111 protein-coding genes, 2 tRNA genes and 1 riboswitch (1 of these 114 running past the window's edge) are annotated in these 115,343 nt (G+C 41.1%); of the genes, 65 read left to right on the top strand and 48 right to left on the bottom strand.

Annotated elements, in window-relative coordinates; translation table 11 throughout:
• Nucleotides 1-790, top strand: the end of a protein-coding gene (locus tag POV26_RS05655; protein WP_272855498.1) for a M1 family metallopeptidase. The gene continues 845 nt to the left of window position 1, outside the view; 790 of the gene's 1,635 nt are visible here — the last part of the coding sequence; the start codon falls outside the window, past its left edge; its stop codon occupies nt 788-790.
• Nucleotides 791-888: 98 nt separating this feature from the next.
• On the opposite strand, the gene POV26_RS05650 is transcribed toward POV26_RS05655, so the two are convergent.
• A complete protein-coding gene (locus POV26_RS05650; RefSeq protein WP_272855497.1) occupies nt 889-1,527 on the bottom strand; it encodes a fasciclin domain-containing protein in 639 nt (212 codons plus the stop codon).
• 208 nt (nt 1,528-1,735) lie between these two features.
• Between POV26_RS05650 and POV26_RS05645 the strand changes: the two genes are divergently transcribed.
• Entirely contained in the window at nt 1,736-2,113 is a 378-nt protein-coding gene (locus tag POV26_RS05645; protein ID WP_272855496.1) for a LysM peptidoglycan-binding domain-containing protein, read from the top strand.
• Nucleotides 2,114-2,187: 74 nt separating this feature from the next.
• Here POV26_RS05645 and POV26_RS05640 read toward each other — a convergent pair whose 3' ends face one another.
• Together POV26_RS05640 and POV26_RS05635 are read right to left on the bottom strand one after the other, a co-directional pair.
• A complete protein-coding gene (locus tag POV26_RS05640) occupies nt 2,188-3,651 on the bottom strand; it encodes a MoxR family ATPase (protein WP_272855495.1) in 1,464 nt (487 codons plus the stop codon).
• 107 nt (nt 3,652-3,758) lie between these two features.
• Nucleotides 3,759-4,880 carry a vWA domain-containing protein gene (locus tag POV26_RS05635; RefSeq protein WP_272855494.1) on the bottom strand — a complete coding sequence of 374 codons (1,122 nt, stop codon included), beginning with the start codon at nt 4,878-4,880 and terminating at the stop codon, nt 3,759-3,761.
• 158 nt (nt 4,881-5,038) lie between these two features.
• Between POV26_RS05635 and POV26_RS05630 the strand changes: the two genes are divergently transcribed.
• Entirely contained in the window at nt 5,039-6,979 is a 1,941-nt protein-coding gene (locus POV26_RS05630; RefSeq protein ID WP_272855493.1) for a S9 family peptidase, read from the top strand.
• 6 nt (nt 6,980-6,985) lie between these two features.
• Here POV26_RS05630 and POV26_RS05625 read toward each other — a convergent pair whose 3' ends face one another.
• Nucleotides 6,986-7,951 carry an App1 family protein gene (locus tag POV26_RS05625; protein WP_272855492.1) on the bottom strand — a complete coding sequence of 322 codons (966 nt, stop codon included), beginning with the start codon at nt 7,949-7,951 and terminating at the stop codon, nt 6,986-6,988.
• Between the two features lie 65 nt (nt 7,952-8,016).
• Here POV26_RS05625 and POV26_RS05620 point away from each other — a divergent pair, with 65 nt between their 5' ends.
• The 3 genes from POV26_RS05620 to POV26_RS05610 all read left to right on the top strand — a co-directional run bounded on the left by POV26_RS05620 (nt 8,017) and on the right by POV26_RS05610 (nt 10,940).
• Nucleotides 8,017-8,919 carry a diacylglycerol/lipid kinase family protein gene (locus POV26_RS05620; protein ID WP_272855491.1) on the top strand — a complete coding sequence of 301 codons (903 nt, stop codon included), beginning with the start codon at nt 8,017-8,019 and terminating at the stop codon, nt 8,917-8,919.
• Nucleotides 8,920-8,928: 9 nt separating this feature from the next.
• Nucleotides 8,929-10,143, top strand: coding sequence for a bifunctional alpha/beta hydrolase/OsmC family protein (locus POV26_RS05615; protein WP_272855490.1), 1,215 nt, complete (start codon nt 8,929-8,931; stop codon nt 10,141-10,143).
• A gap of 197 nt (nt 10,144-10,340) precedes the next feature.
• The gene (locus tag POV26_RS05610; protein ID WP_272855489.1) at nt 10,341-10,940 is read left to right on the top strand and encodes a superoxide dismutase family protein; all 600 of its coding nucleotides are present in this window, start codon (nt 10,341-10,343) and stop codon (nt 10,938-10,940) included.
• Nucleotides 10,941-11,013: 73 nt separating this feature from the next.
• Here POV26_RS05610 and lpdA read toward each other — a convergent pair whose 3' ends face one another.
• The gene (lpdA, locus tag POV26_RS05605; protein ID WP_272855488.1) at nt 11,014-12,417 is read right to left on the bottom strand and encodes a dihydrolipoyl dehydrogenase; all 1,404 of its coding nucleotides are present in this window, start codon (nt 12,415-12,417) and stop codon (nt 11,014-11,016) included.
• Nucleotides 12,418-12,654: 237 nt separating this feature from the next.
• Between lpdA and POV26_RS05600 the strand changes: the two genes are divergently transcribed.
• From POV26_RS05600 to POV26_RS05565, 8 genes are all read left to right on the top strand, one after another.
• Nucleotides 12,655-13,857: an aminotransferase class I/II-fold pyridoxal phosphate-dependent enzyme gene (locus POV26_RS05600; protein WP_272855487.1), complete on the top strand. Its 1,203-nt coding sequence runs from the start codon at nt 12,655-12,657 to the stop codon at nt 13,855-13,857.
• Between the two features lie 82 nt (nt 13,858-13,939).
• On the top strand, nt 13,940-15,433 hold the full coding sequence (gene nhaC, locus POV26_RS05595) for a Na+/H+ antiporter NhaC (protein WP_272855486.1): 1,494 nt from the start codon (nt 13,940-13,942) through the stop codon (nt 15,431-15,433).
• A gap of 154 nt (nt 15,434-15,587) precedes the next feature.
• On the top strand, nt 15,588-16,223 hold the full coding sequence (locus POV26_RS05590) for a peroxiredoxin (RefSeq protein ID WP_272855485.1): 636 nt from the start codon (nt 15,588-15,590) through the stop codon (nt 16,221-16,223).
• Between the two features lie 3 nt (nt 16,224-16,226).
• Nucleotides 16,227-16,541 carry a thioredoxin family protein gene (locus POV26_RS05585; RefSeq protein ID WP_062621027.1) on the top strand — a complete coding sequence of 105 codons (315 nt, stop codon included), beginning with the start codon at nt 16,227-16,229 and terminating at the stop codon, nt 16,539-16,541.
• The gene (locus POV26_RS05580; protein ID WP_272855484.1) at nt 16,522-16,770 is read left to right on the top strand and encodes a DUF6952 family protein; all 249 of its coding nucleotides are present in this window, start codon (nt 16,522-16,524) and stop codon (nt 16,768-16,770) included. Before POV26_RS05585 ends, POV26_RS05580 begins: the two co-directional genes overlap by 20 nt.
• 183 nt (nt 16,771-16,953) lie before the next feature.
• On the top strand, nt 16,954-20,106 hold the full coding sequence (locus POV26_RS05575; protein ID WP_272855483.1) for a sensor histidine kinase: 3,153 nt from the start codon (nt 16,954-16,956) through the stop codon (nt 20,104-20,106).
• Nucleotides 20,107-20,138: 32 nt separating this feature from the next.
• Nucleotides 20,139-20,771, top strand: coding sequence for a response regulator (locus POV26_RS05570; RefSeq protein WP_272855482.1), 633 nt, complete (start codon nt 20,139-20,141; stop codon nt 20,769-20,771).
• Between the two features lie 48 nt (nt 20,772-20,819).
• The gene (locus POV26_RS05565; RefSeq protein ID WP_272855481.1) at nt 20,820-21,509 is read left to right on the top strand and encodes a hypothetical protein; all 690 of its coding nucleotides are present in this window, start codon (nt 20,820-20,822) and stop codon (nt 21,507-21,509) included.
• Between the two features lie 42 nt (nt 21,510-21,551).
• Here the strand turns inward: POV26_RS05565 and POV26_RS05560 are convergent, their stop codons facing one another.
• Nucleotides 21,552-23,117 (bottom strand): DUF1565 domain-containing protein, encoded by a 1,566-nt coding sequence (locus tag POV26_RS05560; protein WP_272855480.1) that lies wholly within the window; start codon nt 23,115-23,117, stop codon nt 21,552-21,554.
• A gap of 178 nt (nt 23,118-23,295) precedes the next feature.
• Here POV26_RS05560 and tpx point away from each other — a divergent pair, with 178 nt between their 5' ends.
• The 9 genes from tpx (at nt 23,296) to ribB (ending at nt 33,272) form a co-directional block, all read left to right on the top strand.
• Complete coding sequence (gene tpx / locus POV26_RS05555) at nt 23,296-23,796, top strand: thiol peroxidase (protein WP_272855479.1); 501 nt, start codon at nt 23,296-23,298, stop codon at nt 23,794-23,796.
• Complete coding sequence (locus POV26_RS05550; RefSeq protein WP_272855478.1) at nt 23,796-24,155, top strand: diacylglycerol kinase; 360 nt, start codon at nt 23,796-23,798, stop codon at nt 24,153-24,155. Before tpx ends, POV26_RS05550 begins: the two co-directional genes overlap by 1 nt.
• A gap of 171 nt (nt 24,156-24,326) precedes the next feature.
• Nucleotides 24,327-25,733 carry a vWA domain-containing protein gene (locus POV26_RS05545; protein ID WP_272855477.1) on the top strand — a complete coding sequence of 469 codons (1,407 nt, stop codon included), beginning with the start codon at nt 24,327-24,329 and terminating at the stop codon, nt 25,731-25,733.
• Nucleotides 25,734-25,816: 83 nt separating this feature from the next.
• A complete protein-coding gene (locus POV26_RS05540) occupies nt 25,817-26,374 on the top strand; it encodes a hypothetical protein (RefSeq protein ID WP_272855476.1) in 558 nt (185 codons plus the stop codon).
• A 10-nt stretch (nt 26,375-26,384) separates the two neighbouring features.
• Nucleotides 26,385-27,383, top strand: a complete 999-nt coding sequence (locus POV26_RS05535) for a hypothetical protein (RefSeq protein ID WP_272855475.1) — start codon at nt 26,385-26,387, stop codon at nt 27,381-27,383.
• Between the two features lie 208 nt (nt 27,384-27,591).
• Entirely contained in the window at nt 27,592-29,949 is a 2,358-nt protein-coding gene (locus POV26_RS05530) for an FtsK/SpoIIIE family DNA translocase (RefSeq protein ID WP_272855474.1), read from the top strand.
• A 1-nt stretch (nt 29,950) separates the two neighbouring features.
• Entirely contained in the window at nt 29,951-30,589 is a 639-nt protein-coding gene (gene lolA1 / locus POV26_RS05525) for an outer membrane lipoprotein periplasmic chaperone LolA1 (RefSeq protein ID WP_272855577.1), read from the top strand.
• A gap of 10 nt (nt 30,590-30,599) precedes the next feature.
• A complete protein-coding gene (locus POV26_RS05520; RefSeq protein WP_272855473.1) occupies nt 30,600-32,045 on the top strand; it encodes an LptF/LptG family permease in 1,446 nt (481 codons plus the stop codon).
• 78 nt (nt 32,046-32,123) lie between these two features.
• A complete protein-coding gene (gene ribB / locus POV26_RS05515) occupies nt 32,124-33,272 on the top strand; it encodes a 3,4-dihydroxy-2-butanone-4-phosphate synthase (protein WP_272855472.1) in 1,149 nt (382 codons plus the stop codon).
• A gap of 1 nt (nt 33,273) precedes the next feature.
• On the opposite strand, the gene POV26_RS05510 is transcribed toward ribB, so the two are convergent.
• The 7 genes from POV26_RS05510 to POV26_RS05480 all read right to left on the bottom strand — a co-directional run bounded on the left by POV26_RS05510 (nt 33,274) and on the right by POV26_RS05480 (nt 42,325).
• A complete protein-coding gene (locus POV26_RS05510) occupies nt 33,274-34,728 on the bottom strand; it encodes a tail fiber domain-containing protein (protein ID WP_272855471.1) in 1,455 nt (484 codons plus the stop codon).
• Between the two features lie 146 nt (nt 34,729-34,874).
• On the bottom strand, nt 34,875-36,065 hold the full coding sequence (locus POV26_RS05505; protein ID WP_272855470.1) for a DegT/DnrJ/EryC1/StrS family aminotransferase: 1,191 nt from the start codon (nt 36,063-36,065) through the stop codon (nt 34,875-34,877).
• 295 nt (nt 36,066-36,360) lie between these two features.
• Nucleotides 36,361-36,867, bottom strand: coding sequence for a hypothetical protein (locus tag POV26_RS05500; protein ID WP_272855469.1), 507 nt, complete (start codon nt 36,865-36,867; stop codon nt 36,361-36,363).
• Nucleotides 36,868-37,042: 175 nt separating this feature from the next.
• Nucleotides 37,043-37,681 carry an NAD(P)H-dependent oxidoreductase gene (locus POV26_RS05495; RefSeq protein ID WP_272855468.1) on the bottom strand — a complete coding sequence of 213 codons (639 nt, stop codon included), beginning with the start codon at nt 37,679-37,681 and terminating at the stop codon, nt 37,043-37,045.
• A 94-nt stretch (nt 37,682-37,775) separates the two neighbouring features.
• Entirely contained in the window at nt 37,776-38,186 is a 411-nt protein-coding gene (locus POV26_RS05490) for a hypothetical protein (protein ID WP_272855467.1), read from the bottom strand.
• Entirely contained in the window at nt 38,183-38,320 is a 138-nt protein-coding gene (locus tag POV26_RS05485; RefSeq protein ID WP_272855466.1) for a hypothetical protein, read from the bottom strand. The genes POV26_RS05490 and POV26_RS05485 overlap by 4 nt, the downstream gene beginning before the upstream one ends.
• Nucleotides 38,321-38,437: 117 nt before the next feature.
• Nucleotides 38,438-42,325: a hybrid sensor histidine kinase/response regulator transcription factor gene (locus POV26_RS05480; protein WP_272855465.1), complete on the bottom strand. Its 3,888-nt coding sequence runs from the start codon at nt 42,323-42,325 to the stop codon at nt 38,438-38,440.
• A gap of 278 nt (nt 42,326-42,603) precedes the next feature.
• Here POV26_RS05480 and POV26_RS05475 point away from each other — a divergent pair.
• The 6 genes from POV26_RS05475 (at nt 42,604) to purB (ending at nt 50,614) form a co-directional block, all read left to right on the top strand.
• Nucleotides 42,604-42,688, top strand: a tRNA-Ser gene (locus tag POV26_RS05475).
• Nucleotides 42,689-42,903: 215 nt separating this feature from the next.
• Nucleotides 42,904-44,811, top strand: coding sequence for an acetate--CoA ligase (acs, locus tag POV26_RS05470; RefSeq protein WP_272855464.1), 1,908 nt, complete (start codon nt 42,904-42,906; stop codon nt 44,809-44,811).
• A 445-nt stretch (nt 44,812-45,256) separates the two neighbouring features.
• Nucleotides 45,257-46,720 carry a catalase gene (locus tag POV26_RS05465; RefSeq protein WP_272855463.1) on the top strand — a complete coding sequence of 488 codons (1,464 nt, stop codon included), beginning with the start codon at nt 45,257-45,259 and terminating at the stop codon, nt 46,718-46,720.
• A 369-nt stretch (nt 46,721-47,089) separates the two neighbouring features.
• Nucleotides 47,090-47,266, top strand: a complete 177-nt coding sequence (locus POV26_RS05460) for a DUF1328 domain-containing protein (protein ID WP_272855462.1) — start codon at nt 47,090-47,092, stop codon at nt 47,264-47,266.
• Nucleotides 47,267-47,459: 193 nt separating this feature from the next.
• Complete coding sequence (locus POV26_RS05455) at nt 47,460-48,479, top strand: helix-turn-helix domain-containing protein (protein WP_272855461.1); 1,020 nt, start codon at nt 47,460-47,462, stop codon at nt 48,477-48,479.
• Between the two features lie 791 nt (nt 48,480-49,270).
• Nucleotides 49,271-50,614, top strand: coding sequence for an adenylosuccinate lyase (gene purB / locus POV26_RS05450; protein ID WP_272855460.1), 1,344 nt, complete (start codon nt 49,271-49,273; stop codon nt 50,612-50,614).
• A 70-nt stretch (nt 50,615-50,684) separates the two neighbouring features.
• On the opposite strand, the gene POV26_RS05445 is transcribed toward purB, so the two are convergent.
• The 4 genes from POV26_RS05445 to POV26_RS05430 form a co-directional block, all read right to left on the bottom strand.
• Nucleotides 50,685-51,227: a DUF4252 domain-containing protein gene (locus tag POV26_RS05445; RefSeq protein ID WP_272855459.1), complete on the bottom strand. Its 543-nt coding sequence runs from the start codon at nt 51,225-51,227 to the stop codon at nt 50,685-50,687.
• On the bottom strand, nt 51,227-51,766 hold the full coding sequence (locus POV26_RS05440; protein WP_272855458.1) for a DUF4252 domain-containing protein: 540 nt from the start codon (nt 51,764-51,766) through the stop codon (nt 51,227-51,229). The genes POV26_RS05445 and POV26_RS05440 overlap by 1 nt, the downstream gene beginning before the upstream one ends.
• A gap of 200 nt (nt 51,767-51,966) precedes the next feature.
• Nucleotides 51,967-52,404, bottom strand: coding sequence for a hypothetical protein (locus POV26_RS05435; protein ID WP_272855457.1), 438 nt, complete (start codon nt 52,402-52,404; stop codon nt 51,967-51,969).
• Nucleotides 52,391-52,897, bottom strand: coding sequence for an RNA polymerase sigma factor (locus POV26_RS05430; RefSeq protein ID WP_272855456.1), 507 nt, complete (start codon nt 52,895-52,897; stop codon nt 52,391-52,393). Before POV26_RS05430 ends, POV26_RS05435 begins: the two co-directional genes overlap by 14 nt.
• A 272-nt stretch (nt 52,898-53,169) precedes the next feature.
• On the opposite strand from POV26_RS05430, the gene POV26_RS05425 reads away from it, so the two are divergent.
• Nucleotides 53,170-54,567 (top strand): S41 family peptidase, encoded by a 1,398-nt coding sequence (locus tag POV26_RS05425; RefSeq protein WP_272855455.1) that lies wholly within the window; start codon nt 53,170-53,172, stop codon nt 54,565-54,567.
• Between the two features lie 76 nt (nt 54,568-54,643).
• Here the strand turns inward: POV26_RS05425 and POV26_RS05420 are convergent, their stop codons facing one another.
• Both POV26_RS05420 and POV26_RS05415 read right to left on the bottom strand, forming a co-directional pair.
• Complete coding sequence (locus POV26_RS05420) at nt 54,644-55,690, bottom strand: YncE family protein (protein ID WP_272855454.1); 1,047 nt, start codon at nt 55,688-55,690, stop codon at nt 54,644-54,646.
• Between the two features lie 14 nt (nt 55,691-55,704).
• The gene (locus tag POV26_RS05415; protein WP_272855453.1) at nt 55,705-57,537 is read right to left on the bottom strand and encodes a TonB-dependent receptor; all 1,833 of its coding nucleotides are present in this window, start codon (nt 57,535-57,537) and stop codon (nt 55,705-55,707) included.
• Nucleotides 57,538-57,566: 29 nt separating this feature from the next.
• A riboswitch (cobalamin riboswitch) is annotated at nt 57,567-57,844 on the bottom strand.
• Between the two features lie 99 nt (nt 57,845-57,943).
• On the opposite strand from POV26_RS05415, the gene POV26_RS05410 reads away from it, so the two are divergent.
• The 6 genes from POV26_RS05410 (at nt 57,944) to POV26_RS05385 (ending at nt 63,215) form a co-directional block, all read left to right on the top strand.
• Entirely contained in the window at nt 57,944-58,315 is a 372-nt protein-coding gene (locus POV26_RS05410; protein WP_272855452.1) for a GxxExxY protein, read from the top strand.
• 56 nt (nt 58,316-58,371) lie between these two features.
• The gene (locus tag POV26_RS05405; RefSeq protein WP_272855451.1) at nt 58,372-59,520 is read left to right on the top strand and encodes an ABC transporter substrate-binding protein; all 1,149 of its coding nucleotides are present in this window, start codon (nt 58,372-58,374) and stop codon (nt 59,518-59,520) included.
• Complete coding sequence (locus POV26_RS05400) at nt 59,520-60,551, top strand: FecCD family ABC transporter permease (protein ID WP_272855450.1); 1,032 nt, start codon at nt 59,520-59,522, stop codon at nt 60,549-60,551. The genes POV26_RS05405 and POV26_RS05400 overlap by 1 nt, the downstream gene beginning before the upstream one ends.
• Nucleotides 60,551-61,342, top strand: a complete 792-nt coding sequence (locus tag POV26_RS05395) for an ABC transporter ATP-binding protein (protein WP_272855449.1) — start codon at nt 60,551-60,553, stop codon at nt 61,340-61,342. Before POV26_RS05400 ends, POV26_RS05395 begins: the two co-directional genes overlap by 1 nt.
• 157 nt (nt 61,343-61,499) lie before the next feature.
• Nucleotides 61,500-62,840, top strand: coding sequence for a DNA recombination protein RmuC (locus POV26_RS05390; protein WP_272855448.1), 1,341 nt, complete (start codon nt 61,500-61,502; stop codon nt 62,838-62,840).
• A gap of 6 nt (nt 62,841-62,846) precedes the next feature.
• The gene (locus POV26_RS05385) at nt 62,847-63,215 is read left to right on the top strand and encodes a 6-phosphogluconate dehydrogenase (RefSeq protein ID WP_272855447.1); all 369 of its coding nucleotides are present in this window, start codon (nt 62,847-62,849) and stop codon (nt 63,213-63,215) included.
• A 35-nt stretch (nt 63,216-63,250) separates the two neighbouring features.
• Here POV26_RS05385 and POV26_RS05380 read toward each other — a convergent pair whose 3' ends face one another.
• From POV26_RS05380 to rpmH, 3 genes are all read right to left on the bottom strand, one after another.
• Complete coding sequence (locus POV26_RS05380) at nt 63,251-63,826, bottom strand: T9SS type A sorting domain-containing protein (protein WP_272855446.1); 576 nt, start codon at nt 63,824-63,826, stop codon at nt 63,251-63,253.
• A gap of 58 nt (nt 63,827-63,884) precedes the next feature.
• Nucleotides 63,885-66,737 (bottom strand): carbamoyl-phosphate synthase large subunit, encoded by a 2,853-nt coding sequence (carB, locus tag POV26_RS05375; protein ID WP_272855445.1) that lies wholly within the window; start codon nt 66,735-66,737, stop codon nt 63,885-63,887.
• A gap of 101 nt (nt 66,738-66,838) precedes the next feature.
• Nucleotides 66,839-67,000, bottom strand: coding sequence for a 50S ribosomal protein L34 (gene rpmH, locus POV26_RS05370; protein ID WP_068760675.1), 162 nt, complete (start codon nt 66,998-67,000; stop codon nt 66,839-66,841).
• Nucleotides 67,001-67,275: 275 nt separating this feature from the next.
• Between rpmH and POV26_RS05365 the strand changes: the two genes are divergently transcribed.
• Together POV26_RS05365 and POV26_RS05360 are read left to right on the top strand one after the other, a co-directional pair.
• Nucleotides 67,276-67,842, top strand: a complete 567-nt coding sequence (locus POV26_RS05365) for a DUF2892 domain-containing protein (RefSeq protein WP_272855444.1) — start codon at nt 67,276-67,278, stop codon at nt 67,840-67,842.
• A 121-nt stretch (nt 67,843-67,963) separates the two neighbouring features.
• Nucleotides 67,964-68,665: a TlpA family protein disulfide reductase gene (locus POV26_RS05360; RefSeq protein WP_272855443.1), complete on the top strand. Its 702-nt coding sequence runs from the start codon at nt 67,964-67,966 to the stop codon at nt 68,663-68,665.
• A gap of 42 nt (nt 68,666-68,707) precedes the next feature.
• Here POV26_RS05360 and POV26_RS05355 read toward each other — a convergent pair whose 3' ends face one another.
• Nucleotides 68,708-69,628 carry a lytic transglycosylase domain-containing protein gene (locus POV26_RS05355; RefSeq protein ID WP_272855442.1) on the bottom strand — a complete coding sequence of 307 codons (921 nt, stop codon included), beginning with the start codon at nt 69,626-69,628 and terminating at the stop codon, nt 68,708-68,710.
• A 59-nt stretch (nt 69,629-69,687) separates the two neighbouring features.
• Nucleotides 69,688-70,347 (bottom strand): alpha/beta fold hydrolase, encoded by a 660-nt coding sequence (locus POV26_RS05350; protein WP_272855441.1) that lies wholly within the window; start codon nt 70,345-70,347, stop codon nt 69,688-69,690.
• Nucleotides 70,348-70,599: 252 nt separating this feature from the next.
• On the opposite strand from POV26_RS05350, the gene POV26_RS05345 reads away from it, so the two are divergent.
• On the top strand, nt 70,600-70,899 hold the full coding sequence (locus POV26_RS05345; RefSeq protein WP_272855440.1) for a GNAT family N-acetyltransferase: 300 nt from the start codon (nt 70,600-70,602) through the stop codon (nt 70,897-70,899).
• Here the strand turns inward: POV26_RS05345 and mtaB are convergent.
• Nucleotides 70,896-72,227: a tRNA (N(6)-L-threonylcarbamoyladenosine(37)-C(2))-methylthiotransferase MtaB gene (gene mtaB / locus POV26_RS05340; RefSeq protein WP_272855439.1), complete on the bottom strand. Its 1,332-nt coding sequence runs from the start codon at nt 72,225-72,227 to the stop codon at nt 70,896-70,898. The genes POV26_RS05345 and mtaB overlap by 4 nt on opposite strands.
• Before the next feature lie 143 nt (nt 72,228-72,370).
• On the opposite strand from mtaB, the gene POV26_RS05335 reads away from it, so the two are divergent.
• Nucleotides 72,371-73,990 (top strand): ABC transporter substrate-binding protein, encoded by a 1,620-nt coding sequence (locus POV26_RS05335; RefSeq protein WP_272855438.1) that lies wholly within the window; start codon nt 72,371-72,373, stop codon nt 73,988-73,990.
• A 37-nt stretch (nt 73,991-74,027) separates the two neighbouring features.
• On the top strand, nt 74,028-74,309 hold the full coding sequence (locus POV26_RS05330; protein ID WP_272855437.1) for a hypothetical protein: 282 nt from the start codon (nt 74,028-74,030) through the stop codon (nt 74,307-74,309).
• Here the strand turns inward: POV26_RS05330 and POV26_RS05325 are convergent.
• Nucleotides 74,306-75,481, bottom strand: a complete 1,176-nt coding sequence (locus tag POV26_RS05325) for a GlmU family protein (protein WP_272855436.1) — start codon at nt 75,479-75,481, stop codon at nt 74,306-74,308. The two genes, POV26_RS05330 and POV26_RS05325, sit on opposite strands and share 4 nt — an antisense overlap.
• 165 nt (nt 75,482-75,646) lie before the next feature.
• Nucleotides 75,647-75,928: a type B 50S ribosomal protein L31 gene (locus POV26_RS05320; protein WP_272855576.1), complete on the bottom strand. Its 282-nt coding sequence runs from the start codon at nt 75,926-75,928 to the stop codon at nt 75,647-75,649.
• 210 nt (nt 75,929-76,138) lie between these two features.
• On the opposite strand from POV26_RS05320, the gene POV26_RS05315 reads away from it, so the two are divergent.
• From POV26_RS05315 to POV26_RS05285, 7 genes are all read left to right on the top strand, one after another.
• On the top strand, nt 76,139-76,669 hold the full coding sequence (locus POV26_RS05315) for a DUF4199 domain-containing protein (protein WP_272855435.1): 531 nt from the start codon (nt 76,139-76,141) through the stop codon (nt 76,667-76,669).
• Between the two features lie 8 nt (nt 76,670-76,677).
• A complete protein-coding gene (locus POV26_RS05310) occupies nt 76,678-77,625 on the top strand; it encodes a glycosyltransferase family 2 protein (RefSeq protein ID WP_272855434.1) in 948 nt (315 codons plus the stop codon).
• A 203-nt stretch (nt 77,626-77,828) separates the two neighbouring features.
• The gene (locus tag POV26_RS05305) at nt 77,829-79,544 is read left to right on the top strand and encodes a phospho-sugar mutase (RefSeq protein WP_272855433.1); all 1,716 of its coding nucleotides are present in this window, start codon (nt 77,829-77,831) and stop codon (nt 79,542-79,544) included.
• Nucleotides 79,544-81,370 (top strand): ABC transporter ATP-binding protein, encoded by a 1,827-nt coding sequence (locus POV26_RS05300; RefSeq protein ID WP_272855432.1) that lies wholly within the window; start codon nt 79,544-79,546, stop codon nt 81,368-81,370. Before POV26_RS05305 ends, POV26_RS05300 begins: the two co-directional genes overlap by 1 nt.
• A 117-nt stretch (nt 81,371-81,487) precedes the next feature.
• On the top strand, nt 81,488-82,042 hold the full coding sequence (locus tag POV26_RS05295) for an RNA polymerase sigma factor (protein ID WP_272855431.1): 555 nt from the start codon (nt 81,488-81,490) through the stop codon (nt 82,040-82,042).
• A 24-nt stretch (nt 82,043-82,066) separates the two neighbouring features.
• Nucleotides 82,067-82,567 carry a hypothetical protein gene (locus POV26_RS05290; RefSeq protein ID WP_272855430.1) on the top strand — a complete coding sequence of 167 codons (501 nt, stop codon included), beginning with the start codon at nt 82,067-82,069 and terminating at the stop codon, nt 82,565-82,567.
• Nucleotides 82,564-83,016 carry a hypothetical protein gene (locus POV26_RS05285; RefSeq protein WP_272855429.1) on the top strand — a complete coding sequence of 151 codons (453 nt, stop codon included), beginning with the start codon at nt 82,564-82,566 and terminating at the stop codon, nt 83,014-83,016. The genes POV26_RS05290 and POV26_RS05285 overlap by 4 nt, the downstream gene beginning before the upstream one ends.
• A gap of 53 nt (nt 83,017-83,069) precedes the next feature.
• Here POV26_RS05285 and POV26_RS05280 read toward each other — a convergent pair whose 3' ends face one another.
• Nucleotides 83,070-83,915: a DUF2911 domain-containing protein gene (locus POV26_RS05280; RefSeq protein WP_272855428.1), complete on the bottom strand. Its 846-nt coding sequence runs from the start codon at nt 83,913-83,915 to the stop codon at nt 83,070-83,072.
• Between the two features lie 333 nt (nt 83,916-84,248).
• On the opposite strand from POV26_RS05280, the gene POV26_RS05275 reads away from it, so the two are divergent.
• The 4 genes from POV26_RS05275 (at nt 84,249) to POV26_RS05260 (ending at nt 87,056) form a co-directional block, all read left to right on the top strand.
• Complete coding sequence (locus POV26_RS05275) at nt 84,249-84,719, top strand: SRPBCC family protein (protein ID WP_272855427.1); 471 nt, start codon at nt 84,249-84,251, stop codon at nt 84,717-84,719.
• 4 nt (nt 84,720-84,723) lie between these two features.
• Entirely contained in the window at nt 84,724-86,028 is a 1,305-nt protein-coding gene (locus tag POV26_RS05270) for a cryptochrome/photolyase family protein (protein WP_272855426.1), read from the top strand.
• Nucleotides 86,029-86,142: 114 nt separating this feature from the next.
• Nucleotides 86,143-86,364: a (4Fe-4S)-binding protein gene (locus POV26_RS05265; protein WP_272855425.1), complete on the top strand. Its 222-nt coding sequence runs from the start codon at nt 86,143-86,145 to the stop codon at nt 86,362-86,364.
• Between the two features lie 104 nt (nt 86,365-86,468).
• The gene (locus tag POV26_RS05260; RefSeq protein WP_272855424.1) at nt 86,469-87,056 is read left to right on the top strand and encodes a hypothetical protein; all 588 of its coding nucleotides are present in this window, start codon (nt 86,469-86,471) and stop codon (nt 87,054-87,056) included.
• 6 nt (nt 87,057-87,062) lie between these two features.
• Here POV26_RS05260 and murA read toward each other — a convergent pair whose 3' ends face one another.
• From murA to POV26_RS05245, 3 genes are all read right to left on the bottom strand, one after another.
• A complete protein-coding gene (gene murA, locus POV26_RS05255; protein ID WP_272855423.1) occupies nt 87,063-88,376 on the bottom strand; it encodes a UDP-N-acetylglucosamine 1-carboxyvinyltransferase in 1,314 nt (437 codons plus the stop codon).
• Nucleotides 88,377-88,393: 17 nt separating this feature from the next.
• Complete coding sequence (locus tag POV26_RS05250) at nt 88,394-89,050, bottom strand: DUF4290 domain-containing protein (RefSeq protein WP_272855422.1); 657 nt, start codon at nt 89,048-89,050, stop codon at nt 88,394-88,396.
• Nucleotides 89,051-89,128: 78 nt separating this feature from the next.
• The gene (locus tag POV26_RS05245) at nt 89,129-89,419 is read right to left on the bottom strand and encodes a DUF493 family protein (RefSeq protein WP_272855421.1); all 291 of its coding nucleotides are present in this window, start codon (nt 89,417-89,419) and stop codon (nt 89,129-89,131) included.
• A gap of 83 nt (nt 89,420-89,502) precedes the next feature.
• On the opposite strand from POV26_RS05245, the gene POV26_RS05240 reads away from it, so the two are divergent.
• From POV26_RS05240 to POV26_RS05220, 5 genes are all read left to right on the top strand, one after another.
• Nucleotides 89,503-90,042 (top strand): AAA family ATPase, encoded by a 540-nt coding sequence (locus POV26_RS05240; protein ID WP_272855420.1) that lies wholly within the window; start codon nt 89,503-89,505, stop codon nt 90,040-90,042.
• 94 nt (nt 90,043-90,136) lie between these two features.
• Nucleotides 90,137-92,035, top strand: a complete 1,899-nt coding sequence (locus POV26_RS05235; RefSeq protein ID WP_272855419.1) for a RecQ family ATP-dependent DNA helicase — start codon at nt 90,137-90,139, stop codon at nt 92,033-92,035.
• A 10-nt stretch (nt 92,036-92,045) separates the two neighbouring features.
• On the top strand, nt 92,046-92,996 hold the full coding sequence (gene fmt, locus POV26_RS05230; RefSeq protein WP_272855418.1) for a methionyl-tRNA formyltransferase: 951 nt from the start codon (nt 92,046-92,048) through the stop codon (nt 92,994-92,996).
• A gap of 180 nt (nt 92,997-93,176) precedes the next feature.
• Complete coding sequence (locus POV26_RS05225; RefSeq protein ID WP_272855417.1) at nt 93,177-93,449, top strand: HU family DNA-binding protein; 273 nt, start codon at nt 93,177-93,179, stop codon at nt 93,447-93,449.
• A gap of 206 nt (nt 93,450-93,655) precedes the next feature.
• Entirely contained in the window at nt 93,656-94,216 is a 561-nt protein-coding gene (locus POV26_RS05220; RefSeq protein WP_272855416.1) for a YqgE/AlgH family protein, read from the top strand.
• On the opposite strand, the gene POV26_RS05215 is transcribed toward POV26_RS05220, so the two are convergent.
• Nucleotides 94,213-95,058, bottom strand: coding sequence for an aminotransferase class IV (locus POV26_RS05215; RefSeq protein WP_272855415.1), 846 nt, complete (start codon nt 95,056-95,058; stop codon nt 94,213-94,215). The genes POV26_RS05220 and POV26_RS05215 overlap by 4 nt on opposite strands.
• Nucleotides 95,059-95,114: 56 nt before the next feature.
• Entirely contained in the window at nt 95,115-95,501 is a 387-nt protein-coding gene (locus POV26_RS05210; protein WP_272855414.1) for an START-like domain-containing protein, read from the bottom strand.
• A 202-nt stretch (nt 95,502-95,703) separates the two neighbouring features.
• Between POV26_RS05210 and POV26_RS05205 the strand changes: the two genes are divergently transcribed.
• The 3 genes from POV26_RS05205 to POV26_RS05195 all read left to right on the top strand — a co-directional run bounded on the left by POV26_RS05205 (nt 95,704) and on the right by POV26_RS05195 (nt 96,775).
• Nucleotides 95,704-95,777, top strand: a tRNA-Met gene (locus tag POV26_RS05205).
• Nucleotides 95,778-96,032: 255 nt separating this feature from the next.
• Nucleotides 96,033-96,635 (top strand): hypothetical protein, encoded by a 603-nt coding sequence (locus POV26_RS05200; RefSeq protein ID WP_272855413.1) that lies wholly within the window; start codon nt 96,033-96,035, stop codon nt 96,633-96,635.
• The gene (locus tag POV26_RS05195) at nt 96,632-96,775 is read left to right on the top strand and encodes a hypothetical protein (protein ID WP_272855412.1); all 144 of its coding nucleotides are present in this window, start codon (nt 96,632-96,634) and stop codon (nt 96,773-96,775) included. Before POV26_RS05200 ends, POV26_RS05195 begins: the two co-directional genes overlap by 4 nt.
• Before the next feature lie 14 nt (nt 96,776-96,789).
• On the opposite strand, the gene hisS is transcribed toward POV26_RS05195, so the two are convergent.
• On the bottom strand, nt 96,790-98,160 hold the full coding sequence (hisS, locus tag POV26_RS05190) for a histidine--tRNA ligase (RefSeq protein ID WP_272855575.1): 1,371 nt from the start codon (nt 98,158-98,160) through the stop codon (nt 96,790-96,792).
• 291 nt (nt 98,161-98,451) lie between these two features.
• On the opposite strand from hisS, the gene POV26_RS05185 reads away from it, so the two are divergent.
• Nucleotides 98,452-99,693: an ABC transporter permease gene (locus POV26_RS05185; RefSeq protein WP_272855411.1), complete on the top strand. Its 1,242-nt coding sequence runs from the start codon at nt 98,452-98,454 to the stop codon at nt 99,691-99,693.
• A gap of 92 nt (nt 99,694-99,785) precedes the next feature.
• Here POV26_RS05185 and POV26_RS05180 read toward each other — a convergent pair whose 3' ends face one another.
• From POV26_RS05180 to rpsF, 4 genes are all read right to left on the bottom strand, one after another.
• Nucleotides 99,786-100,259, bottom strand: coding sequence for a DUF6495 family protein (locus tag POV26_RS05180; protein ID WP_272855410.1), 474 nt, complete (start codon nt 100,257-100,259; stop codon nt 99,786-99,788).
• A gap of 104 nt (nt 100,260-100,363) precedes the next feature.
• Entirely contained in the window at nt 100,364-100,909 is a 546-nt protein-coding gene (gene rplI, locus POV26_RS05175; protein ID WP_272855409.1) for a 50S ribosomal protein L9, read from the bottom strand.
• Between the two features lie 16 nt (nt 100,910-100,925).
• Nucleotides 100,926-101,222 carry a 30S ribosomal protein S18 gene (gene rpsR / locus POV26_RS05170; RefSeq protein ID WP_272855408.1) on the bottom strand — a complete coding sequence of 99 codons (297 nt, stop codon included), beginning with the start codon at nt 101,220-101,222 and terminating at the stop codon, nt 100,926-100,928.
• Nucleotides 101,223-101,225: 3 nt separating this feature from the next.
• On the bottom strand, nt 101,226-101,564 hold the full coding sequence (rpsF, locus tag POV26_RS05165) for a 30S ribosomal protein S6 (RefSeq protein WP_111845983.1): 339 nt from the start codon (nt 101,562-101,564) through the stop codon (nt 101,226-101,228).
• Nucleotides 101,565-101,776: 212 nt separating this feature from the next.
• On the opposite strand from rpsF, the gene POV26_RS05160 reads away from it, so the two are divergent.
• On the top strand, nt 101,777-102,490 hold the full coding sequence (locus tag POV26_RS05160; RefSeq protein WP_272855407.1) for a LytR/AlgR family response regulator transcription factor: 714 nt from the start codon (nt 101,777-101,779) through the stop codon (nt 102,488-102,490).
• Here the strand turns inward: POV26_RS05160 and priA are convergent.
• The 4 genes from priA to nadC all read right to left on the bottom strand — a co-directional run bounded on the left by priA (nt 102,487) and on the right by nadC (nt 107,356).
• Nucleotides 102,487-104,937, bottom strand: a complete 2,451-nt coding sequence (gene priA, locus POV26_RS05155; protein ID WP_272855406.1) for a replication restart helicase PriA — start codon at nt 104,935-104,937, stop codon at nt 102,487-102,489. The two genes, POV26_RS05160 and priA, sit on opposite strands and share 4 nt — an antisense overlap.
• A gap of 101 nt (nt 104,938-105,038) precedes the next feature.
• Nucleotides 105,039-105,467: a DUF2147 domain-containing protein gene (locus tag POV26_RS05150; protein WP_272855405.1), complete on the bottom strand. Its 429-nt coding sequence runs from the start codon at nt 105,465-105,467 to the stop codon at nt 105,039-105,041.
• A gap of 120 nt (nt 105,468-105,587) precedes the next feature.
• Entirely contained in the window at nt 105,588-106,499 is a 912-nt protein-coding gene (locus POV26_RS05145) for a YihY/virulence factor BrkB family protein (protein WP_272855404.1), read from the bottom strand.
• Nucleotides 106,496-107,356 (bottom strand): carboxylating nicotinate-nucleotide diphosphorylase, encoded by an 861-nt coding sequence (gene nadC / locus POV26_RS05140; protein WP_272855403.1) that lies wholly within the window; start codon nt 107,354-107,356, stop codon nt 106,496-106,498. Before nadC ends, POV26_RS05145 begins: the two co-directional genes overlap by 4 nt.
• Before the next feature lie 98 nt (nt 107,357-107,454).
• Here nadC and rlmH point away from each other — a divergent pair, with 98 nt between their 5' ends.
• Entirely contained in the window at nt 107,455-107,928 is a 474-nt protein-coding gene (gene rlmH, locus POV26_RS05135; RefSeq protein WP_272855402.1) for a 23S rRNA (pseudouridine(1915)-N(3))-methyltransferase RlmH, read from the top strand.
• Between the two features lie 125 nt (nt 107,929-108,053).
• Here the strand turns inward: rlmH and POV26_RS05130 are convergent, their stop codons facing one another.
• The 3 genes from POV26_RS05130 to POV26_RS05120 are packed head-to-tail and all read right to left on the bottom strand — an operon-like array spanning nt 108,054 to nt 109,313.
• Entirely contained in the window at nt 108,054-108,362 is a 309-nt protein-coding gene (locus tag POV26_RS05130) for a DUF6122 family protein (RefSeq protein ID WP_272855401.1), read from the bottom strand.
• A gap of 7 nt (nt 108,363-108,369) precedes the next feature.
• Nucleotides 108,370-108,834 carry a DinB family protein gene (locus tag POV26_RS05125; RefSeq protein ID WP_272855400.1) on the bottom strand — a complete coding sequence of 155 codons (465 nt, stop codon included), beginning with the start codon at nt 108,832-108,834 and terminating at the stop codon, nt 108,370-108,372.
• Complete coding sequence (locus POV26_RS05120; RefSeq protein WP_272855399.1) at nt 108,834-109,313, bottom strand: DUF6036 family nucleotidyltransferase; 480 nt, start codon at nt 109,311-109,313, stop codon at nt 108,834-108,836. Before POV26_RS05120 ends, POV26_RS05125 begins: the two co-directional genes overlap by 1 nt.
• Nucleotides 109,314-109,727: 414 nt before the next feature.
• Between POV26_RS05120 and POV26_RS05115 the strand changes: the two genes are divergently transcribed.
• A complete protein-coding gene (locus POV26_RS05115) occupies nt 109,728-110,285 on the top strand; it encodes a transposase (RefSeq protein WP_272855398.1) in 558 nt (185 codons plus the stop codon).
• A 672-nt stretch (nt 110,286-110,957) separates the two neighbouring features.
• Nucleotides 110,958-111,272 (top strand): hypothetical protein, encoded by a 315-nt coding sequence (locus tag POV26_RS05110; RefSeq protein ID WP_272855397.1) that lies wholly within the window; start codon nt 110,958-110,960, stop codon nt 111,270-111,272.
• A 206-nt stretch (nt 111,273-111,478) separates the two neighbouring features.
• Here POV26_RS05110 and POV26_RS15430 read toward each other — a convergent pair whose 3' ends face one another.
• The 3 genes from POV26_RS15430 to POV26_RS05095 form a co-directional block, all read right to left on the bottom strand.
• Nucleotides 111,479-112,096, bottom strand: coding sequence for a putative phage abortive infection protein (locus tag POV26_RS15430; protein WP_473087625.1), 618 nt, complete (start codon nt 112,094-112,096; stop codon nt 111,479-111,481).
• A 505-nt stretch (nt 112,097-112,601) separates the two neighbouring features.
• On the bottom strand, nt 112,602-114,797 hold the full coding sequence (gene scpA / locus POV26_RS05100) for a methylmalonyl-CoA mutase (protein ID WP_272855395.1): 2,196 nt from the start codon (nt 114,795-114,797) through the stop codon (nt 112,602-112,604).
• Complete coding sequence (locus tag POV26_RS05095) at nt 114,790-114,975, bottom strand: hypothetical protein (protein ID WP_272855394.1); 186 nt, start codon at nt 114,973-114,975, stop codon at nt 114,790-114,792. Before POV26_RS05095 ends, scpA begins: the two co-directional genes overlap by 8 nt.
• Nucleotides 114,976-115,343: the final 368 nt, after the last annotated feature.

Here is a 115,343-nt window from a genome sequence, read left to right as displayed (position 1 = left end):
CGAAGACGGCTACAAGCTGGTGGAAGCCCCATATTTGGGAATGGAGCACCAAAGCAGCGTAACATACGGCAACAAATTTGAAAATGGCTATTTGGGCCGCGACCTCTCCGGCACGGGTTGGGGCCTGAAGTTCGATTTTATAATCATCCACGAAAGCGGGCACGAATGGTTTGCGAACAGCATTACCAACAAAGATGTGGCCGATATGTGGATCCACGAAGGATTTACCAATTATTCCGAAAATCTTTACTTGGACTATTACTACGGAAAAAAGGCTTCTTCGGAATACGTTATTGGTACCCGAAAAAAGATTATGAACCAAAGTCCAATTATTGGGCAGTATAATGTTGACAATTCGGGAAGCGGCGATATGTATTACAAAGGCGGAAATATGCTCCACAACATTCGGCAACTCATTGACGATGACGAAAAATGGCGAAATATCCTTCGCGGTTTAAATAAGGAATTTTATCATCAAACCGTAACTACGAAACAGATTGAAGATTTTATCAGTAAAAAAAGCGGAATAGACCTTACTGAATTTTTTAACCAATATCTACGGACCACCATGGTTCCAAAAATTGAATATTCAATTGATGGAAAAAGTTTAAAATTTCGTTATTCAGATATCGTAAAAAACTTTGATATGCCGGTAATAGCAGTCGTTAACGGAAAAGAAGAATGGATCTACCCTACTGCAGAATGGAAAACCAAGAAATTTTCATCGGCCATTAAAACAATGGAAATAAAAAGGGATTTCTATGTGAATTCTGAGCAAATCAACAAATAACATTTATTGAAGATTTGAAAAAACTTAAATATCTCGGGACAAAATTCTACATAAAAAAAACCCCAATTAAGGGGTTTTTGCTTTTCACTTACTTGTGATTAAATTTTTGTTGTAGGCATCAAAACCTTGTCAACAGTATATACAACACCGTTTGAGGCGTCCATTTGGTCGGAGGTCACCGAAGCATTATTGCCCTTAGCATCTTTTACCATCACTTTGCCATTTTTTTCGGAAAGGGTAATATTTTCACCGTCCATAGTGGTTACTTCAAACTTGTTATTGGCTTCCTTGATTTTGGCCATCAGGTCCGCAGAAGTCCATTTTCCGGAAACAACGTGGTATTTAAGCAATTCCTGAAGTTTGGCTTTGTTTTCCGGTTTCATCAATTCGTCCAATTTACCTTTTGGCAAGTTGGCGAAAGCATCATTTGTAGGTGCAAAAACGGTATATTCCCCTTCGCCTTTCAGTGTCTGCGCCATATCGGCAGCCTGAAGGGCACTTACCAAGGTTGACAAATCTGCATTGCCCATTGCTTTAGCAGCAATTGAATTGGCCTCCATTTCGGCCATTTTTGCTTGGTTGTCCGCCTCAACTTTCATCAAGGAATCCTTTTCGCGCTCCATGCGCATCTGTTCAGCTTGGGCCTGAGCCTCAGCTTCTTTCTTTTTTGAGTCTTCACAGCTTGCAAAAAGCATTGTTACTACTGCAAGAGACATTACGATTGTTCTTAGTTTCATAATAGTTTTTGTTGATTTAAAGTTTCCACCAAAGATATTTCAAGCGCAGTGAACTTTTTCACAATTGAAATTAATCTTTAGTTAAACTTTTTGTAAATTTTTAAGAAGAATAACAATTAAATGGACATATTATTAAAATTTTGCCAATGGGGAAAATGAACGCTATAAAATTGTATCTTTAAGAATTAATTTTAAAATTTTTTACAAAATGATCAAATCAAAATACCAAAGCGTCTTGGATTTAGGTGAAAAGCTAAACATCCAAAACGGGGATGTAAAAGAAGAAAACGGCCAACTCAAAGTCTGGGGCACAGCCAAAAACCAGTATGAAAAAAATCTTCTTTGGGACGAAATAAAACGCGTGGGCGGCGAAAACCCAACCGATATTATGGCCGACATTAAAGTTGCCGACACTTCGGCCTATGCCCACCACACCGTAAAGAGTGGAGAATCGTTGAGCAAAATTGCAAAGCACTACTACGGCGATGCCAATAAGTACAATGCCATTTACGAAGCGAACAAAGGCAAGTTGAAATCTGCAGACCTGATCCATCCGGGCGATGAATTGGTGATTCCAAATATTTAATACTCGCTTAAAAACGTAAAAACCGCCACTCCTTTAAAGAATGGCGGTTTTTTTTACGATGAAACTTTCCAAATTTAAAGTCCGCTGATATAACTTCCGTACAAATCCTTGAAGTGCAAACCATTGCCTAAACTGAATCTGCTCAGTTTTTTATTTTCGGCCAATGCCCACAGAATTACTTCCTTTAAAAAGTAGCTGTCCTGTTTTGGGGTTTCGGGCTGGTATTTTTCTATCAATTGTTGCAACGGAATGATTCGGTCCAGCTCATTCTTATATTCCTCATCGGAATAGGAATCGAGCAATTCAAAATCATTCTCCTCAAAAAACCAGGCAACTATTTCGGCGTACGGATCTGGGTCACTTTCTTTCGTTAACTTTTCTATCTTCGGAAATTTCTCCTTAAAAATAGTATTCACGGCATCCGCAATCAATTGCTGCGCAACCTGTGAAACGCCTTCCTGCTCCCCCTCGTACACCAGTTCAATCTTGCCGGTTATGGAAGGAATGATGCCGACAAAATCGCCCAAGCGCACACTTGTTTTTTCCTCGCCATTTCGCAAGGCCCTTCTTTCCGCCGTGCTCAATAGATTTTCAAAAGCGGTAATACTCAAACGGGCGCTCACGCCACTTTTGGCATCGATAAAATGATTTTCTCGCGCCTCAAAACTTATCTGTTCCAAAATGTCCTTTGCCAAATCGGGCACATAAACGTTTTCTTTTGCTTTGACGGCCTCTGCCGTTTCCTGTTCCGTTATCGTTCGAGCCGTTTCGATATCCTCGGGATAGTGGGTCAAAATTTGGGAGCCAATTCTATCCTTCAATGGGGTAACAATGCTCCCACGGTTTGTATAATCCTCGGGGTTTGCTGTGAAAACAAACTGAATATCCAACGGCAATCGCACGGCAAAGCCACGAATCTGAACATCGCCTTCCTGCAAAATATTGAAAAGTGCCACCTGAATTCGCGGCTGCAAGTCGGGCAATTCGTTGATTACAAAAATACAACGGTTGCTTCGAGGAATCATCCCAAAATGAATCACGCGGTCGTCAGCATAGGTCAATTTTAGGTTTGCGGCTTTTATAGGGTCCACATCGCCTATGATATCTGCCACGGTAACATCGGGCGTCGCAAGTTTTTCTGAAAAGCGGTCGTTCCGGTGCAACCAACCGATTGGGGTATCATCACCTTTTTCGTGCATCAGGTTCTTCGCATAACGCGAAATAGGGTTGAAAGGGTCGTCATTTATTTCGCTGCCTTCCACAATTGGGATGTATTCGTCCAAAAGCCCGACCATTTGCCGTGCCAATCGGGTTTTTGCCTGCCCGCGAAGCCCCAACAGGTTTATGTTGTGTTTGGAAAGAATGGCGCGTTCCAGTTCTGGGATTACGGTAAGCTCATATCCGTGGATTCCGACGAACGGCGTTTCTTTCTTCATGATTTTTTGAAGCAAATTCCTTCGCAATTCTTCTTTGATTGATTTTGGTTCGTAACCCGCTTTTTTGAGTTCGCCAAATGTTTTGATTTTTTCTATTTCCATAATTTTTTAACTGTATTTTTTAACCACAGAGGGCACAATGTTTTTCACAAAGGTCACAAAAGATATTTCCATTGAAACTCGATTGCTCACGATAAATCGCGAGCCTACTATTTTATCCGCTTTCTGCGATTCGTTTCATAATCGCTAAAAATCATTTCCCCCAAACCTTTTAATCCCGTGTAAAATGCCTTGCCCTTATTGGCTGCCGTAAATTCCTCCACAAACTGCATTAAATACGGGTCTTCAGCAATCATAAAAGTGGTAATCGGGATATGGAGTTTTCTTGCCTGTGAGGCCATTGCGTAGCATTTGTTTACAATATAACTGTCCAGACCGTTGCTGTTTTTATAATACCTGCCGTCGGGAAGCCGCACGCAGCTTGGTTTTCCGTCGGTTATCATAAAAATCTGTTTATTGGTGTTCCGTTTTCTTCGCAATAAATCCATCGCCAACTCCAGCCCAGCCACGGTGTTGGTATGATAGGGACCAACATTTAAATACGGCAAATCCTTGATTTTAATGGGCCAAGCGTCATTTCCGAAGACCAAAATATCCAAGGTATCTTTTGGGTAGCGCGTGGTTATAAATTCGGAAAGCGCCATTGCCACTTTTTTTGCGGGCGTAATTCTATCTTCGCCATAAAGAATCATACTGTGGCTGATATCAATCATCAAAACCGTGCTCATTTGGGTTTTGTACATGGTTTCCTCAACCACCAAATCGTTTTCGGAAAGGGTGAAATCGCCCAAACCGTGATTTATCTGCGCATTTTTGAAACTTTCCGTCATCGAGATTTGTTCCAAGGAATCGCCAAAACGATAATCCCGAAACTCGCCAGCCTGCTCATCTCCCCTGCCCGTTTGCTTGGTTCGATGGTTTCCTGCGCCGCTTTTTCGGAGCTTTCCGAAGATTTGTTCCAACGCTCGTTTCCGAAGTGCCCTCTCGGTTTTTTCGGTGATTGCCAAACCGTTTGAACCGTCAACCTTTATTTCTTCCCGTAGATATCCCTTCTTCTTCAGGTCTTCCACGAAATCATCCAAGGTATAATCTTCGGTGGTGAGGTTATATTCCTCATCCAATTGTTTTAACCAGTCCATCGCCTCGTCGAAATCGCCCGAAGTGTGGGTTATCAATTCCTGAAAAACGTCGAAAAGTTTCTCAAATGGCGATTGGTCTTTGGGAGTGTGTTTCGTGAAGATAAATCCGCTCTTGGCTTCTCTTTTGTTCATATTCTAAAATTATAACAATCCTTGTTTATAAAAAAAGCCGAAACGTTAAACTACTACCAAAAAATTAGGCCTTTCAAAGCATACAAATAGTGCTTACAAAGCAAAAATGATTAGTTTTGTTTTGAAAATCAACAGTATAACCTGCAAATCACATCTTTATGAAAAATTTCAGTTTAATTTTTTCGGCGCTCCTGCTCCTTGTTGCGTGCAAAAACAACCAAAACGAGGAGCCAAAAGACGTTGCCGAGGTAAAAACTTATTCCATAGAGCAATTTATGGGTAATGAAAACGCTTTTGCAAATGGTTTTTCACCGGATAAATCCAAAGTCTTGATAACCAGCAATCGTTCCGGGGTATTCAATATGTATTCTGTACCTACGGAAGGCGGCGATTTTATGCCGATTACCCAATCGGATAGCGCTTCGGTGTACGGTATTTCCTATTTTCCGAATGATGACAGGATTCTCTTCCGAATGGACGGCAACGGTGATGAAATTTTTAAAATCTTCGTGAAGGATAGCAGTGGCATTCAAAGACTCACGCCCGAGCAAAACGTTAGGGCGCTCTTTCAGGGTTGGGCCAAGGATGGCAAAAGCTTTTACTACAATAGCAACGAGCGCAACCCACAAATGATGGACGTTTATGAAATGGACATTGCCACCTTTAAACCCAAACTTCTTCTTAAAAATGACGATGCCATGGATTTCGGCGGAATTTCAGCGGATAAAAATTACATGTTGCTCTCCAAAGCTGTAAATACCAACGATAGTGATTTATTTCTGCTGAATCTTAAAACAAATCAAAAGACCAAGATTAACGAAACATTGAGCAAAAATTCACCCCAGGATTTTTCACCCGATGGAAAGTCGTTTTACTACACCACCGACGCCGACGGGGAATTCAGTTATCTGATGAAATACAACATTGAAGACGGCAGCAAGGAAAAGGTTTTGGAAAAGGATTGGGATATTATCGCCTTCTACTTTACCCACAACGGAAAGTATCAGGTTATGTTTACCAACGAAGACGCCAAAACAGAGATGTATGTTACCGAAGTGGCGACGGGCAAAGAATTAAATTTCCCCGAAATTGATGGGCAGGCGATAAGTGCCGCAAGTTTTTCAAGGGATGAAACTATGGCATTGTTAACGGTTGGCAGCTCGCAACTTCCCACAAATACGTATTCATATAACATTGAAACTGGAAAATACCACAAGCTTACCAATGTTTTGAACAAGGAGATAAATCCGGATGATTTGGTAAAGGCTGAAGTAGTTCGTTTCAAATCTTTTGACGGTTTGGAAATCCCGGCAGTTTATTATCAACCCAAACAAGCGAGTGCCAACAATAAAGTGCCGGCATTGGTTTGGGTGCACGGCGGACCGGGAGGACAATCCAGGCAAAGTTTCAGCTCCCTGATCCAATATTTGGTAAACCACGGGTATGCAATCTTGGCAGTAAACAACCGCGGAAGCAGTGGCTATGGGAAAACTTTTTTCCAAATGGACGATCAAAACCACGGCGATAAGGATTTAAAAGATTGCATTGCCGGGAAAGATTGGTTGGCAAGCCAAGATGTTATCGACAAAGACAAAATTGGAATTATTGGAGGTTCCTATGGTGGTTATATGACGATGGCAGCCCTCACCTATGCGCCGGATGAATTTCAGGTGGGCGTTAATATTTTTGGCGTAACAAACTGGATACGAACCCTAAAGAGCATTCCGCCCTGGTGGGCATCGTTCAAGGATGCGCTCTATACCGAAATGGGCGACCCGAATACGGCAGATTCCGTGCGGTTGAAGCAAATTTCGCCCTTGTTCCATACCGAAAACGTCACCAAACCTTTAATGGTACTTCAAGGTGCACAGGATCCGCGGGTGCTGAAAATTGAATCGGATGAAATCGTGGAAGGTGTTAAAAAGAACGGTGTGCCCGTGGAATACGTGGTTTTTGAAGATGAAGGCCACGGCTTTGTAAAAAAGGAAAACGAAATAGAAGCCTACGGAAGGATTCTTAAATTTTTGGACCATTATTTAAAAGGTGAAACGCAAACTCCCATGGATACCGGCAAAACGGAAGCAACCGAAGTTAAATAATAAAACTTAAATAATTCCGATGTTTTCGGAATGCGCAATGGCCTTTTCGCTGTTGGCAAAATAGCAAGTGGAGACGCCCATGGATTCAATATTTTTTAGAATTTCTTGGGTGTTCTCCTTTTTTCGTTTTGAAGTCTGCCGAATGTAAATCGCCTTTATATTTTGGGGAAATATCTTTACAATCCGTTCATATAGATAAGGGTCCTTCTGCGAATCATCGCCCAGAAGCACATATTCCAGTTTGGGATAAAACATGATTATATCCTTTATTTTTTCAAACTTGTGGTCGTGACTGCCCCTTCCAGTGAAAAGAAAATCAGAGATTCCCGTTTTTATCTTTTTAAGTTTTATCACGGCTTTCGGCAATTTATGGAGCCGTGCAAAGGAGTCGATAAATTCATAAAGGTTCCACTCGCTGCTGGAGACATAGAAGAAGGAATTGGAAGCCGTTTCGTTCTCCTGTCCCGCCTTGCTCAAGGCTTGGTAGTGCGGTACGACATCCTCAAAAACCTTTCGTTTGTTGATATTTTTAAAAAGAAGGATATACAGTTTTTTGAAAAAATTTCCGCTGTGCGAAACCAAAAAAGTATCGTCAATGTCTGAAATTACGCCCACCTTGCTTTCAAAAGGCTTCAATAATTCAGAATTTTCTACGATGCCGTAGTCATAAAGTTCACAACTAACCTGAAACGGATGCCAGCCACTCTCCAACTTTTCGGAATACGGAATGGTAAATCGAAAGTATCCATCAGCCAATGTTTTGGTAGAGACCTCCATATTCTTAAATTTCAATTTCACCGGAACGTTTTCCAAAGGTTTTATGCGGAACATATGGATTACGGACACCGCATGCCGGATTCCCTTTCGGTCCAATCTGTATTTATCGGGCGCCCAGGATTTAAAGACGTGGCCGAAGACAACCAATTCTTCATCGTTTACATAGCCGCGGTACAGTTTTAAATCAAGTTTCACTAATTGAGATTTCGTTAACGGTTTAGCATTTCCAAAATAGGTATTTTTAAATTCAATTTTTACTAATGAAATCAGAAAATTATATTTTATTGGTCGTAAACCCCATAGCCGGAAGTTCCGAAAAGAAAACCATTATAGACGCCGTAAAGATTGAAGCCATTAAACAAGGCTACCAATTCAAACTCTACCAAACCACAGGGAAAGAGGACGAAAAGGCAATAAAATCAATTATCGAAGATTTAAAACCCGCGCGGGTTATAGTCGCTGGTGGCGATGGCACGATTTCATTGGTTGCGCAGTGTGTTTTTGAAACGGAAATTATTCTCGGAATAATTCCCGCGGGCTCGGCAAATGGAATGGCCGTAAACTTTGGCCTTCCCGAGACTCTCGAAGAGCAGATAATCATCGCCTTTTCCGATTGCTACATGAAAATTGACGTGCTTTTTATAAACAGCCAAATATGCCTTCACATCGCCGATTTGGGCATCAATGCCGAACTGGTTAAAAATTACGAAACCTCTGGCGTGCGGGGCAAACTCGGCTATTTCCTGCAATCTATCCCTACGCTTATAAATTCAGATTCCCCATTTCACTTTACCATTAAAACTGGAGACGAAATAGTCGAAGTTTCGGGTATTTTGCTGGCTATTGCCAATGCCAATAAATTTGGAACTGGCGCCACCATCAACCCGCGCGGCAAGGTAAACGACGGCAAGTTTGAGGTCTTGGTTTTTAAGAATTTGGATTTTATTGAAATTTTTAAAACGATGCACGACCAACCCGATATGTCTTCAGACTTCGTGCAAATAATTTCTACCGAAAAGGCAAGCATCAAGTCCCGCAAAAAAATTCCCTTCCAGATTGACGGCGAATATATGGGCGAAGTAAACGAAGTAAACGTTTCTGTGGCACAAGAAAAGTTATTGATGGCTTTGCCTGAAAAATTCTGTAAATTACACTCCACCTAAAACCAAACCATGAACATCCACAAAGTTTCCTTTACAAACAAAGACGAAGAACAACTGGCAGGCCGATTGGAGCTTCCCATAAACCAACAACCGCACAATTTTGTGATTTTTGCGCATTGCTTTACGTGTACCAAAAATTTGACCGCCGTTAAAAACGTGGGGCGAGCCCTTACCGATTCGGGTTTTGGGGTGTTAAGGTTTGATTTTACAGGTTTGGGCGAAAGCGAGGGCGATTTTGAAAATACCAATTTCTCCGGAAATGTGGAAGATTTAATTGAGGCAGCAAATTTCCTAAAGAAAAAATACAAAGCCCCCACCCTTATTATCGGCCATTCCCTTGGGGGCGCAGCAGCAATCTTTGCCGCAGCCAGAATTCCGTCGATAAAGGCGGTGGCCGTTATCAATTCGCCCAGCCATCCCTCGCACGTGATGCACCTATTAAAGGATAGTGCGCACGAAATTACCAAAAGCGGAAAGGCAAAAGTAAATTTGGGCGGCATTGATTTTACCATTAAAAAACAGTTTTTGGACGACCTCGAAAATAAGCCCTTGCGTGAAGTTGTGGGCAATTTCAAAAAAGCACTGTTGATTTTGCATTCTCCGCAAGACCGGGTGGTTGGAATAAAAAATGCCGAAGAAATCTATATCGCCGCGCATCATCCCAAGAGTTTTGTATCGTTGGACGGCGCCGACCATTTATTGAGCAAAAAAGAGGACTCACATTATGTGGGGGAAGTGATTGCAGGTTGGGCTTCGCGATATGTAGAAATTCCACCAGTTGAAAAAATTCAAAGTAAAAGCAAGGTTGCCGCAAGTTTAGATGGAGATAAAATGTTTACCACGCACTTAAAATTGGGCGACCATTATTTTATTGCGGACGAGCCAACCTCTTTTGGCGGAAACAACTTTGGACCTTCCCCTTATGAATTTCTTTCCGCGGGCCTCGCCGCCTGTACCGTGATGACCATACAAATGTATGCGCGAAGAAAGAAATGGGAAGTTGAAAATGTTACTTGCCACATCAACTATTCGAAAGACCACGCGGTGGATTGTGAGCATTGCGAGGAAGATTCGGCCAAAATAGACACCTTTACCCGTGAAATAAAGTTGGAAGGAAATCTTTCCGAAGAACAAAAAGCAAAGCTGCTCGAAATTGCCGATAAATGCCCCGTGCATAGAACATTGCATTCCAAAACACAGATAATCACGAAGCTTATTGAATAGCTGTTGGCAATTAATGGTTAATAAAATATTCGGCTGATTGATGTGTAATTATTTCTGAATACCGACTACCAACTAAAGAAAACCGACTAAAACAAATGCTAAGATTTTTTTAAAATGTTGTCTGCTGCAAATTGAAATCTTACCTTTAATAATCTTAAAATTTAACCAACAAACATTAACTATTAAAAATTTTCAAAATGAAAAAATTAGGAATATTGATTGCAGCCCTTGCCATTACAGCATTTGTAGGCTGTAAAAATGAAAAAAAGGACATGGACAATATGGACGGAATGAATGATTCCATCCAAATGGATTCCATAGATCAAAATGCTATGAAAGAAGCCCCCAAAACGGTTTCTGTTATGATGGAGCCAAAAAGCGGAAGCACCGCCGAAGGTGAAGTTTACTTCACGGAAGAAGACGGAATTGTGAAAATGGAGGCCAAATTCTCTGGTTTAAAACCTGGCACGCACGCCATACATATCCACGAAAAAGCAGATTGTAGTGCCGAAGATGGAACCTCTTCCGGCGGCCACTGGAATCCAACCCACACCAAACACGGAAAATGGGGCGATGCCGAAGGATACCACAAAGGCGACATAGGCAATTTTGAAGTAGCCGACGACGGTACTGGTAAAATTTCTATGCAAACCGACGAATGGTGCATCGGCTGCGGTGATGAAAACAAAGATATTGTTGGCAAAGCAGTAATCGTACACGAAGGGGTGGACGATTTCGTTACCCAACCCACTGGCAATGCTGGTGGCAGAATAAGTTGCGGTGGAATTATTAAATAATTCCCTGATCGTATTTTATACAAAAAATGTCGGCAGATTTTGCCGACATTTTTTATTGAAATAAACTGAACTATTAGATATGCAACGCTCTATCATCCGTGGCGGCAAGGGCGGCTTCTTTTACTGCCTCGGCATAGGTTGGGTGGGCGTGGCTCATTCTGGCAATATCCTCGGCGCTTGCACGGAATTCCATGGCGGTAACGGCTTCTGCGATTAAATCGGCGACACGCGCGCCCACCATATGCACTCCAAGCACCTCATCGGTTTTTTTATCGGAAAGAATTTTTACAAAACCATCGGTATCGCCACTTGCACGGCTTCTTCCTAAAGCGCGCATCGGGAACTGGCCGCTTTTATACTCAATCTTCGCATCTTTAAGCTGCTCTTCGGTTTTCCCAACGGAAGCAACTTCCGGCCAGGTGTAAACCACGCCGGGAATTAAATTGTAATCAATATGTGGCTTCTGCCCCGCAATAATTTCAGCGACCAAAACTCCTTCTTCCGAAGCCTTGTGTGCCAACATTGCCCCGCGAACCACATCGCCAATGGCGTAAATGTTCTTAATATTTGTTTGCAGGTGGTCGTTAACATCAATCATTCCGCGTTCGGTAATTTTTACCCCAGCGTTTTCAGCCTTCAAACCTTCCGTATAAGGCTTTCTTCCAACGGAAACCAAGCAATAATCGCCTTTGAAAGTTACTTCCTTATCGTTTTTATCGGTAGCCGTAACGGTTACCTCTTTTCCTTTCTTTGAAACTGCGGAAACTTTATGCGAAACGTAAAATTTCACACCTTGTTTCTTCATCACCTTCATCAATTCCTTGCTTTGGGCGGAATCCATAGTTGGGATAATACGGTCCATATATTCAACCACGGAAACCTCAGAACCCAGACGATTATACACTTGGCCCAATTCCAATCCAATTACCCCGCCGCCAATAACTACGAGATGTTTGGGAACTTCCTTCAAGCTTAAAGCTTCTGTGGAAGTTAAAATTCGGTCTTTATCCAACTTTATAAAAGGAAGGGATGCAGGCTTACTTCCCGTAGCGATAATAGTATTTGTAGCTTCAATGGTTTCAGTTTTCTCACCGTTCGTGATTTCAATATGGGTTGCATCCTTAAACGCGCCCATTCCGGTGAAAACATCAATTTTGTTTTTATCCATCAAAAACGCAATTCCCTTTGTGGTTTGGTCCACCACCGCAGCCTTGCGCTCAATCATTTTTTTGAAATTCAACTTTATGTCGCCCGGAATTTCAATTCCGTGATCCTCAAAATGCTTCAGGGCATCCTCGTAATGATGTGAAGAATCCAACAAAGCCTTGCTGGGAATACAACCCACGTTTAGACAAGTTCCGCCCAAAACATCGTATTTTTCAATGATTGCGGTTTTCATTCCCAACTGGGCGCAACGGATAGCCGCCACATAACCGCCGGGCCCCGAACCTATTACTGCTACATCATATTTGCTCATAAAGTGTGTTTTTTAATGAAGTGGCAAAGGTACGATAACTGGAGAATAGTTTAAAAGTTTAGGAGTTTAAAAGTTTAAGGTTTTAAGGTTTTGGAGCATGGCTCTTAGTCTGCGTCTTTTCTGACAAAGAGCGACTCGGAATGATAGAAACTGTTTCAGCATTTGGAATTTGGGATTTAATATTTGACCACTCCTTTAAATTTTCGCAAATTTGCCGTACAACCTAAAACAATTATCATGGCTTTTAAACCAGCAGACAAAATTCAGGATTTACAATACTTTGGTGAATTTGGGGGCGTTAATCCTTCCATTTCAGATTCTTCCACCTATACCTTCCTTTCCGCAAAAACGATGTTCGATACTTTTGAAGGCAACGCCGAAGGATGTTATTTGTATTCACGCCACTCCACGCCTTCCAATCTCTATTTGGGGCAGGCTTTGGCCGCAATGGAAGGCACCGAGACCGCAAACGTTGCCGCGAGCGGAATGGGCGCAATTACTCCAGCAATTCTTCAGCTTTGCAAAGCGGGAGACCACATAGTTTCCAGCCGAACCATTTACGGGGGAACCTATGCTTTCTTAAAAAACTTTGCCCCACAGTTAAATATTGAAACCTCTTTTGTTGATATTACAAAATTGGATGAAGTTGAAAATTCAATTACTGAAAACACAAAAATTATTTATTGTGAAACCGTGAGCAATCCACTTTTGGAAATAGCCGATATTGGGGCCCTTTCCAAAATTGCGAAAAAGCACGGCCTGCAATTGATGGTTGACAATACTTTTTCGCCATTGAGCATTTCTCCTGCAAAGTTGGGCGCCGATGTGGTTTTGCACAGCTTGACAAAATTCATCAACGGAAGCAGCGACACCATGGGCGGCGTAACCTGCGGCACTCAGGAATTTATTGATAGTCTCCGAAACGTGAACGATGGCGCAAATATGCTGCTTGGCCCCGCAATGGACAGTCTGCGGGCGGCTTCTATTCTGAAAAATTTACGAACGCTTCACATTCGAATAAAACAGCACAGTGAGAATGCCTTGTATTTAGCTGAAAAATTTGAGGCCGATGGTTTAAAAACAGTTTATCCAGGATTGAAATCGCATACGGGCCACGAGCTTTTCAAAAAAATGATGAACGAGGAATACGGCTTTGGCGGAATGTTGACCATTGACGTAGGCGGAATTGATAAAGCCAACGAATTGATGGAATTGATGCAGGAACGCAATTTAGGGTACTTGGCCGTGAGTCTTGGTTTTTACAAAACCCTTTTCAGTGCGCCGGGTTCTTCAACTTCCTCTGAAATTCCCGAAGAGGAACAAAAGGAAATGGGACTTAGCGATGGGCTGATACGTTTCAGTATAGGTCTGGACAACGATATTGCCCGCACTTATAAGATGATGCGGGAATGTATGGTGCAAGTTGGAATCAACATGTAGGCGCGCGATTAATCGCGCGCCTACGATATTTGTTTAATAATATACAAAATCGTAACATTACAATCCATTTTAAAATTTCTTCATGCAGAGCCAAGACATCAAACCCACCGACCCAAAGGAAGAACAGATAGTTGAAAACGTAGAACTGAATATTTGGGAGGCACTGATTCCTGTTTTTGTACTTATTGGGATGCTTTTTTACAATGTTTTCTATGCCTATGGCGATGATGCACTGAGTGGAAGCAACCAATTCATTCTCTTAATGGGCGGGGCCGTGGCGGCAATAGTGGGCTTCTTCAACAAGGTGAAATTTGACCAAATGCTGGAGGAAGTGGCGATCAACATAAAATCGACCGCAGGAGCTATTTTAATTTTATTGATGGTTGGGGCTTTGGCGGGAACTTGGCTTATTAGCGGCATTATACCAACGATGATCTATTACGGTCTTCAGATTTTAAACCCGACCATATTTTTGGCCTCCTGTGTAATTATCTGTGCCATTATTTCGGTAGCAACGGGCAGCAGTTGGACTACCTCGGCTACCGTAGGTATAGCTTTAATTGGGATTGCAGACGCATTAAACATTCCATTGGGAATGACCGCTGGGGCAATACTTTCGGGAGCGTACTTTGGTGATAAAATTTCACCTTTGAGCGACACCACCAACCTGGCTCCTGCCATGGCAGGTACAGATTTGTTCACCCACATTAGATATATGCTCTATACCACCATTCCTACTTTAATTGTAACGCTCCTGGTATTTATAATTATTGGGCTAAACATAGACACCTCGGGAACAGCGGATACACATTTAATCTTGGCAGCGGTAAATGAATCTATTAACGTAAGTCCTTGGCTGTTTATAGTTCCGCTTATTGTAATATTTCTTATTATAAAAAAAACCGCTCCTCTTATAGCCTTATTGATTGGAACACTACTGGGGGCCCTTGCGGCTTTAATTTTTCAACCGGATATTGTAGCCAATATTGGTGGCGGAACCTACTTGACCTTTGAAAACGGATATAAGGGAATCATGAACGCAATTACCGTTGACACCGCGATCCCAACAGAAAACGAGGCCTTAAAGGATCTTTTCTCTGCCGGTGGAATGTCCGGGATGCTGAATACCATTTGGTTAATACTTTGTGCAATGACTTTTGGCGGAATCATGGATGCCATTGGGGCATTGGCCGCCATCAGCAAGGCTTTGCTAAAATTGTTCCACACCACCTTCGGTCTGTTTGCCAGCACCGTGGTAAGCTGTCTGGCATTGAACGTTACGGCCAGCGATCAATATCTCGCCATTGTAATTCCGGGAAAAATGTACGCCAAAGCCTTTAGAGACAAAGGGTTGGCGCCCGAAAACCTATCACGGACTTTGGAGGATTCGGGAACAGTAACTTCTGTTCTGGTACCCTGGAACACCTGCGGTGCCTATCACAGCGGAGTGCTGGGCGTAGATACCCTCCATTATGCCGGCTATGCCGTTTTCAACTGGCTCAGCCCATTTATGACGCTTCTTTTTGCTGCTTTTCGAATCAAGATTAGAGAGTTGGCTTCGCCCGTAAAAGCATAATTCTTCTTCGATAATTTTTATTTATTGTTAAAAATTTAACCTATTGCAAAAATCTATCGGTTTATAGATTAATCCATTCGGGAACTTTCCTTTATCCATAAGGAGTTTCTATCTTTGCCACAGAAAATAATCAATAACAATAAATAATAAAATTATGTCATTAGTAGGAAAAAAATTCCCAAACATTTCAGTAGATGCAATGAACGAAATGGGGGATACTTTTAAACTTAATGTGCTTGAAGAAGCAAAGAAAAACAACAAAAAAGTATTGCTTTTCTGGTATCCAAAAGATTTCACTTTTGTATGCCCAACCGAAATCCACTCTTTTCAGGAAGCACTTTCAAAATTTGCAGACCGTAACACTATGGTTATCGGTGCCTCTTGCGATACTCCCGAAGTACACTTCGCGTGGTTGAACACGCCAAAGGACAACGGTGGAATTGAAGGTGTAACCTACCCGCTGCTTGCAGATACAAACCGCAACCTTTCGAACGCCCTTGGAATCCTTGATATTACCAATGAGCGTTATGACGAGGAAACCGGCTTATTGATGGTTGACGGTGACAACGTAACCTATCGCGCAACTTATTTGATTGACGAAGAAGGAAAAATTTTCCACGAAAGTGTGAACGATATGCCTTTGGGAAGAAATGTAAACGAGTTCATTAGATTGGTAGATGCTTACACCCACGTACAGCAAAAAGGGGAGGTTTGCCCAGCAAACTGGGAAGAAGGAAAAGAAGCAATGATCGCCAACCGTGAAGGTGTTGCCACTTATTTAAGAAACTAAATTATGGTACTCGAACTAAAAGACGATAGCCTACAACAACTTGTAGCGGAAGAGAAGGACGTAATCGTCCAGTTTTCGGCGGGCTGGTGCGGCAATTGCAGATTGATGAAGCCGAAATTTAAAAAATTGGCTTCGGAAACTGAAGATTACAAATTCGTTTTGGTTGACGCCGAAAAATTCCCGGAAAGTAGAAAAATGGCGAATGTGGACAATCTGCCAACCTTCGCAAGTTTTAAAAACGGCGAATTGGTAAACCAGGTACAGACCAACAAGTTTGAACTCTTAAAAGATCTTGTAGATGAAGTTGCCCGTAATTAGACATATTCAGCGAAACAATTCCACGGCACAGATAGAAAATTGTATCGAAGTTTTGGAATCGTATAGCGAATACAGCCGGATAACCGATGAAGAGATGGACATCATTGGCGAACTTATCACCAATCTTTGCGGAGCGGTGGAAGTCCACAAAATGATTGAGGACGGCATCCCGGAGCGCGATGCGGCAAATGCATTTGCACAGAAAGTATTGGGCTCCATAGACCGATAAATTTTTAGATTAATGTTGGGAAAATCCCTTTGCAACTTATTGCAGAGGGATTTTTTTTTGCCCCATCCTGGTCTCACGTGTTGTAACAACAGATTTAGAGTTTAAAACAATCGTATCTTGTTTACGCTTAAATACTTCATTCACGGATAATTTCGTAACTTTCAGAGGCTAACCATTTTATGAATGAAAATTTTTCTGTTTCAATTATTATTGTTTTTAGGCTTCACGAGCGTTCTTTTGGCGCAAAACCATTTTTCATTTCAACATTACGGGGTGGAGCAAGGATTGTCGGGCTCAAACATTACCGCATTGTTCCAGGACAGCAATGGCTATTTATGGATTGGGACGGCAAATGGCCTGAACAGGGGAAACGGAAGCAGTTTCAAGGTTTTTAATGTTTCAGCGGACAGCACCAATACCCTTCCAAATCATAAAATAAGAAGCGTCTTCGAGGATAAGAACAAAATGATTTGGGTCGGCACTTCCGCTGGGCTTTCAAAATACGATCCCCAAACAGAAAAATTCACAAACTTTACCAAAGTCGGGGATTGTAAAAATTGCCTGGCGGGAAGAATAATAAAGGTAATCCGTGAGGAGGGCGACTATCTCTGGCTGGGCACCAATGCGGGGCTTTCAAAAATTAACACGAAAACGCACCAAATCACTTCTTGGTGGCATAAAAAGGATACGGAAAACATTCCCCAGATTTATTCCATTATCGATATGCTTCCCCTAAAAAACGGTTCATTGCTTCTTGCCACCGACGAAGGTTTGATTGAATTTGACCCAAGGAAAAATGTTTTCAAACAAATCACGATTCCGATAAACCTGCGTGAAAAGGGCCTGGGGACATTGTTTCAGGATGCCTTGGGAACAATCTGGATCGGGACGGATTATGATGGCGTTATCCAAATGACCGGCGACATTCGCAATCCTGCTTTTCAGCATTTACCCCAACTTGTCGATTCCGAGGAAGGAAAAACCACGGTTTATGATTTTGAGGAAGACCAGTTAAACAGACTTTGGATAGCCAGTTATTTCGGCGTGGCTGTTTTTGACCAAAAAAATAATACAATCAACTATTACAGAAGTGAAACGGACAACCCGGCGTCCATTTCACAAAACGCAATAAAAAAACTATACCGCGACGCGCAAAACAGAATATGGCTCGGCTCTCCCGCGGGTTTGGATGTGTATGACCCCTACCTGAACCAATTCGAAATACTGAAACACAACAACGCCGACCCACAAAGTATTTCCAGCAACAATGCCTTCAGTATTTTGGAGGACTCCCAGGGTTATCTCTGGTTCGGCTTTATGGACAGCGGCATTACCGTGCTTTGGAAAGATGAAAATGGCGAGGAAAAATACCATCACATAAAACAAGGGAATGGCGACAACCACTTGCGGAGCAGCGCCATCTATTCTTTGGAAGAAGACAAAAAGGGAAACATTTGGGCCAGCAGTCCCGGGGGGCTTCATATAATCAGTTGGCCCGACAGAAACAATTTTGAATATACCATTTCAACAGTGCCCGAAGGCTCCATTGCGGAAAACAAACTTCCCGAAAAACGGATTTATGAAATTGTAAACGATGCGGGGAACAAAACCTGGCTGGCAACCCACGGAGCAGGAATAATTGCCTTTGATGGCGACGGAAAGGCACGACAGTTTCGGTATAAAGACCAAAACCCGGAAACCTCCTCAAAAGATTATGTAGTTACCTTGGCCATTGACCCACAGCAACGGATATGGGCGGGAAATTTCAATTTGGGCGGCGTTATTATTGAAAACCCCGCCACGGAAACCTCCTTTAAAAGAATAAAGGGCGATGCCCCATTTTTAATGAAAGTGGTGAACGATTACCATTTCAGCGGAAATGAGGCATTGCTCGCCACCGAAGCCGGGGTCTTCCATTTCCCGAATGTCGAGGAATTGCTCACTTCCGAAAATCCAGAACATTATAAATATACCGTTGAAAATGGGCTTTCCAGCAATTTCACTTCAGAAATAATAAAAACGAAGGAAAACGAATACTGGATTAGCACCGGAAACGGCATTTCCAAACTAAACACTTCCGAAAAAAAGGCCACTTCCTATAAAAAAATATTGAATGCCAAAAATTTTGAGTTCAATCACAATGCCGCGCAACTTACCAAGGACAGCATCATCTATTTTGGCGGCACCAAAGGCATCGTGCGTTTTAAACCGAAGGAAATATATACCAATCCATTTCCGCCGAAAGTGTCATTTTCAGACTTTCGGATTTTGAACGTGCCCGTGCCCATTTCCGATAAAAAGTTAGAAACAACTTCCATCCCCAAGGATATTCCCTATGTCCAAAAAGTTACCCTGAAAGCTTCGGACAAAATTATTTCCTTCACCATAAACGCCGTTAATTTTACCCTTCCCGAGGAAATGCGCTACGCCCACAAAATGGAAGGTTTTGACGATGCCTGGATTGAATCGGAAAACCCCGTGATTACCCGTTCCAATTTAGACCCCGGTACCTATACCCTACTGGCAAAGGCTGCCAACAACGACGGCCTGTGGAGCGAAACGGCCCGGCTCGTGCTAAAAATGCCCTCTCCGTGGTATTTAAGCTGGTGGGCATACCTGCTCTACGGTTTTTTGGCCATTGGCAGTGTCTATTTATTTTTGAAATTTCGCCTGCAGCAGGAACGGCAACTTGAACTGGCACGGACGCAGGAACGCGATATCTTCAGAAAGCGCAGCTCCCGCGATTTTCACGACGAAGCGGGCACGCAGATTACCCGCATTGCGCTCATTACCGAACTCGCCAAAATGAATTCTGAAAAAAACCCTGAAATGCTGGAATACCTCAATCAAATTGATACCAACCTGCAAGAGCTGAACAGCGGGATGCACGATTTTATTTGGGCGCTGGACCCAACCAAGGACAATGTTTTTGATACGTTGAACCGATTTGTGGAATTTGCCGGAAAATTCTGTGAATATGCAAAAGTTCAATTCAAGGCTGAACATATTTCGGAAAACCTCAAAAAGAAAGTGCTGAACATGTCCGAAAGAAGACACCTGCTTCTTCTTTTAAAGGAAGCCATAAACAATAGCATAAAACACGCGAACCCTTCGGAAATCAGTTTTAAAGTGAATTCAAAACCCGGTAGGTTACAGCTCATACTCAAGGACAACGGAAAGGGTTTTGACAATGAAACAACCAAGCGAGGCAACGGGCTGTTAAATATGAAGGAACGCGCAGAGGCCCTGGGCGGACTTTTAAAAATAAAATCTGAAACCAACGGCGGCACCAAACTTACGCTCCTTCTGGAAACTACCCGCTTGGGTAATGGATAAAACAATATAAACACCTATCTTTCTGAAAGCCAATGAATGCCCAGAAAACCATACGAATATGCATAGTGGAGGACGATGCCCTTATCCTGAAATCACTTCAGCAAATGTTGAACAGTACTGAGGGTTTTAAGGTAAGTGGCGCCTTTCTTTCTGCCGAGACGGCTTTGGAGGGTTTTTCGGAACTCCTCCCCGATGTATTATTGCTGGACATAGACCTGCCCGGAATAAGTGGGATCGAGGCCATTGGAGCATTTAAAAAACTGCAGCCCGACTTGAACATCGTGATGCTTACCGTACACGAGGAATCTGAGCTCGTTTTTTCGGCATTGCGACAGGGAGCTGTAGGCTATTTGCTAAAAGGCAACCATTCAAAATTTTTGCTCAACGGCATTCGCGAAGTCTTTGAAGGCGGCGCGCCTATGAGTCCTTCCATTGCCCGATTGGTCATCGCCTCGTTTAAGCCTTCCAAAGAAAATATTTTAAGTGAAAGAGAGCTGGAAGTGCTTCAAAAATTGAGCAATGGCACCAATAACAGGCAAATTGCCGATGAGCTGTTCGTATCAACGAACACCATTAAGGCCCATATAAAAAACATCTATAAAAAATTGCACGTCAATTCCCGGGCAGAAGCCGTTACAAAAGGCTTTAAAAAAGGGCTTTTCTGAATTTTTCAGTGAGGGAACAACGCTTTTCAAATCCTAAAAACAACACCAATGAAACATTCAATCTTAATAGCAATTTTCTTCATTGCAAATCAAATGGGCTTTACCCAAAATTTCACGGGCAGTTTTGAGCTTAAAATTTCCCAGGAAAGCAGCAGCGGAAACAAGCATAGTGATTCAGTTTCCTACTTTTTTGGGAAAGACAAGACCGCAATAATAATTCACGCCGGAGGCAATCAGCCAGACCTGCGATTGGTTTTTAGTCCCGCCGATTCCACGATTACAGGGCTTTTTGAAATGAACGGTAAAAAAGGCGGATATATCTTACCAATGAACAATAAATATTGGCCAACAATGAAATATGCCTCAGGGGAAAAAGATGTTTTGTCCAATTCAGAAGTAAATTATACCGAGAACAGAAAGGAAATAAACGGATATAGTACCCAAGAAATTTTTTGTGGCAACGAAGAAATAGATGCAACCTTTTGGGTAGCAAAGGAAATTGAACTGAGCCTTACACAGGTAATGGCCTATCAATTTGTGGGTGCTGGAAAGGACGGCGAGGAGATTGAAACCTTAGCCAATTGTGGCATCAAAGGGCTTGCGCTTTATACTACCCTTTTCGATAAAAAAAGAAACGGCAGCATTATTCTTCAAATAGAAAATCTTTCCAAAAAAATAGATGCCGAAGTTTTCAATACCGAGGGACACGAACTTAGTGATATGCGAAAATCAAAATAACGAGGAAGAGCACGGTTGGAACTAAATAGTTAAAACCTTGAATTATTTATACAAACAATTGCTCACGTTCACATTGCCCCCCACATCCAATCCGGATTTAAATTCAACCGTACCGGCAGGCAAACTTGATATGGGATAGCCTTTAAACCTAAGCCCCGTAACAAGCACGGAGCTTCCGCCTTCCATTTTTAGGGCGTGTGGCAAAACTGAAACCTCAACGCTTGCATTGCCCAATACCACACCATTTTTTGGATGCACCATCGTTAGCTGCGGCGAAATAAAATAGCTGCCATCGGTTTGCTGGACGGCTTGGGTATAAGCCAAAACTTCGCCGTTTACGAGCAATGCCGGAACCGAATTTTGGTACGGGTTTGAATAATCGGTAACCGCAGCTATCATATTGGGATGCAGCTTTGCTTCAGATGCCTTATAAATATCCTGCCCAAAATGCTGCCATGTAATGTGGTTTGAAATTTTTTCGGAACCCACAAAAATAGCCTGATGGGCATGTTCCGCCTTTATGGTAAGTGGCGGTAAACCCGAAGCGCCCCACTGCACCGTTGCGGACTGATTATAGGTACCGTCCCTGATAATAATGGTCGCCTTTTTGCCGCTTTTACGTTTTCCGTGAGCAACATCCAAGGCTTTTTGAAGTGTTGCAAATGGGGCTGTTTTGGCTCCCGAATTAGCATCGTTACCCTGGGTGGCGACCCAAATGTTTTCTGAATTGTCATCATCATTACCGTCATTACCGTCGTCATTGGGATTTTCTGAAACACCTCCGCCCAAGTCAATTCCATCCAGAATGGGGTCGTCCTCGGCAATGTAATCTGCTTCGCCACAAAAACAGAGCTCGTCAATAAATATTTCGCTACCATCGGTACTAGGGTATTTTTGGGCCAATTCCATAGCGCTCATTCCATATGGCGGCGTTACGGGAAAACCGCTGTTTACCATTTGCAATTGTACGGTTGCCTTTGCCACTTTTCGGCCCGGTAAAATACGCAGCGGAATTCTGAACGGTGTCCAGTCGCCTGTACTTTTTGAAATTACGGAAGCCGTTTCCCCGGGCATTACGCCACCGGCAAAAGCTTTGTTGTCCGTAAAAAGTATAGGCCAAATCCACAGTTTATCACCTTCCTTTAGGTTTGCCTTGTAATACCCGCACAGGGCCCCGGGAGCTTTTGCCACAGGGAAGCTCATATTTTCGCGCATAAAGATTTCGTTCTCTGCCAAGGTAGCGCCTTCACAATCGCCCTGACAGGTAAACAAGGAGCCGCTGAAGGAACTCTTCCGAAGTTGTTCTTTAATGGAGGGAGGCAATTTTGCAAACTCTTCGGGTTTTTCCTTTTTGAGCATCTCAAGCACCGAAGCATTCTTTATGCGCACGCCAAAGCCAAATTTTCCAGGCGTTTTGAACACATTCCGCATATCAAAACCCACATTGGGCGTGCCGTATGTATCGCCCATATTTGTGGTAAGCCAGTTTACCGGATCGTCATTTGCAGACCATTCCTGAAAATTTCCATTGGGAATCTCAATACAATCGGTTTGGGCAATGGCGGGCACAATAAATAAAAATGCCAAAATGTAGAATAACCTTTTCATAATCTGATGTTTAAACAAGTAGTTAGTGTTTCAAATGTATTTTAAAGCCAAGCCCCAATCAATTACCCTTTTGGGTAGTTTTCGTTTTATTTCTGAAAAAACCCAACCTTTATGACCGCTTTTGCAAACTAACTTAAAATGAATGCTTATTTTTAGGGAAACAAATATTTTAGAAACTATGGCACAAATAAAACTTGGAGAAAATACCGTGGAAACCGTGGGAACACTTCCAAAAATTGGCGACACCGCCCCAGATTTTAATCTTACGGCGCAGGATTTAGGCTCAAAAAAGCTTTCCGATTATAAAGGATCGCGAGTAATCATGAACATTTTTCCCAGTATCGATACGGGAGTTTGCGCCACATCGGCGCGAAAATTCAACGAAGAAGCTTCAAAACTCAACAATACCAAAATCCTTTGTGTTTCAAAAGACCTGCCCTTTGCGCAAAAACGATTTTGCGCCGCCGAAGGGATAAAAAACTTGGAAATGCTTTCTGATTTCCGCGACGGCAACTTCGGAAAAAGCTACGGGGTGGAAATGACCAGCGGAGCCCTACGGGGGCTACATTCGCGCGCCGTCGTGGTTCTGGACGAAAACGCAAAAGTAATCCACAGCCAGCAGGTACCGAGCATTGGCGAAGAACCCGATTACTCCGCCGCAATAAGTTCACTACGCTAATGTGGAATTCATATATAGGAAAGCGCCTAAAAGGATGCGGGTACGCATTCAAGGGCGCTTTGCTCTTGTTGCGGCACGAGGCGAGCATACAGGTACAGGCGGTAATCGGCATCATTATGACCTTTGCGGGATTTTACTTTGAAATCTCCGCCACGGAATGGATGCTGCAAATATTCGCCATCGGGCTGGTAATGAGCATTGAGGGCCTAAATACCGCAGCCGAGGAAATTGCCGATTTTGTCCACCCCGATTTTCACAACAAAATAGGTTTTATAAAGGATGTGGCTGCGGGAGCGGTCTTTTTCGCTGCACTTACCGCAGTGAGTATCGGGTGCATTATTTATATTCCGAAGTTTTAAAAATGTCTTTCATTTTAGCTCCGATCAATTTCTGCCAATTAACGTTTAGCTGCTAACATTTATCAGCTCCCCAAAACCACCCAAACGGGTAATTGAAATCCCTTCCATTTGGCCGTAAGTTTATTTCCAAATAAATTTTAACTAATTTTAGTATAGCCAAATTACTTGATTATGAAACAATTACCCATCACTTTGTGTGCGCTGCTTTTATCTTTCCAGAGCATTGCGCAAACCAAGCAAGCTCCAGAAGTCCCTTCACCTATTATCTTTATTTATGATGCCAGCGGCTCCATGTGGGGCCAAATCCAGGGCAAGACGAAGATGGAAATTGCATCCACGGTACTTTCAAATTCGATAAACGATTTTGCCGAAAACCAAAAGATAGGCCTCGTGGCTTACGGGCATCGAAAAAAAGGGGACTGTCGCGATGTGGAAACCTTGCTTCCCATTTCCAATACGTCAAAAAGCCAAGTGGCCGCAGCGGTAAAAGCCATAAAACCTCTCGGAATGACGCCCCTCGCCTATTCCGCTTCCACGGTTATTGACCAACTCCGGAAAAGCAAGGAAAAAGCGACCATCGTCTTGATTACCGATGGAATAGAATCCTGCGATGGACACATCTGTAAGGTCGTGGCCGATGCAAAAAAAGAAGGAATCGATTTTAAGCTGCACATCGTTGGCTTCGGTTTAAAAGCGGGAGAAACAAAACAATTGGAATGTGCCGCAAAAGCCGGCGATGGCAACTATTACGATGCCGCCGATGCCAGTGGCTTAAGCGAGGCAATGACCGAAGTAGCCTCACAGACCGTTGACAAACCTAAAGGAAACCTCGGGGTTTTCGTACTAAAAGACGGAAAACCCTTGGATGCGGATGTGCAAGCCTATATAGCAGGAACCAAGAATAAAGCCGAGCGCGGACGCACATACACAGATACTACCTATTTATACCTTCCACAGGCTACTTATGACTTGGAAGTTTGGCAGCACAGCCAAAATGCTATTTCCCCTGTCCTTGTTAAAAACGTGCAGACCTTCAATGACAAAACGGTCTATAAAACGATATCGCTGGACGGAGCCAAATTGCATATTGCCATTTCAAACAACGGCGTGCTTTGGGACAGCAATATTTCAGTAAAAACTACCGAAGGAAAAAATGTAATCGGCAGCAGAACCTACGGAGAGGAAAAGGAATTACAGGTAGATGCGGGTGTCTATAACATTGAAGTTAATGCGCGGACCATTCACGGTTTGGAAGCAACGCACCTTCTGAAAAATGTAACCTTAGGCAATGGCGAAGTAACCAAAGTAGCGCACGATTTTAAATCTGGCGTGGCCATAATTGGCGGAACCTATAAAAATGAACCTTTTGACGTTGGAATTAAAATAACGGACCCTGCGGGAAATACAGTTTACGGCGGAAGGACCTACAAACAAAACAAGGAAATAATATTAATCCCGGGCACTTATAAGGTTACCTTGGTAGAGCACGGCGTATATAACAGTTCTGCAAAAAGCGCCCAATTTACAATAGAAATAAAGCAAGGTGAAACCGTTACGGAAGTAAAAGAAGTGAAATGAGGCGGCAAAAAATTGTATCGATTCTAATACTCTGTTTGTTTTTTTGCTTTGGAAATAATACAGGAATTTCCCAAAACGATGAAATGGGCGAAGGCTTCTTTTCGCCCAGAATTGACGAAGCTGAAACTCTCTACCTATACGATATTCCCAACAGCAGGCCGGGCAGTCAGGAACGGCCCATAGACAGCATCACATTTGTAAAAAGACACGGCAACCACGTTGATGGCATTGCCTATGCACCGAAAGACTTTGCTCCTTTTCACGAAAAACTGGATTATGGCCTTTTTATAATGAAAGTGAAAAAATTGGGAAGGGACTACCACGAAATTATCGTCAATGAAGCAACAGGAAAAACAGCCTACGTAAGCGCTCGGCAGGGAAGCTTTATAACTTGGGGCGAATTCTTTCTCAATTGCCATTCGGTAGAATTTAGGGATAAGGACCAAAAGGTTTTTGACAACCCCTTCGTAAAATCGGCAGGACGCGTGGTTAGCCCCACAAATTTTAGGGTCCGCTACGTGATGAGCGATTGGATGGAAGTGGAAATACTGGCAGACGATTACAACACCGTGAAGGGAAAAGGCTGGATACGGTGGAAAAAAGATGGAAAACTGCTGATAAGCTATAATCTGTTCGCTTAAAATTTAAGGTATGCAAAAATTCTTCAAACCTGCGCGCATCGTCTTTTACCTATTAATGCCGGTAACGTTTTTTATTGCGGGTCTATATTTTGCTGGGCTAATTGATGCGGGCAAAGGACAAGGATTGGCAGGAGGTGCCATTGTTTTGGGATACGGAGTTCTCTTTGCGGGAATCACGTTTATAGCATCTTTCTTTATTGCCCATTTTGTTCGGCATAAATTTATTGTTTACGCAAATTTTGTTTTACTGATAATGGTGCTTCTTTTATACGGCATAACCCATTACCGCTATGTTCAGCGTGAAAAGGCAAAAGAGGAAAAGGAACAATTTAGACCCACGCCCACTACCCCAACTCCACAAACCAAGCCGATAGGAATGGCAACGTTTTATAAAAATGATGCTTCCCATTCCATCCCGATAAAAACCCCAATTGGGGAAAATGGCGAAATCGGCCTCGGATTTTTCAAGCCAAATTTTTATGAATATCCCACCCTTTTTTTCTTCGGAAACGTGACACTCGAAAAATCCATAGCCCAACATACACCTATGGACAGCCTTGCGCTGGGCCGGGACCCGTTTGGCGATTTCAATCTTATTGCCGCCCCGCCGTGGCTATGGCCCGAGGCAATGAACCAACAATTTGGCATCTTTTATTTTAAAGTGAAAGCCGTCGGTCGTGAATTTATTGAAGTAGAAGTAAATTCAAAGACCGGAAAGACTGCCTTCCTCAACAAACAAAACGGCGAGCTCCTCTTTTGGCCCGAGTTTCTTTTGACGGTTTCAGCCATTGATTTTATTGAAGGAAAAACACAAGTCCCGAAAATAAAACCGCTAAAAAAGGCTGGGGAAGTCAGCACCGCGTTTGTTCACATGCAACCCTTGCAAGTGAAGGACGAATGGGTCCAAATCATTTTAAAGGATAAAAATTATCGCGAAGTGGGCAAAGGCTGGGTCCGCTGGCAAAAAGATGGCGGATTAGTAATAAAATATACACTTCCCAATATATAATTCCATAAACTATGGCGTATTTTGGAAGTAACCTTTAATTGAATCCAAACATTCGGAACCTTCGATAATCAAAGTTTGGAAGCTGCATGAGGGCAGGCAGGTTTGTTTTTTTTATTAATTTGAAATTTTATTTGGAATTTGGAGTTTGTTATTTGAAATTTTCAATTTCAATATTTGTATTTTTGCTGAAAAGACAACCGTCCCATTAATGGCCAAAAAGAAGAAATCAACACCTAAAACACCCCGCAAAAAACTGAGCTTTTCGCTATCCAAACAACAGAAAATTCTTTTGGGTAGCTTTTTGTTTTTGTTGGGGCTGGCGCTTTTGTTTTCTTTTGTCTCCTATTTTTTTACCTGGCAGGCAGACCAAAGCGAAATAGGCCTCTTGGCGGAACGCGAACTGCAAACCAAAAACTGGCTCAATAAATTCGGGGCCAACGTGGCGCACTTCTTCATTTATGATGGGTTCGGGATTTCAGCCTTTATTTTTGCATTTCTTGTAACCCTCACAGGCGTTTATTACTTTTTCGATTACGCCAAAAAGCCCTTGGCCAAGTTTTGGTTTTGGGGCTTGCTGCTGATGCTTTGGATTTCGGTATTTTTTGGATTCTTTGGCGAAAAAACAAACATTTTCAGTGGAATCATAGGTTATGAAACCAATGACCTGATGCAGGATTATCTTGGGTTGGTCGGCGCTATGCTCATTATGATTTTTGTACTTATTGTTTATTTGGTAGTCCGTTTGAAGCTAACTCCTGAAATGGCGATCGGTGCATTCAAAAGTTCAAAAGAACAAATTGCTTCAGAGTTTGTTTCCGATGAAAATAAAGCCGACCACAAAACTTCAACTGTAAATAGTGAAATTGAGGATGAAGACGAAGAAGACATTCCCGAGCCCTATATTGAAGAAAAAGTAACTTCCCCTCCACCCGCAATTGAAAAATTAATCCTAAAATCAGACGTGGAGGGCGATGTGGAAATGGAGGTAGAACAGGCTGCCGATGAAGAGGAAATAGAAAACCTGAGCGATAGGTTGGTAAAGGATTTTGGCGAATTCGACCCAAAACTGGAGCTGAGCAACTACAAATTCCCAAGTATCGAACTGTTGCGCGACCATACCGTGGGCGCTGCCATAACCATCGATCAGGAGGAGCTTGAGGAAAATAAAAACCGAATTGTTGAAACACTGAACAATTATAAAATAGGCATCGCAAACATTAAAGCCACCGTTGGGCCAACGGTTACGCTATATGAAATTGTGCCCGATGCCGGAGTCCGTATCTCAAAAATAAAAAACCTTGAGGATGATATTGCCCTATCGCTTTCGGCTTTGGGGATCCGTATTATTGCGCCAATTCCAGGTCGTGGAACGATTGGTATTGAAGTTCCGAATAAAAATCCAAAAGTTGTTTCGATGCGTTCAGTGATTGCTTCTGCGAAATTTCAAAATGCCGAAATGGAACTGCCCATCGCCTTTGGAAAAACCATCAGCAATGAAACCTTTGTGGTAGATCTTGCAAAAATGCCGCACATGCTTATGGCAGGAGCCACGGGCCAGGGAAAATCGGTCGGGCTGAATGCCGTATTGACTTCGCTTTTATACAAGAAACACCCTGCGGAAGTAAAATTTGTTTTGGTAGATCCCAAAAAAGTGGAGCTGACGCTTTTCAACAAAATTGAACGCCACTATTTGGCAAAGCTGCCCGATACCGAGGAAGCAATCATTACGGATACCGCAAAGGTTATCAATACGTTGAATTCGCTTTGTATCGAAATGGACGCCCGTTACGATTTGCTGAAGGATGCCATGGTCCGCAACATAAAAGAATATAACACGAAATTCAAAAACCGGAAATTGAACCCCAACGAAGGACATCGCTTTTTGCCCTACATCGTTTTGGTTATTGATGAGTTTGCCGATTTGATTATGACCGCCGGCAAGGAAGTGGAAACACCAATCGCAAGGTTGGCGCAGCTTGCTCGGGCCATCGGAATCCATTTGATAGTTGCTACCCAAAGACCTTCCGTAAACGTTATTACAGGGATTATTAAGGCAAATTTCCCCGCGCGTATCGCCTTTCGGGTTACCAGTAAAATAGATTCCCGGACCATTTTGGACAACTCGGGCGCCGATCAGCTTATCGGACGGGGCGATATGCTTTACACGCAAGGAAATGAACTTACGCGTATTCAATGTGCCTTTGTGGACACGCCCGAAGTTGCTGATATTACCGAGTTTATCGGTTCGCAAAAAGCATATCCAGACGCATATATGCTACCCGAATATTCGGGTGAGGAAGGTGGCACAAATCTTGATATTAACATCGACGAACGCGATGCGATGTTCCGCGAAGCCGCAGAAGTATTGGTCATTGCACAACAAGGTTCCGCCTCATTGTTACAGCGAAAGTTGAAACTGGGCTACAATCGCGCCGGAAGAATAATTGACCAATTGGAGGCAGCCGGAATTGTGGGCCCCTTTGAAGGTAGCAAAGCAAGACAGGTTTTGGTTCCTACCATTGATGCGTTAAACCAATTATTAGATAATGAAACTAACAATAATTAAAATGAAGAAAATCAGCATTATTATAATCGCTCTTTTTACAGCCACTTTTTCGCAGGCACAGGATGCAAAATCCTTGCTAAAAGAAGTTTCTGCCAAAGTAAAAAGCTACGATAACATCACAATCGACTTCAAATATAACTTGAACAATTCCAAGGAAAACGTAAACCAGGAAACCCGGGGCGACGTTACGCTACAGGGAGATAAATACGTTCTCAACATGCTTGGGACCACGCGCATTTTCGACGGAAAAAATATTTACACCATCGTTCCCGAAGACGAAGAAGTAACCATCTCGGCATACAACCCAAAGGATGACAAAGATATTACCCCTTCAAAAATGCTGACTTTTTATGAAAAGGGGTACACCTATAAAATGGATATTGAGCAAAACGTAAAAGGTAGAAAAATTCAATATGTGAAGCTTATTCCCATAGATTCAAAAGCAGAGATTAAAGACATCCTTTTGGGCATTGATTCACAGACAAAACACATTTACAAATTGATTCAGACCGACGCCAAAGGCACTAAATACACCCTTACCGTAAATTCCTTCAAAACAAACCAACCTGTTTCCAAAACCTTGTTTACTTTTGACGAGGCTAAATACAAAAAAGACGGTTATTACATAAATAAACTCTAACCGCGGGCAAGTGAAAATACTGGACAGGTACATATTGGTAACCTTTTTGAAGACGTTTGTAAGCGTCTTCATTATTTTAATGTTCATATTTGTGCTGCAGACCATCTGGCTCTACATTTCTGAGCTTGCGGGAAAGGACTTGGACGTATGGATTATTCTGAAATTTCTTTGGTATGTCTCTCCACGATTAATTCCATTAGTACTTCCGTTAACAATTTTAGTAACCTCATTGATGGTTTTTGGAAGTTTTGCTGAAAAATATGAATTCGCAGCAATGAAATCTACCGGAATTTCGCTTCAGCGAGCCATGGGCAGTGTTATTGGTTTTATTGTTATACTTTCTATTACGGCCTTCTTTTTCGCAAACAACGTCATCCCCTATTCCGAATATAAATGGCAAAATCTGCGTCGGAATATCTCACAGTTTCAGCCTTCCATGGTTATTTCGGAAGGGCAGTTTAGCCAAATTGGCGATATGTTCAACATAAAAGTTGAAGAGAAAAGTGGCGACCGCGACCAATATCTGAAAGATGTGGTAATCCATAAAAAAAATCCAGCCCGGCCCAATGGAAATTTTACCGTAATAATTGCAGACAAAGGAGAACTTGCCAGTGAGGAAGGCAGCAATACGCTCTCGCTAATCCTCAAGCAGGGCAATTATTACGAAGATATACAGACGAATAACCCCGCGAAACAAAAAGGGGAACCCTTTGCAAAAAGCTATTTTGACGAATACGCCATCAATATCGACCTTACCGAACTGAACAACAAGGATATTGATAAGGAGAATAACCTCAACAACCAGAATATGTACAACATCAGTGAGCTTCGGGTTGAGATAGATTCACTTTCCGATAGTTATTCCAAGGATATTGCATCCTACACCAAAAATATGTATTACCGAAGTGGTGTTGAGAAATTACAGGAAAACCCAGCCACTGAATCTGTAAAACCGCCCGACATCAATACAATTCTGGAAATTTATAATCCCACACAGCAATTGCAAATCGTAAAACTCGCCCTAAACAATGCGAAGGGCACGCTGCAAACGGTGGATGCAAAAAAGGTGGAATTCAAATCCAAAACAAAACGATTGAACAAAACCGAAATAGCCCTGCACGAAAAATATGCCTTGGGAATTGCCTGCATCATCCTGTTTTTTGTGGGCGCACCACTCGGGGCCATCATTCGCAAAGGTGGCATGGGGCTTCCGATGGTTGTCGCGATCTTATTATTTCTCACGTATCATTTCATCGGAATCTTTGCAAAGAATAGCGCAGAAGACGGAACCATGGCACCATTTATCGCATCCTGGCTCAGCACCGGCATAATGCTTCCGTTGAGCATCTGGCTTACCTACCGCGCCACTACCGATCAAGGAATTTTCGATTTTGATTCATTTATGCAACGCCTTGGGCGGATATTTGGAATAAAGAAGAAATCGAAATCCAAATAGAACGGTCTTAAAGCAAAAATTCTTTTGGCCGATTACAGCGGTACATTTCATATCTTTGCAGAACCTTTATTTATAGCTATGATTTCCACAGAAAAAGAAACTTCCGTTCACCTAAACACGATTGAAGAAGCCATTGAAGATATTCGCAATGGAAAGATAATTATTGTTGTTGACGATGAAAACCGGGAAAACGAAGGAGACTTTATTGCCGCAGCGGAAATGGTAACGCCAGAGATGATCAATTTTATGGCAACCCACGGCAGAGGCCTAATTTGTGCCCCTTTAACCGAAGAACGTTGCAACGCACTTGATCTGAACATGATGGTTGAAAACAACACCGTACTGCACCACACCCAGTTTACCGTTTCGGTCGATTTGATTGGCCACGGTTGTACTACGGGCATTTCAGTCCACGACCGTGCAAAAACCATTAAAGCCTTGGTCAATGATAACACAAAAGCCAGTGATTTGGGCAGACCGGGACATATTTTTCCGCTTCGCGCGAAACAGGGCGGCGTTTTAAGAAGAACTGGCCACACCGAAGCTGCCATTGATTTAGCCCGATTGGCAGGACTGAAACCCGCAGGGATTTTGGTTGAAATTTTAAATGAAGATGGTACGATGGCGCGTCTTCCAGAGTTGATGAAGGTTGCCAAGAAGTTTGATTTAAAACTTATCTCTATTGAAGATTTGGTAAAATACCGAATGGAACACGATTCCTTGATTGAAAAAAAGGAAGATTTTAAAATAAATACAAAATTTGGGAATTTTAGGCTTCGCGCTTACAAACAGACCACAAACGACCAAATCCACATCGCCCTTACAAAAGGTACGTGGAAGGAAAATGAACCCGTACTGGTTCGCGTAAACGCAACTTTGGTAAATGGCGATATTTTGGGAACACTCACCAACAACGCCGAACAGAAGCTGGACGATATGTTCAACGTAATCAACGGGGAAGGGAAAGGTGCTATTGTTTTTATAAACCAACAGAGCCAATCCTTAAATCTTTTGAGCCGTTTAAAGGAATTGAAGGAAAACCAAAAGCCCAACGAGATTGCCAAGGCTCCACGTATTGAAATGGACAGCAAGGATTTCGGGATTGGGGCACAAATACTTCACGATCTGGGGATCCATAAAATTCGTCTGCTCTCCAACAGCGAACAGACCAAACGTGTGGGAATGATTGGGTATGGGTTGGAAATTATGGAGTATGTAGGTTATTGATTTAGTCTTTTGAAACTGTTTTATTTATCAATAAAACCTCAAGTTTCTTAAGCCTATTTTCTAAATTTTCGATCTTTTCATTTTCGGCTTTATAAGCCTGGAATTGGTTGACCTTATTTTCTAATTCCGTAATTCTCGCTTCTTTTTTGTCAAGCTCTTGCTTCAGTTCCTTAATTGCTTGCACATAAAATGCGTCATAAGTTCCATAGGCCGTTTGATAAAATCCTTGTTTATCCTTGACAACTTTTTCAGGAAACACGTCCATCAGTTCTTGTGCAATAAAACCGTACTGAATGCCTTTAGGTCTTGGCACTCCAGTTTGGGTATCATTCCATTCATAACTGACGCCATTCATTCTTGAAATTTTTTCAAGTGCAGTGCTCCCATCTAAGGCATGGATATTTTTCTTCAATCTTCTATCTGAATTTGCTAGCCAATCTCCTGCTGATGCCTTTGATGCCTCACCGCCGACCTCAAAAGTATTGGTCAATAGACCAATGGGCCTATTGACCCCCACCCTATCGGTTGCAAAATCTCCTCCGATTAAAGGTGTATCGGAATTGCTGTTTTCAATATAGAGCCTATCATTATAGCTATAGCTATTTCCAGTTCCTCCAGAATCAGAACCTATTAAAATATTTCCAGCTCCAGATGTAAGGTTTGCGCCTGCAGTTGCACCAATTGCAACATTTTTACTTCCCCCAGCAAGAAGATTAAGAGCCCCATTACCAACCGCGGTATTATAGTTTCCGCCCGTATTACTAAAAAGTGTCAAATAACCAACGGCAGTATTAAACCCACCACCTACATTCCTATTTAATGCCGAAAAACCAGTGGCAGTATTATAACTTCCAACCGTATTATCTTTTAAGGTTTGCGAACCTGTTGCCGTGTTGTAAGATCCCGTGTTACTGATAATACCCGTATTTGCCCGAAGACTTTGGGAGCCAACAGCAGTATTTGAGTTTCCCGATTGATTATTATTCAGTGTTTGATACCCAATAGCCGTATTGTTTGTTCCGTTCGTATTTCTATTAAGGGCATTCAATCCTACCCCAATATTTCTATTGGTAGTGGAAGCATCGTTCACTCCAGCTCCCATTCCCAAAAAAATTGAAGATCCGCTGCTATCTGATTTTCCATCGGAGAGGTCGTCAATTTTTTTTGCCCCGGAAATCGGAATCCAGCTTGTAGTGGCATTATTCCAATAGTAAAATCCTTTGAGTGGTATGCCGCTACCAGTGGCAAAGACCATCATCCCATCCTGTGCCGCTGTGGGCGGGGTTCCGGGAAAATTATTGACTTTTGGAATGAGGATACCATCATTATTTGAAGGCAACGTTTGCGAACTGGAACGAATGTCCAATTGCGCATTGGGACTTGTCGTGCCTATACCCACTTGCGAAAATGAAGGGATTCCAAATAAAAGTACTAGAAGAAATAGTGCGTATTTCATAGCCATATTATTAAAAGTGCAAACAAGTTTTTCAGTAAAAATACTCACTTTACAGCTTAATAAATGTCTTAGAGACCTTTATTCGTTATGGCGCAAATAAAACGGGATGAAAGGTTTAGCCGCTACATAATTAAAGGGATTATATGTTAAATGGAGGAAAGAATACGTTTCATTATAGCCGCGCGTTCATTGACCTGTTTTTCGGTCCAGCCAATTTTTATCAAAGATGAAATGGTGCGCCCCATAACGGCATCACTTTTTGAGAAATCTGTTTTGTTCAAATCCTGCATTTGGTTTTTTACTTCTGAAGAAATATTCCCCAAAGATTTCAATTTTCGCAAGTGCTCCCAACCGTTTATGTAGTGCCAGTTGTTGGTGTACCAATAAAAACAAGCGTCCACGCCAGCTTCCAATAACGCTTTGTGTGCTTTTTTGGTAATTTCCTCCGTAGGAAGGAAGAAATTAAGGAAGGAATGGTTTTCTTCACCGCCTTCGGGAACCCTTCTGAAAGTAACCCCGTCAATGGTTTCCAATGCTTCGCGAAGCATTGTATAATTTTCTTTCTGCGTTTTTAAAATTCCGTCCAATTTGTCCAATTGTGCTAAACCAACTGCCGCATTCAATTCAGAAATCCTGAAATTATACCCCAAAAAGGGATGGGTTTCCGCTCCGCGATCGTTGCCCACGTGGTCGTGCCCGTGGTCTTGGTAATGATCTGCGTTTAGTGCAAATTTTTCATTGTTGGTAATGACCGCCCCGCCTTCGCCACAAGTAATGGTTTTTACATAATCAAAAGAAAAACAGCCTAAATCGCCGTAGCTTCCCAATGGTTTTCCCTCGTAAATTCCCCCAAGGGCCTGGCAGGCATCTTCCAAAAGAATCAAATTATGTTTGTCGCAGATTGCCTTTAAAGCTCTCAAATCTGCCATAGAACCGCACATATGCACGGGCATTACACATTTTGTTTTTGAAGTGATTGCTGCTTCCACAGCCTTTGGATCGAGTGTCAGCGTATCGTCAATATCTACCAAAATGGGGACGGCCCCCAGTGCCAAAATAGATTCAAAACTCGCCACAAAGGTAAAAGTGGGCATGATAACCTCATCGCCCGCTCCTATTCCCGCGGAGGCCAAAGCGACGGTCAAGGCGGCAGTTCCACTGGAAACCAACTGGCAATGAGCTACGTCCATTCTTTTGGCAAAAGCGATTTCAAATTCCTTGGCTTTCCAATGGTTATTGCGCATGCCGTCAAAACCATAGCGCATCAGCACGCCTGTTTCCAATACGTCGTTTACCTGTTTGCGCTCCTCGGCGCCAAAAATTTCAAATCCGGGCATGGTTTATTGTTTATTCTTTATTATTATTACTTATTGTTATTCTTTATTGTTATTGGCTATTGCTAATTTTTATTACGAAGCTATTTCTCAAAGATGAAATATTTGTCGATGAATTGATGTCCTCAAATACTTATAGTTTATAAACTTCAACTTCCGTCCAAATATAAGGTTTGTGCCGTTGAACAGAAAGTTCCTTGAGCAAATTCCATAAAAAAACTTCCACTTGCGTAGAAGTTTATTAGTTGGAATTCAAATTTTTCAGATTCCTAAATGGTCCGATTCCCAAAATTGGGAATTACGACTTATTTTTCTTTTCCTCCAGCGGGAACAATCCCGGCTGGGCTTGTTGGAAAAATTGCTGATGCAGCGAGTCCATTTGTTTTAGCTGTTGCTGCATCTCTGGGAAAAAATTTTCCCAATGGTTTTCGAAAAAGCCCTTTTCAAAAAAGTTGCCGTTGATTGAATCACTCAAAAACGGATGCATCATTCCCTGCGTGAACGATTGTGGCATCCGTTCCTGCATGTATTTTTGGAAAGAGGCCATCGCGCTGTCCATTTTTTGTGGTGGGATTTCTTTTCCGTTCACATTGCCGTAGGAATAGGTATAAATGGAATCATAGCGGATCAGGTTTCCGTTTTCGTCAACCTCCTTGTTTACCTTCCATGTGCCGCGCGGTTCGTTTTGGGTTTCAGTTTTGTTTGTCATTGCGGTATCGTTGTTTTCCGCATCTCCTTTTTTTTCCTGTGCATTGCAGCTCGTTAGGCTTAAGGCCACTGCAAACGCTAACGCCATTGTTTTCATTTTTAAAAGTTTTTATATTAAACCAGAATTTTAAAAAGAATGCGTTCAGTATGCAACAAGATAAATACCAAAATCGAATTTGCAACCCGCAAACTTCTTTAGTGGGGGTATTTATAAGAAACCTTTAACAGGGAATTTTAAAGAAATTTTAATTTTTTGGACAGATTGTCAGTTCTTAATCCAGTTCAATGATCAGCTCGTCCACACCCCGACGTACTTTTTTTAAGTGTATGAAGAAGTCTGATTCATCGCGATAGCCCACGGGCAGCACTATTAACGACTCCAGTCCTTTTTTATCCAGACCCAGCAGCTCGTCATATTTTTTTGGTTCAAAACCTTCTATGGGGCAGGCGTCAATATTTTCAACAGCACAAACCGTGAGCAGGGCTCCCAATGTTAGGTAGAGTTGGTTGGCCATCCACTGTCGGATTTCGGGTGCTTGTTTTTCTGAAAAATTATGTATCAGTGCCTTTTCGAAAGGATCCAAAATGGTACGGGGTGTATTTCGCTCTCCTTCCACTCTTTTAAAATGGTCCACAATAAAATTGGCATCTATATTTTTTTCAATACAAAGTACCAAGACATGGGAAGCATCGCGAACCTGCGGTTGATTGAACGTGAGCGGCATCAATTGCGCTTTCAAACGGGTATTGCTCACCACCACTAATTTCAGTGGTTGCAAACCATAAGAAGTTGCTGTTAGATTGAAAGTTTCCTTCAAAATATTCAGCTTTTCCTCGGAAAGATTTTTAGTGGAATCAAACCTTTTGGTGGCGTAGCGCCATTGCAGTTTCTCAATTGTTTTTGAAGCCATTTATAAAAAATAAATTAGTAGCAAGCACAAAAATAGCGATAAAAATTTTGAACTTTTACCGCTACCCTTTCGCTACTAATTAAACAATTAAAAATTAACCTCCACTTCCATATACTTCTTCGCAGCGGTTCCAAGTGCTTTCCATATCCTCCTCCAATTCTTGCACACGCTTATTGATGCGTGAATTGAGCGCGCTTTTTTCGTCGCCGTTACAGCCCCCGTTGGAATTCATCCATCCCCGCCTATTTTTTAACGATTGAATATATTCTTCAGTCAATCCCTTTCTAATTAAACACGCCTCTAAGGATTGTGTGTTGCCTTCACTATCTACGGCCTCGGTCATTTGGAGGTTATAGGTTGTCTGCCAGGTATCCAAGGTGTCTTCAACATCAATGGCGCATTGGCTTTTTCCGGCATCTTCCAATCCACAGGATATAAAAAGTGCAAATATTCCAGCTATTGCCAAAAACTTAGGATTTATAAAGTTGTTATTATTTGTTTTCATTTCTTTAAGATTTTTATGGTTTTCATCACTTTGTTGTCCAAAAGGAGCTTCAATTCATATTTGCCCCGTTTCAAATGATCGATGCTCATATAAATAACATCGTCTTTTTTATTGCTATCAAGGGAGTCTTTCATTGATGAAGCCTTTTAATGACACCAAATTTATAGTGAAAGGAAAAGGAGGGATATTACAAATGTTCCAAAACATAGAAGATATGTTTCAGCGGAAAAAATTAGCTGTTTTTAGAGGGTTTACGGGTTTTTGGAAAGATATTCGGTAGGCGAACAATTATACACCTCTTTAAAACATTTGCCAAAATAGGAAGGCGTATTGAACCCAACTTGGTAGGCAATTTCGGCTACGGAGGCATCAGAATCCCTTAACAAACGAATGGCCAATTTTAAACGTTGCGAACGTATAAACTCACTGGCAGACATGCCGGTAATCGCTTTCAGTTTTCGGTGAAGCTGTGTACGGCTCATGTGCATGAGTTTGCCAAAACCGTCACTTGAAAATTCGGGATCGGTAATATGTTCATCCAAAACTTTTTGCAAACGTTTTAAAAATTCACTTTCTGCGGAAGTTATGGCAAGTTCCGGATTGATGCTTAAGGTTTTGCTGAAATGTTTTTGCAATTGCCTTCTGTTTTCAATAAGTTTTTCGACCCATATTTTCAGCTTTTCACTGTTGAAAGGCTTGGTTACATAAACATCGGCACCTGTTTTTATTCCTTCAATTTCGTTTTCCTCGCCCGCTTTTGCCGTCAATAAAATTATGGGAACGTGGCTGGTAAGTTCGTTTGACTTAAGGGTGTTGCAAAGCTGGATGCCGTCAACCTCTGGCATCATGATATCGCTGATAATCAAGTCTGGGATGTCTTTCAACGCTATTTCCACCCCTATTTTGCCATTTTCGGCTTCCTTTATTTGATAGTCGGCCTTAAATATTGAAATAATAAAAGCGCGTATATCGGGTTCGTTTTCAACAACCAAGAGCAGCGGTCTTTCCTTGTTTGAATTGACAAATGTTCGTTCTACCGTGGGCTCCATCACAATTTCTTCATCGGTAATTAAAACCTCATCTTCAAAGGCTTCTTTGTTTATGGGCAGTGATACGGAAAACTGTATTTCGTTATCCGCAATCGTATTGGCAACGATGGTTCCCTTTGAAAGCGTTACCAACTCTCTAACCAATGCCAAGCCAACACCAACGCCGTCGGAAAGTTGGTCGTCCTGATAAAAGCGCTGGAAGAGTTTGCTCAAATCCTTTTTCCCAACATTTTGGGTGGTATTTATTATTGATAGCACCAATGCTTCTTCCTGTTCGGATGCCTCAAAAAAAATCTTACCGCCTTCGGGGGAATATTTTATGGCATTCAACACTAAATTTGAAGCGACTTTTTCAATAACATCCTTATCAAACCAAACATTTTTTAAATTGTGGATCTTGCTGGTAATCGTTATTTTTTTATCTGAAGCCTTATATTGAAATGCACTTATAAGCTGTTTGAACAAGACCGAAAGATCTCCTCGTTTTATAGTTAATTTCCGCTGCCCGGAATCTATCATGGACAAATCGAGCATCTGGCCGACCAAACTAAGGAGCCTGTCTGCATTTTGTTTTACAAGCGATAGTTCTTTTTTATCCTCCTTGGAAATTTTAGGCTTTGCAAGTTGGTTTTCAATGGGGCCTGAGATTAGCGTTAAGGGAGTTCGGAATTCATGTGAAATATTTGTGTATAGTTTGGTCTTGAGTTCGTCCAGTTTTTTAAGACGCTCGGTTTCTTCGTGCTCCAACCGCAATTGATTTTTTATTTGCCAGCGCCATTTTAAATATCTATAAAGGTAATACGCAAACAAAAGAATCAATATTGCATACATAACCTTCGCAAAAGTGGTTGCATACCAAGGTTTTAGTATGCTGAAAGAATAGCTTGCCGGAGTTGTATTCCACACCCCGTCATAATTGCTGGAAATGACTTGGAATTCATAGTCATTCGGGGGCAAATTTGTATAATGTGCCACGTTGTTGTTTCCAGCTTCTATCCAATCGTCATCGTTATTTATGAGTTTATACTTATATTGATTGCGCTCGGGCTGGGAAAAATGTAAGGATGAAAAGGTAAAGGTCACGGTGTTTTCGTCATGCTCTAATTTTTGGTCCTTAGCGAGCCCTCTTTCTTTATTGAATACCTCAAAACCCGAAATAACCGTTTTTGGTTTTATTGGGTTCGTTATTAACTGGTTCGGATCAAACCAATTGAGTCCTTCCAAGCCTCCAAAATACAAGACTCCGTTCTTGTCCTTATAATAAGCCCCAGTATTGAACTCAAAGGCCTGAAGTCCGTCGTAATTACTATAATTTTTGATTTCAGAAATTGTATTGTTTTCAATTTTCAGCTTTGTGATTCCCTTGTTGCTGCTCAGCCACAGGTAGCCCATTCCATCGGGAAGGATACCGTAAATAACATTGTTTGGCAAACCTTCTTTGGTTGTGAATTTTTCAATGGTCTTTTCCTTGGGATTGAAAACTTGCAGCCCCTCTCCGTTGGTTCCAATTAAAAGAAGCGGGCCATTAAAAAATAATGATTTTATATTGCTATTTATACTTTCAACTTTTTCGATCATTTTAGTTTTGGTGTCTAACTTGAAGAGTCCGTCGGTTTCCGTTCCGATCCAAAGTTCCTGGGCCTTTCCTCTTTCAATAGTCCTAATGTTATTTGTGGAAAGGTTTGAATTTTCGCTGGTGAATTGCTGCATAATCCCAAGGTTTTTATCAAATTGAACAAGCCCATGATCTCTTGTGCAGAGCCAGAGGACGCCATTTTCATCCTTATGGATTTTCCAGATTGTGAATGACGCAGTTTCCGCAAAAGAAGTAATTTTTCCTTTGGTATCCATAAGCTGCAGCCCTTGGGTTTGATGGCCTATCCACAGGTTATCTTCATCAACCAATAAGCTCATTATTCGATCTCCCAGCAGCTCGGAATTTTGAGCGGTATAGGTATAAAAATCCTGTTTGTCAATATTTAAACGCGTCAATCCCTTTCCGGAGGTTCCCACCCAAATATTGTTTTCGGCATCTTTTGCGATCGCCCTAATAACGTCCACATTTACGTTCAATGGCACCTGGTCGTTGGTAAGCACATTGAACTTTACCAAATATTCATCAAAATAGCTCAGTCCGGTGCCGTCCGTGCCCAGCCAAATGGTTCCCGTATTATCCTCAAACAAGGAAAGCACGTCGTTATAGTGAAGCGCATAGGGATTGTTTTTGTCTTCGGTAAAATTTTGGATTGTTTCCTTTTCAAAATTTACCAAATAAACGCCTTGGCCGTAGGTTGCGATCCACAATTGGTTTCTTTTGTCAATCAAAAGATCTTGGATAATTAAATTTTGGGGGATTTCAACATGCTTAAAACCTTTGAAATGCTGAAAATTTGATTCGTTTGGATATTTTATAAAAAGTCCTTTTCCGTAGCTTCCCAAGTAGAGCGTATTATTTTTGGATTGCGAAATAGCGCTAAAATTTGTTTCAGGCATAATTTCGCGAAAAACATAGGCCTCGTTTTTTATTTCGAAGAAACCGTTATTTGTGCTGGCTAAAATGGTGTTGTTGTCCGTTTCAAAAAAATCGTAAATCGTCCGTTTGGAATCTTTTGGTTTCAAAAATTGAATAGTATCTTCCGCTTGGTGATTAATTGTATAAATACCGTTTCCATAGGTTCCTATAAAGTAATTTAAAGTTTCGCTCTGAATGAGGGTACTCACCTTTTTAACGCCAGAAACGACATCGAACGCATCACGCTGCGGATTGTACTTTTGCAACTTTCCCGAATTGGAAACAATCCATAATTCCCCCTTTTTCGCTACATATATTTTGCCGAGCTTGCTATAGGTGGGACGTGTTACGTCTTCAAACTGAATATCAAAATGCGAAAAATCGCGGCCGTCATATTTGTTAAGCCCGTCCTGTGTAGCAAACCACATAAACCCTGTGCTGTCCTGGGCAATACTCACCACACTGTTTTGCGACAGACCCTGTTCTACGGTAAGTTCACGAAACGCCACTTGTTTATTGCTTTGGGAAATGGCAATACAGGGCAGCAAGCAAAAAAGAAGCAGTTTTAAAGATTTCATTAAGGGTTGGTTTGCGAATGAAAGTTACTAAAAATATTACAGCCAAATTTATATGAATATTTTTGGAGGCTTTCCCTAAGTTTTATTGAGCATATATGCAGATTTTTGGGTGATTGTCTTCCACGACTAAAAACATCAAAAAAGGATTAGAATATTTCAAAAAAGCTTTCTATATTTGCAACCTCTTAAGCAAAACGCTTAAAGAACGCATACCACTGGAGATCCCGATAGTTTTCGGGAGGTCGAAGCGGCAAAACCGCCTCCCACGGTAAACCACTGGAGAAATGGCAGAGTGGTCGAATGCGGCAGTCTTGAAAACTGTTGAGGGTCACACCTCCGGGGGTTCGAATCCCTCTTTCTCCGCTGAAAGCCCGATAAACACTGTGTTTATCGGGCTTTTTTATTTTAGACGATATTTTTTCGCATACAAAAGAAAGTTTGCCAACTCCTGTTCATTAGACGGTTTCTGAAATATTATATCACAAAATTCACCTTTTCGTTTTAAGACTCATCATAATTAAATATATTTCTGAATCAAATCGTTCATTTTCAGAATAACTCCACAAATCCTTTTAATTATGAGCAATTACCACATAAAAAACTTAGAAGAATATTTTCAGGTTTATAGAAAATCCGTCCGCGATCCCGAAAATTTTTGGGAAGAAATAGCCGAGGAAAATTTTTTGTGGCGCAAACGCTGGGACCAAGTTTTGGAGTATGACCTTTCCAAACCTGAAGTTTCATGGTACAAAGGCGCAAAACTGAATGTTTCCGAAAACTGTATAGACAGACATCTTTATACCCGTGGCGACAAAACCGCCATTATCTTTGAACCCAACGACCCTTCCGAGCAAGCGGAGCATATTACCTATAAACAGCTCCACGACCGCGTTTGTAGGTTTGCAAACGTCTTGCTGGACCACGGCGTAAAAAAAGGAGATCGGGTGTGTATCTATTTGCCTATGATTCCTGAACTGGCGGTTTCATTGTTGGCCTGTGCGCGAATTGGCGCCATACATTCCGTGGTATTTGCAGGGTTTTCTTCTACGGCGCTTCACACTCGGATTAATGATTCTGACTGCAAAATGGTCATCACCAGCGATGGTTCCTACCGCGGCAATAAAACAATAGATTTAAAAGGTATCGTGGACGAAGCCTTGCAATCCTGTCCAGGGGTGAAAACCGTTTTGGTGGCAAAACGCATCAATAGTGAAATAACTATGGCACCAAATCGCGACAAATGGCTTCAACCTTTGCTTGAGGAAGCAAACAGCGAATGCATTCCCGAAATTATGGATGCCGAAGACCCGTTGTTTATTCTCTACACTTCCGGAAGTACCGGAAAACCTAAAGGAATGGTACATACCACTGCCGGTTATATGGTCTATACGGCCTATACTTTTAAAAACGTTTTCCAATACCGCGAAAACGACGTGTTTTGGTGTACGGCAGATATTGGCTGGATCACAGGCCATAGTTACATAGTGTACGGCCCTTTGGCAAATGGTGCCACAACCCTCATGTTTGAGGGCGTTCCCTCCTATCCAGATTTTGGACGCTTTTGGGATATTGTCCAAAAGCACAAAGTAAACCAGTTTTATACCGCTCCAACTGCTATCCGTGCCTTGGCAAAGGAACGTCTGGATTTTTCGGAAAACTATGATCTTTCTTCCCTTAAAATATTGGGCAGTGTAGGCGAGCCCATCAATGAGGAGGCTTGGCATTGGTACAACGATAATATCGGGAAAAAAAACTGCCCCATTGTAGATACGTGGTGGCAGACGGAAACGGGCGGCATTATGATTTCGCCCATTCCCTACGCCACGCCCACCATTCCCACGTATGCTACGCTGCCGCTACCCGGAGTGCAGCCTGCACTTATGGATGAAAACGGCGACGAGCTTAAAGGCAACCTAGTTAATGGTCGTCTATGTATAAAGTTTCCCTGGCCGGGAATGGCCCGAACCATATGGGGCAACCACGAGCGCTACCGCGAAACCTATTTTTCGACTTTTAAAAACAAGTATTTCTCGGGAGATGGTGCTTTGCGCGACAGCACGGGTTATTACCGGATCACCGGCCGTGTGGACGATGTAATTATTGTTTCTGGACACAATTTGGGCACCGCCCCTATTGAAGATGCCGTAAACGAACACCCAGCGGTTGCAGAAAGCGCCATTGTGGGCTTTCCGCATGATGTGAAAGGAAATGCACTTTATGGGTTCGTAATACTTAAGGAAACAGGCGAGAGCAGGCTGCATGAAAACCTGCGCAAAGAGATAAACCAGATAATAACCGAACATATTGGCCCCATTGCCAAATTAGACAAAATTCAGTTTGTAAAGGGCCTCCCAAAAACCCGAAGCGGCAAAATAATGCGCCGTATTCTTAGAAAGATTGCCGAGAAGGACACCAGCAATCTGGGCGATATTTCTACGCTGCTCAATCCTGAATGTGTTCAGGAGATTATGGATGGGACGGCTTAAGCGAGGCTATTTTTTATTTTAAATTAAACTTTTCAAAACTCTTGGACATAGCCAAAAGGATTGCAATTGAATATATTGTAAACGAAAATGGTAAATTGACCCATTTTGCTCCATTGGACAACACAGTTTCATATTTCGAAAAAAAAGCATCAAAAAAAAATGCCGCAAGGGATTCCAGCTACCCAAAACGAACAAAAATGTAAAAACAGGCTTAACACCCTTTTACCTTCAAACAATAAGAAATATATAAAACCATTGCCGTACTGGGAAAGAAAGTTAAAATACTGAATGCCAAGATTGAAACCCTCGTGGTAGTGGTGCAGAAATCAGGAAAATATTGTAGCTTTGAAAGTAACGGTATATTGTGGCTAAAAACTATTTGCGATCATCAAAATGTTGCCTGCCATTAAAAACGAATCGAGTTACAAATTATAAACTGAATATTATGAAAGACGAAAAGAAAAAGCTAACATCTGTATCGGGTAGGCCAATTGCAGAAAATCAAAACGTAAAAACAGCAGGGAAAAGAGGGCCAATGCTTTTAGAAGATTTTTGGTTTCTAGAAAAATTGGCTCATTTTGACAGAGAAGTAATCCCCGAAAGAAGAATGCACGCAAAAGGTTCAGGAGCCTTTGGTACATTTACCGTAACCCACGACATTACCAAATATACGAAAGCCAAAATATTTTCTGAAATCGGTAAAAAAACAGAGATGTTTGCCCGCTTTTCAACTGTTGCCGGAGAAAGAGGCGCAGCAGATGCAGAAAGGGATATTAGGGGTTTCGCACTAAAATTTTATACCGAAGAAGGCAATTGGGATCTGGCAGGGAACAACACGCCTGTTTTCTTCATGAAAGATCCCTACAAATTTCCAGACCTTAACAAGGCCGTAAAACGCGACCCAAAAACCAACTTAAGAAGCGCAAATAATAACTGGGACTTTTGGACCCTTTTGCCTGAAGCCTTGCACCAAGTTACCATTACGATGAGTGAAAGAGGTATCCCAAAATCATATAGACATATGAATGGTTATGGAAGCCACACCTTTAGTTTTTTAAATGCCGACAACGAACGTTTCTGGGTAAAATTTCACTTTAAGACCGCGCAGGGAATTAAAAATTTAACTGATGCCGAAGCGGAAAGCATCGTGGGAAAAGACAGGGAAAGCCATCAGCGTGATTTGTTTGATGCTATTGAAAATGGTGATTTCCCAAAATGGTATTTAAAAGTGCAAATTATGCCCGAAGCAGATGCAAAAGAGTATCGCTTCAATCCTTTCGACTTGACTAAAGTGTGGCCGCACGGAGATTATCCATTGAAGGATGTTGGCGTGATGGAACTCAACAAAAATCCAGAAAATTACTTTGCAGATGTGGAGCAAGTAGCTTTTAATCCTGCCAATGTAGTTCCCGGTATTGGGTTTTCACCAGACAGAATGTTGCAAGGCCGCTTGTTCTCTTACGGCGATGCACAACGCTATAGATTGGGAGTAAATCATTATCAAATTCCCGTCAATAAACCGAAATGCCCATTTCACAACCCGCACCGCGATGGGACCATGCGCGTGGACGGCAACGAAGGAGCAACGCTTCATTACGAACCAAATAGCTATGGGCAGTGGGCGGAAAGCAAAGAGTTTGCAGAGCCTCCATTGGCTTTAGAGGGCGATGCCTTTCATTACGACCATAGAGAGGACGAAGATTACTACACACAACCGGGAAATTTATTTAGGATAATGTCTTCAGAACAACAACAAGTATTGTTCAATAATACGGCGCGGCAAATTGGAGGTGCCGAAAAATTTATTCAAGAAAGACATATTGGGAATTGCTATAAAGCAGACCCGGAATACGGAAAAGGCGTTGCAAAGGCATTGGGCATCAACATTGCCGATTTGGATTTGTCATAAATATATTTGAAAAACGGGCACCTTAGCAACTTGATACGCCAATATTAGTGCTTCTATTAAACAAATACTTTTTAAAAATATCAATTGCGAAACAATTTCAAGTAATATTTGGAGCTACAAAAGGTTTAAAAAAAAACAGCATAAAAACAAAAATCGAAAAACAGCAAAGAACTCCTTCAAGGTACCTATTCCGTTCTTCAAAAGAGATTTCTGTTTTCAGTACGGGCAGCTTTCGGCACAATAATTTTTTGGTAAACTTTATTGTAATACGTTAAAAATTATTTGAATACAATTAGTTAAATCTTCAGCAAGTTAATATCTTTATGAGATTGACAATTAACTGTTTACAGACCTCTAAACTTCCTCAGTATGTTTTGGACAATCCTTCTTTTTTTTCTGACAGTGGTGGCAGCCATTCTCGGTTTTTTAGGTTTGGGATTCGGCCCCATTGAACCCGCCAAAGCAGCATTTTATGTTTTGGCTGCTCTTTTGGTGATTTCCTTTTTTATGGAACGGCGCAAAAAAAGAAAGCGCTATTATGAATAAGATTACGTTTTAAGGATTTACTGCAAAACCGGCAAGAAACACTTTGTCGGTTTTTTACTTTAAAACAATTAGCATAACCTATTTTAAAGCAATATCTTAGGATGTTAAAAGTAAATGCGTTAAATATTGAAACGATATGTAGTAAAACATTTGGTTTCATAATAGTATTTTGGCACCACAAAACAACCTTTTCATGAATGCTATCCAGGTCAACTCGCTCCCGCTTAAAGATGTAATTCGGGACATCGCCAAGGTTTTCAATATTCCATTTTCAGAAAATTGCGATGAATACTTGCTAAAATTGCCATCCCCGGTCGGCGAGGGGACCATCCGCGGCATCAACTTTGAAGGCGGTCTGGGGCTCATTCAGTACGATTGCCTTTTCAACGAGGATATGGAAATACACTTTGTGGTAAACAACATTCACCCCTTAAAATTTCTTTATACCGTAGAAGGAATTTTGCGGCACCGTTTTGAAAACGAGGACGAGCTGCATACCATTGAACAATTCCAAAATGCAATCGTGGCCAGTAGCAAACGCAATGGGCATGTGTTATTATTTAAGGCCAACCAGAGAATAACGGTGAACAGCCTGGAAATTGAAAGGGAAAAGTTTCAGGCAAAAATGGCGTGCGACATTAAGAGCCTTGATGACGAACTGGAACAACTTTTTAAGGATGTTAAAGCCAAGGGCGCCTTTTATTACAGTGGAAACTACAGTCTTAGCATTTCTGATATTTTAACCGGGATGCGCGAGTTCACTTCTGAAAACTTTACGCGAAAACTCTTTTTGGAAGGCATGGCCTACCAGATTTTAACCCATCAAATCCTGCAATATCAAGATGACAAAAAGGACGAAGGCAGCCGCACCCTCCTACGCTCCTCGGAACTGAAACAAATAAACCATATTTCCAGCCTTATTGAAAGCAATATCTCTGATGTCCCAACGGTGGAAATCTTAGCCAGGGAAGCTGGTCTGAACGTGAACAAACTGCAGCAAGGTTTCAAAAAATTGTATGGTACAACGGTAAATAACTACGTGCAAAAAACACGACTGGACGCGGCTTATAACTTATTGACCAAGACAGATTTAAGTATTTCTGAAATTGTAAGCGCCATTGGCTTGAGCAGTAAAAGCTATTTTTCAAAGATTTTCAAGGAAAAACACAGCATCTCCCCGTCAGAATTTCGGAAAAAACAGCGGAACAAATAAAAACCCCAGTCAACATAAAATTTGACCCGGGGTTTTCACTTCTTCATAGCAATTCTTTACAAGGCCAATGTATAACAACAAGCTGAATTTGCTTAACTCAAAAAGATAAATGATTAACTTAAAATAGTATTTTAAGTGAATCCGTAAATTTCCATAAATATAAAACCCTTCCGTGCAGCGAGCTCCGGAAGGGTTTTGCAGTTGAAAAAATGTAGGTATTCAACTGTTTAGCCAAAATATCAATAATTACGCTGTTCAATTAACACAAAATATTAAAATCTTGTCCTAAAACCCATAATTTTCAATATATTTGTTGATTCACTATTTTTTATATCCCCACAATAAGAAACCCCTTTCTCATTGTGTTGATTAAGGGGTTTCGCCGTATCCAAAAACCGGATACACATTCTTAAAACTTACCATCTACTCTTCTTCCTCTTCACGACGACGTTGGTTTTGTGGTCTGTTTTGAGGATTCCTCTGTTGGTTTTGTTGTTGGTTTTGAGGATTCCTTTGCTGGGCTTGATTTTGTGTGCTCATAACAATTTTTTTTAAATTAATAATTCATTTTTCTTTTCACCATTAAAATTACAACCCGAACCAAACTTATATTTATAATGAAATCTTAAAGTTTATTGAACCGCCTTATTTTTAACTATCCGTTATCTTAAAACGGGATTTTATTGGCATTCCGTTAATACAAACCATATAAATGCTCCAAATTTAATAAGCAAACCCTTCCTTTATAACTCGACAGCGTTTCGTATCTTTGCGCTTTTAAATTTTGAACCATGTACACCAATGCTCTACAAGCCATTTCGCCTATTGATGGCAGATACGCCCCAAAAACCGCAGCCCTGATCCCGTTTTTTTCTGAAGAAGCGCTCATACGGTACCGTGTGCAGGTGGAAATTGAATATTTTATCGCCTTGGTGGAACTGGATTTACCGCAATTGAAGGATTTTAACAGAAATCTTTTCCATGAATTACGCGAGCTTTACTTGAATTTTTCAGTTCAGGATGCCATTAAAATTAAAGAGATCGAAAAGGTTACCAACCACGATGTAAAAGCGGTTGAATATTTCATCAAAGAAAAATTTGATGCTTTAAAACTTCAGCAATACAAAGAGTTTATCCACTTTGGATTGACTTCGCAGGATATAAACAATACGGCCATTCCACTATCTTTGAAAGATGCCATAAACAATGTGTATGTGCCGCTTTTAGTAGAGGTAAAAAACAAACTGAAAGCACTTTCCGAGGAGTGGGCGCAGGTTTCCATGCTTGCAAGAACGCACGGCCAGCCGGCTTCCCCAACCCGTTTGGGAAAAGAAATTGAAGTATTCGTGGTCCGCATTGAAGAACAGTTTGATTTGATGAACGATGTAAAAAGTGCCGCAAAATTTGGTGGTGCAACCGGGAACTTCAACGCCCATAAAGTAGCGTATCCAAACATCGATTGGCGCGCTTTCGGGAAAAAATTTGTACAGGAAACTTTAGGCCTCCACCAGTCCTTCCCCACCACACAGATTGAACATTACGACCACATGGCCGCCCTTTTTGATTGCCTAAAAAGAATAAACAACATTTTGATTGACCTAGATCGCGATATTTGGACATACGTCTCTATGGATTATTTCAAACAAAAAATAAAAGCTGGCGAAATAGGGTCCAGTGCCATGCCACACAAAGTAAACCCCATAGATTTTGAGAACAGTGAAGGAAACCTGGGTATTGCCAATGCTATTTTTGAGCATCTCTCAGGGAAACTTCCCATCAGCAGATTGCAACGCGACCTTACGGACAGCACGGTATTGCGGAACATTGGGGTTCCTATTGGGCATACGCTCATTGCGTTCCATTCCACTTTAAAAGGGTTGAACAAATTGTTGCTGAACGAAGTAAAATTTGCTGAAGACCTTGAAAACAATTGGGCCGTGGTTGCTGAAGCACTGCAAACCATCCTACGCCGCGAAGGCTACCCAAACCCCTACGAAGCACTGAAAGGCCTTACGCGAACCAACGAAAGGATTAACCAAACTTCCATCGCTAATTTCATTGAAACCTTGGAAATCCCCGAAAGCGTAAAACAGGAAATGCGAAACATCACCCCCGGAAACTACACGGGGATTTAAAGAGTTGGGGAATAAAAAAAGGCTTCAACCTAGCTAGGAAGAAGCCCTTTTCAACTATTAATCAACTAATTTAATCTTTAAATATATTGCCGAATCCTTCAAATTTGGAGACATCCAAATCGCCGCGCTCGGCAGATTTCATTAATTTCAACATTTGGTCCGGGCGCATATTTTCGCCCAACACTCTGAAGACCGCGAAGCCGCGCTTATCGTCGCTCGCAAAAACAATTACTTCATCAATGGCATCCTCCTCCCCGGTATATTTTAAAGTGGCATCCCAATCGTTGCTTTTTATCCGGGTCAATTCTTTGTATTGCTCTTGGTCCAAGATAGATTTCAACTGTTGTCTTTCCATTTCGTAATCGGCCGTATCATTCTCAATGATGGGATAGGCAACCACATTCACTTTCTTGATGGTATTCAGAATATCCTTCTCTTCCTGCGTAAAGTTGCTGTTTCTTCCTTGAAGCAAGCTGGCTGCAATGTCCATTTTCACAAATTTATCATCGTCCTGTTTTTCCACCAAATACTTCTGCAGAGATTTGTCGCTACAGGAAACCAGCGCCATTGTGCCCAATACCAAGGCTATAAAATATTTTAGAAGTGCCATCATTACTGCTTTTTCTTTTTGTCAATATTCTTCAACTGATCGCTACCGGGCACTTTTAAATCTTCGGTAAGTTTTGAAATCTGCTTCAAGTCTATATTGCCCGTAATGCTCATGATTACCGTGGTCGGTTTTCCGTCAACCATCCCGTCCAGGTGCATCAACAGTTCACTAACAAAATTATCGTTTTTACCTTCCTTACTGTAGAATTTAATGTTTTTGCCGTCTTCCTTCACGCGCATCAGTTCGCCCAAATTCTTGGAAGTGGAAATATATTTTGCCACCGCATCGTCCATTTGTTTTGCTACCGCGGGGTTGTCTGTCGTGAAAATCTTGATGTTGTCCAGATCATTCACCATTTTAAGATATGCCTGGGCCTCGGGATCGGAGGAGTTTAGGTCCATCTTGCTCAAAAGCTTGAACATGTTTTTTGTAACCACTACCGAGGTTACATCTTTTTCGTTTTCAAAGGAATCAAAAGCGTTCTGTGCCCAAGAAACCATCGGCGCTATTGCCAGTGCTATTAGTATTGCTGTTTTTTTCATTGCTTAGTATTTATTGTTTATTGCTATTTTTTATTGTTTATTGCTATTTTTTATTATTTATTGCTATTGTTTTTTATTTATTGGTGTATTGGATGCTATGGATTCTGCTGATGCTATGGATACTATTGTTACTGTAAACTGCGACTGCGACTGCGACTGCGACTGAGACTGAGACTAAAAACCGCGACTGCAACCTTTTTTTATTCAAAAATCTTATCCTTAGTTATCGCAAATTGCTTCACAAACGTGAGCTGTTCCGCCCCTTTGTTTAAATTTTCCGAAAGCAGCAGCATTGCATTTTTGCTCTTTTCAAAAGCAGCTAAGGCTTCCTTTTCTTCCTGCGTATAATGTGGTTGCGAAAAGTAAAAGCTTCCCGCTCCAAATGCCATCACCAAAATTGCCGCTGCTGAATACCACCAAGTTTTGATCGTTTTCGGTTTGCTTTCCGGTAATGTGAAGGCTTTGCTAGAGCGTTCCTCTTTTGCGGCTTTCAACCCTGCAAAGATTGGTTGGTATTGAACCAAATCGTCCGCAACCGTTTGATTGGTGAAATAGTCTTGCAGTTTTTTTTCTTCTTCAAGACTGGTGTTGCCTTCAAAATAGGCTTCCAGTAATTTTTTTACGTTAACCGATTCCATAATTGTAATTTTTTATCATTGTGTCCCTAACTGTTTTCCGTGCGCGGGAAAGCGCCACTCGTATTGCTGTTTCGTTGCTGTCCAGCATCTTTGCGATTTCTGAAAACTCAAATTGCTCCACATCCCGCAGTTGAAGCACTATTTTTTGTTGTTCCGGCAAGGTTTCCATAATTCTGAAAACCATTTCAACCCCATCATTGGCCTCGATTTTCCTTTCAATATTTTCTGAAGTTTGATAATTGCTGTGAACGATCTTCAAATTAGAGGCCTGTTTCGATTTCAATCGGTCCAAACAATAATTTTTGGTCATCGTGATTGCAAATGCTTCGGGGTTCTTATAATTTTCAATATTTTCCTTTCCGTTCCACAGTTTCAAAAACACTTCCTGTACGGCATCCTCTGCTTCGTCCTTAGACACCAAAATTCTTTTGGCCAAACGGTAGAGCCTATCTTTATAGGGCATTACTAAAGCAATAAATTCGGTTTTGTCCATTTTGGTGGTTGTGGTTTTTCCGGCTTCTATTTAAATGACGAATGGCGTCCATTTTTGTTACAATCCTTTTTCGAAATGAAACAGGAATCAGGGCACAGGACTGCTTCGTCATAAAAAACCGATCCGTTCTGTTTCCCCTTAAGTCCTATTTCAAATCCAAAAGAATTCATTTTGGATCAGCTGGAATAATTTCGACTAAAAAACATATTTTTACCATTGCAATATAATCCCTAATTTACCTGTTTTAATACCGAACGTAAATAAACCTTTTTATGAAAAGAAAAATTTTCATTCCCCTTTTGGCTATTTCCACACTTTTTGTTTCCTGTTTTGAAGATTTGGACGACAATATCCAGCCAGCTTCAACGCTTGATATTCAAAACTTTATATACCGGGGCTTAAATTATTATTACCTGTACAAGGCGGATACGCCGGAACTTGCAAACGATGCTTTCGCCAGCCAAGGCGAACTCGATGGCTTTCTGAATAACTACGACACTCCCGAAGCTTTGTTCGATTATTTGTTGTCGCCACGGGATCGTTTCAGCAGTCTTTTCAGCGACTTTAGGGTAATTGAGGATGCCTTAAACGGAGTTACCCTGAGCAACGGCATGGAGTTTGGTCTGGTGTATTATCCCGATAACAGCGGCAATGTATTTGGTTATGTGCGCTATGTGTTGCCGAACACTGATGCGGAAGCACGAGGGTTAAAACGCGGTGATTTGTTCACCACTATTGACGGGCAACAAATAACCAGCCAAAACTATATAGACTTGCAGACTCCAAACAGTTATACCATTGGTCTGGCGACTTATGACGGCACTAATTTTATACCCACGGGCGAAACCGTTCTTTTAAACAAGACCCAATACAGCGAAAACCCTGTTTTTAAAACAAAGACCCTAAACGTTAACGGAGAAAAAATAGGCTATTTGATGTACAATGGCTTTATTACAGATTATGACATACAACTAAACGATGCCTTTGCACAATTTAAAGCCGAAGGGATTACCAATCTTGTTTTGGACCTTCGCTATAATGGAGGTGGATCAGTTGAAACAGCTACCGACTTAGCCAGCATGATTACGGGACAGTTTAACGGACAGGTTTTTTACAAGGAATTTTGGAATGCCGACCGGCAAGCTGCAAATGCATCGGACGGACTTTTTGACAGTTCCATCAGCAACGGTTCGACTATAAACAGCCTTAACCTAAACAATGTTTATATTTTAACAACAAAGAGGACAGCCTCTGCCAGCGAGTTGGTTATAAATGGGCTTAACCCATACATAAACACGGTACAGGTTGGCGATACCACTACGGGGAAATTTCAGGCTTCCTTTTTACTTTATGATGCGCCAGCCCCTACCTTCAGCAGACAGCAAGCAAGCCCTTCCCATTATTATGCAATGCTTCCACTGGTCTTCAAAACTTCCAACGTTGCAGGAAACACAGATTACAATGATGGTTTATTTCCGCAGATTGCTTTAAAGGAAGATTATTTCGACTTAGGCCAATTGGGCGATGAAAACGAACCTCTTCTTGCCGCAGCGCTTTTTGAGATTGCCGGAAGACCTTTCAACAGAAAAAAGGATTTCAAGGCATTGAAAGAGATTTCAGATAGTAAAGCAAATTCTCCGATTGATGGAAAAATGATTGGAAATTGGTAATTCAGTGGTCAGTAAAAAAAGAATCCATTAAAATTTTAGATTTAATGGATTCTTTTTTTGTTATTTTCAGAAAAGTTTATTCGTTAAAATAAATTCCGCCCGGAACAATGCCCGTTTCAAATTCCTGGATTTGCTGATTGGTCGATAGGTCGTAAATTATCAAAGAGCCCCTACTTGCATAATCCTTTGCATCGGCAGCATACAATTTTCCATCTTTTGCTTGAAGGGTGTAAAAGTTGCCATTGATTATATCAGCTCCCGGTAATGAAATGGAAGCAGTGTCCACTTTATAAACTTTTCCGTCAAGGTTATAGAATAGTTTGGCGCCATCCATTGTAAGGCTGGTGGGGTGCTGAGTTGTGCCAAAAGAGAATGTCTGCGAAACCTGCCCCGTTGCAAGATCAATTTTTACCAAAGACCCCGCAGTTTCGCTGCCCGTATAGCTTGGATTTCCACCGCAAAGCACGTACAGTGTATTTCCAGAAACCACCATGGAATTTGGAACATCGCCCACAGGTATAGTGCTTTCAACCGTGGTTCCGGAAATCACGGATATCAGGTTGTTCTGCCCGTACGCCCCTTGGTGTGCTACATATATTTTATTATTGGCCACCACCATTCTCTCTGGCCCAAAAGCCACAGGAATAGTTGCAGAAACCGTATTGGTCCTTAAATCCAAAACAGCCAAATAATCGTCTGTATTGTCATTGGGATCACCCCAATTGCTCACATACCCCTTATTGCCGCCCACAGACACAAAATAACGCGGATTCACCAAACCAGTTGTTACGGAATCTATACGCTGAAAAGTGTAGCGGTTGGCTATTTCAATTTTTTGTGAATTGCTTACCACAATATATGCAATGTTATCCTGAAAGCCCATGGACTGTACTATATTGCCCAAATTGCTTCCATTTACGTTTTTAAATATATTTTGAACAACCGTGCTGTAATCTTCAGAAATATAAGTGATATTGCCACTTCCGTTGTTGAAAGGCCCTTCGTTGGTAATTAATATCCCTTTTTCAAAAGCCGCTGGAATATATTCCGGCTGGTTGTCATCATCACTGCTACAAGACACAAATAGTAAAACAGTAAGGGTCATAAAAATTATTCTTTTCATAGTTTTCATTTTAGTTATATATTAAAGTTTAAGAATATTTGAAGGTTTCGGGAGGGCATCGGTCTGTATGCCACGTTTTCATAATATACATTAAAAACATTTTTAAGCCGCCCGCCAAAAGTTATATTTGGGTTAAATGGTAACGTGTATTGCGCCCCAATATTGAAGACGGTATAACGGTCCACACTTTCGCTGTTGTCTGTGGTCGTATAAGCCTCCCCGTTGAACAGGCCTTGAACATAAACCGAAAAATAGTTGAAACTATACTCCATCGTGCCAGCAGCTTTATGGAAAGGCACGTAAATAAGCTGTTTCTCCTTTTCCAAATCTTCCGCTTTGGTATAGGAATAGTTTGCGTTAAAATCCAAAGAATGCCGTTTGCTGAATTTTAAATAATACCCAAGAACAGCCTCAATGCCATAATTTCTGGTTTTGCTGATATTTATGGGCTGCCACAGCCCGCCATTTCCGGGAACCCATTTTATTAAATCTTCCGAAGAAATATAATAAGCAGCAACATCAGCTTTCAGCTTTCCGACCGAAAATTCCTGCCCAAGCTCCATTTGATATGACGTTTCCGGCTGCAGATCCATATTTCCGCCCGCGTACCAATACAAATCGTTGAAGGTGGGCACGCGATAGTTTTTTGAGCCATTCAGCCGAAGTGCATAATTTTTTGAAACGCTGTATTTCGCATCCGCAGAAAAAAGGAACGGATTGTCAAAATCATTCAAAAACTCTTGCCGAAGGTTGATTCCATAATTAAATTTTTCCGAAAGCCTATGGTTCATCAATACAACGGCCGCCAAGGTTTTTCGTGAATTTTCCCCCACATTGTCTCCCTCGGCATCCACATAGGTGTATTCAACCTTTCCGTTTAATCGCAGCTTTTTTTGAAGGAAAATTTCAGCCTGAAACGCCCCGATAAAAGTATTGGCTTTTCCACCGGTATTAAATGCCTTTTCGCTATCCGGAAAATAATTATACCGCTCAAAAAGATGGGCAACGCTTCCCTTTGTATTGAAAACGCCGACCTTTTGCTGCAACTGCCAAAGATTTCGGGTCGTAACGTCCTTGTAAGCATCTTTCCCCTTGGTGTTTAAACTGCCGGAAAAATTGCGATCGTTATAGCTGTATTCCGAATTCCAGGTAGCAACGCCGCGCTTCAGCTTTCGGGCCTCGTTCACTTTCGCTTTAAAGCGCACAAATTGCCCGTGGGTGTTCTTTTGGTTTTTTCCCACATAATCGTAATCGTTTTCAGAACTTATAAAATCCACGCCCACATTCAAATAATGGTCGCCCCAGGTTTGTGTGGTGCTCGCATTTCCGCCAACGGTGGAAAAACTTCCGTAACGCAGCCCAACCTGTGTTGTATCTATTTTTTGGAAGGAATACGCATCGTTTAGATGGATACTTCCACCCACGGCACCACTTCCGTATTGCACGCCTCCGCCGCCACTTCTTATGGTAATTTCACTATAATTTAATGGTGAAATTGTATTGAAGTCCGTCTGCCCCGTAAATACCGAATTGATGTTTATTCCGTTCCAAACAACGGCTGTTTGCGCGGCATTCGTGCCACGGAAAGATGGCGATGAAACCATTCCGAAACCGTTTTCCCTAAAATATATTGAAGTGTTATAACGGAGCGTTTCGGTCAAGGAAGTAGCATTCTTTTTAATCAAGGAATCGCCCAGTTTTTCAAGTTTGAACCCTTTTGAAAACTGGACGAGTTTGGAATCTGTCAGCATCACTTCCGGCAAGTGCTGGATGCTGTCCAGTTGTGCGTATGCGGAAGCCGTGCACAGAAAAACGACAAAAATAATATGGAGCCAAATTTGTTTCATAATTCAACCTTTATCCCGAAAGTTTGATGATTTTATGTTAGAATCTGGCAGGTCTCCTGGCTCGTCTTTTGTGCTACCTTCCCATCCGCCAAATGCGAACAGTGGTTCTGAAGAATGCACGCCCGAAAATTCTTCGGGACGACTTACAGTTGCGGGAACAGCATAGGATTGGAGATTTTAGTCCCGATAGCTATCGGGAGTCGATTTTTTGATTGTCGTGCAAAAAACTTCAAAATCTTTTACCTATTTCCCTTTTAAGAGCGTTTTCCGTTGTGGAAAATAACTCACCAAAATTCATTGCGAAGATAAAAGTAATTTTCGGAGAATTAAAAGGTTATTACACGAAGTTTCACAAAGATTCACAAAGCGGTTTTGCCTATATTTGATAGTATTCAATTTTTCAATTATGGATGAAAATCAACTTTCAAATATTGTTATTGGCCGCGCAATAGAAGTTCACCGTCAATTAGCCCCTGGTCTTCTTGAATCTGCATATCAATATTGCCTTTCATACGAATTAAAAAAAGCTGGACTCAATGTTCAACAAGAAAAACCAATGCCAATTATGTATAAAGAAATAAAATTGGACCACGATTATAGAATAGACCTTTTGGTAGAAAACAAATTAGTCATTGAAATAAAAACCATTGAAGCGTTTACAGATGTCCATACTGCACAGGTTTTGACCTATTTGAAGCTCGGAAACTATAAACCCGGGCTGCTATTGAATTTTCACGTGGCGGTTTTAAAAAACGGTATCAAAAGAATAATCAATTAATTCTTTGTGAAACTTTGTGATACCTTTGTGCAACTCTGCGGAACAACAAGCAACCAATGGCAAATTTTAAATTGAATTTTTTTTACTTTCTACTTATTATTTTACTTATTTCCTGTAAAAACGAAACCAAGAACAGGACAGAAAGTGTTTCCGCTACATATAAAGAGGTTCCCATTAAATACGCAAAAGGCTTTGAGATCAACATTTTTGAAGGCTACAAAACCATAACATTGAAAAACCCATGGCCGGGAACCGAAAAGACTTTCAAATATGCCTTGGTTGAAAAAAACGGTTCCCTTCCAAATCCTGAAGGTTTTGATGCCGTTGTTGAAATTCCGCTGAAAAGTATTGTCGTTACCTCCACCACCCACATTCCTTCTTTGGAAATGTTAGATGAAAACGAAGCGCTGGTAGGGTTTCCAAACCTAAATTATATTTCCTCGGAAAAAACGCGCAAAAGAATTTCAGAAGGAAAAATAACCGAGCTGGGCAGAAACGAAGATATAAACACCGAAGTGGTAATCAATTTAAAACCCGATGCCGTCATTGGTTTTGCAGTTGACGGAAATAATTCAACCTTCACGACCATTGAAAAAACCGGAATTCCCGTTCTATACAATTCAGACTGGACGGAAACTTCCCCTTTGGGGAAAGCCGAATGGATCAAGTTTTTCGGTGTGCTTTTCAATAAGGAAAAAGAAGCGGACAGCATTTTCAAAGCCATAGAGACCGAATATCTTTCAGCAAAAAAACGTGCTTCGGAAGCTGAAAATTCGCCAACGGTAATTAGCGGGGCAATGTACAAAGACGTTTGGTATATGCCGCAGGGCGACAGTTGGGGCGCACAGTTTATAACCGATGCCAACGGCGATTATCTGTGGAAAGATTCAAAAGGCACGGGTAGCCTATCGTTAAGTTTGGAATCGGTCCTGGACAAAGGCCACGATGCCGAGGTTTGGATTGGGCCGGGACAGTTCACGCGTTTGGAAGAAATGAAAAACGCAAACCCAGTTTACGCCCGATTTAAAGCCTTTAAAACGGGAAATGTATATTCCTATAGCTTGAAAAAAGGCGAAACCGGAGGAGTAATCTATTTTGAATTGGCTCCCAACAGACCCGATTTGGTTTTAAAAGACCTAATAAAAATACTGCACCCCGAATTGTTTCCAAATCGCGAACTTTATTTTTTTGATAAATTGCAATAATGCAAACCAAACAAACATATGGGTTTCATTTTACGGTGCTATTTTTGGTGCTGATTGCCGCATTTTTGGTGAATTTGAGCCTCGGTTCAGTTTCCATTCCCCTAAAGGAAATTTTTTCGGCCTTTATAGGAAACGGTGCCTCCAAAGAAACATGGCAATACATTTTGATGGACTACAGACTGCCAAAGGCAATAACCGCAATGCTTGCAGGCGGCGGGTTGGCCATTTCGGGATTATTGATGCAAACCTTGTTTAGAAACCCTTTGGCGGGACCTTTCGTTTTGGGGTTGAGCAGCGGTGCGAGTTTGGGCGTGGCCATTTTAATTCTGGGCGCAAGTGCCTTTGGGGGATTTTTTGGAACCCTGCTTTTGAGCCAATGGAGCTTGGTAATCGCCTCGGCCTTGGGAAGTTTCCTGGTGCTGCTTGCGGTTTTGGCGATAACTTTTAGAATAAAGGACACGATGGCAATCTTGATAATCGGTCTTATGTTTGGCAGCGTGACCACCGCAGTAGTGTCGGTTTTGTCCTATTTTAGCAATGCGGAGCAACTGCAACAATACATTTTTTGGTCCTTCGGAAGCCTTGGAAACCAATCTTGGAAAGGCGTGTTGATTTTGGGCATCTGTTTTTTGGCGGGACTGGTTTTGAGCGTTTTCAGCAGTAAATCCCTAAATGCGTTGCTGCTGGGGGAGAACTACGCAAAAAGTATGGGGCTTCGTATTAAAAGAACTACTTTCATAATTATTTTGGCAACGAGTATTCTAGCAGGAGGAATTACAGCTTTTGTAGGGCCAATAGCCTTTGTTGGTTTGGCGGTGCCGCATTTGGTGCGTCAATTCTACAAAACCGCAAACCACCTGGTTTTGCTCCCCGCCGTGCTGCTCTGCGGAAGTTTGTTGATGCTAATTTGCGATACCGTGGCGCAATTGCCCTTCAGCGAATTTACATTGCCAATAAATGCAATTACTTCTTTGATTGGCGCCCCTGTGGTAATTTGGCTGTTGGTCAGAAAACGAAAACTCTTCTTTTAATGGCTTCGGAAGAAAAACATATCATTTTACAAACGCGAAACCTTGCCGTGGGTTATTCCAATAAAAAGGGCAATACCGCAATTGCACAAAAAATCAATTTTTCTATTGCGAAAGGCGAATTGGTGGGGCTTGTTGGCGCAAATGGAATTGGCAAATCCACATTGCTGCGAACGTTGACAGGGATGCAAACCGCCCTTACCGGCGAAATATTCCTGAACGGAAAAAATTTAAAGGAATATTCTTCGTTCCAGCTTGCGACACAGTTGAGTGTGGTTTTGACCGAAGCGCCCGCCTCCAAAAATCTGTCGGTTTTGGAAATGGTTTCCTTGGGAAGACAACCCTATACCAATTGGATCGGTACCCTTTCCAACGAAGACGGGAAAACCGTAAACCTTGCACTGGAAGCCACCGAGACCACTGCCCTCGCCCAACGAAAGTGTTTTGAATTGAGCGATGGCCAAATGCAACGGGTTGCCATTGCACGCGCTTTGGCACAGGACACGCCAATTATACTATTGGACGAACCCACGACCCATTTGGATATTTACCATCGCGCATACATTTTGAAACTGCTGAAAAAGCTGGCTTCGGAAACACAAAAGACAATCTTCTTTTCAACCCACGAAATTGACTTGGCCATCCAACTTACCGACAAAATGTTGGTAATGGCTAAGGATGAAACCTATTTCGATTCGCCCTGCAAACTGATTGAAGCTGGACGGTTTGATGCGCTTTTCCCAAAAGAAACCATCGATTTTGATAGTAAAACCGGGAGGTTTGTAATTCGTTAATTGTTAAAGGTTACTTGTGAAAAAGGAAAAAATTAAAATTTTGTAGGGTCTTTGAATGCCCCTGCGATAATAGTATCTTTACTTTTTCAAAATTGAAATAAAATGGCATCGGGCACTCCGACTAACCATTAACTAATAACCATTAACATTTTATCTTGTGAACGAAACCTTTCTATTTCTTTTATTGGCTGCTATTTGTTTGTTGATTGGGGCATTTATCGGCAATCTTTTCGCACGTTTAAAAAACAAGACCGAAACCAGCAAACTGGAGGAACGGCTTCAAAATGCGCAATTTCAGGAAGGAAAACTAAACGAACGTTTGGGGCTTTTAGCTTCGGAAAAGGAATCTTTACAAAAAGAGAAAGAACAGGCAAACATGCAGCTCTCACGCCAAAGCGCGGAATATGAAGCCCTGTATTCCGAATTGGAAAAGGAAAAAGAACGCTTCAAAAATTTCGAAAAAGATTTCAATGACAAGTTTGAAAATCTCGCCAATAAAATCTTGTTGGATAAAACCCACAAATTCACGGAATTGAACAAGGAAAATATTGAAGGAATACTAAAACCCTTGAATCAAAAAATCAAGGAATTTGAGGAAAAAGTTGGGAAAAGCAACGAAGATTTCATCAAAGGACACGCAGAGCTTGGGAAACAGCTTCAATTCCTAAACGAACAGAATGTGAAAATAAGTGAAGAGGCAAACAATCTTACAAAGGCACTGAAGGGAGAAAGCAAGACCCAGGGAAACTGGGGCGAACTTATTTTGGAACGCGTATTGGAAAAATCGAATTTGGTCAAAGATCGGGAGTATTTTGTCCAAAAATCCTATACCGATGCCGATGGAAACAAAGTGCTGCCCGATGTTGTTATCCATTTGCCCAATGACAAGCGAATGGTAATAGATTCAAAAGTCTCGCTGACGGCCTATGAAAAATACGTAAACGAAGAAAATGAAGGTTTAAAGGAAAGATTTTTAAAGGACCACATTCAATCCCTAAAAAATCATATTGCCCAATTAAGCTCAAAAAAATATGAGGACTTGCACGGAATCCAATCGCCCGATTTTGTTTTGATGTTTATCCCTATTGAGCCTGCGCTGTATTTGGCCCAGAATTTTGACAATTCCTTTTTTTATACCGCTTTTCAGAAAAATATATTGTTGGTGAGCCCAACCACACTGCTTTCAACATTGCGGACCATAGATGCGCTGTGGAGCAACGAAAAGCAACAGCAAAATGCGCTGGAAATTGCCAACCACGCAAGCAGCCTTTACCACAAATTCAAAATTTTATTGGACGATCTGGAAACAGTTGGAAATAGAATAGCTTCCACAAAAAGCGCCTACGACGGAGCGATGAAAAAATTAACAGGCAACCAAAATTTAATCAAGGATATCAACAAGCTTGAGGAATTGGGCATTTCGCCAAAGGATAAAATGAAGGCTGCGTGGTTAAAAAAGGCAAATGTGAATAACGACGACGAACTCGATTTAAATTAACGTATTATGAAAAAAGTCCTCTTCATCATTCTCGGAAGCCTTTTGGCAATCTTCCTATGCTACATGGCATTTATATATTATGTGCCCTATAGTGAAGGAACGCGTGCTGGCGAGCTTATTAAGTTTAGCCATCGCGGCGTGATTATTAAAACGTGGGAGGGCGAGATTAGCCAAGGTATTAGCGGCGCCCAGATTTTCTCTTTTTCAGTTTTGGACCAAGATAAAGAAGTGATCGAAAAACTTAAGGAATACCAAGGAAGCTATGTGAAAGTGACCTATATAGAAAGGTTTGCTTCCTTCGCCATTTGGGGTGAGACCAAATATTTTATCACGGCGGTGGAACAGGAACAATCGCCTCACTTTAATCGAAATTAAAAATGGCAAGCAATTAAAAAGTACATTTTTAGGTTTTACTTTTTCGCAATTTTTAATGTGGTCTGCATATTTCTTGAAGTAACTTTCACAAAATACAGCCCACTGTTCAATCGGCCCATATCCACTTGCGTAACGTTGCTGGTCCCTTTTCCTTCGGAAACCAGGGTTCCCAAAACATTATAGATCTGGTAACTGTCAATATTAAAGATTGAAGCAATGTTCAACTCATTTTTTACCGGATTGGGATAAAAATTTAGGTTTTTTATAAATTTTTCCTCCGTTGAAAGCTTGCTGACCACCGTAACTTTGCCATGCATTGAAGGGTCGGAATCATTTTGGTATTCGGTTACGCCGGTTTTGGAAAAAGTATATGAGAATTCATTATTTACGCCCTTCAACGTTCCACTATCAAAAGTTTCAGCTCCATTGGAAAGGCTGGTTACAGTTTTCTGTGAAGCATCTGCCCACCTCCAAAGTACGGTGTCTCCCACTTCAATGGTAGGGCTGGCCACAGATTCATTAATCCCTTGTCCCCAAGCAATTTCAACAACATTCTGCGCGGTGAGAATATGCATTGTAATAAAACATAAGAACAAAGTAATTTTATTCATAAAAGAAGGGTTAAGTAGGTTGACAAACTAATTTACGAAAAAAAATAAAAACATCAGCTTATTTGCTCAAATACATTTTTCTTCTTGCGTACAAATCATAAAAAGCATCATCCTTCAAACTATCAATAAACAAAATGCTTTCTCCAGTACTCTTCATTTCAGGCCCCAATTGTTTGTTCACGTTCGGAAATTTATTGAAACTGAAAACAGGCTGCTTGATTGCAAATCCTTCCAACTTAGGATTAAAGTTGAAATCGGTTACTTTATTGTGGCCCAGCATTACTTTTGTGGCATAATTTACGTAAGGTTCTCCGTACGCTTTGGCAATAAAAGGCACTGTTCGCGAGGCGCGTGGATTGGCCTCAATGATATAAACCACATCGTCCTTTATGGCAAACTGAACGTTTATGAGTCCAACGGTGTTGAGGGATTTCGCAATTTTGGTAGTATGGTCCTTAATTTGCTGCATTACAAATTCACCGATGTTGAAAGGCGGCAAAGTAGCATTTGAATCCCCGGAATGGATACCGCACGGCTCAATGTGCTCCATTATTCCGATGATGTAAACATTCTCACCATCGCAGATGGCATCGGCTTCTGCCTCTATGGCTCCGTCGAGATAATGGTCCAGCAACAACTTGTTATTCGGAATTTTTCGAAGTAAATCTACCACATGCGCCTCCAATTCCTTTTTATTGATAACGATTTTCATCCCTTGCCCTCCCAATACATAGGATGGACGAATCAGAAGCGGGAAGTCAAGTTTATCGGCGAGTGCCAATGCCTCTTCGGTGGTTTCTGCCGTTCCAAATTCGGGATAGGGGATATTGTTTTCTTTTAAAAGCGTTGAAAAACTTCCGCGATCTTCTGCCAAATCCAGCGATTTATACGTGGTGCCAATGATATTTATTCCGTATCTATCCAGCTTTTCGGCGAGTTTCAACGCGGTCTGCCCGCCCAATTGAACAATAACACCTTCGGGTTTTTCATGGCGAATGATGTCGTAAATATGTTCCCAAAAAACCGGTTCAAAATATAATTTGTCCGCAACGTCAAAATCCGTTGAAACTGTTTCGGGGTTACAGTTTATCATAATGGTTTCGTAGCCGCATTCCGCCGCCGCAAGCACTCCGTGGACGCAGCAATAATCAAACTCGATGCCCTGCCCTATCCTGTTCGGACCGGAACCGAGAACGATTATTTTTTTCTTTTCGGTTACAATGCTATCGTTTTCGGAATAGGGCTTTTGGCCCTCAAGCTGCATTTCATTTTCAAAAGTGGAATAGTAATAGGGTGTTTCCGCCTTAAATTCGGCGGCACAGGTATCCACCAATTTATAAACGCGCTGAATGTTCATCTCTTCACGTTTTTTGTAAACTTGGCTCTCCAAACATTTCAGCATATGCGCTATCTGGCGATCCCCGTAGCCTTTTTGTTTTGCTTCCAATAACAATTCCCTCGGAAGGGTTTCCAAAGTATATTTTGAAATTTCCTTTTCCAAAAGATACAGTTCTTCGTACTGGCGAAGGAACCACATATCAATTTTTGTGATTTCGTGGATTCTACTTAGCGGAATTCCAATGTGGATTGCATCGTAGATTACAAAAACGCGGTCCCAACTCGCGTTTTTCAGCTTATCGAGAATCTGTTCGTAATTGGTGTAGCTTTTTCCGTCGGCGCCAATCCCGTTACGCTTAATTTCCAGCGATTGCGTGGCTTTGTGAAGCGCTTCCTGAAAGGAACGGCCAATGCCCATCACTTCGCCAACAGATTTCATTTGAAGCCCCAACGTACGATCGGAGCCTTCAAATTTATCAAAATTCCAACGCGGAATCTTTACAATAACGTAGTCCAAAGTAGGTTCAAACAATGCCGAAGTTGACTTTGTAATTTGGTTGTTCAATTCAGCAAGTGTATATCCAATGGCCAATTTAGTAGCGATTTTTGCAATAGGATAGCCCGTTGCTTTTGAAGCCAATGCCGAGGAGCGCGACACGCGTGGATTGATTTCAATAGCAATAATCTCTTCTTCCTCGTCAGGGCTCACTGCAAACTGAACGTTACAACCGCCCGCAAAATCACCGATACTGCGCATCATAAGAATAGCCATATCCCGCATTCGTTGGAAGGTACGGTCGTTGAGCGTCATTGCCGGGGCCACCGTTATGGAATCTCCGGTATGGATCCCCATAGGGTCCATATTTTCAATGGTACAGATAATTACAACGTTATCGTTATTATCGCGAAGCAATTCCAGTTCATATTCCTTCCACCCCATCATCGCTTTATCTATCATCACTTCGTGAATGGGGGAAATCTCCAGTCCGTGCGATAAAAGTTCGTCAAAATCTTCTTCTTTGTAAACAATAGAAGCTCCCGCACCTCCTAAGGTATAGGATGCCCGAATAACCAGCGGAAAGCCAAATTCCTGTGCAATTTCCTTTCCTTGCAGATACGAATTTGCGGTAGCTTGAGGTGCCATTTTCACCCCTATCTTCTCCATTAACATTCTAAACTTTTCGCGGTCTTCCGTTATGTTTATGGCGTCAATATCCACCCCGATTAACTTGACGCCAAAATCTTTCCAAATTCCTTTTTCGTCTGCTTCAATGCACAAATTCAGTGCTGTTTGTCCACCCATTGTGGGCAGTACCGCATCAATTTGCGGATGCTCCTTCAATACTCTTATAATTGATTTTGTGGTAAGCGGTAGCAGATATATATGATCGGCCATGGAAGGGTCGGTCATAATGGTTGCCGGGTTGCTGTTTATCAAAACGGTCTCGATGCCATCTTCGCGCAACGAGCGTAAAGATTGCGAGCCGGAATAGTCAAATTCGCACGCTTGACCAATAACAATGGGGCCTGAGCCAATAATTAGAACTGATTTAATTGAAGGATTTTTAGGCATTTGTTTTAACTTTTTCGATGCCGCAAAATTACGGCGCATTAGGGTATAAAAAAAAGGTGTTGCTTAGTTAAACAACACCTTTTATATATAATTTATCAACATTATTTTTTATGACGGGCTTCAGAGGATACAGAAAGTCTTTTTCTGCCTTTCGCTCTGCGGGCAGCCAAAACTTTTCTTCCGTTTACAGAAGCCATACGCTCTCTAAAACCGTGTTTGTTTCTTCTTTTTCTCTTTGATGGCTGAAATGTTCTTTTGCTCATTATAGTATGCTTTAACTTCCGTAATATCCTTTTTTAAGAACCTTTGGGTACTACCTCAAAAGTCGGGTGCAAAAATACAACAAGTTTTCAGTTAGACAAACCTTTTTTAAAAAATATCCATAATTTTTTTGGGCATTGCAATTGCCCCGAAAATACAACCCCAAAATTATTGATTAGGCCTCCTTTTGCGTGAAATATTTTCTACTTCTGAAATGGAATATCTTCCATAAAGCATTTAGTTTTTATACCTTTGCAACCCTTTATAAAGATTATCCATGTTCAACAAAAATATAAAATTAGTTTTGGCGGCTTTAGTAATTGGAGCGGCCGTATGGCAATTTACAGAAACAAATATTGGCAATGGGATTATGCTGATTTTACTTTCTTTGGTATTCGTCTTCCTTTATTTCAAGAATGAGATTATTCTGCTTGCTTTTCTTCGCCTTCGAAAACAGGATTTTGCCGGCGCAAAGAAATGGCTCGACAAAATAAGCAACCCCAAGGCTTCATTGGTACCAAAACAAGAGGGCTACTACAACTATTTGAACGGCCTGATGGTTTCGCAGACCAATATGATTGAAGCCGAAAAATATTTCAAGAAAGCCGAAAAACTCGGTCTGAATATGTCTGCGGATATGGCGATGACAAAACTTAACCTCGCGGGAATTGCTATGACCAAAAACCGAAAACGCGAGGCGGAGCAGCTTATGGCCGAGGCCAAAAGTTTGGATAAGCACAATATGCTGGACGAACAAATAAAAATGATGAAACAGCAAATGAAGAAAATGGGACAGCCGCGGCAACAATTTGGGCGCGGAGGCCGTGGCGGAAAAAGATTTTAAATAGTTTTAATTAAGAGTCCGTTTCTACTTTTCTTGCTGTTTGTCGATTTTAATTAGCTTCTTGTCGAATACTTCGCTGTAAATCAATCATGTAGCGTATCTTTGCCCAAAGCTTTTGCTTATGGGTAGAAAACTACTTTATCTTTTCTTATTGGTAACTTTTTCAGCGCAATCACAAATTGAGCAAGGTCCTTTATTTTCTGAAGCGATTGGAAAAAACATTAAGAAATACACGAAAAATTCTCAAAATGCTTACGCAGTTCAGGATTTTGAGCGCGCAGAATTTCTGTTCGATTCCTTGATCAACAATGTGGTGAACGGAAGTTATCTTGATAACTTTAAAGTACGGAAACTGTCCGGAAAAAAGATCGAGCTCTACAAATTCGAAAAACCAATTTTCTTAATGACCTACGCATCTTGGTGTACGCCCGGTGTTGGTGAGATTCCAGCCCTTAATGAAGTTGCCGAAAAATATTACAAAGAGATCGATTTTGTCATTCTATTTTGGGATTCAAAAGAAAACGTGAGGAAATCAACTCGTGAGTATTCCAGAAAAATAAACATTATATACGTTGATGAAAAGGAAAACAAAAACGACCATATTGTGGAAATCATGAAGCACAGCCTTGGTTTTCCCACCTCGTTTTTTATAGATGAAAACAAAAGGATTGTTGATGTAAGGCGCGGCGTATTGCACCCATACAATGAAAAATATGAAATTTCTTTTGAGTTGAATTACAACTCTTTTTTAAACGGAATTTCACTTCTTAAAAACTTAGCCGACGAAGATAAAGATCACTTCGCTTCAAAACAAAACCCCTAAAAATATACACTTTTTAGGGGTTTATTAATTATTTCTGTCTTCTTATTGATAATATCCCTTTTCAGGTATTTCAATAAAGTATTCTTTTCCAGAGGAATTTTTCAAGTACGTATCTCGAAGCCACGGATTGTGGAGCTTGAGTATTTTATAATTAATCCCGTAAGGTTTTACCCATTCCGCCCAGTCTTCAACCGGGGTGTCCACCTTCACTTTATAGGTAGGAATATTTGTGTATAAATCCTTTTCCCTGAAATTAAAACCATATTGCTTCGGGTGGGTCATTATTTCCTTTAAAGCCAATATTCTGAATACGTAGCGGCTTGTTTCATCATTCAGCAATAAGTCGTAATAACTGGTTTCCTTCTGTCGGTTGATTTGTTTGTTCATTCCGCCAACTCCTGCATTATATGCTGCTGCGGCCATTGTCCAGCTTCCAAATTTGTTTTTTGCACTTTTCAAATATTCAGCAGCGACCATGGTGGCCTTTTCCAGATTGTAGCGCTCATCCACATAATCGTTTATTTCAAGGCCGTATTCAAGCCCAGTTCCTTTCATAAAATGCCAAATTCCAGAGGCTCCCGCGGGCGAACTTTGGTACTCCAATCCGCTTTCGGCAACGGCCAGGTATTTAAAGTCGTCCGGCAAGCCATATTTTTTCAACAAAGGTTCAATCTGTGGAAAGTATTTGTTCGCCCTTTTAAAGAGCAGCAGTCCGTTGGATTGCCAATAGGTGTTCACCAACAATTCCCTATCCATCCGCTCGCGAATATCCGGATTGTGGAGCGGTACGGGCTCTCCTGCAAAATCCATTTTTTCTGGCAATGGCAAAGCATAAACATTGTAGTCATTGACCAATTTCTTTTCAAAATTCTCATCTGTGGGTGCATCCTGAACCGCGTGGATGCTAAGGGCACTAGCTGCAATTATCAATATGCCCAACCCTATTTTACCTATCATTTTCATGTCGTCTTATTTTCAATAAAGATACTCAATTAAGCTATTTTTCAACAGAAAAGCAAAAATTATTGCTCAAAAATCTCCAGCAGTTTTTGTGAAATTTCCCTGCCTTTGTTCAAAATCATAATATGTGTTCCGCCTTTGATAACTTCACAACGGTCAATATATTTTATAGGAAAAACAACATCCTTTTCGCCATGGATGTGGATTACATTTTCAAGTTTTTCTTTCTTATCCCAAGTTATCATTTTTTCCAGCGCCCAATCCAAATATTGCTTGTCCCGAACGTGTAGATATTCCTGATAGAGCGACAAGCGCTTTTTTGTTTTGGGGCCGATGGAATATTTGGTCAAATCGTCAGCACTTAAAACCAGACCGGTGGGTATCAATTTGTAGGCCTTTGTTAAGCTGGCCAGTTTCATCCTTCGCGGCAGCTCATCCCTGCTTTTTACACTTGAAATGATAATCAATTTTTTCAAGTTTAAAAAATCCCTCATTTCTTGTACCACAACCCCTCCAAACGAAACCCCGATAAGAATTGGATCCTTTTCTTGTATGCGTCTTGCCATTCTTTCGGCATAGGCTTTTAAGCTTTCATTTTTTTCGGGAATCAACCATTCCAAAATATGCACTTCATAGGTTTCGGGAAATTTGATATTTCGAAATATTTCGCTTCCCGCAGCCATCCCCGGAACGAAATAAATATGTGTTTTTTCAGAATTCATAAGTCTTTTGTGAAGAAAATGGCAAAGCCCAAAGATTATTCGTAAATTTACGAATACAAAGATAGAATTATATAACCGTTTCTTATCAACTGATAACTATCAGTCATAATTTGCTTTGAGAACAAACCGCACATCCAAAAGTATCGTATCTAATTATAACTGTTTAAGATACCAAATCCTGTATTTAAAATATACCGATACCCTCTCACTGTATTTTAAATATCCTTTTTCCAATTTAAAAAACAACTCCCAATGATTGAAGATGTAGAAATTACCGACAACGAATTTTTAAGACAGTTCGAGCTCGAAATTGGCGACAACATGGCCCGCATAGAATATGCTTTGCAGGACCGAAAAATTTTTCTCACTAAGTACGAAATGCCCGAGGACCTGGAGGAACAAGGGTTTCGCGAAATTTTCATAAAAGCCGTCTTTGAGGAGGTAAAAAAACGCGGCATTAGCCTGGTGCCCACCAGTCCTGAAATTGCAGGTTTTATGCGAAAAAACCGTAGGAAATATAAAGATTTATTGCCTGTTGGAATTAATATTTAAATCAATACCGTTTCGGCTTGCTTAAACCGCACCAACCCATCCTCGTCAATTTTTGTAAGCGTAATTTCCTGTAAGGTATTTACCAATTCCGGATTCCACGGCGCTTTCACTTTTACGTAATTTTCCGTGAAACCGTGGATATAGCCCTCTTTGTTTTCACCTTCAAAAAGAACGGTACGGGTCGTGCCCAATTGACTTTCATAAAAAGCCCTTCTTTTTTTTGCTGAAAGACCGCGCAACATTTTACTGCGCTTGTTTCGCACCTTCATCGGCACTACCCCCTCCATTTCAGCGGCGGGCGTATTGTCCCTTTCGGAATAGGTGAAAACGTGCAAATAGGAAATATCCAACTCGTTTAAAAAATGATAGGTATCCAAAAACCGCTCATCAGTCTCCCCCGGAAACCCGACGATAACGTCAACGCCAATGCAGGCGTGCGGCATCACTTCCCGAATTTTTGCAACCCTTTCCACATAAAGTTCGCGCATATAGCGGCGGCGCATCAATTTTAAAATTTCATTGCTCCCACTTTGCAACGGAATGTGAAAATGCGGTACAAATGTTTGCGACTTTGCCACAAAATCAATGGTTTCGTTTTTCAACAAATTCGGTTCTATGGAAGAAATGCGAAGCCGCTCTATACCTTCCACTTCATCCAAAGCTTTTACCAATTCCAGAAAAGTGTGTTCGTGTTTTTTGTTTCCGAACTCCCCTTTTCCGTAATCGCCAATGTTCACACCGGTCAAAACGATTTCCTTAATTCCCTGCGCCGAAATATCGGCAGCGTTCTGCAGCACATTTTCTAAAGTATCGCTTCGGGAAATGCCGCGCGCCAAAGGAATGGTGCAATAGGTACACTTGTAATCGCAGCCGTCCTGCACTTTCAGAAAGGCCCGCGTTCTGTCGCCAATGGAATAGGAACCCACATAAAAATCTGCATCCTCTATTTCGCAGGAATGCACTTCCCCGAAATCATTTTTGGAAAGGTCATTTAGATAATCGGTTATTTTAAATTTTTCAGTCGCGCCCAAAACCAGATCAACCCCATCCACGTCTGCCAGTTCGTGCGGCTTTAATTGGGCATAGCAACCAACGGCAGCAACAAAGGCCTTTGGATTTGATTTTTGCGCCTGCTTTACAATGGTCTTAAAACGCTTGTCGGCATTTTCGGTTACGCTGCACGTGTTAATTACGTAGATATCAGCTTTTTCGGAAAAATCTACACGTAGGAAACCTTCTCCCTCAAAACTTCTTGCTATGGTTGAAGTTTCGCTGAAGTTGAGCTTGCAGCCGAGGGTGTAAAAGGCGACTTTTTTTGAAGAATGCATTGTTGTATTTTTGGCAATTGCGATTGCAAAAGTACAAACTAAAAACCACGAATACACGAATTATTTGTTTTGAGATTTTACTATTCTAAACCTTAAAGAGCGAATAAACCTATATATTCGTGCATTCGTGGTAAATTTTTTAAATGATTAAAATTCTATCAATTTTCACCGTACTCCTCACGCTCCTATCCTGCACCAAAAAGGCAGAATCAGACCGCGACCACCTCGTTTTCCGCTATAACGAACACGGAAACATCCCGACATTAGACCCAGCATTTGCCCGAAATTCGCAGGCCATTTGGCCGGATAACCAACTTTATAACGGCTTGGTGCAATTGGATGATTCGTTGAACATTAAGCCCGATATCGCCCAAAGCTGGACCATTGACGATTCCACAAACACCTATACATTTACGCTGCGGAATGACGTTTATTTCCATCAAAATGTGGCTTTTGCCAAAATGGACCCCGACGGTCTGCCCCGCTACACGCGAAAAGTAATAGCATCAGATTTTGTGTACAGTTTCGACCGTTTGACGGATGAAAAAGTAGCCTCCTCCGGCAGTTGGGTGATGAATTATGTTGAAAAATATTGGGCCGAAGACGACCATACTTTTATAATCAGATTGAAGCAGCCCTTTCCCGCATTTATGGGCTTGCTCTCGATGCGCTATTGTTCGGTGGTGCCGAGGGAAGCAGTCGATTATTATGGCAATGAATTCCGAAGAAATCCGGTGGGCACGGGACCATTTCAGTTTAAAATGTGGGAAGAAAACGTGAAGCTTGTTTTCAGAAAAAATCCGCTGTATTTCGAAAGGGATGAAAACGGAGAAAGGCTCCCCTATTTAGAGGCCGTGGCAATCACATTTTTGCCCGATAAGCAAAGTGAATTTTTACAGTTTGCCCAGGGCAAGCTCGATTTCATTTCGGGTTTGGACGGCAGTTACAAAGACGAACTTTTAACCACGCGCGGAAAGCTGCAACCAAAGTACGACGACTTGGCTTATATGATTACGGGACCGTATTTGAATACGGAATACCTCGGTTTTTTTCTCGGTACAGATACGCCCGAAATAAAAAGCAAGACCTTGCGACAGGCCATCAATTACGGCTTCGATCGCCAAAAGATGGTAACCTATCTTCGCAACGGCATGGGCATTCCGGCCATTCACGGTTTTATTCCGAAAGGCTTGCCCGGCTATGCTGAAATTGACGGTTACACCTATCAGCCTGAAAAAGCCAAGGAATTGATTGCACAATATAAAACCGAAACGGGCGACACAAAACCCGAAATTACTATAGGCACCAACAGCCAGTATTTGGATCTGTGCGAATACGTGCAGCGCGAACTCGAAAAACTCGGGATTGCGGTGACGATAGACGTAATGCCGCCTTCCACGCTTCGGCAGATGAAAAGCAGCGGCGAGCTGGATATTTTTCGCGCCAGCTGGATTGCCGATTATCCTGATGCCGAAAATTATCTATCACTGTTTTACAGTCCCAATTTCGCTCCAAATGGTCCAAATTATATGCACTTTCGCAATACTACTTTTGACAGTATTTATGAAAAGGCGCTTACAATTTCAAAAATTGAGGAACGGAAAATCCTCTATACGAAAATGGATTCGATTATTGTTGAAGAAGCGCCGGTAGTGCCATTGTTTTATGACATGGCGGTTCGGTTTGTGAATAAAAAAGTGTCGGGTCTGGGCATTAACCCGCAGAATTTTTTGGTTTTGAAACACGTAAAAAAGTCGAAATAATTTGTAAATTACAGTTTAAACTTCAAAAAAGTAAAAAATGGGATTTGGAGGTTCTGCTCTGGCAATGGCACAAACGCTTCGCAATAATGCAAAGCAACTTGTAAAACGTGATAAATACTTTGAAAAGGACATCACACCTTCAAATAGTAGCTATGGAAAAATCATCGATTACAAAAAAATGTCCCCCGAACAATTTGAGGCATTCAAACAAAAACTGCGTCAAAAAGAAATAGAGCGACAAAAACGGCTAACTATTGTCTTTGGAAGCGTTATGGTAGTGATTGTTGCAGCCCTGGTTTATCTTTTATTTTTTTATTAAGCCTTTCGCCATTTGGCCGTTTCCTCAAAAACACGTTCCAAAATCTTGGCGTCCATTTCTGAAAATTCAATATTTCTTCGGCTCATAACAACTTTTGCCACTTCAAAAGCCTTGTCGGTTTTATAAGTGGTAAAACCACCGCTTCCGCCCCAACTGAAACTGGGGACAAAATTCCGCGGGAAACCGCTTCCGAAGATATTGGCGCTCACGCCCACTACCGTTCCGGTATTGAACATGGTATTGATGCCGCATTTGCTGTGGTCGCCCATCATTAACCCGCAAAATTGAAGCCCGGTTCTGGCAAAACCTTCGGTTTCGTAATCCCAGAGCCGCACTTCGGCGTAGTTGTTTTTTAGGTTGGAATTGTTGGTATCTGCCCCCAAATTGCACCATTCGCCCAAAACTGAATTTCCCAAAAACCCGTCGTGGCCTTTGTTTGAATATCCAAAAATCACGGAGTTATTCACCTCGCCCCCAACCTTGCTGTGCGGGCCAACGGTGGTGTTTGTATAAATCTTGGCACCCATTTTTAAGGTGGAATGTTCGCAAAGTGCAAACGGCCCGCGCACCAATGCGCCTTCCATAATTTCGGCATCTTTACCTATATATATGGGTCCTTCGGAAGCGTTTAAAGTGCAAAATTCAATTTTAGCACCTTCTTCTATAAAAATATTTTGAGGATTTTTTGTCCAAACACCTTCGGGAATAGGCTGCGATTTTCTACCCTGGGTGAGCATTTCAAAATCGCGTTTTATTGCCTCGCCATTTTTTGAGAAAATATCCCAGGTGTGCTCTATTCTCAACACATCGTTGTGGGCATATTGGATTATATCGAAAGTTTCAAAATCTACTTCCTGCCCTTCGGTCGTAAAAAAAGCTATTGGTTCCTCATCAAAAAAGACCGCCTGGTTTTCCTCCAATCCTTTAATAATATTCGCTAAATTTTCCGAAGGAAGGAAAGACGCATTTATCAAAATATTCTTCTCAAGCTCCAAAAACGGATATTTTTCTGAAAGATAGTCTTCGGTAACGGTAGTTGTGGTAAAGCCCAACAAGTGTTCCCACTTTTCGCGAATAGTCAAGATACCCACACGAATATCGGCGACGGGACGTGTAAAAGTGAATGGTAAAAGCTGGTTGCGGACGCTGCCGTCGAAGAGGATGTAATTCATTTTGATTTACGATTTTAAATTTTAGATTTTCGATTTCCTAAAAATCATAGTTATAAAAATACATATTCAATATTACTCAAAAATCTACAATCGGCAATCGTAAATTTAAAATCAAAAAAGCCCTCGATTTCTCGAAGGCTTTTATATGTTTTACTAAAATGAAGATTATTCTTCAGTTTTAGCTTCTTTTGCAGCAGGTTTTTTAAACTTGTCGTATTTGTTTTTGAATTTGTCAATACGTCCTGCAGTATCAATAAGTTTTGCTTTTCCAGTATAAAAAGGGTGTGAAGAACGTGAAATCTCCATCTTTACCAAAGGATACTCAACACCATCCACTTCGATAGTTTCTTTAGTATCTGCAGTTGATTTTGTAAGGAATACATCTTCATTGCTCATATCCTTAAAAGCAACTAATCTATAATTTTCTGGGTGGATACCTTTTTTCATCTCTCTAATATTATAATTTAAAAATGCGCTCTTCCGACCTTTCGGAAATGAGTTTGCAAATTTAAGTATTAATTGGAAATTAGCAACAAAATAATGCACTTTTTTAATTCGCTTCAAAATTGACCGCAAATGTAACGTTTTACTATCTTTGTTTACTAACAAACCGAACCAGCCTGCCCCATTTTGGCAGGACAAAAAACCAATAGAAAAATGGAAACCCAAACAACTTCTTTAAAAAAAATAGCGCTCAATTATGGAGTTCTATTGGCACTGCTTTCAATTGCCCTACAAGTTATCTCTTACGTACTTGACGTTCATATTGATCGGCCATGGTGGCTCACTGTGCTTCAGCTGCTTATTTCCGTAAGCGTTATTGTGTATGGGATAAAAGCATTCAAAACGGAAAACTCAGGTTTTCTTACACTGAGTCAGGCTTTAAAAGCAGGTTTGGCCATAAGCCTAGTTGCAGGTATTATTGCCGTTATATTCAATTTTATTTTTATGAATTATATCGATCCAGATTTTATTCAGAAAACGTTGGATTTTTCACGGGAACAAATGTTGGAAAAAAACCCAGATATGACGCAGGAACAGATTGATATGGCCATGAGCATGTCGGCCAAGTTTATGTCACCTTGGATTATGTCTGCTTTCGCAATAATTGCAACTTTATTTTTTGGTTTTATTATTTCATTATTCGCAGGGTTGATAATGAAGAAAAACCCACCACAACAACTGTAATAAACTGAATGAACATTTCCATCGCCATCCCGCTTCTTAACGAAGAAGAATCGCTTAATGAATTATACCGTTGGATTGCAGAAGTTATGCAATCCAATGGTTTTTTATACGAGCTCATCTTTATTGACGATGGCAGTACAGATAGTTCCTGGAAAATTATTGAAAAGTTATCCCGTGAAAATTCTGAGGTAAAAGGAATCCGTTTTCAGAAGAATTACGGAAAATCGCAAGCCTTGCACGCGGGTTTTGCAATGGCCAAAGGCGATGTGATTATTACGATGGACGCCGATCTGCAGGACAATCCCGAAGAAATTCCCGAACTCTATAAAATGGTTACCGAAGAGGGTTTCGACCTTGTTTCGGGCTGGAAAAAGAAACGCTACGACTCCGTATTGAGCAAAAACCTGCCTTCAAAACTGTTCAATTATGCGGCACGGAAAACTTCTGGCGTAAAATTGCACGACTTTAATTGTGGGTTGAAAGCCTATAAAAAAGACGTGGTAAAAACCATTGAGGTTACTGGCGAAATGCACCGCTATATTCCGGTGCTTGCAAAAAATGCAGGCTTTGGCAATATTTCTGAAAAACCTGTTTTGCACCAGGCCCGAAAATACGGAACCACAAAATTTGGCGCCGAACGTTTTATCCGCGGGTTTTTGGACTTGATTACCATTTGGTTTTTGTCGCGATTCGGGAAACGGCCTATGCATCTTTTTGGCGCTTGGGGCGCATTTATGCTGTTTATAGGGTTTTGCTTTGCCCTTTTTCTCGGCATAGACAAGCTTTTTATAAACCCAGCCGGAAGGCTTATTGCCGAAAGACCGGAGTTCTTTATATCGCTGACAGCAATGATTTTAGGAACACAACTTTTTCTCGCTGGGTTTTTGGGGGAATTGATCCTTCGAAGTAAAAAGGATTCGCGAAACTACATCATTAAAGAAACTGTCAATTCATGATTTGGGATTGCAATTCGTTAATTCGAAAATAAATTCCATTTAATTTTTATCCCGAAGGGATTATATATTTATTGAACTTAATTACCCCAATGTTTTTAAGACCCCGAAGGGGTCGAATCTTTTGAATTTCATTTAATCTATAAATATTTGAACCCTTCGGGTTCATTCTTTTTTATGTTATTTTTGCACCTTAATTTAAGTGAATGATTTACGTAGATCCGAAAATTTTAGCCCGCGTTAATAAGTGGTTAACCCCTTTTTTTGACGAAAAAACCCAGCACGAAATCAAGGAAATGATCGCTTACGATCCTGAGGGATTGGAAGACAGCTTTTATAAAAACCTGGAATTCGGAACCGGTGGAATGCGAGGCATAATGGGGCTTGGCGATAACCGAATCAATAAATATACCTTGGGCAAAAATACCCAAGGCCTTTCAAATTATTTAAAAAAACAGTTTCAGAACCAAGAAATTAAGGTTGCCATAGCTTACGATTGCCGCCACAACAGCAAGGAATTTGCAAAAGTAGTGTCCGATGTATTTTCAGCGAATGGCATAAAGGTGTTTCTTTTTTCAGAATTGCGGCCCACGCCAGAGCTTTCCTTTGCCGTAAAACTGTTGGATTGCCAAGCGGGAATTGTTTTAACGGCTTCCCACAATCCGCCCGAATACAACGGTTACAAAGTGTATTGGGAAGATGGCGGACAACTGGTGCCGCCGCAGGATGGCGAGATTATTACCGAAATAAATTCGCTGAAATACGAAGAGGTAAAATTTGAAGCAAACGAAAATTTAATCCAATTTATAGATTCTGAAGTTGACGAAGCATTTGCAAAAGCTTCAATTGAAAACGGAACTTTTAATACTTCCCAAGAAGCGAAAGACAATTTAAAAATTGTTTTTACTTCGCTTCACGGAACGTCAATCACAATGATTCCGAAGGTTTTGGAACAAGCGGGCTATAAAAATGTTTCCATTGTTGAAGCACAGGCAGAACCAAACGGCAATTTTCCAACGGTAAAATCGCCCAATCCCGAAGAACCAGCAGCCTTAAAAATGGCCTTGGAACTCGCCGAAGAAGAAAATGCAGACATCGTAATTGGCACCGATCCTGATTGCGACCGTTTGGGTGTTGCTGTTCGAAACGACAAAAATGAAATGGTTTTGCTCAACGGAAACCAGACCATGGTTTTGATGACGCACTTTCTTTTGGAACAATGGCAAAAAGCCGGAAAGCTGAACGGCAAACAGTTTGTGGCATCCACAATCGTTTCTACGCCAATGGTGGAAAAGGTTGCGGCCCATTTCAACGTAAAATATATGGAAGGGCTTACGGGCTTTAAGTGGATTGCCAAAATGATAAAAGACCATCCCGAGCTGGAGTTTATTGGCGGCGGCGAGGAAAGTTTCGGCTATTTGGTGGGCGATTTCGTCCGCGATAAGGACGCAGTTACCGCTACCCTATTGGCCTGCGAGATTGCTGCCCAGAAAAAACACGCTGGCGGTAGTATGTTTCAATATTTGAATGCCATTTACAGCCAATTCGGCAATTACCGCGAACACTTGATTTCAGTTACCAAAAAAGGAAAAAAAGGTGCCGAGGAAATTGCGGCAATAATGAAAACGCTTCGGGAGAACCCTTTTACCGAAATTGCTGGAAGTAAAGTAATTCGATTGGACGATGTCTCAAAAAACCAAACAACAGATTTCACAAAACAGGAAACTTTGTCATTAAACCTGCCAAAATCCAACGTTTTGATCTATTATACTGAAGATGGCAGCAAAATTGCAGCCCGACCCAGCGGCACCGAACCGAAAATAAAGTTCTACATTAGCGTGAACACTTTGGAAAAAGATACCTTTGAGGAAATACTTCAGAAAAAGATTGACGCCATTGCCGCACAACTAAACATCAGTTAATGAATTATTTCAGAAAAATACTGCGCTATGTGCTTCCCTATAAGAAGTATGCGTACCTAAATATTTTTTTTAATATCCTTTACGCCGTTTTCAGCACCTTGTCGTTCTTGGCGTTGATACCGGTTTTGCAGGTGATATTCAGCGACCAACGTGAGGTTGGAAAATTGCCGGTTTACGAAGGAATCACTAAATTGACTACCTATATTCAGGATTCCTTAAATTATCATCTGGTAAAATTCATCAATGAATACGGCGACTTTAAGGTCCTCTTGTTTATGATCGGAATCATAATTGCCATTTTTCTTCTTAAAAACCTATGTAATTATATGGCAATGTTTTACTCCACTTTTCTTCGGAATGGAGTGTTGAAGGATTTGAGAAATGACCTATATAGCAAGGTAATTCAATTTCCATTGGCTTTTTATTCCGAAAAAAGAAAAGGTGATACCATTTCTAGACTAAGTGGTGATGTGGATGAAGTAAAAAACTCGGTGCTTTCGGTTCTCGAAATGATTGTCCGCGAACCGTTGACAATCATTTTTTCATTGGCAACGATGCTTTTCATTAGTCCGAAATTGACGCTTTTCGTTTTCCTTTTTTTACCCATTTCCGGGTTTTTGATTTCAAAAATTGGCAAATCCCTAAAAAAAGGGTCACTGAAGGTGCAGGAAGAACAGGGAATGTTCCTGTCAATTTTGGAGGAAACTATGGGCGGGTTGCGCATTATAAAGGCTTTTCACGCAGAAAATATATTCCAGAAAAAATTTGAGGACAGCAATCAGCGTTTTTATAAATATTCCAATTCCGTCTTAAACCGTCAAAACCTCGCTTCGCCATTGAGCGAATTGCTAGGAATCATAACTATTGGGGTGCTCTTGATCTATGGCGGCTATTTGGTTTTTGTAGATCAAACATTGGATGCAAGTTTTTTTCTCGGCTACATTATGCTGGCCTACAATATCTTAACGCCCGCCAAAGCCATTGCAAAAGCAAGCTATTCCGTGAAACGTGCCGATGGTTCCGCACGTCGTATTCTGGAATTATTGGAAGCCGAAAACACGATTACCGATATTGAAAACCCCATTCAAAAAGAAGGTTTTGAAGAAACTATTTCAATAAAAAACATTTCGTTTAAATACGAAGACCAATATGTGCTGAAAGATTTTTCTTTGGAAATACCCAAAGGAAAAACCGTGGCACTCGTTGGCCAATCCGGAAGCGGAAAAAGTACGATTGCAAATTTATTGACCCGTTTTTACGACGTAAACAAAGGCAGCATCGAAATTGATGGCGTGGACATAAAAAATATTTCCAAAAGATCCTTACGCGGTTTAATGGGGATTGTTTCGCAGGATTCCATTCTTTTCAACGATTCCGTGGCCAACAATTTAAAACTCGGAAAACCACTCGCCACCGATTCGGAAGTGATGGAGGCCGCAGAAATCAGCAATTCATACGAATTTATAAAAGACCTGCCCGAAGGTTTTGAAACCAACATTGGCGATAGCGGCAACAAACTGAGCGGTGGCCAAAAGCAACGTTTGAGCATCGCCCGTGCCGTTCTCAAAAATCCACCGATCATGATTTTGGATGAAGCAACATCGGCTTTGGACACCGAAAGCGAGCGTTTGGTGCAGGATGCCTTGGAAAAAATGATGAAAAACCGCACTTCCATCGTTATTGCGCATCGGCTTTCCACGATTCAAAATGCAGACAATATCGTGGTCCTTTCCAAAGGAAAAATCGTGGAACAGGGCAAACACCAGGAATTATTGGAGAAAAAAGGGGTGTATTACAGTTTGGTGGAAATGCAATCGTTGGCGTAGAGACGCACGGCCGTGCGTCTCTAATCTGCGGCCGTGCGTCTCTACGGTGTGCGAAAAAAAATCGCCGCGATTAAACCATCGCGCAATAATCTTGTCATATAACCGATTGCGAAAACAATGGTTGAAGAAAAAGAACTGGTTACGGCCCTGCAGACCGAAGCGGACAAAGAATTCGCCTTTCGGGAACTTGTCTCGCAGTATAAGGAACGGCTGTATTGGCAAATCAGGAATATGGTTTTGGACCATGACGATGCGGATGACGTACTTCAGAATACGTTTATCAAAATTTTCAGAAATATCAATTCCTTCAAAGGTGATAGCAAGCTGCACACTTGGATGTATCGGATTGCCGCAAACGAATCCATCACTTTTCTGAACAAAAAAGCGAAACGCAATAATATTTCAATGGAAAAGGTGAAAAACAATGCATTGCGCAACCTTGAAAGCGACGTATATTTTGAAGGCGACCAGCTACAGCTTCAATTTCAAAGAGCGATTGCAACGCTTCCCGATAGGCAACGGCTGATCTTCACAATGAAATATTTTGAGGACCACACTTTTGAGGAGCTTTCCGAAATTCTAAAAACTTCGGTTGGCGGTTTGAAAAGCAGCTATCACATTGCGGTAAAAAAAATTACGGAATTCATAAAAACACCACATGAAACTCTTTAAGGTTTTTTAAGTCTTAAATAAGCAATGAAAGAAAATAAAAACACATCTGGCTTTAAAACCCCCGAAAACTATTTTGAGAGTTTCGAGGCGCGCCTGTTTTGCAGGATTTCAGAAGAAAACTTTCCGAAATCTGCTGGACACAAGGTTCCCGATGGATATTTTGAACAAATGGAGGACCGTGTTTTGAAAACCGTATTCCATTCGGAAAAACCTGCGAAAGTGATTCCGCTCTTCCCGAAAAAGTACTTCGGTTATGCGGCGGCAGTAGCTGCCAGTTTGCTGATTGGTTTCACAATTTTCAATACGGAAACTGATAATTCCAGCTTAGATTCGCTGCAACTGGCGGCTATTGACACATACATTGAAGATGGCAATTTGAACCTGGACCTCTACGATCTCACTTCGTATTTAAACGATGATGACATAACCGATTTAAATCTTGACTTCCAACAAATTCCGGAAAGCACGCTCAAAAACTATCTTTTGGAACAACTGGATGAAGCAACCTTAATAAACGAACAATGAAGAAATTGATTATTATATTCCTGCTTTTGGCTGCAACAATGCAAGCGCAGGAAGGGAAATACGAAAAAATTAAGGCATTTAAGACTGCCTATATTACGGAAAAATTGGCGCTTACCCCTTCAGAGGCAGAAAAATTTTGGCCGATCTATAACAAATTTGACGACAAGTTTAGGGACCTTCGAAAGAAGGAACGAAGTGAAATCTTCCAAAAATTGCGCGAAGGATTGGACAACCTGAACGATGCCGAAGCCAATGAATTAATTGACGTAAGCCTAACCATTGAAAGTGAAGAGGTGGCATTGCGCAAACAGATGATTACTGAGCTGCGCAAAGTTATTTCCCCCAAAAAAATAATCATCCTCAAAAAAACCGAGAATGATTTTAAAAAAGAGCTGCTGGACCGTTACAGAAACAGTAAAGGCGAGAAAGGCCCCAAGGGACCAAAATAAATAACAAAGCCCCGAAATGTCGGGGCCTTCTTTATGGAATTAAACGGAGATAATTACATGGCTCCCCACTCTTTCAATGACTTCTCGTTCAATGCTACGTAATCATTGTTTCCCGCAGCCTTGGCGAGTTCCAAAGATTTTTTAGCTGCCTCGATAGCCCCTTTTTTATCCCCCGCTTTTGCATAGATCAAAGATTTTTGGCGCAATTGCCAGAATTTTGGGTCCTTGTTCATTTCGATAGACTTATCGATCCAAGCTTTAGCCTGGTTCACGTCCTTTCCAGCTTCCAAATAATACACGGCAGCGGAATAGTAATCATTTGCCGAGGGCCCGTTCATAACTCGCTGGATGCTTGCCGTTACCGTTTTATCGGTATTGAATTTAATGGGCACGCCAACGTATGTTTTTTCCCAAAGCATCCCCAGCGTTGCTGCGTCATTCTTCAAATCATCAAAAGACATTGTGAACGTCTCAATGTCCATGGGCATCGGATATGCCTGCGCAGACACTTCTGCCGCTACTTTGCTATCATCCCATTTTTCAGGAGTTCCCCAATTGTTCGTGTCATCATAAAAATAAACTTCCCAGCTTGAGGTACCAGGCTTGGTATAAATTGCATAAGATCCGGCCTTTAGCGTTTTGCCCCCTATCTCAACGTCATCACTAAAGGTAATTTTGGTATTTGCATTAGCCCCTGTGCGCCATATAGCATCATAAGGCACCAATCCTCCAAAGATTGTCCTGCCTTTCATGGAAGGTCTTGAATATTCTAAAGTAACATCTGTAAGCCCAACTTTCTGTTCAATTTTTTGAAACGGACTTGGCTGTGGTGTTTCAATTTGTGCCTGAATGCCAATTGTTAACATCAAAGCGGAAAAAAGTAAAATTATCTTTTTCATCGTAATGGTTTTAAGGTGTTTATATTTTTCACGAAGTTACAGTTTGAAAATTTTTTAATAGTTAAGAAAAGCCTAAAAAAAATGACAAACAATTACGAACAGAAACCTCTTAATTCAAGCTATTGTTTAAATACGGAAGAATTGTTAATTATTTGTTTAAACTTTTTTAAATATACTGAAACAAAGTATTTTTAGGCAAAAAGAACTATTATGAAGTTATTACGCAGATTATTTAGAGGAAAGAACGGGAGCAGCGATTCCAAAACCAAAATTTACAGATTGTTGCGCATGAACAAGCAACTTGCTTTCAAACCGAACAAGTAAAAAAAGGGAATGAAAATCTATACGCTGCATGCAAAACAGAAGCTCCCCATCACTACGGACGAGGCCTGGAATTTTTTTTCAAACCCTGAAAATTTAAAAGTCATAACGCCCGATTATATGGGTTTTCACATACAGTCCGGTGCAGATAGACCGATGTTTGCAGGCCAGATTATAGAATACATTGTTACTCCTATTTTAGGCATCAAAACCAAATGGGTTACCGAAATAACCCACGTGGTGGAGAAAGAATATTTTGTGGACGAACAACGCTTTGGCCCTTACGCCTTGTGGCACCACAAACATTTTTTAAAAGAAATTGAAGGTGGGGTTGAGATGGAAGATTTGCTTCACTATAAGCTGCCGCTCGGATTTTTGGGCCAATTGGTACATCCTCTTTTGGTAAAGCCGAAGTTGGATGAAATTTTTGAATACCGAAAGGATAAGTTGGTAGAACTGTTCGGAAATTTTAAACTGAATTGAAAAGTTGAAGGAAAAAGTAAACATCTTTTGGTTCCGAAGGGATCTGCGGCTAAATGACAATGTAGGTTTCTACAAAGCCCTGCACGGAAAATTTCCTGTACTTCCCCTATTTATTTTTGATTCAGAAATACTGAATGAACTTCCAAAGGATGATGCGCGGGTCACTTTTATTTTTGAAACGCTCCAAAAGATGCGCAATGAATTGCAGGAAAACGGAAGTAGCCTGGCAATTTACCACGGGAAGCCACAGGAAGTTTTTAAAAAAGTGATTGCGGAATTTGAAATCCAAAACGTGATAACCAATCATGACTATGAGCCCTATGCAAAAAAACGCGATGAAGGGGTTGAAAAGTTTCTCGGCGAAAAAGAAATAGGTTTTTACACCTTTAAGGATCAAGTTATTTTTGAAAAAGACGAAATCGTGAAAGACGACGGCGATCCCTATATTGTGTACACGCCCTATATGAAGAAGTGGAAGGAAAAATTCAAAAAGGAGTATTCTGAAAAACTGTACTACACCAATGGGTTTCTGAAGAACCTTTATCAAAATTCACGACTTCCGAATCTTTCTTTGCGTGATCTTGGTTTTGAAAAATCGAAAATTGAAATTCCTGAATATGATGTTACGCCAACAACCATTCAGGAATATGAAAAGCGAAGAAACTTTCCCGCGGAAGACGCAACTTCACATTTGGGGCCACATTTGCGTTTTGGCACTGTGAGTATTCGAAAAATGATCAAAAAAGCGACTTCGGAAAGCAACGAAATGTTTTGGCAGGAATTAATCTGGCGGGAATTTTTTATGCAAATCCTATGGCACTTCCCCGAAACTGTGGAAAATGCATTCAAAAAAAAATATGACCGCATTGAATGGCGCAACCACGAGGCTGAATTCAAAAAATGGAAAACCGGCAAAACAGGCTATCCGTTGGTAGATGCCGGAATGCGACAACTGAACGAAACCGGCTATATGCACAACCGTGTGCGGATGGTGGCTGCCAGTTTTCTTTGTAAGCACCTTTTGATAGATTGGCGCTGGGGCGAAGCTTATTTTGCCGAAAAATTGTTGGACTATGAAATGGCCAGCAATGTTGGCAACTGGCAGTGGGCGGCCGGAAGTGGCGTAGATGCCGCTCCGTATTTCAGGATTTTCAATCCAACAACCCAAATTGAAAAGTTCGATAAAGCATATAAATACATCAAAAAATATATTCCCGAATTTGGCACTGAAAACTATCCCGAAAAGATTGTGGACCACAAAGAAGCACGGGAAAGATGTTTGCGGGTTTACAAAGATGCCGTTTCTTAAATTTTATTAATTTTCGTACGATTATTCCTAAATAAGCGTGTTATATCGTTAAAAAATGTAGTTTTAGCTATCAAATTAAAAAAATAGTATTTACAAACCCCAAATTGTAAACCTATGGAAACCTACAAAAATATATTCACCAACGGTGATGTTATCGTTTCTTATGAACCGCACCGTTGTATCCACGCTGAAGCCTGTGCAAAAGGTCTTTCCGAAGTTTTCAAAACTTCAGTAATCCCTTGGATAGATTTAGACGGCGCGAGCACCAAAAAAATAATCAAGCAGGTAAAAAAATGTCCTTCCGGCGCATTGTCGTATTGTCTTCGCAAAAATTGAAGGGTTGTTAAAAATTTTGTAATTGGCAGTAAAATTTGGGCGGTTCAGCACAATTTTTATACTCTTGCGCTGTTAAATAAAGCATTGCAAACAAACCTGAAACCATGAAGAAGATTTTATCCCTTACCCTTCCCCTATTCTTTTTTAGCCTGACAATTACTGCGCAGGATTCAATTCAAGTAAACAAAAACACTTTAAATGACCAAATGACCGAGGCTTTTGACAAGAGCAACAGCTATCAGGAATACAAGGTTATTAAAAAAGCCCAACTGGCTACTTTAAGGCGAAATATTTTGGACTCGGTTTCAACGCTGCAAAAGAAAATTGCCTCTATGGAAAGCGAAATAGCTCAAGAAAAGATTGCCGTTGATTCTCTTGGGCACAACCTAAAAACCACACAACAGAACCTTATAAAGGCCAAAGAAAAGGAAGACGGCATTGAAATTTTTGGAATTCTAACCTCCAAAGCCACCTACAACTCAGTAATGTGGGGCATCATTGTAATTTTGTTGTTGATCAGTGGATTTCTATTCTACCGTTTTTTGAACAGCCATAAAATTACAAATGCCGCCCAACTGAAAATGGCCGAAATGGAAATTGAACTGGAAGATTACCGCCGAAACAGTTTGGAACGCGAACAAAAGCTCCGCAGAAAACTTCAGGACGAAATAAATAAAAATCGTAAGGCTTAGCTTGTTTTAGGACTCAGTCCTTGTAATTCTTGCGCCAATTGCCCGAAGTCTTTCGTCAATATTTTCATAACCCCTGTCTATCTGTTCAATATTGTGGATGGTACTTGTGCCTTCCGCTGAAAGTGCCGCGATCAACAATGAAATTCCAGCTCTAATGTCTGGCGATACCATGGTTGTGGCTTTCAGGTTCGACTGGAAGTTATGGCCAATAACCGTTGCTCTGTGCGGGTCGCAAAGAATGATTTTCGCTCCCATATCTATCAACTTATCCACAAAAAACAAACGGCTTTCAAACATTTTTTGATGAATGAGCACGCTTCCTTTTGCTTGCGTACAAACCACGAGAACAATGCTCAATAAATCTGGGGTAAAACCCGGCCACGGCGCATCGGCTACGGTAAGAATGGATCCATCAATATATCCTTGGATTTCGTATTCCTTGTGCGAGGGAATATGAATATCGTCTCCTTTCTTGTTCAGCTTAATCCCCAGTTTTCTAAAGGTTTCCGGGATTATGCCTAAATTTTCCCAACTAACGTTTTTAATCGTAATTTCACTATGGGTCATCGCAGCCAGACCAATCCAACTGCCTATTTCAATCATATCCGGCAAGATCCTGTGTTTACAGCCACCGAGGTTTTTTACACCTTCAATAATCAGCAAATTAGAACCGACACCGGTTATTTTGGCACCCATTGCGTTCAGCATTTTGCAGAGTTGCTGAATGTATGGCTCGCAAGCGGCATTGTAAATTGTAGTTTTTCCTTTAGCCAAAACAGCTGCCATAACAATGTTCGCTGTTCCCGTAACAGAGGCCTGGTCCAAAAGCATATAAGTTCCTTTTAAACCTTTTGGGGCCTCAACGCCATAAAAGCGCTCCTCCTTATTGTATCGGAATTTTGCCCCAAGTTTTATAAAACCTTCAAAATGGGTGTCCAGTCTTCTTCTTCCAATTTTATCGCCGCCCGGCCTAGGAATATAGCCCTTTCCGAATCTTGCCAACAAAGGCCCAACAATCATAATGGAACCGCGTAGCGAGCTTCCTTCTTGTTTGAAGAGTTCGGATTCCAGATACTCAAGATTGATATCGTCTGCCGTAAAAGCGTATTTGCCCTTTCCAAGTTTTTGGATTTTTACGCCGAGGTTCTCAAGGATTTTTATCAGTTTATTGACGTCAAGAATATCCGGAATGTTCTCGATGATCACTTTTTCCGGAGTCAATAATACGGCACAAAGAATTTGTAAGGCTTCATTTTTGGCACCCTGGGGCGTAATTTCGCCTTTCAGTGTATGCCCGCCCTCTATTTGAAAAGTTCCCATAGATAATGGTTGGAATTTTAATAACGTTTGCGGTTGCGGTTGCTGCTTTGCTTGTAGTTTTTCTTTCCTGAAGAATTTGTGTTGAAACGCTTTTTGTTCTTCAATAAATTGGAAGCATCACTTAAATCCTCATCGCTGTTTTTTAGGTTGATCTTTCCGTCAGAAAGTTCATAAAGATGTGCAAAGATCACATCATCTTCCACAGTGTCCTTGTTCCAATTGAGGAAACATTTTTTCATGTGGTTTGCAATCGTAAGGATCAGCCCTTCTTTTTTATCGCCTTCTTCCCAACTGTTTGCCACATCAATCATTCGTTTGATGTTATTGCCGTAAAAGCGATACTTCGGGTGGTTTTGTGGATATTTTAAAGGATCTGGGCGCTCCATGAGCTCTTCCCTTGAGGGAATTGGAAAAGGAGAGTCCACATCAAGTTTAAAGTCTGAAATAATAAAAAGCTGGTCCCAAAGCATGGGCTGAAAATCAGGAACGTCGCGAAGGTGCGGGTTTAAATTTCCCATTACCGCAATGATGCTTTTGGCTATTTTATTTCGTTCGTCTTTGTCTTCTGTAGCGATCGCTTGATCTACCATTTTTTGAATGTGGCGTCCGTATTCAGGGATAATCAATTTTGGACGCTCTGTATTGTATTCTATTTGTGCTACTTCTTGTATCAAAATGTTTTTATATTAAGGAAAGAATATTTAGTGTATTCGGAAAGATTGAAAATCGTTTCTCACGCAAAATACTAAAAATTATAGTGAAATTACTCCTTCAACGGTTGAAACTTCAAGATATTTTTTAACCACATCGTCCGGAGAGTCCATTGTAACTTTAATAGAGACACTGGAATAGGTTCCTTTTGATGAGTCGCGGGTAGTTATTTCGGCATCGGTCCCATCAAAAATAGCTTCTATTTCGGCAATTTTTTCAAGGTTGGCGGGTACTATAAATTTAAAAAGATAGGGCGATGGCCACGTGGTATCTTCTTCAAGTTGTTTTTTTAATCGCTCGTAAAATTCCGCTGTATTTTTGTCCTGATCCATTAAAATAATAATAGTGTATAGGCAACAAAGATACACTTTCACCACAAATATTTATTTACTTACTTTGTATAAAATTGAAACCTTTGGAAACGAAAAGAATTGTAATCACTGGCGGGCCCGGTTCAGGAAAAACAGCACTTATTAGGCATTTGGAAAAGGAAGGCTATGCCGTTATGCACGAAATTTCAAGGGACGTTATTTTGGAAGCCCAAAAGGAAGGCATTGCACAACTGTTTTTAGAGAACCCAATTCTTTTCAGTGAAAAACTGCTAAAAGGACGCCTTAAGCAATTCCACGAAGGAAAAAACTGCGCAGCACCAATACTTTTCTACGATCGCGGAATGCCCGATGTTACGGCCTACATGGATTTTGTGGATACCCATTATCCCGAAAACTTTTCAGAAACCTGTCTTGGGCATAGATACGATGAAGTCTTCGTACTGCCCCCGTGGGAAGAAATTTACGAACAGGACAACGAACGTTACGAATCTTTTGAGCAAGCTGAAAAAATCTTTCATTTCTTGAAAAATGGGTACGAAAAATACGCTTACAAAATTCACGAAGTACCCGTGGGTGCTATAACGGAGCGGGCGCAGTTCATTTTAAAAAAATTGGGATATTGAGATAGTTTTGGGCTACTTTAAAAAATAATCCAGAAACTTCACCCCATAATAACGCAATACCTTAGCAACCCAAAAACACAGTAACCCAATAACCTTGACAAACATCCACGACATCCTGACCAAATACTGGGGCTTTACTTCCTTCAAACCGTTGCAGGAAGAAATAATTGCATCCGTATTAAGTGGAAAGGACACCGTGGCGCTCTTGCCCACGGGCGGCGGAAAATCATTGTGCTTTCAAGTCCCGGCCTTGGCAATGGAAGGCATCTGCATTGTGGTTTCGCCTTTGGTGGCACTGATGGGCGACCAAGTAAATGCGCTGAAGGAACACGGCATAAAAGCTTTAAAACTGACCGGCGGAATTTCTTTTGACGAATTGAATACGCTACTGGACAATGCGCTTTACGGAAATTACAAGTTCCTATACCTTTCGCCCGAAAGGCTCCAACAAGAAATAGTTCAAAACTACATCAAGCAGATGAACGTGAATTTGATTGCGGTTGATGAAGCCCACTGCATCTCGCAATGGGGAAATGATTTTCGGCCAGCCTACAAAAACATAACCTTGCTTCGGGAAATTCATCCGTTGGCCCCCGTAATCGCGCTTACCGCAACCGCAACCGCTGAAGTTCTGGAAGATACCATTTCGGAATTAAAAATGGAACTTCCTGCGGTTTTCAAAAATTCATTTGTACGGGAAAATCTTTCGTATCAGGTTTTTAAGGAGGAAGATAAGCTCTATAAGGCAGAGCAGCTTCTCAAAACAAACAGTGGTTCTGCCATTGTTTATGTCAGAAACAGAAAAAGCACCGTTGAAATAAGCGGGCAACTTAACAGTTTGGGGATTTCCGCCACTTTTTTTCACGGCGGAATTTCAACCAAGGAAAAAGCGCAAAAACTCCAGTCTTGGCGAAGCGGGAAGTTTTCAACAATGGTGGCCACAAGTGCTTTTGGAATGGGCATTGACCACCCCAATGTGCGTTTCGTTATTCACCTTCAAATTCCCGAAAGCCTTGAGAGCTATTTTCAGGAAGCTGGTCGGGCGGGGCGCGATGGCGAATACGCTACGGCAGTGCTCCTTTATAATGAGTACGATAAAATGTATGTAAAGCAGCAGTTTGTCGAATCGCTGCCCACTACTTCAGAATTAAAAAGAATATACCGCACGCTTACCAATTATTTCCAAATACCTTACGGCGAAGGGGAATTTACCAAACACAATTTCGGTTTTTCGGAATTCTGTAAAACATACAACCTCAATTCGCTGTTAACCTATAATGCCTTGAACAGCTTGGACCGATTGGGCATTATTCAGCTTTCACAGGAATTCGGGCGAAAATCGATTGTCCAGTTTTTGATTTCTTCGGAACAAGTGCTCCGTTATTTCGAAAAAGATGCAACCGCTTCCATTATCGGGAAAACAATCCTCAGGATATATGGCGGAATATTTGAAATGCCAACCGCCATCAATCTGGATTTGATTATGTCCAAAACGGGACAATCTATTGAAACCATTATAGCCGTCCTTAAAAAGATGGAACGCGACCATGTAGTTGGCCTAACGCTGCAGATAACCGACGTAACGCTCACCTTTCTCGTACCGCGGGAAGATGACAAAACCATAAACGTTATTTCTCGTGAAGTGGAAGCCTTAAACCGAAAAAAAACGGCACAGGTAAATTCGGTGCTAACCTATATAGCAAATACCAAAACTTGCCGAAGCGAACAACTGGTCTCCTATTTTGGCGAAACCACCGTAAGCAAATGCGGAATTTGTTCGGTTTGCAAAGTACAGGATTCAAATTTATCAAACAAGGAGGTGCAACGCCTCGCTACTCAGATACTTGCGCTTATTGAAGGCGGCGATTTAAGTTCGCGGGACATTTCAGAAAAACTTACTTTTGCCGAAACCGATATTTTAAAGGTGCTCCGTTTGTTGATGGACGCCAATAAGATAAAGATCAATCCTAAAAACCGATATTATTTAAACTAACAGTTAAAAAATGCCGAAAGATTTAAGAATCGTATTTATGGGAACCCCCGATTTTGCGGTAGGAGTTCTAAAAGAAATGATTGAAGCCGGTAAAAATATTGTAGGGGTCATCACCGCTCCCGACAGACCCGCTGGCCGCGGAAGAAAATTAATGGGCTCGGCGGTGAAGGAGTACGCGCTTTCCCAAAATTTGAAAATTCTTCAACCCACAAATTTGAAAGACGAAACTTTTTTGGAAGAATTAAAAGGTTTACAGGCCAACCTTCAAGTTGTAGTGGCTTTCCGGATGCTTCCAAAAGCGGTTTGGCAAATGCCCAAATTGGGCACTTTCAACCTGCACGCTTCGCTGCTGCCCCAATACAGAGGTGCCGCACCTATTAATTGGGCCATCATCAACCAGGAAAAAAAGACAGGTGTAACCACCTTTTTTATAGACGAAAAAATTGATACCGGTGCCATAATAGCAAATAAAGAAGTGAGGATTGAAAAAGGGGAAACTGCGGAGACACTTCACGATAAGTTAATGCAGAAGGGAAGCGAACTGGTTTTGGAAACACTCAACCTCATTGAAAAAGGGAACGCAGCTCCAAAACCACAACCCGAAAGCGACGGCTTAAAAGACGCACCAAAACTGACCCCGGAAAACACACGAATAGACTGGACAAAACCCGGGGACGATATAGACGCCTTTATACGTGGGCTTTCTCCCTATCCTGTGGCTTGGTCAATCCTTCATAACAATGGCGAAACATTAAAAACAAAAATTTACGAAGCATCTTTTGAAAAGGATGATCACTCTTTTGAGCCGGGAACCATTAAAACTTCAAAAAGGGAGCTAAAAGTTGCGTGCCCGGATGGTTACATTATTATTACTGAAATACAACTTCCCGGAAAACGAAAAATGGAAGTTTCGTCACTCTTAAATGGGTATTCTTTTGCCGAAGATTGCAAACTAACGTAAACCCTTGTCAGCACTGATTTCATTAAAAAGCCGAAAAAAGCCCCATGTTTATTAACAAACAGCCCAAGTTATCAACAAAATCAGGGATTTACAGCGTGGTTACTTGCCTGAACGGATATTCCTATTAAATTTGTAGGGCAATTAATCGAAGTTTAACCAACAATTTAATTTAAAAAAATTATGAACAAATCAGATTTAATCGATGCAATGGCAGCTGATGCCGGAATTACAAAAGCTGCTGCCAAGAAGGCATTAGAGTCTTTCTTGGGCAACGTTCAAAGTTCCCTTAAAAAGGGTAACAGAGTATCCCTAGTAGGTTTCGGATCTTGGTCAGTATCAAAAAGAGCCGCCAGAGAAGGAAGAAACCCTCAAACTGGTAAAACCATTAAAATTGCTGCTAAAAAAGTAGTGAAATTCAAAGCTGGTTCAGATTTACAAAACAGCGTAAACTAATTGTAAAATATTTTACAAATTTTTTAAGAAACCTTCTTACCAAATAACTTGGGAAAGAAGGTTTTTTATTTTGCTGATATTTAGTTATTTAGAATACCGTAACGTTTTATAGCTTTTAATCAATAAAATATAATTTAAACATCATTTTAGTATTTTTTTGGTAATCTTAAATTTAATACTTAGATTTATTTAACCAAAAAAACAAAATGACCACCTTAAAACCAGCCAAGGGACTATTATTGGTTGCTGAGCCATCCATTATAGGGGACGTTTCCTTTAATCGTTCCGTAGTGCTTTTAGCTGAATATAACGAAAACGGTTCGGTTGGTTTTATTCTTAACAAACCCTTAGAACACAAGCTGCGGGACTTTGTTCCCGAAGTAAACTCAAGGCTTCCGGTATATAACGGCGGGCCCGTGGAGCAGGACAATCTTTATTTTATTCATTGCATCCCAGAAATTATTCCAGACAGTATTGAAATTTCCAACGGAATCTATTGGGGCGGCGATTTTAGCGCTATTATCGATTTGCTGAAGGAAGACAAACTGAAAAAAGACCAAATCCGTTTTTTCCTTGGCTACTCCGGCTGGGAAAGCGAACAGTTGGAACAGGAACTGGAAGTGAATAGCTGGGTAGTGGTCCCAAACAACTACAACAATACCATCATCGGCAAAAGCAATATAAACTTTTGGAAAGAAAAGATGATTGAGTTTGGCGGCGATTATGTTTTGTGGTCCAATGCCCCCGAGAACCCAAGTTTCAATTAACCCATTCGTGCCTTTAAATTCAGTTTTGGCAACAATTGTTTGGCCATTTCATTTCCAAATTTCTTTTTGCGATATTTTGTTACAGAAACAATGCCCTGGATTGTGTTGGTTATAAAAATTTCATCGGCCTTCTGAAGTTCAAAAGGAGAAATTGAAGCTTCTTCAAATGCGAAATCGTGCATTTTCTTAAAAATAGCAATCAGTTGTTTTCTAAGAATCCCATTGAGGCAACCATCAGTTAGTGGCGGTGTTTTTATTACGTTCCCGGAAATTAAAAACAGATTGCCGTTGAGCGCTTCCACCACTTGTTTCTTTTCGTTCAACAACAAGCAGTTTTGAAAATCATTCTCTTTCGCAAAAATACTTCCCAATATGTTTATAAGCCTGTTATTGGTTTTTAAGGTTGAAAGCAATCCCGAAGTGATGTAATGATCCTTAAAAAGCTCAACTTCATAATCCGTTTCGTATAAAATATAAAAAGGTGTGTCTAGTTTTTCATAGGAAATTACATATTCAATGTCATTGGTATTTGGCGTATATTTTCCTCCCGTTTTGCGCCAAACAAGCAACTTTACCCGAATTGACGCTTCCATTTTTCCTGTTGAAGAAATGGTCCGTAAAATTTCCTCCTCCAAAAATTCCATTGTAAAATCCATTGGAATCTCCATCCGAAGGATGCGCATGGAGGCCATCAACCGAAAGTAATGATCTTCCCAAAAGTATATTTTTCCTCCTGAAAACCGCAAGGTTTCAAAAACTGCATCGCCATAATTTAGGCCCCTATTGTCTATTGCGATAGTAGCTTTCCCATTTGCAATCAGCGTTCCGTTTATATTGACCATAAAAAAACCGTCCTTTTTTAACGGACGGTGCAAAGGTATTATATTTTAAAGGGATTTTAGGTTGAACCCAAAATTGACTTAAGGTTGGAAATCATATTCTCCCAGAGCATTTTTCCTTCTTCCACTTCATCTTCCTCGGCAAAGTCGGTTACCATTAAGGAGACGTCCTTGGTAATTTCGTCAACCTGGATACGAAGTTCAAAATAGAACTCTTCCCCTTCGTCCTCAACCCATCTAAACTTAATGCGTTCCGGGCTTTTTTTGCTCAGGAGTTTTGCGCGTTCCTCACTTTGGGCCCAAATAAAAGTGTAATATTCGCCCCTTGAGTTTACGTTGTCTGCGTACCATTCGGAAAGTCCCGAAGGCGTTGAAATATACTGGTATAAAAGTGAAGGGGAAACCTGAATGGGGAATTCCATTTCATATTTTATTTTGTCTTCCATAGCTTTCTGTTAGTTGATGCCCAATATATAGATATTAATCTTAACCTCAAATGAAAGATTGAAAATTTTTCTTTTAAAAAAAGCAAAGAGAAAGGCAAAATAATTTCAATAAAAACAGAACTTAATATTTGCGACAGATAATTTTGTTTCTATCTTTGCACCCGCCTAAGCAAAATGCTTTGGCAGCATGGGCCGAAAATATGGCGAGGTAGCTCAGCTGGTTAGAGCGTCGGATTCATAACCCGGAGGCCTCGGGTTCAAGTCCCGATCTCGCTACTATAAACCTCTTCAGAATTGAAGGGGTTTTTTTGTTTCTCCTTTAGTCGAAAATTTCTTGCAAATTTCCCGATTATTCTTACTTTTGTTAAAAATGAGTTAATAACTTATTGAAAGACATATTGATATAGGTATTACAAAGGTTTATTTTTACCACTTAACCCTTAAAAACCTATATTATGAAAAATTATTTTTTTGCATTTTTAATGCTAGCGGGTGTTGCAGTAAGTTGCACCCCAGAAAACCAAATTAGCGATGAACAACAAATCGAGAAACACAAGGTTTGCCCTCCAGGAGACAGAAACTGTAACGGGATTCTTGACAATCAAGAATAGCAGTAAGATAAGTTTTTACATAACGTTTCTCGCAATTGTAGCGATTCTATCGCCGTTCTTGCATATTTTTTATCTTCTTAATGACAAAGAGGGCATATTTGGTTTTGCATTTATGTCCTCTTTTATGTATTCCCTTAGCCTTCCGCTAATGGCTATTTGTTCGGGTCTATTATTGAAATTTGTGGCTGGACAATTATCCCAATTCAGTGTGTTTTTTAAATTTATCAGCCACTCCTTCCTTTTTGTGGGAATCTTTTTTATGATCTATACCTTTGTGCCAATAACAGACTTTTCCACATCTGTATATTTTATCTCATTGTTCATACTTTCCGTAGTACTAACTTTTGCCGCCCATTATTTGCACAAGGCCGTGCTGACTACCGAACAACGCCTTAAAAAAATAATATCAAAACTTTTCGATTTTATAATTCTTGAAACTCCCCGCAAACACGTTTCAGAGGAAAAACAGATTGACTATGTTATTTCCTATGAAAAGATTATTAACGAAATTGGGGATGAATGAATGAAACATTGAAAATCTTGACAAAACTTCGCATTGCCGGGATGCTCTCTGAAGCGGCAAGGCTTGAGGTTGAAAAAAAGTTACTGGAAAAGCCAAAACCGGAGATTCCGGAAAACAACGCCAATATTAGCCTGAGCTAAAAATTGGAATTTTCCTAGCTTTTAAGAAACGCCTGCAATTCTGAATAATCCATTTGGAATTGTTCCCCACTTTTCATGTTTTTGAGCGTAAATGACTGCGCTTCCATTTCCATTTCGCCAGCCAATACGGTAAAAGGAATATCGCGTTTATCGGCATAGCCCATCTGTTTGCCCATCTTTGTTGCGTCAGGATATAATTCCGCTTTAATGCCAACGCTGCGAAGTTTGCTTATAGCCTTCATGGCGTACATAGCTTCCTTTTCACCAAAATTTATAAAGAGTGCTTTGCTGTTTTCCGATACCGTTTCTGGGAAAAGATTGAGTTCCTCCAAAACCAAATAAATCCGGTCCAATCCAAAGGAAATGCCCACACCGCTCATATTCCTTAATCCAAAAATACCGGTAAGGTCATCATACCTGCCGCCACCGCCGATGCTGCCCATATTTACCTTTGCCGGGGCAGAAACCTCAAATATGGCCCCGGTATAGTAATTTAGGCCGCGGGCGAGCGTAACGTCAATTTCCAGTGAGGCTGTCTGCAGCCCAAGTGTTTCAATAGTATCGGTAATAAAGGTCAATTCCTCCGCGCCTTTCATTCCAATTTCTGAGGTGTGGAGCATTTCCTTTAATGAATTTATTTTTTCTTCATTACCACCTTTAAACGAGAACAATGGCTGTAATTTTTGCAAAGCATCTTCCGAAATACCTTTTTCGCGCATTTCTTTTTTCACACCTTCCTCCCCTATTTTATCGAGCTTGTCCAGCGCCACGGTAAAATCTATCAGTTTGTCTTCCGCGCCAATGGTCTCGGCAATGCCGCTCAGTATTTTTCGATTGTTGATTTTTAGGGTTACGCCTTTTAAACCGAGTTTGCTAAAAACGGCATCGTACAATTGTACAAATTCAACTTCCTGCCAAAGCGAAGTGGAACCCACAACATCGGCATCGCACTGATAGAATTCGCGAAAACGCCCTTTCTGTGGCCTATCTGCACGCCAAACGGGTTGTATCTGGTAGCGCTTAAAGGGAAAGATTATTTCGTTTTGGTGTTGCACAACGTAGCGTGCAAAGGGAACTGTAAGGTCGTAACGGAGGGCTTTTTCTGAAATACTCGAAGTTATACTATTGCTGTCTTTTTTGGAATATAACTTTTCATCAACTTTTGACAAATAATCCCCACTATTCAAAATCTTAAAAATCAACCGATCGCCCTCTTCGCCGTATTTACCCATAAGGGTTTCGCTGTTTTCAAACGATGGTGTTTCAATAGGCTGAAAACCATATAGTGAAAACGTTTCCTTGATAATATCAAAAATATAATTGCGGCGCGCGACTTCCTCAGGACTGAAATCGCGGGTACCTTTTGGGATGGATGGTTTCAAAATAGATTTTAGATTTTAGACGTTAGATTTTAGAGTGGTGAGTAGTGGGGAGTGTGGAGTGTGGAGTGGGTAGAGGGTAGCAAATTTAACACAACTCCACTTCCTCATACCTCATACCTCATACCTCATACCTCATACCTCATACCTCATACCTCATACCTTCAAAAAGCAAATATCTTAAATAAAATTGATGTTTTCCACAATTAATTACGGGCGAGTGTGATTCTTGCCTTCGCAGGAATTCTGTAACTTTATCCAGCGTTTGCAGTCTAACGAGAAACACAAACTAAAAATATGTTTTCACTTTTCTGGGAAAATGTCCGTATCGCACTGGATTCCATCAAAAGCCAATTGTTAAGGACCATTTTAACCATTGTTATTATTGGGATCGGCATTTGGGCGCTCGTCGGAATTTTGAGTGCCGTTACCGCACTGGAAAATACCATTTCGGGCAATTTTGCCTCGATGGGTGCCAATACCTTCAATATCCAGCAATACGAATTTACCGTCCAGACAAACAGAAGTGGCGAAAGGGAAAAAATAAACCCCATAATCAGCTACAACAACGTTCGCGAATTTTTGGACAAATATGAATTTCCCGCAACCAAAACTTCGCTCTCCTTTCAGGGAACCTCTGTTGCCGAAGTAAAATACGGTGCTGAAAAAACCGATCCCGAAGTGCAGGTTTACGGCGTGAACGAAAATTATTTGGAAAATACCGGAACCGAAATTGACAAGGGAAGAAATTTTACCATCTTCGACATCCAAAACAACAATAAAGTGTGTTTGATAGGTTCTGATTTTGAAAAAAATCTTTTTAAAAATGAAGATCCAATCAACAAAACAATCAGCATCCGCGGGGTGAAGTTCAAGGTTATCGGCCTACTGGAATCAAAAGGCTCAACCTTTGGAAACAACCAAGATCTAAAGGTCTTGATCCCCGTACAGGTTGCCCGTGGCATCTATACACAGCCAAACATAAACTACAACATAAGCATAAAAGTGGACGACAAGCAAATGATGGAGGCCGCACAGGATGAGGCCATCATTACTTTTAGAAATATTCGCGGATTGAATCCCGTGGAAGAAAATAACTTCGGAATTGAGCGCAGCGACGATTTGATAAACCGGATCGCTTCCATTACCCAATATCTGGAAATTGCAGCTTGGATCATTAGTATTATTACCATTCTCGGCTCTTCCATTGCGTTGATGAACATCATGCTGGTTTCGGTAACGGAACGCACCCGTGAAATTGGCGTTCGCAAAGCTTTGGGCGCGAAGCGTTCCACGATTTCCACCCAATTTTTTATGGAAACCATTGTGATCGGTCAGTTTGGAAGTATTTTGGGTATTATTCTGGGAGTGCTGACCGGATTTGCTTTTGCCAAAATCTTCGAATTTGATTTTTCGCTGCCATGGGCGGCCATGATTTGGGCGACAATTATTACGTTTATCGTTGCCGTGATTGCAGGTTCTTATCCCGCCTCGAAAGCAGCCGGACTGGATCCTATTGAAAGTTTGAGATACGAATAGGGGGAATTCCAAATCACAAATTCCAAATCACAAAGTTGAATTCAATTGGAATTTGGAATTTGGTGCTTACGAAATTTGGCGCTTGCGCAAATTTATTCTTTTAGTAGTTCACTAAAATAATTGTAAAGTTCTCCTTTCGTTATAACAGAACCCTGCTGGATCAACACAAAAACATCCTTGTTCCGATCGTCCTTTATTGCTTTAGTTGAAGTATAAAGATTCACCGCATCATCGTGCAGGTTTTGCTGAAGCCATTTGTAGCCGTATTCCGTTGTAATATCTATATTCCCATCTTCTATTTTTATAGCGATCAATTCTATGAATGCCTCCGTAATGTGGAAAAGCATCAATTGGTTGGGCGAAATGTGTTCCAAATACTTCACCTTGCTTAAAACGCCTTCCCAGATTAAGTCGCTAAAAACATCCAATTCCTGTTCAGCTACTTCGGGTTTCTCGGCCTTCAGCTTTCTCCACTCATCAGCGGTGATGGACTGTGTGGCAAGAAAATTTATAAATTCTTGGTGCAGTTCCTCAAACTGTTCCTTTGTCAACCTGGCGTATTTCATATCCGTTATCTATTATCCGTTATCTATTTTATAGTGAAAGTTTTTTCCAAATAAAAAACCTTCCCCGAGAACGGGAAAGGTTTTATAGAAATCAATCGTATATTTTAGTTTTCTTCGGAATTGTCTTCCGGTTTAACTTCCGCTGAAACTTCCGGTTGTGGCTCTGGCTTAGCTTCTGCCTTAGGTTTTTTAACCTCTGGCTTGGCTTCGGCAATTACATCAAATGTCAGGGTGCTCACAACATCTCTGTGGAAACGGATGGTGGCATCGTATTGACCGGTACGCTTAACAGTTCCGCCCGCAACGGCAATGTATTTTTTCTCGATGGAAACACCTTCTTTTTCAAGGGCTTCAGCAAGATCGCCGTTAGTTACTGAACCAAATAATTTATCACCTTCGCCTGTCTTGGCGGTAATTTTAATTTCAAGTCCATTTAGTTTTTCAGCTTGTTTTTTAGCTTCGTCAACTACTTTCTTTTCTTTGAAGGCGCGTTGCTTCAACGTTTCAGCCAATACTTTTTTAGCCGAAGGGGTTGCAAGTACTGCGTGCCCTTGTGGAATTAAAAAGTTTCTTCCGTAACCGTTTTTCACGTTTACAAGATCATCTGCAAATCCCAGATTTTCTACGTCTTTCTTTAATATAAGTTCCATACTGCTTTCTGGTTTTTTATTTTAATAAATCGGCTACGTAAGGCATAAGTGCCAAATGGCGAGCTCTCTTAACGGCAACTGCCACTTTGCGTTGGTACTTCAAAGAAGTTCCGGTAAGTCTTCTCGGAAGGATTTTGCCTTGCTCGTTTACGAATCTCAATAAGAAATCCGGATCTTTATAATCAACATATTTAATACCGGACCTTTTGAACATACAGTATTTCTTGGTCTTGTTGGTCTCTATGTTGAGCGGGGTAAGATATCTGATCTCTCCGTCTTTTTTTCCTTTTGCTTGTTGTTGTAGTGTGGCCATAACTTATGCTGATTTTTTATCGCGGTTTCTTCTTTTTTCTGCCCAAGCAATTGCGTGCTTGTCAAGGCTTACTGAAAGGTAGCGCATAAAACGCTCGTCCCTTTTAAATTCAGTTTCTAGTTCGTGTACTACTTCGCCATCAACGGTGTACTCAAAAAGGTGATAAAAACCACTTTTTTTGTTCTGGATTGGGTAAGCAAGTTTTTTCAAGCCCCAATTTTCCTTGGATATCATCTTAGCACCTTTAGAAACAAGAAGATCTTCGTATTTCTTTACTGTTTCCTTTATCTGGTCTTCAGATAAAACGGGATTTAAGATGAAAACAGTTTCGTAATGATTCATAAAAAATCTATTAAAATTAATGATTAAATCCTTGGCCTTCTGCCAAAGAGGGTGCAAAAATACTATTTTATTTATTATTTTCAAACCAAATCTTAAATTGTATTTAGATTTAGTGGTTTTAGACAAAGTGTATATTTTTTTCGACTAAAGTCAAAAAAAGTTGCATTTCATCGATTATTTGCATATTATTGCCTTAAGCAAAACCTACTATTGTGGAGAAAACAATACTTAAATGTGCAATTGTAGATGATTCTACACTGCAACGGCTTTCCATAGTGAAGCTTATTCAAATGCACCCATCCCTTAAACTTGTTGGGGAATACAAAAATGCCGTGGAAGCAAAAATGGGCCTCGCTTCTACTGAGATTGACCTTGTTTTTTTGGATATAGAAATGCCCATTCTCTCTGGATTTGATCTCTTGGACGATATTCAAAAGAAGCCCCAAGTTATTTTTGTTACCGGAAAAACCAAGTACGCCTTTAAAGCATTTGATTATGATGCGGTAGATTATCTTCGGAAACCCATCGCCAAAGATCGCTTCTTAAATGCCGTTCACAAAGCCATCAACAATTACAAGCTAAAAAATGAAGAAGGCTTTGACGATGAAGATTTTATCTTCGTGAAAAGCAACCTAAAGAAAAGAAAGGTGTTTTTGAACGAATTGCGTTATATTGAAGCGTTGGGAGATTACGTAAAATTGGTTACCGAGTTCGACTCACTTGTGGTGCTTTCAACCATGAAAGCGTTTCAGGCGCTATTGCCGAGCGATCGTTTTTTGCGGATCCACAAATCCTACATTGTGAATTTAGACAAGGTGCAACGCTACAACAGCAAGACCATTGAACTGGACAAAGACAAACTGCCTTTGAGCCGGAACAGAAAAGCCGATCTTGTTGAAGCACTGGCAGCCACCCAGAACGCTTAATAATTATCTACATCTATAGTTACGCGAACGCTTGAAAATTCCTTGATGGAATTGAAACTGCGCTGTACGTTTTCTATGTATTTCTTCGTTTTTTCCAACGATTGCTTCTTTGGGATTTTAACGAGAAGATTTATTATGTATTTGTTCTTAATGCGACCAATTGGCGGTGGCTCAGGCCCCAAAATATTTTCCTTGAACCGAATTTCCAGCGATTGCCCAAACCACGTTGACGCCTTTTGAACACGCGTCAAATTTTTATCCTTAAAAACAATCTTTATGGTCCTATAAAAAGGCGGGTATTTATAATTGTAGCGTTCTTCCAACTGTTCCTTATACATTCCTTCATAATCGTTTACGCTAACCTGCTTTAAAATTTGATGGTACGGATTATATGTCTGTATCAAAACCTTGCCGCGCTTTTGGGTGCGCCCTGCCCTGCCCGCCACTTGTTGCAACAATTGAAAACTGCGTTCGTGCGCCCGAAAATCGGGGAAATTCAAAAGATTGTCGGCGTTCATCACGCCCACCAAACTTATGTTTCTGAAATCCAAACCCTTGGCCAGCATTTGCGTGCCCACCAAAATATCGATTTCCTCGTTTTCCAGAGCCTCGATCAATTTTGAATAGGAATGCTTTCCTTTAGTGGTATCTTGATCCATCCGCGCGACTTTATGGTTTGGAAACAAGGTTTTCAATTCCGTTTCTATCTGTTCGGTTCCAAAACCTTTGGTGTCCAAGGTTTCACTGCCACAGGCTATGCAACTTTGCATCATAGCCATGTGGTAGCCGCAATAGTGGCAGCGCAACTGGTTTTTATGTTGATGGAAGGTTAGGCTAACGTCGCAGTTTGGGCACTGTGGCGAAACGCCGCAGGTGGTACACTCCACAACGGGCGAAAAACCCCTTCTGTTTTGAAAAAGAATTATTTGCTCGCCATTTTTTAAAACTTCGTGCATTTCTTCCAAAAGCCTATCGCTGAAATGCCCTTTCATCTGTTTTTTACGATTTTTTTCCTTTATATCAACCAATTCAATTTCTGGCATCAATACATCTCCGAAGCGTTTTTTCAATGTTGCCAATCCAAACTTTCCAGATTTTGCATTGTGATAACTTTCCAGTGAAGGTGTTGCCGAGCCCATCAATAATTTCGCTTTGTGAAGATGGGCCAAGACAATGGCGCTGTCGCGGGCATGGTAGCGTGGCGCCGGGCTGTATTGTTTAAAGGATGGTTCGTGCTCTTCGTCAACAATAATGAATCCCAAATTTTTAAAAGGAAGAAATAACGAGGAGCGCGCCCCAATGACCAGCTGGGCTTTCGGTTTTTCGGCAAGTACGTTGTTCCACACCTCAACCCGTTCGTTTACCGAAAACTTTGAGTGATAGACCGAAATATTTTCCCCGAAATATTTTTGAAGACGCGCAATCAATTGGGTGGTCAGGGCAATTTCGGGAAGCATATATAAAACCTGCTTTCCGGAAGCGAGCATTTTTTCGATGAGCCGGACGTAGATCTCGGTTTTTCCGCTGGAAGTAACGCCATGGAGCAAGACCACGTTATTAGTGGCGAAGGAAGTTTTTATTTCTTCATAAGCTTTAGCTTGCGGTTCGTTCAACGTTTTTATTGCTGAGGAAGCTTCGCCGGAAAATTCCACCCGGTCGTGCTGAATGTAATATTCCTCCAAAACACCTTTATCGATAAGCGACTTCAAAGTTGCCGCAGAGGCTTCGCTTTTCTTTTGAAGTGCTATGGAACCGATGGGCTTTTTGGTTTGGCTGTTCAGCATAAAAAGATTCATCAAAACTTCGCGCTGCTTTGGAGCCCGATTCAACGAATCCAAAAGGTCTCGGAGTTTTTCTTCGGAAGTGTATTGCTGCGAAAGCTTTATGTAGCGCTTCAGTTTTGGCGTATATTGTTCGTAAACCGTCTCTTCAACTTCAACAATTCCTTTTTCGAACAGTTTTTTTATTACCGAAACAACGTTCCTTTTATCGAGAATGGAACGCACGTCATTTATATGGAGGGACGACTGATGCTGCAAGGCTTCAAAGACCAAAAATTCTTCATCGGTCAACGACTTTTCATCCCAATCCTTTTCCGTGGAAAGTTTTATTATTGTTTCGCTTTCCAGCAAAAATGCGCTCGGCAAGGCCGCTTTTATTACTTCGCCCAAGGAACACATATAGTACGTGGCCAACCATTCCCAATGCTTCAGTTGGAAGCTTGTGATTATCGGCTCTTCATCCAAAATATGGTCAATGGATTTGGTTTCGTAACCCACCGGGGGTTGATCGTGGACTTGATAGACAATGCCCGTATAAACCTTTGATTTTCCAAAGGGAATCGCCACGCGCATTCCCGGTTTCAGAAAGGCAGCTTCGTCCCTGTTAACGCTATAGGTGAAGGTCTGCTTTAAGGGAATTGGGAGAATGGCGTCTATGAAGTACACGGCTGTTTTGAGTTGGATGTTAAGGGTTAAGCGTTATGTGGTTATTGGTATTAAAAAAGGCCACCAAAAGCGGTGGCCTAAAGATACTATTTTTAATGTTTTTACTTTACGCGCGTCCAAGTTTGCGTTCTGCCCAAAAGTGAAAAACCGATATAGCCGCGAACATCCAATTTGTTTGGGCCATCAAGTTCTATATAGCATTTATAGACTTTTCCGTTGTTAGGATCCATTATGGTTCCCCCATTGTATTCGTCGCCATCTTTTTCAAGGCCTTTTATTATTACAATTCCCAAAATGGGTTTTCCCTTATCGGAACCAGGGCATTGATCGCAGGTGGCGTTTCTTTTGGCAGGGTTCAAAATCTCTACTACTTTGCCGTAAACTTTTCCGTTTTCTTTATAGATTTCAACGATTGATTTTTCTTCACCGGTTTCGTCATCAACGGTTTTCCATTTTCCGGTAACGTCCTGTGCCACGGCCGTCATAACGGTAAGCGCAACGAGGGAGATAGTTAAAAGTACTTTTTTCATCTGTTTAAATATTTTGAGGATTAAGAAGATGGTATGCCCATCCCGATAGCTATCGGGGCATCTTCTATTGGTTTATTATATGTTAGTGGGCATCTGATAGTTAAAAAATTAGGTTTAGGGTTACATTTTTTCTTTTAGTCGCTTTATGGAAATGTTCAGTTCAAAACCCAGCAACAAGAGGTTTGCGTTTATCCAAATATATAACATCAAAATTAAAAGTGCACCAATGGAACCGTATAACTCGTTATAATTTGAGAAATTATTTATATAGACCCCAAAAAAGTATGTGGTAAGCAGAAACAGCACCGTAGTGGTTACTGCCCCAACCGAAAAAAAGCTGGAAGACCTTCCTTCCTTGGTGCCGAAATAATATAGGGTGGCTATCACAACATAGATCATTATTACAAAAACCAGAAATTGAAAGAACGAAATCCAGAAAACGTCATTGTCAATATAGGCCTTGGACTGCAGGTCGTGGATGATATATTCTCCATAAAGAATGACCCCTACCGAAGTTAACAACAACAATGCCAAGAAAATGGAAACCACCAATGCCACAAAATACTGCCTAAAAAAACTGCGGTTGATGGTTACATGGAATGAATATTCAAAAGCACTGAAAATAGCATTTACCCCATTTGCGGATAAAAATAGAGATAGAAAAAACACAAAGGATAATAAACCAGCCCTTGGGTTTACGGCAATATCGGCAATTATTGGATAAAAAAACTGTGTGGTTTGTGCAGGCAATAAGGCTTCAATAAATATTAAGAAACGGGTCTGGAACCCTTCAATTGGAATATATGGGATCAAGTTTAGCAGAAACAGCAAAAAAGGAAACAGCGCCAGAAAAAAACTGTAGGCTATGGAACTGGCTCGCGGCGAAAAAGAACCTTTCAGTATTCCTGTGCCATAAATTTCCAACAAATGATACAGCGAAAACTCCCCCAGACCGGGAAGTTTTATTTTTTTACTGAGCCGCACCAAATCACGAATGACCGGAATGTTTATTTCCTTTTCCTCCCCGCTCATTTAACCGCTTTTAGGCTCAAATCCATATTGTGGACTGAATGTGTCAACGCGCCGCTGGAAATATAATCCACACCACATTCGGCATATTTTCTGGCGGTTTCCAACGTGATTCCCCCACTGGACTCTGTAAGACATTTTCCGTTTATTAATTTTACCGCCTCGCGTGTATCTTCATAATTGAAGTTGTCTATCAAGATCCTGTAAACGCCTTCTGTTTTAATGATTTCCTCGATTTCTTCAAGATTTCTTGCTTCAACTATAATCTTGAGGTCAAGCTGATTATCCTTTAAATATTTCTTTGTCTTTTCAATCGCCTTCGTTATTCCACCGCAGAAATCGATATGGTTGTCTTTTAGCATTACCATATCGTACAAGGCAAAACGGTGGTTCTCCCCGCCTCCAATCTTTACCGCCCACTTTTCCAAGGCTCGGATGCCGGGCGTGGTCTTGCGGGTGTCGAGGATTTTTGTGTTTGTGCCCTCAAGCAGTTTTACGTATTTATTCGTTTTAGTGGCAATGGCGCTCATACGCTGCATGGCATTCAAGACCAATCTTTCCGACTTTAAGATAGATTGCGACAGGCCCGAAACATAAAATGCCACATCATCATACTTTACGGGGCTTCCGTCCTTTATTTTAATATCGATCTCAAGTCCCGGATCTACATATTCAAAAACCTGCCGGGCAAATTCCACGCCGGCAATGATGCCTCCATCTTTCACCAAAAGTTTTGCGGAACCGCGCGCATCTTCCGAAATGCAGGCCAGTGAGCTGTGGTCGCCATCGCCCACATCCTCGCGGATGGCGTTGGCGATGATGATGTCTATTTCTTTGTTGAATTGTTTTTCTGAAATCATAGCAAGGAAATTTCAGCTAAAATAACAAAAAGAGTTGGCAGTATTCAGTTTCAGTAGGCAGTTATGCAAAAACCTTTAAAATCCATTACTTTTGAAATATGAAAATAACACTGCTCGCCATAGGCAAGACCGACAACAAACAACTGCAAAGCCTGATGGATGACTACACCAAGCGCCTTGGATTTTATATTGCTTTTGAAATGGAAGTGATTCCCGATGTGAAGAATGCGAAGAATCTTTCCGAAGCACTTCAAAAACAAGCAGAAGGTGATGAAATTCTGAAGCGAACTTCTACTGCCGACGTGTTAATACTACTTGACGAAAAGGGAAAAACCTATACTTCCGAAGGGTTTGCGCAGTTTCTTCAAAAGAAAATGAACAGCGGGTTGAAAAACCTAATTTTCGTAATTGGTGGTCCGTATGGGTTTAGCGATGCCGTTTATGAACGTGCCAACGGGAAGATTTCGCTATCCGCAATGACCTTTTCGCACCAAATGGTTCGGCTTTTCTTTATTGAGCAGCTGTATCGCGGGTTTACTATCCTTCGGAATGAGCCGTACCACCATCGGTAGGGATTTTTTTATTCGGGACCTGCCTGCCAGAGGCACGACAGGCAGGTTTGGAATTTGGAATTTGGTATTTGGTATTTGGTATTTGGTATTTGGTATTTGGTATTTGGTATTTGGTATTTGATATTTCAATTCCATTGGCAATCTATATAGTCCGTAAACATGTGAAATAATAATCCCACAGCGATGATCCTAGTTTTCCTAAAGAATAACAATACCACATATCCTGCAATCGCCCAATAGGTGTGCAACGGGTGGAAGTTGATGCTGCAACGGCCGGGATCGAAAATTGGGGTGGCGAGGAGGTGATCCAAATCTACTAGCATCGTTGCCAGCATAATGAGCCAGGCTTTTTTCCATTCCTTTCTGAAAAAAATATAAGCTATAAGGCCGGGAGCCAAAAGATGCAACGTATAGTGTACCAGCGTTTGTAGCATCGGCAGGTTACGGATTGGTTATTTTTGCCAATAAGACTATCTGCCCCAAATGATAGGCATCGTGCTGGAGGATGCCGTGGATGTGCTGATAATAGGTGAGTTTGTTTACCGGATATTTATTGATAAAATCTGCCTCATTAAAAGTACTAAGGAAATAGAGCCATTCCTTTTGGGTTCTTTCCAAGGTTTCGAGGGTTTGTTGCCACGCTTCTTCGGAAGTATCTTTTATCTTTTCTATATAATTGTTTGACGGGGTTTCAAGCACTTCGCCCTGTACTCTTTTCAATACATTTTCGCGCCACGCTATCATGTGGTTTACGATTTCCCAGATGGTGTTGCCGTTTTTAATGGGGCGTTGTGCGGCCTGCTCTGCCGTAATAAGGCTGAGCGTATCCTCCAAGGTTACATCTATCCAAGGGTGGCCGTGATATAGGTCTATGAAAAGGGTTTGTATGCGGTGCGACTCGTTCATTATTCTTTGTTTTTTTTATGAAGCTGTTGTATATCCAAAAGGTCTATGGGACGACCAGATTTTATTTTACTTGTTATTAAATCTTCTAAAGAAATAACCCGCCAAATAAGTTGCTTATTGTTTTTTTCCAGTGTTACTGTTTCACTTTGTTTATAAGCTTCGTCAAATGATTTGTTTACCGAAAACTTCGTGATTAATTCGAGATCAAAATCTACGGGAGAGAATTTTACAGAGATATTCTGTTGCTTTTTTTTTACCGCTTCGGGAAAGTCGTCAATCTCAAAATCCATTTCTCGAAAAACTGCTACGAGTTTATCAAAATTTTCGGCAGAAGTATCAATCCAAAAATCGACATCGGCAGAATGGCGCTGATACCCATGAAAGTTTACTGCTGCCCCACCCACCATTAGCATTCTAACTTTGTGCTTTGTTGAAAGCATTATAAAGTTTTCAATAGCGGTATTCCAATCGCCAATCATTTTAATTGTATGTTAATGATAAAGTTTTCAGATTTGGAAGGCCTCTCTTTAACAGGAAGACTTTTGCTTTTCTGCATCAATTCAAAAAAAAGCCAAACCCGTTCAGATTTTGGGAGTTTTAGGAAGGCTTCCTCTTGCTGGCGGTTGCTTTCTTCTTTTGTTTGGAATTTTAGTTGCATCTTATCTATCCTGATTTCATTCAAAGATACTGAAATATTTTAGGAAGCCTCGTTGGTAGAATTCCACAATTGTTGGTGTGCGCCTGCCTGTTGCAGACAGGTTTGCAACGCGTAGCTTGCCTTTTGACAAAACAGCAGCCTGATGTGAGTAAGTTTGCGGACACACGTTGCAAACGTGCGCTACCATTTCAAATTTATTTGTCGCATAAATTAATTGGTTTTGTAAATTTATACAATGAGCAGAAAGTATAAATTCCATAATCCTACAGCGGCATACTTTGTTTCGTTTGCCACTGTTTACTGGATTGATGTTTTTACCCGTGAATACTATATGGTCATCTTGGCAAAGAGTATTGCATATTGTAGGGAACACAAAGGAATGGAACTCTTTGCGTATTGCTTTATGCCGAGCCATATACATTTTGTATTTAGAAGTAAAGATGATGAACCCGCTAAATTACTGGGCGATTTTAAAAAATTTACTTCAAAAAAATTGGTGAAAGCTATCGCTGAAAATCCTCAGGAAAGTAGAAAAGAATGGCTGTTATGGATGTTTGAAAGAGCCGGAAAAAAACAAAGTAATGTAAAAGGTTACCAATTTTGGCAACATCACAACAAACCCATTGAACTTTGGAGCACCCCAGTTATAAAGCAAAAATTGGAATACATACACAATAATCCCGTGGTTGCAGGTTTTGTAACTATTCCAACAGAATGGAAGTATAGCAGTGCGCGAAATTTTGCAGAACAAGATCCTACTTTTGAGATTGATGATATTGGATTTCTGGGTTGAAGTTTAACAACTATACTTTTAAGTGCTGGTGCGCGCCTGCCTGCGGCAGGCAGGTTTGCAACGCGTTCCTTGCCTTTGGCAAAACAGCAGCCTGATGTGAGTAAGTTTGCGGGCACACGTTGCAAACGTGCGCTATCATACATAACTTGTAAAAATGAAATGATATTGAAAGTTGAAGGCTGGTGCGCGTTTGCAACGCGTACCTTGCCTTTGGCAAAACAACAGCCTGATGTGAGTAAGTTTGCGGGCACACGTTGCAAACGTGCGCTAGCTGGGGGAAGATTTTGCTGTGGAATGTACAGTGCCTTCGTCATTTAGAAGGGAATTAGTGTGATGCTATCTGCATTTGTGCAAATGATGGCGGCCAGTATTCTCTTTTTTCAGTAACTTAGTATTTAAGAAATAAACAAAAATCTATAAATAACGTATCTATACACGTTAAATGATAAACCTTTAAACGTTGTATAACATACTTAAACACCATAATCAATAGGCTATAATACACTAAACAACGTGTTTGTACACGTTAAATAATAAACCATTGTACATAAAAAGCATACTATTTTAGGCAAAATATATACAATACGTATTTACTATAACCTTATTTTATAATATTAAACCAATCCTTAATTTTATTATATGACAACACCTTCCGAATTGAGTCCCCCAAATATGGGCCAACTCCTTAAGCAGGTAATGGATAAAAGGCGCATAAGTAGCGCAAGCTTGGCGCGGCAAATGAATAAGAACCGGTCCGGCGTTTATAACTACGATAAGCGCGCAAGCCTGCAGGTGCGCATTGTGTGGCAGTTGTCTAGGGTGCTCAAGCATAATTTTTTTGCAGATTTGGCCGCCCGACTTCCTGCCGACTATGCAACCAATTTACCCGCAGGCGCAAGTGCAATGGACCAGATTGCGCAACTGCAGGCCGAAAACCGCGACCTGAAGCTGCAGCTGGATTTGCTGAAGGATCTCTTGAGGAAGTGAGGCTGTTCAGGCCCCTGTCTGGGTCCGTTGGGTTCTTCTTATAAAGGCTCTGTAGCTGTGGAGCTTCCGTGCCTTGCCGCTGACAAAACTGGAAAACACTTTGAGTTATGTTGCGGGCACACGTTACAAACGTGAGGCAGCGAGGGGTCTTAGAGGTGTTTTTGTGGGTTTTGGTACGAGCAGGACGCTAATGATAGCCGGGAAAGTTATATCTCCAAAATTTCATTTCTAGATTTCAAAACTGAACCTTGTATTATCTCAATACCGTCAATAAATTTCGAATAATGTTTAGAATCTATATCAGGATACAACAAATCCTCTCTATTTAAATTTTCTATTATACCGTAATACTGAACTAATTTTTTCATTTTTTTAAAAAACAAAGCATTGTAAAATAAAAGAAACAATTCTTGTTGACTCATTTGTGCTTGTATAAAGTCTGCGTATCTTTTATATTTCCTTTCGATTCTATCCAGTTCTAAATTGTTACCATTAATAGAGAAATCAATTTTATCACCTTTTAATCCATCTAATTGTAACTGACCAATTTCTACTTCTTCTGTTTCTTTTAGGTATAATAAGATATGATAAAGGTTTCGAAAGTAATGTCCTAATTGATTGTTGAATTTATTAAAGGCTNATTTGTAAAAAACTTTACTTCTTAATTCTTTTTTATTAGAAATATCATCAAATGAAATAGAGTAATATTGAAAAAATTGTTGTTTTAATTCTAATTTATTTTTTTCGGATAACTCACTTTCTTTAGATAATTGTTTTTTATATGCTTTAAAACTTCTAATAAATTTATCTTTTTCATTCTGCATATATTTTTTAACTTCCTCAAAAACTGCGTGAGCTTTAAATATTTCGAGATTATAACTATCCAGGAAAATATCCTCTTTTCTATATTCCATTGACTGTCTAATATCATTTTGAGTCTTAATTAAATTGAAAAAAGTATTTTCAAATTGTTGAATTGAAAAAACCTCTCTTGTACTTTTTAATTCTTCAATTTGTAAACTCAATTCTCTACTTTGAAGCCTTAATGCCAGAAAAAAAAGAATTACTCCAGAGAATGACCATATAGTTCCTACTACACCTCCCATGTAATCTCCAATCATTCCGGTAGTTTCTACATCAATAGACTCACCATTTTCAACTATCTGAATTGATTGAGAAATATTTTTCAGGAAAGCATAAGTAATATATATCCCAGAAAGAATACTAATAATTGCTATAATCAATAGAAAAATACCAAGTACACCGTATTTTCTCAAATATCTAGGAAATCTCCAATAGGATAATGAATAAGTCATAATTTATAATATTTCACTCCACCCCCGCAATCAAAACCCCCAACATCTCAATAGCGGCATCACTAATGCGGGTTCCTGGGCCATAAACGGCTACTGCGCCGGCATCAAAAAGGTATTGGTAGTCCTGCGCGGGTATTACGCCGCCCACGATGACCATAATATCTTCGCGGCCGTACTTTTTTAGGGCCTCTATAACTTGTGGCACGAGGGTTTTGTGGCCTGCGGCGAGCGAGGAAACACCGAGGATGTGCACGTCGTTTTCCACAGCCTGTTTGGCGGCTTCGGCTGGGGTTTGGAAGAGTGGGCCTATGTCCACATCAAAACCTACATCTGCATAGCCTGTGGCTACTACCTTGGCGCCACGGTCGTGGCCGTCCTGCCCCATTTTGGCAATCATAATACGGGGGCGGCGGCCTTCAAGTTCAGCGAACTTGTCTGCCATTTGCCTTGCCTTATCAAAACTTGGGTCTTTTTTCATCTCTTTGCTATAAACACCGCTAAAGGAGCGTATTTGTGCCTTATACCTGCCGAATTCCTTTTCCATCGCGGTAGAGATTTCGCCAAGGGTTGCCCTGTGGCGGGCGGCTTCTACGGCTAAAGCTAATAAATTCTTATTCCCCTGAAAAGGGGAATCTGTTGAATTTGACCAACTTCGCGCATATTCAGTAATTGCGGCGAGTGCGGCTTCCACCTTTTTGGTATCGCGGGTGGCTTTTATGCGGTTAAGGCGTTCAATCTGCGAGGTGCGGACTTTTTGGTTGTCCACATCGAGGATTTGTAGCGGGTCTTCCTTTTCGAGGCGGTATTTGTTTACGCCAACTATGATGTCCTGTCCGCTATCAATACGCGCCTGCTTTCTTGCGGATGCTTCCTCAATGCGAAGTTTAGGGATGCCCGCCTCGATGGCTTTGGTCATGCCGCCGAGTTCCTCTACTTCCTCTATTAGCGCCCAAGCTTTGTTGGCGATTTCGTTGGTAAGGTTTTCCACATAATAACTCCCCGCCCAAGGATCAACCGTTTTGGTGATTTGAGTTTCGGTTTGCAGGAAAATCTGGGTGTTTCTTGCGATACGTGCGGAAAAATCGGTTGGTAGCGCAATGGCTTCATCCAAAGCGTTTGTGTGCAACGATTGCGTTCCACCAAAAACTGCAGCTGCTGCCTCGATGGCGGTTCGCGCCACATTATTGAATGGATCCTGCTCGGTAAGGCTCCACCCGCTGGTTTGGCAGTGGGTACGGAGGGCGAGCGATTTTTCGTCCTTTGGATTGAACTGTTTTACAATCTTGGCCCAAAGCATACGGGCAGCGCGCATTTTTGCGATTTCCATAAAGTGGTTCATCCCGATTGCCCAGAAAAAGGAAAGTCTTGGTGCAAAAGTGTCAATATCCATTCCCGCTTTTATTCCGGTGCGGATATATTCCAAACCGTCTGCCAAAGTGTATGCAAGTTCAATATCTGCCGTGGCGCCCGCTTCCTGCATATGGTAGCCAGAGATGGAGATGCTGTTGAACTTGGGCATATTCTTCGAAGTGAATTCAAAAATATCGCTGATAATTTTCATCGAGGGCGTGGGTGGATAGATGTAGGTATTGCGCACCATGAATTCCTTTAGAATGTCATTCTGAATAGTTCCTGCCAAATCTTTTGGCGAAACGCCCTGCTCTTCAGCAGCGACAATGTAAAAAGCCATAATGGGAAGCACGGCGCCGTTCATCGTCATGGAGACGCTCATCTTGTCCAACGGAATTTGGTCGAAAAGGATTTTCATATCCTCCACGCTGTCTATTGCTACGCCTGCCTTGCCCACGTCGCCCTCCACACGGGGATGGTCGCTATCGTAACCGCGATGGGTGGCAAGGTCAAATGCTACCGAAAGCCCTTTTTGACCGGCGGCGAGGTTTCTTCTGTAAAAGGCGTTGCTATCCTCCGCCGTTGAAAAACCGGCGTATTGGCGGATGGTCCACGGGCGGCGGACGTACATGGTTGAGTATGGTCCGCGTAGGTGTGGCGCGATTCCGGCTACGAAGTTTAAGTGTTTTAGATTGGCAATGTCTTCAGCTGTGTATTGCCTTTTAATTTCTACTTCCTCGGCAGTCAAAAAAGTTTCAGGTTTCGGGTTCAAGGTTTCAGGTTGACCCGCAGAAACACCCGTCTTCGGTACTCCGCCTTCCGTCACTAATTCTATGTGTTGTAAATTCTTTCTATCCATATACCATGTAGCTTCTCCAGCCCATATATACTCCAAAACAGAGCAGCAATATTGCCACAATAAAAATAAGGATGCGGAAATACCTATGGGTCGTTAATATTTTGTAACGGGTGAGCAGTGCTGAGCCGAGCACGATAAAGATGAGCCCTACAACGGTTCCTAATACTTCATTGTTCATAATTCTAATTTTAAACGTTCCTGTTCAGTGAATTCAGATAATCTTTTTTCTACAATCGGGGCGATTAGGGTTTTGGTGGGGTTGTGTTTTTTCTCAAATTAATTAAATTAAAATAATTATAAAAACTGCAAAGAGGGTCAATTGCAGGAATGAAAGGAAAATTGTAAATTTTAAGATCCTGTTAATTAATGATATATTGTTCATTTTATTTATGTAACTATGAAAATATATATGCCACTTTTCGGGAGTGTTCAATTAACTGTGTCATCCTATTTTATTCTATCACTAAAATAAGCATTCAAATCATTTTGTATAGCTGACCAATGAAAAATTTGTCCATTCCATCTGGTCTGGGCATTCATTATTGC

The sequence above is a fragment of the Aequorivita todarodis genome (assembly GCF_028561335.1).
GTDB lineage: Bacteria > Bacteroidota > Bacteroidia > Flavobacteriales > Flavobacteriaceae > Aequorivita > Aequorivita todarodis.
This window is presented reverse-complemented; position numbering and strand designations above follow the sequence as displayed.

Excerpts from the sequence above, each read along its gene's own strand:
- POV26_RS05465 (WP_272855463.1), top strand. The coding sequence starts at position 45,257 with ATGAAAGACGAAAAGAAAAAGCTAACATCTGTATCGGGTAGGCCAATT.
- POV26_RS05180 (WP_272855410.1), bottom strand. The coding sequence starts at position 100,259 with ATGAAATACGCCAGGTTGACAAAGGAACAGTTTGAGGAACTGCACCAA.
- POV26_RS05620 (WP_272855491.1), top strand. The coding sequence starts at position 8,017 with ATGAAATCAGAAAATTATATTTTATTGGTCGTAAACCCCATAGCCGGA.
- POV26_RS05280 (WP_272855428.1), bottom strand. The coding sequence starts at position 83,915 with ATGAAAAAGATAATTTTACTTTTTTCCGCTTTGATGTTAACAATTGGC.
- POV26_RS05600 (WP_272855487.1), top strand. The coding sequence starts at position 12,655 with ATGGCTTTTAAACCAGCAGACAAAATTCAGGATTTACAATACTTTGGT.
- POV26_RS05485 (WP_272855466.1), bottom strand. The coding sequence starts at position 38,320 with ATGAAAGACTCCCTTGATAGCAATAAAAAAGACGATGTTATTTATATG.
- POV26_RS05585 (WP_062621027.1), top strand. The coding sequence starts at position 16,227 with ATGGTACTCGAACTAAAAGACGATAGCCTACAACAACTTGTAGCGGAA.
- POV26_RS05130 (WP_272855401.1), bottom strand. The coding sequence starts at position 108,362 with ATGCTACAAACGCTGGTACACTATACGTTGCATCTTTTGGCTCCCGGC.
- POV26_RS05395 (WP_272855449.1), top strand. The coding sequence starts at position 60,551 with ATGGCTTCGGAAGAAAAACATATCATTTTACAAACGCGAAACCTTGCC.
- rpsF (WP_111845983.1), bottom strand. The coding sequence starts at position 101,564 with ATGAATCATTACGAAACTGTTTTCATCTTAAATCCCGTTTTATCTGAA.
- POV26_RS05330 (WP_272855437.1), top strand. The coding sequence starts at position 74,028 with ATGGGATTTGGAGGTTCTGCTCTGGCAATGGCACAAACGCTTCGCAAT.
- POV26_RS05430 (WP_272855456.1), bottom strand. The coding sequence starts at position 52,897 with ATGGACAAAACCGAATTTATTGCTTTAGTAATGCCCTATAAAGATAGG.
- POV26_RS05650 (WP_272855497.1), bottom strand. The coding sequence starts at position 1,527 with ATGAAACTAAGAACAATCGTAATGTCTCTTGCAGTAGTAACAATGCTT.
- POV26_RS05335 (WP_272855438.1), top strand. The coding sequence starts at position 72,371 with ATGATTAAAATTCTATCAATTTTCACCGTACTCCTCACGCTCCTATCC.
- tpx (WP_272855479.1), top strand. The coding sequence starts at position 23,296 with ATGGCACAAATAAAACTTGGAGAAAATACCGTGGAAACCGTGGGAACA.
- POV26_RS05145 (WP_272855404.1), bottom strand. The coding sequence starts at position 106,499 with ATGAGCGGGGAGGAAAAGGAAATAAACATTCCGGTCATTCGTGATTTG.
- POV26_RS05355 (WP_272855442.1), bottom strand. The coding sequence starts at position 69,628 with ATGAAAATGATAGGTAAAATAGGGTTGGGCATATTGATAATTGCAGCT.
- POV26_RS05635 (WP_272855494.1), bottom strand. The coding sequence starts at position 4,880 with ATGAACAAAAGAGAAGCCAAGAGCGGATTTATCTTCACGAAACACACT.
- POV26_RS05300 (WP_272855432.1), top strand. The coding sequence starts at position 79,544 with ATGAATTATTTCAGAAAAATACTGCGCTATGTGCTTCCCTATAAGAAG.
- POV26_RS05560 (WP_272855480.1), bottom strand. The coding sequence starts at position 23,117 with ATGAAAAGGTTATTCTACATTTTGGCATTTTTATTTATTGTGCCCGCC.
- POV26_RS05110 (WP_272855397.1), top strand. The coding sequence starts at position 110,958 with ATGGGCCAACTCCTTAAGCAGGTAATGGATAAAAGGCGCATAAGTAGC.
- rpmH (WP_068760675.1), bottom strand. The coding sequence starts at position 67,000 with ATGAGCAAAAGAACATTTCAGCCATCAAAGAGAAAAAGAAGAAACAAA.
- rplI (WP_272855409.1), bottom strand. The coding sequence starts at position 100,909 with ATGGAACTTATATTAAAGAAAGACGTAGAAAATCTGGGATTTGCAGAT.
- nadC (WP_272855403.1), bottom strand. The coding sequence starts at position 107,356 with ATGATTTCAGAAAAACAATTCAACAAAGAAATAGACATCATCATCGCC.
- purB (WP_272855460.1), top strand. The coding sequence starts at position 49,271 with ATGTACACCAATGCTCTACAAGCCATTTCGCCTATTGATGGCAGATAC.
- POV26_RS05490 (WP_272855467.1), bottom strand. The coding sequence starts at position 38,186 with ATGAAAACAAATAATAACAACTTTATAAATCCTAAGTTTTTGGCAATA.
- POV26_RS05295 (WP_272855431.1), top strand. The coding sequence starts at position 81,488 with ATGGTTGAAGAAAAAGAACTGGTTACGGCCCTGCAGACCGAAGCGGAC.
- ribB (WP_272855472.1), top strand. The coding sequence starts at position 32,124 with ATGATTTCCACAGAAAAAGAAACTTCCGTTCACCTAAACACGATTGAA.
- POV26_RS05195 (WP_272855412.1), top strand. The coding sequence starts at position 96,632 with ATGAATGAAACATTGAAAATCTTGACAAAACTTCGCATTGCCGGGATG.
- rlmH (WP_272855402.1), top strand. The coding sequence starts at position 107,455 with ATGAAAATAACACTGCTCGCCATAGGCAAGACCGACAACAAACAACTG.
- POV26_RS05530 (WP_272855474.1), top strand. The coding sequence starts at position 27,592 with ATGGCCAAAAAGAAGAAATCAACACCTAAAACACCCCGCAAAAAACTG.
- POV26_RS05365 (WP_272855444.1), top strand. The coding sequence starts at position 67,276 with ATGTTCAACAAAAATATAAAATTAGTTTTGGCGGCTTTAGTAATTGGA.
- POV26_RS05215 (WP_272855415.1), bottom strand. The coding sequence starts at position 95,058 with ATGGTCAATATAAACGGAACGCTGATTGCAAATGGGAAAGCTACTATC.
- POV26_RS05115 (WP_272855398.1), top strand. The coding sequence starts at position 109,728 with ATGAGCAGAAAGTATAAATTCCATAATCCTACAGCGGCATACTTTGTT.
- POV26_RS05460 (WP_272855462.1), top strand. The coding sequence starts at position 47,090 with ATGTTTTGGACAATCCTTCTTTTTTTTCTGACAGTGGTGGCAGCCATT.
- POV26_RS05645 (WP_272855496.1), top strand. The coding sequence starts at position 1,736 with ATGATCAAATCAAAATACCAAAGCGTCTTGGATTTAGGTGAAAAGCTA.
- POV26_RS05615 (WP_272855490.1), top strand. The coding sequence starts at position 8,929 with ATGAACATCCACAAAGTTTCCTTTACAAACAAAGACGAAGAACAACTG.
- POV26_RS05200 (WP_272855413.1), top strand. The coding sequence starts at position 96,033 with ATGAACAACAAATCGAGAAACACAAGGTTTGCCCTCCAGGAGACAGAA.
- POV26_RS05360 (WP_272855443.1), top strand. The coding sequence starts at position 67,964 with ATGGGTAGAAAACTACTTTATCTTTTCTTATTGGTAACTTTTTCAGCG.
- POV26_RS05095 (WP_272855394.1), bottom strand. The coding sequence starts at position 114,975 with ATGAACAATGAAGTATTAGGAACCGTTGTAGGGCTCATCTTTATCGTG.
- POV26_RS05535 (WP_272855475.1), top strand. The coding sequence starts at position 26,385 with ATGCAAAAATTCTTCAAACCTGCGCGCATCGTCTTTTACCTATTAATG.
- POV26_RS05415 (WP_272855453.1), bottom strand. The coding sequence starts at position 57,537 with ATGAAACAAATTTGGCTCCATATTATTTTTGTCGTTTTTCTGTGCACG.
- POV26_RS05350 (WP_272855441.1), bottom strand. The coding sequence starts at position 70,347 with ATGAATTCTGAAAAAACACATATTTATTTCGTTCCGGGGATGGCTGCG.
- POV26_RS05575 (WP_272855483.1), top strand. The coding sequence starts at position 16,954 with ATGAAAATTTTTCTGTTTCAATTATTATTGTTTTTAGGCTTCACGAGC.
- rpsR (WP_272855408.1), bottom strand. The coding sequence starts at position 101,222 with ATGGCCACACTACAACAACAAGCAAAAGGAAAAAAAGACGGAGAGATC.
- mtaB (WP_272855439.1), bottom strand. The coding sequence starts at position 72,227 with ATGCATTCTTCAAAAAAAGTCGCCTTTTACACCCTCGGCTGCAAGCTC.
- POV26_RS05540 (WP_272855476.1), top strand. The coding sequence starts at position 25,817 with ATGGGCGAAGGCTTCTTTTCGCCCAGAATTGACGAAGCTGAAACTCTC.
- acs (WP_272855464.1), top strand. The coding sequence starts at position 42,904 with ATGAGCAATTACCACATAAAAAACTTAGAAGAATATTTTCAGGTTTAT.
- POV26_RS05210 (WP_272855414.1), bottom strand. The coding sequence starts at position 95,501 with ATGGAAGACAAAATAAAATATGAAATGGAATTCCCCATTCAGGTTTCC.
- POV26_RS05505 (WP_272855470.1), bottom strand. The coding sequence starts at position 36,065 with ATGCCCGGATTTGAAATTTTTGGCGCCGAGGAGCGCAAACAGGTAAAC.
- POV26_RS05550 (WP_272855478.1), top strand. The coding sequence starts at position 23,796 with ATGTGGAATTCATATATAGGAAAGCGCCTAAAAGGATGCGGGTACGCA.
- POV26_RS05185 (WP_272855411.1), top strand. The coding sequence starts at position 98,452 with ATGTTTTCACTTTTCTGGGAAAATGTCCGTATCGCACTGGATTCCATC.
- POV26_RS05120 (WP_272855399.1), bottom strand. The coding sequence starts at position 109,313 with ATGATTGGCGATTGGAATACCGCTATTGAAAACTTTATAATGCTTTCA.
- scpA (WP_272855395.1), bottom strand. The coding sequence starts at position 114,797 with ATGGATAGAAAGAATTTACAACACATAGAATTAGTGACGGAAGGCGGA.
- POV26_RS05345 (WP_272855440.1), top strand. The coding sequence starts at position 70,600 with ATGATTGAAGATGTAGAAATTACCGACAACGAATTTTTAAGACAGTTC.
- POV26_RS05500 (WP_272855469.1), bottom strand. The coding sequence starts at position 36,867 with ATGAAAACAATGGCGTTAGCGTTTGCAGTGGCCTTAAGCCTAACGAGC.
- POV26_RS05480 (WP_272855465.1), bottom strand. The coding sequence starts at position 42,325 with ATGAAATCTTTAAAACTGCTTCTTTTTTGCTTGCTGCCCTGTATTGCC.
- POV26_RS05410 (WP_272855452.1), top strand. The coding sequence starts at position 57,944 with ATGGATGAAAATCAACTTTCAAATATTGTTATTGGCCGCGCAATAGAA.
- POV26_RS05440 (WP_272855458.1), bottom strand. The coding sequence starts at position 51,766 with ATGAAAAAAACAGCAATACTAATAGCACTGGCAATAGCGCCGATGGTT.
- fmt (WP_272855418.1), top strand. The coding sequence starts at position 92,046 with ATGCCGAAAGATTTAAGAATCGTATTTATGGGAACCCCCGATTTTGCG.
- nhaC (WP_272855486.1), top strand. The coding sequence starts at position 13,940 with ATGCAGAGCCAAGACATCAAACCCACCGACCCAAAGGAAGAACAGATA.
- POV26_RS05405 (WP_272855451.1), top strand. The coding sequence starts at position 58,372 with ATGGCAAATTTTAAATTGAATTTTTTTTACTTTCTACTTATTATTTTA.
- POV26_RS05545 (WP_272855477.1), top strand. The coding sequence starts at position 24,327 with ATGAAACAATTACCCATCACTTTGTGTGCGCTGCTTTTATCTTTCCAG.
- POV26_RS05325 (WP_272855436.1), bottom strand. The coding sequence starts at position 75,481 with ATGAATTACATCCTCTTCGACGGCAGCGTCCGCAACCAGCTTTTACCA.
- POV26_RS05510 (WP_272855471.1), bottom strand. The coding sequence starts at position 34,728 with ATGAAATACGCACTATTTCTTCTAGTACTTTTATTTGGAATCCCTTCA.
- POV26_RS05305 (WP_272855433.1), top strand. The coding sequence starts at position 77,829 with ATGATTTACGTAGATCCGAAAATTTTAGCCCGCGTTAATAAGTGGTTA.
- POV26_RS05435 (WP_272855457.1), bottom strand. The coding sequence starts at position 52,404 with ATGGAATCGGTTAACGTAAAAAAATTACTGGAAGCCTATTTTGAAGGC.
- POV26_RS05125 (WP_272855400.1), bottom strand. The coding sequence starts at position 108,834 with ATGAACGAGTCGCACCGCATACAAACCCTTTTCATAGACCTATATCAC.
- lpdA (WP_272855488.1), bottom strand. The coding sequence starts at position 12,417 with ATGAGCAAATATGATGTAGCAGTAATAGGTTCGGGGCCCGGCGGTTAT.
- murA (WP_272855423.1), bottom strand. The coding sequence starts at position 88,376 with ATGGGAACTTTTCAAATAGAGGGCGGGCATACACTGAAAGGCGAAATT.
- POV26_RS05285 (WP_272855429.1), top strand. The coding sequence starts at position 82,564 with ATGAAGAAATTGATTATTATATTCCTGCTTTTGGCTGCAACAATGCAA.
- POV26_RS05220 (WP_272855416.1), top strand. The coding sequence starts at position 93,656 with ATGACCACCTTAAAACCAGCCAAGGGACTATTATTGGTTGCTGAGCCA.
- POV26_RS05275 (WP_272855427.1), top strand. The coding sequence starts at position 84,249 with ATGAAAATCTATACGCTGCATGCAAAACAGAAGCTCCCCATCACTACG.
- POV26_RS05640 (WP_272855495.1), bottom strand. The coding sequence starts at position 3,651 with ATGGAAATAGAAAAAATCAAAACATTTGGCGAACTCAAAAAAGCGGGT.
- POV26_RS05570 (WP_272855482.1), top strand. The coding sequence starts at position 20,139 with ATGAATGCCCAGAAAACCATACGAATATGCATAGTGGAGGACGATGCC.
- POV26_RS05380 (WP_272855446.1), bottom strand. The coding sequence starts at position 63,826 with ATGAATAAAATTACTTTGTTCTTATGTTTTATTACAATGCATATTCTC.
- POV26_RS05310 (WP_272855434.1), top strand. The coding sequence starts at position 76,678 with ATGAACATTTCCATCGCCATCCCGCTTCTTAACGAAGAAGAATCGCTT.
- POV26_RS05610 (WP_272855489.1), top strand. The coding sequence starts at position 10,341 with ATGAAAAAATTAGGAATATTGATTGCAGCCCTTGCCATTACAGCATTT.
- carB (WP_272855445.1), bottom strand. The coding sequence starts at position 66,737 with ATGCCTAAAAATCCTTCAATTAAATCAGTTCTAATTATTGGCTCAGGC.
- POV26_RS05420 (WP_272855454.1), bottom strand. The coding sequence starts at position 55,690 with ATGAAAAGAATAATTTTTATGACCCTTACTGTTTTACTATTTGTGTCT.
- POV26_RS05245 (WP_272855421.1), bottom strand. The coding sequence starts at position 89,419 with ATGGATCAGGACAAAAATACAGCGGAATTTTACGAGCGATTAAAAAAA.
- POV26_RS05290 (WP_272855430.1), top strand. The coding sequence starts at position 82,067 with ATGAAAGAAAATAAAAACACATCTGGCTTTAAAACCCCCGAAAACTAT.
- POV26_RS05265 (WP_272855425.1), top strand. The coding sequence starts at position 86,143 with ATGGAAACCTACAAAAATATATTCACCAACGGTGATGTTATCGTTTCT.
- POV26_RS05580 (WP_272855484.1), top strand. The coding sequence starts at position 16,522 with ATGAAGTTGCCCGTAATTAGACATATTCAGCGAAACAATTCCACGGCA.
- POV26_RS05260 (WP_272855424.1), top strand. The coding sequence starts at position 86,469 with ATGAAGAAGATTTTATCCCTTACCCTTCCCCTATTCTTTTTTAGCCTG.
- POV26_RS05590 (WP_272855485.1), top strand. The coding sequence starts at position 15,588 with ATGTCATTAGTAGGAAAAAAATTCCCAAACATTTCAGTAGATGCAATG.
- POV26_RS05315 (WP_272855435.1), top strand. The coding sequence starts at position 76,139 with ATGGAAACCCAAACAACTTCTTTAAAAAAAATAGCGCTCAATTATGGA.
- POV26_RS05445 (WP_272855459.1), bottom strand. The coding sequence starts at position 51,227 with ATGATGGCACTTCTAAAATATTTTATAGCCTTGGTATTGGGCACAATG.
- POV26_RS05455 (WP_272855461.1), top strand. The coding sequence starts at position 47,460 with ATGAATGCTATCCAGGTCAACTCGCTCCCGCTTAAAGATGTAATTCGG.
- lolA1 (WP_272855577.1), top strand. The coding sequence starts at position 29,951 with ATGAAGAAAATCAGCATTATTATAATCGCTCTTTTTACAGCCACTTTT.
- POV26_RS05225 (WP_272855417.1), top strand. The coding sequence starts at position 93,177 with ATGAACAAATCAGATTTAATCGATGCAATGGCAGCTGATGCCGGAATT.
- POV26_RS05425 (WP_272855455.1), top strand. The coding sequence starts at position 53,170 with ATGAAAAGAAAAATTTTCATTCCCCTTTTGGCTATTTCCACACTTTTT.
- POV26_RS05385 (WP_272855447.1), top strand. The coding sequence starts at position 62,847 with ATGAAAAAAGTCCTCTTCATCATTCTCGGAAGCCTTTTGGCAATCTTC.
- POV26_RS05630 (WP_272855493.1), top strand. The coding sequence starts at position 5,039 with ATGAAAAATTTCAGTTTAATTTTTTCGGCGCTCCTGCTCCTTGTTGCG.
- POV26_RS05400 (WP_272855450.1), top strand. The coding sequence starts at position 59,520 with ATGCAAACCAAACAAACATATGGGTTTCATTTTACGGTGCTATTTTTG.
- POV26_RS05565 (WP_272855481.1), top strand. The coding sequence starts at position 20,820 with ATGAAACATTCAATCTTAATAGCAATTTTCTTCATTGCAAATCAAATG.
- POV26_RS05495 (WP_272855468.1), bottom strand. The coding sequence starts at position 37,681 with ATGGCTTCAAAAACAATTGAGAAACTGCAATGGCGCTACGCCACCAAA.
- POV26_RS05320 (WP_272855576.1), bottom strand. The coding sequence starts at position 75,928 with ATGAAAAAAGGTATCCACCCAGAAAATTATAGATTAGTTGCTTTTAAG.
- POV26_RS05150 (WP_272855405.1), bottom strand. The coding sequence starts at position 105,467 with ATGAAAAAAGTACTTTTAACTATCTCCCTCGTTGCGCTTACCGTTATG.